General features: G+C 66.8%; 97 protein-coding genes (2 of these 97 running past the window's edge). 37 read left to right on the top strand and 60 right to left on the bottom strand.

The annotated features are described in order from the left end of the window. On the top strand, positions 1-435 hold the 3' portion of the coding sequence (locus IP92_RS13185; RefSeq protein WP_145875519.1) for a DUF7931 domain-containing protein. 36 nt of this gene lie to the left of the window's left edge; the window shows 435 of its 471 coding nt (coding positions 37-471); the start codon falls outside the window, past its left edge; the stop codon is at positions 433-435. Between the two features lie 303 nt (positions 436-738). Beyond that, positions 739-1020: a hypothetical protein gene (locus IP92_RS30455; protein ID WP_145875517.1), complete on the top strand. Its 282-nt coding sequence runs from the start codon at positions 739-741 to the stop codon at positions 1018-1020. A gap of 90 nt (positions 1021-1110) precedes the next feature. Here IP92_RS30455 and IP92_RS13175 read toward each other — a convergent pair whose 3' ends face one another. Further along, positions 1111-1749, bottom strand: coding sequence for an NAD(P)-dependent oxidoreductase (locus tag IP92_RS13175; protein WP_145875514.1), 639 nt, complete (start codon positions 1747-1749; stop codon positions 1111-1113). Positions 1750-1855: 106 nt separating this feature from the next. On the opposite strand from IP92_RS13175, the gene IP92_RS13170 reads away from it, so the two are divergent. After that, positions 1856-2758, top strand: a complete 903-nt coding sequence (locus tag IP92_RS13170) for a LysR family transcriptional regulator (RefSeq protein WP_145875512.1) — start codon at positions 1856-1858, stop codon at positions 2756-2758. Between the two features lie 195 nt (positions 2759-2953). Here IP92_RS13170 and bamC read toward each other — a convergent pair whose 3' ends face one another. From bamC to IP92_RS13125, 9 genes are all read right to left on the bottom strand, one after another. Beyond that, positions 2954-4129 (bottom strand): NlpB/DapX family lipoprotein, encoded by a 1176-nt coding sequence (gene bamC, locus IP92_RS13165; protein ID WP_145875510.1) that lies wholly within the window; start codon positions 4127-4129, stop codon positions 2954-2956. Between the two features lie 77 nt (positions 4130-4206). After that, positions 4207-5085 carry a 4-hydroxy-tetrahydrodipicolinate synthase gene (dapA, locus tag IP92_RS13160; RefSeq protein WP_145875508.1) on the bottom strand — a complete coding sequence of 293 codons (879 nt, stop codon included), beginning with the start codon at positions 5083-5085 and terminating at the stop codon, positions 4207-4209. Between the two features lie 79 nt (positions 5086-5164). Continuing rightward, positions 5165-5746 (bottom strand): class I SAM-dependent methyltransferase, encoded by a 582-nt coding sequence (locus IP92_RS13155; protein WP_145875505.1) that lies wholly within the window; start codon positions 5744-5746, stop codon positions 5165-5167. A 30-nt stretch (positions 5747-5776) separates the two neighbouring features. After that, entirely contained in the window at positions 5777-6979 is a 1203-nt protein-coding gene (locus IP92_RS13150; RefSeq protein ID WP_145875503.1) for a tryptophan--tRNA ligase, read from the bottom strand. Position 6980: 1 nt separating this feature from the next. After that, on the bottom strand, positions 6981-7655 hold the full coding sequence (locus IP92_RS13145; RefSeq protein WP_145875500.1) for a site-2 protease family protein: 675 nt from the start codon (positions 7653-7655) through the stop codon (positions 6981-6983). Positions 7656-7752: 97 nt separating this feature from the next. Beyond that, positions 7753-8376: an L-threonylcarbamoyladenylate synthase gene (locus IP92_RS13140; RefSeq protein WP_145875498.1), complete on the bottom strand. Its 624-nt coding sequence runs from the start codon at positions 8374-8376 to the stop codon at positions 7753-7755. 8 nt (positions 8377-8384) lie between these two features. Beyond that, the gene (gene htpX, locus IP92_RS13135; RefSeq protein WP_145875497.1) at positions 8385-9254 is read right to left on the bottom strand and encodes a protease HtpX; all 870 of its coding nucleotides are present in this window, start codon (positions 9252-9254) and stop codon (positions 8385-8387) included. A gap of 143 nt (positions 9255-9397) precedes the next feature. Then, positions 9398-10231, bottom strand: coding sequence for a 3',5'-nucleoside bisphosphate phosphatase (locus IP92_RS13130; RefSeq protein ID WP_145875494.1), 834 nt, complete (start codon positions 10229-10231; stop codon positions 9398-9400). Positions 10232-10306: 75 nt separating this feature from the next. Then, the gene (locus tag IP92_RS13125) at positions 10307-11182 is read right to left on the bottom strand and encodes an alpha/beta fold hydrolase (RefSeq protein ID WP_145875492.1); all 876 of its coding nucleotides are present in this window, start codon (positions 11180-11182) and stop codon (positions 10307-10309) included. A 176-nt stretch (positions 11183-11358) separates the two neighbouring features. Between IP92_RS13125 and IP92_RS13120 the strand changes: the two genes are divergently transcribed. From IP92_RS13120 to IP92_RS13105, 4 genes are all read left to right on the top strand, one after another. Further along, positions 11359-11883 (top strand): gamma carbonic anhydrase family protein, encoded by a 525-nt coding sequence (locus tag IP92_RS13120; protein ID WP_145875490.1) that lies wholly within the window; start codon positions 11359-11361, stop codon positions 11881-11883. A 3-nt stretch (positions 11884-11886) separates the two neighbouring features. Further along, a complete protein-coding gene (hslO, locus tag IP92_RS13115) occupies positions 11887-12825 on the top strand; it encodes an Hsp33 family molecular chaperone HslO (RefSeq protein ID WP_145875488.1) in 939 nt (312 codons plus the stop codon). A 268-nt stretch (positions 12826-13093) separates the two neighbouring features. Next, positions 13094-15502, top strand: coding sequence for a TonB-dependent receptor (locus IP92_RS13110; RefSeq protein WP_145875486.1), 2409 nt, complete (start codon positions 13094-13096; stop codon positions 15500-15502). Further along, the gene (locus IP92_RS13105) at positions 15499-16620 is read left to right on the top strand and encodes a glycerophosphodiester phosphodiesterase (protein ID WP_145875484.1); all 1122 of its coding nucleotides are present in this window, start codon (positions 15499-15501) and stop codon (positions 16618-16620) included. The genes IP92_RS13110 and IP92_RS13105 overlap by 4 nt, the downstream gene beginning before the upstream one ends. Before the next feature lie 149 nt (positions 16621-16769). On the opposite strand, the gene IP92_RS13100 is transcribed toward IP92_RS13105, so the two are convergent. The 8 genes from IP92_RS13100 to pyrG all read right to left on the bottom strand — a co-directional run bounded on the left by IP92_RS13100 (position 16770) and on the right by pyrG (position 28642). Next, entirely contained in the window at positions 16770-17924 is a 1155-nt protein-coding gene (locus IP92_RS13100) for a hemin-degrading factor (protein ID WP_145875481.1), read from the bottom strand. An 11-nt stretch (positions 17925-17935) separates the two neighbouring features. Then, a complete protein-coding gene (locus IP92_RS13095) occupies positions 17936-20194 on the bottom strand; it encodes a TonB-dependent receptor domain-containing protein (protein ID WP_145875479.1) in 2259 nt (752 codons plus the stop codon). A 151-nt stretch (positions 20195-20345) separates the two neighbouring features. Then, positions 20346-21551 (bottom strand): ammonium transporter, encoded by a 1206-nt coding sequence (locus IP92_RS13090; RefSeq protein WP_145875476.1) that lies wholly within the window; start codon positions 21549-21551, stop codon positions 20346-20348. A gap of 213 nt (positions 21552-21764) precedes the next feature. Then, positions 21765-23483, bottom strand: a complete 1719-nt coding sequence (mqo, locus tag IP92_RS13085) for a malate dehydrogenase (quinone) (protein WP_145875474.1) — start codon at positions 23481-23483, stop codon at positions 21765-21767. A gap of 397 nt (positions 23484-23880) precedes the next feature. Beyond that, positions 23881-24225, bottom strand: coding sequence for a cell division protein FtsB (gene ftsB, locus IP92_RS13080; protein ID WP_145875472.1), 345 nt, complete (start codon positions 24223-24225; stop codon positions 23881-23883). A gap of 49 nt (positions 24226-24274) precedes the next feature. Then, positions 24275-25558: a phosphopyruvate hydratase gene (gene eno / locus IP92_RS13075; RefSeq protein ID WP_145875470.1), complete on the bottom strand. Its 1284-nt coding sequence runs from the start codon at positions 25556-25558 to the stop codon at positions 24275-24277. 553 nt (positions 25559-26111) lie between these two features. Next, positions 26112-26966, bottom strand: coding sequence for a 3-deoxy-8-phosphooctulonate synthase (gene kdsA / locus IP92_RS13070; RefSeq protein WP_145875468.1), 855 nt, complete (start codon positions 26964-26966; stop codon positions 26112-26114). Then, positions 26963-28642 carry a CTP synthase gene (pyrG, locus tag IP92_RS13065; RefSeq protein ID WP_145875465.1) on the bottom strand — a complete coding sequence of 560 codons (1680 nt, stop codon included), beginning with the start codon at positions 28640-28642 and terminating at the stop codon, positions 26963-26965. Before pyrG ends, kdsA begins: the two co-directional genes overlap by 4 nt. Before the next feature lie 169 nt (positions 28643-28811). Here pyrG and IP92_RS13060 point away from each other — a divergent pair, with 169 nt between their 5' ends. From IP92_RS13060 to IP92_RS30195, 4 genes are all read left to right on the top strand, one after another. Next, positions 28812-29240 carry a PRC-barrel domain-containing protein gene (locus tag IP92_RS13060; protein ID WP_145875463.1) on the top strand — a complete coding sequence of 143 codons (429 nt, stop codon included), beginning with the start codon at positions 28812-28814 and terminating at the stop codon, positions 29238-29240. 210 nt (positions 29241-29450) lie between these two features. Beyond that, positions 29451-30110: a type VI secretion system amidase effector protein Tae4 gene (locus IP92_RS13055; protein WP_145875461.1), complete on the top strand. Its 660-nt coding sequence runs from the start codon at positions 29451-29453 to the stop codon at positions 30108-30110. Beyond that, positions 30107-30763, top strand: coding sequence for a hypothetical protein (locus IP92_RS13050; RefSeq protein ID WP_145875459.1), 657 nt, complete (start codon positions 30107-30109; stop codon positions 30761-30763). The genes IP92_RS13055 and IP92_RS13050 overlap by 4 nt, the downstream gene beginning before the upstream one ends. Positions 30764-30772: 9 nt before the next feature. Continuing rightward, positions 30773-31447 carry a PAAR domain-containing protein gene (locus IP92_RS30195; protein ID WP_199271924.1) on the top strand — a complete coding sequence of 225 codons (675 nt, stop codon included), beginning with the start codon at positions 30773-30775 and terminating at the stop codon, positions 31445-31447. A 17-nt stretch (positions 31448-31464) separates the two neighbouring features. Here IP92_RS30195 and IP92_RS13040 read toward each other — a convergent pair whose 3' ends face one another. The 4 genes from IP92_RS13040 to IP92_RS13025 form a co-directional block, all read right to left on the bottom strand. Next, entirely contained in the window at positions 31465-31938 is a 474-nt protein-coding gene (locus IP92_RS13040; RefSeq protein WP_145875456.1) for a GNAT family N-acetyltransferase, read from the bottom strand. Further along, positions 31938-32459: a GNAT family N-acetyltransferase gene (locus tag IP92_RS13035; RefSeq protein ID WP_145875454.1), complete on the bottom strand. Its 522-nt coding sequence runs from the start codon at positions 32457-32459 to the stop codon at positions 31938-31940. The genes IP92_RS13040 and IP92_RS13035 overlap by 1 nt, the downstream gene beginning before the upstream one ends. 114 nt (positions 32460-32573) lie before the next feature. After that, positions 32574-33014, bottom strand: coding sequence for a hypothetical protein (locus tag IP92_RS13030; protein WP_145875451.1), 441 nt, complete (start codon positions 33012-33014; stop codon positions 32574-32576). Between the two features lie 73 nt (positions 33015-33087). Then, positions 33088-36255: an error-prone DNA polymerase gene (locus tag IP92_RS13025; protein ID WP_145875449.1), complete on the bottom strand. Its 3168-nt coding sequence runs from the start codon at positions 36253-36255 to the stop codon at positions 33088-33090. A gap of 91 nt (positions 36256-36346) precedes the next feature. On the opposite strand from IP92_RS13025, the gene IP92_RS13020 reads away from it, so the two are divergent. The 4 genes from IP92_RS13020 to IP92_RS13005 all read left to right on the top strand — a co-directional run bounded on the left by IP92_RS13020 (position 36347) and on the right by IP92_RS13005 (position 42646). Next, positions 36347-37138 (top strand): PhzF family phenazine biosynthesis protein, encoded by a 792-nt coding sequence (locus IP92_RS13020; RefSeq protein ID WP_145875447.1) that lies wholly within the window; start codon positions 36347-36349, stop codon positions 37136-37138. Between the two features lie 155 nt (positions 37139-37293). Beyond that, complete coding sequence (locus tag IP92_RS13015; RefSeq protein WP_145875445.1) at positions 37294-39696, top strand: TonB-dependent receptor plug domain-containing protein; 2403 nt, start codon at positions 37294-37296, stop codon at positions 39694-39696. A 125-nt stretch (positions 39697-39821) separates the two neighbouring features. Beyond that, on the top strand, positions 39822-41951 hold the full coding sequence (locus tag IP92_RS13010) for a bifunctional 2',3'-cyclic-nucleotide 2'-phosphodiesterase/3'-nucleotidase (RefSeq protein WP_145875443.1): 2130 nt from the start codon (positions 39822-39824) through the stop codon (positions 41949-41951). Beyond that, positions 41948-42646, top strand: a complete 699-nt coding sequence (locus IP92_RS13005) for a tetratricopeptide repeat protein (RefSeq protein ID WP_145875441.1) — start codon at positions 41948-41950, stop codon at positions 42644-42646. Before IP92_RS13010 ends, IP92_RS13005 begins: the two co-directional genes overlap by 4 nt. A gap of 152 nt (positions 42647-42798) precedes the next feature. On the opposite strand, the gene coaD is transcribed toward IP92_RS13005, so the two are convergent. From coaD to IP92_RS12975, 6 genes are all read right to left on the bottom strand, one after another. Continuing rightward, on the bottom strand, positions 42799-43920 hold the full coding sequence (coaD, locus tag IP92_RS13000; RefSeq protein WP_145875438.1) for a pantetheine-phosphate adenylyltransferase: 1122 nt from the start codon (positions 43918-43920) through the stop codon (positions 42799-42801). 60 nt (positions 43921-43980) lie between these two features. Next, positions 43981-45336 (bottom strand): ATP-binding protein, encoded by a 1356-nt coding sequence (locus IP92_RS12995; RefSeq protein ID WP_145875918.1) that lies wholly within the window; start codon positions 45334-45336, stop codon positions 43981-43983. 5 nt (positions 45337-45341) lie between these two features. Further along, positions 45342-46001, bottom strand: a complete 660-nt coding sequence (locus IP92_RS12990) for a response regulator (protein ID WP_145875436.1) — start codon at positions 45999-46001, stop codon at positions 45342-45344. Positions 46002-46065: 64 nt separating this feature from the next. Continuing rightward, positions 46066-47571 carry a DegQ family serine endoprotease gene (locus IP92_RS12985; RefSeq protein ID WP_145875434.1) on the bottom strand — a complete coding sequence of 502 codons (1506 nt, stop codon included), beginning with the start codon at positions 47569-47571 and terminating at the stop codon, positions 46066-46068. A gap of 167 nt (positions 47572-47738) precedes the next feature. Beyond that, complete coding sequence (locus IP92_RS12980; protein WP_145875432.1) at positions 47739-48191, bottom strand: Hsp20 family protein; 453 nt, start codon at positions 48189-48191, stop codon at positions 47739-47741. A 149-nt stretch (positions 48192-48340) separates the two neighbouring features. Further along, positions 48341-48796: an Hsp20 family protein gene (locus IP92_RS12975; RefSeq protein WP_145875429.1), complete on the bottom strand. Its 456-nt coding sequence runs from the start codon at positions 48794-48796 to the stop codon at positions 48341-48343. Positions 48797-49005: 209 nt separating this feature from the next. On the opposite strand from IP92_RS12975, the gene IP92_RS12970 reads away from it, so the two are divergent. Together IP92_RS12970 and IP92_RS12965 are read left to right on the top strand one after the other, a co-directional pair. Next, a complete protein-coding gene (locus tag IP92_RS12970) occupies positions 49006-50925 on the top strand; it encodes a M61 family metallopeptidase (RefSeq protein ID WP_145875426.1) in 1920 nt (639 codons plus the stop codon). Between the two features lie 119 nt (positions 50926-51044). Continuing rightward, positions 51045-51677, top strand: coding sequence for a glutathione S-transferase family protein (locus IP92_RS12965; RefSeq protein WP_145875424.1), 633 nt, complete (start codon positions 51045-51047; stop codon positions 51675-51677). Positions 51678-51826: 149 nt separating this feature from the next. Here the strand turns inward: IP92_RS12965 and IP92_RS12960 are convergent, their stop codons facing one another. The 3 genes from IP92_RS12960 to imuA all read right to left on the bottom strand — a co-directional run bounded on the left by IP92_RS12960 (position 51827) and on the right by imuA (position 54851). Further along, entirely contained in the window at positions 51827-52588 is a 762-nt protein-coding gene (locus IP92_RS12960) for an alpha/beta hydrolase family protein (RefSeq protein ID WP_145875422.1), read from the bottom strand. Between the two features lie 150 nt (positions 52589-52738). Continuing rightward, complete coding sequence (locus IP92_RS12955) at positions 52739-54214, bottom strand: Y-family DNA polymerase (protein WP_145875420.1); 1476 nt, start codon at positions 54212-54214, stop codon at positions 52739-52741. After that, positions 54144-54851, bottom strand: a complete 708-nt coding sequence (imuA, locus tag IP92_RS12950) for a translesion DNA synthesis-associated protein ImuA (RefSeq protein ID WP_145875417.1) — start codon at positions 54849-54851, stop codon at positions 54144-54146. The genes IP92_RS12955 and imuA overlap by 71 nt, the downstream gene beginning before the upstream one ends. A gap of 143 nt (positions 54852-54994) precedes the next feature. On the opposite strand from imuA, the gene IP92_RS12945 reads away from it, so the two are divergent. Next, positions 54995-55396, top strand: coding sequence for a toxin-antitoxin system TumE family protein (locus IP92_RS12945; protein WP_145875915.1), 402 nt, complete (start codon positions 54995-54997; stop codon positions 55394-55396). Then, positions 55393-55746: an HVO_A0114 family putative DNA-binding protein gene (locus tag IP92_RS12940; protein WP_145875415.1), complete on the top strand. Its 354-nt coding sequence runs from the start codon at positions 55393-55395 to the stop codon at positions 55744-55746. Before IP92_RS12945 ends, IP92_RS12940 begins: the two co-directional genes overlap by 4 nt. A gap of 7 nt (positions 55747-55753) precedes the next feature. Here the strand turns inward: IP92_RS12940 and IP92_RS12935 are convergent, their stop codons facing one another. Continuing rightward, positions 55754-56752 (bottom strand): extracellular catalytic domain type 1 short-chain-length polyhydroxyalkanoate depolymerase, encoded by a 999-nt coding sequence (locus tag IP92_RS12935; protein WP_229418748.1) that lies wholly within the window; start codon positions 56750-56752, stop codon positions 55754-55756. Between the two features lie 183 nt (positions 56753-56935). Here IP92_RS12935 and IP92_RS12930 point away from each other — a divergent pair, with 183 nt between their 5' ends. After that, complete coding sequence (locus IP92_RS12930; protein WP_145875410.1) at positions 56936-57634, top strand: PRC-barrel domain-containing protein; 699 nt, start codon at positions 56936-56938, stop codon at positions 57632-57634. 116 nt (positions 57635-57750) lie between these two features. On the opposite strand, the gene hrpA is transcribed toward IP92_RS12930, so the two are convergent. Next, complete coding sequence (gene hrpA, locus IP92_RS12925; protein WP_145875408.1) at positions 57751-61806, bottom strand: ATP-dependent RNA helicase HrpA; 4056 nt, start codon at positions 61804-61806, stop codon at positions 57751-57753. A 54-nt stretch (positions 61807-61860) separates the two neighbouring features. On the opposite strand from hrpA, the gene argA reads away from it, so the two are divergent. Beyond that, complete coding sequence (gene argA / locus IP92_RS12920; protein WP_145875406.1) at positions 61861-63171, top strand: amino-acid N-acetyltransferase; 1311 nt, start codon at positions 61861-61863, stop codon at positions 63169-63171. Between the two features lie 70 nt (positions 63172-63241). Next, entirely contained in the window at positions 63242-63514 is a 273-nt protein-coding gene (locus IP92_RS12915) for an oxidative damage protection protein (RefSeq protein WP_145875403.1), read from the top strand. Positions 63515-63640: 126 nt separating this feature from the next. Here IP92_RS12915 and rpiA read toward each other — a convergent pair whose 3' ends face one another. After that, complete coding sequence (gene rpiA / locus IP92_RS12910; protein WP_145875400.1) at positions 63641-64318, bottom strand: ribose-5-phosphate isomerase RpiA; 678 nt, start codon at positions 64316-64318, stop codon at positions 63641-63643. A gap of 107 nt (positions 64319-64425) precedes the next feature. On the opposite strand from rpiA, the gene IP92_RS12905 reads away from it, so the two are divergent. The 4 genes from IP92_RS12905 to IP92_RS12890 are packed head-to-tail and all read left to right on the top strand — an operon-like array spanning position 64426 to position 67034. Beyond that, positions 64426-64833, top strand: a complete 408-nt coding sequence (locus IP92_RS12905) for a response regulator (protein ID WP_229418747.1) — start codon at positions 64426-64428, stop codon at positions 64831-64833. A 1-nt stretch (position 64834) separates the two neighbouring features. Continuing rightward, on the top strand, positions 64835-65491 hold the full coding sequence (locus IP92_RS12900; protein ID WP_145875397.1) for a chemotaxis protein CheC: 657 nt from the start codon (positions 64835-64837) through the stop codon (positions 65489-65491). Positions 65492-65494: 3 nt separating this feature from the next. After that, complete coding sequence (locus IP92_RS12895; RefSeq protein ID WP_145875394.1) at positions 65495-66460, top strand: sensor domain-containing diguanylate cyclase; 966 nt, start codon at positions 65495-65497, stop codon at positions 66458-66460. 7 nt (positions 66461-66467) lie between these two features. Continuing rightward, entirely contained in the window at positions 66468-67034 is a 567-nt protein-coding gene (locus IP92_RS12890) for a hypothetical protein (protein WP_145875392.1), read from the top strand. On the opposite strand, the gene IP92_RS12885 is transcribed toward IP92_RS12890, so the two are convergent. The 15 genes from IP92_RS12885 to edd form a co-directional block, all read right to left on the bottom strand. Then, positions 66988-68076: a protein-glutamate methylesterase/protein-glutamine glutaminase gene (locus IP92_RS12885; protein WP_145875911.1), complete on the bottom strand. Its 1089-nt coding sequence runs from the start codon at positions 68074-68076 to the stop codon at positions 66988-66990. The two genes, IP92_RS12890 and IP92_RS12885, sit on opposite strands and share 47 nt — an antisense overlap. A gap of 28 nt (positions 68077-68104) precedes the next feature. Further along, entirely contained in the window at positions 68105-68926 is an 822-nt protein-coding gene (locus IP92_RS12880; protein ID WP_145875390.1) for a CheR family methyltransferase, read from the bottom strand. Positions 68927-68936: 10 nt separating this feature from the next. Next, positions 68937-69449: a chemotaxis protein CheW gene (locus IP92_RS12875; RefSeq protein ID WP_145875389.1), complete on the bottom strand. Its 513-nt coding sequence runs from the start codon at positions 69447-69449 to the stop codon at positions 68937-68939. Between the two features lie 12 nt (positions 69450-69461). Continuing rightward, entirely contained in the window at positions 69462-71378 is a 1917-nt protein-coding gene (locus tag IP92_RS12870) for a methyl-accepting chemotaxis protein (RefSeq protein WP_145875386.1), read from the bottom strand. 42 nt (positions 71379-71420) lie between these two features. Continuing rightward, positions 71421-73061: a methyl-accepting chemotaxis protein gene (locus IP92_RS12865; RefSeq protein ID WP_199271925.1), complete on the bottom strand. Its 1641-nt coding sequence runs from the start codon at positions 73059-73061 to the stop codon at positions 71421-71423. A gap of 37 nt (positions 73062-73098) precedes the next feature. Next, positions 73099-75234 (bottom strand): chemotaxis protein CheA, encoded by a 2136-nt coding sequence (locus IP92_RS12860; RefSeq protein ID WP_145875381.1) that lies wholly within the window; start codon positions 75232-75234, stop codon positions 73099-73101. Further along, positions 75231-75542: an STAS domain-containing protein gene (locus IP92_RS12855; RefSeq protein ID WP_229418746.1), complete on the bottom strand. Its 312-nt coding sequence runs from the start codon at positions 75540-75542 to the stop codon at positions 75231-75233. Before IP92_RS12855 ends, IP92_RS12860 begins: the two co-directional genes overlap by 4 nt. 53 nt (positions 75543-75595) lie before the next feature. Further along, positions 75596-75964 carry a response regulator gene (locus tag IP92_RS12850; protein WP_145875378.1) on the bottom strand — a complete coding sequence of 123 codons (369 nt, stop codon included), beginning with the start codon at positions 75962-75964 and terminating at the stop codon, positions 75596-75598. 8 nt (positions 75965-75972) lie between these two features. Next, positions 75973-77100 carry a methyl-accepting chemotaxis protein gene (locus tag IP92_RS30835; protein ID WP_145875376.1) on the bottom strand — a complete coding sequence of 376 codons (1128 nt, stop codon included), beginning with the start codon at positions 77098-77100 and terminating at the stop codon, positions 75973-75975. Positions 77101-77707: 607 nt separating this feature from the next. Then, a complete protein-coding gene (locus tag IP92_RS30445) occupies positions 77708-78946 on the bottom strand; it encodes a nidogen-like domain-containing protein (protein ID WP_145875374.1) in 1239 nt (412 codons plus the stop codon). Positions 78947-79137: 191 nt separating this feature from the next. Continuing rightward, positions 79138-82020: a beta strand repeat-containing protein gene (locus tag IP92_RS12835; protein ID WP_158206708.1), complete on the bottom strand. Its 2883-nt coding sequence runs from the start codon at positions 82018-82020 to the stop codon at positions 79138-79140. Between the two features lie 144 nt (positions 82021-82164). After that, positions 82165-82623: a hypothetical protein gene (locus IP92_RS12825; RefSeq protein ID WP_145875367.1), complete on the bottom strand. Its 459-nt coding sequence runs from the start codon at positions 82621-82623 to the stop codon at positions 82165-82167. A 92-nt stretch (positions 82624-82715) separates the two neighbouring features. Then, a complete protein-coding gene (locus IP92_RS12820; RefSeq protein ID WP_158206709.1) occupies positions 82716-85235 on the bottom strand; it encodes a hypothetical protein in 2520 nt (839 codons plus the stop codon). Positions 85236-85819: 584 nt separating this feature from the next. After that, a complete protein-coding gene (gene eda, locus IP92_RS12815) occupies positions 85820-86446 on the bottom strand; it encodes a bifunctional 4-hydroxy-2-oxoglutarate aldolase/2-dehydro-3-deoxy-phosphogluconate aldolase (protein WP_145875362.1) in 627 nt (208 codons plus the stop codon). Continuing rightward, entirely contained in the window at positions 86447-88369 is a 1923-nt protein-coding gene (gene edd, locus IP92_RS12810) for a phosphogluconate dehydratase (protein ID WP_145875360.1), read from the bottom strand. It lies immediately after the preceding gene. 221 nt (positions 88370-88590) lie between these two features. Here edd and pgi point away from each other — a divergent pair, with 221 nt between their 5' ends. The 4 genes from pgi to IP92_RS12790 all read left to right on the top strand — a co-directional run bounded on the left by pgi (position 88591) and on the right by IP92_RS12790 (position 93603). After that, a complete protein-coding gene (gene pgi / locus IP92_RS12805; protein ID WP_145875358.1) occupies positions 88591-90240 on the top strand; it encodes a glucose-6-phosphate isomerase in 1650 nt (549 codons plus the stop codon). Further along, positions 90237-91139, top strand: coding sequence for an SMP-30/gluconolactonase/LRE family protein (locus IP92_RS12800; RefSeq protein WP_145875356.1), 903 nt, complete (start codon positions 90237-90239; stop codon positions 91137-91139). Before pgi ends, IP92_RS12800 begins: the two co-directional genes overlap by 4 nt. Before the next feature lie 118 nt (positions 91140-91257). After that, positions 91258-92730 carry a glucose-6-phosphate dehydrogenase gene (zwf, locus tag IP92_RS12795; protein WP_145875353.1) on the top strand — a complete coding sequence of 491 codons (1473 nt, stop codon included), beginning with the start codon at positions 91258-91260 and terminating at the stop codon, positions 92728-92730. An 18-nt stretch (positions 92731-92748) separates the two neighbouring features. After that, positions 92749-93603, top strand: a complete 855-nt coding sequence (locus IP92_RS12790; RefSeq protein ID WP_145875350.1) for an SIS domain-containing protein — start codon at positions 92749-92751, stop codon at positions 93601-93603. A gap of 128 nt (positions 93604-93731) precedes the next feature. Here IP92_RS12790 and IP92_RS12785 read toward each other — a convergent pair whose 3' ends face one another. The 5 genes from IP92_RS12785 to IP92_RS12765 form a co-directional block, all read right to left on the bottom strand. Next, on the bottom strand, positions 93732-94805 hold the full coding sequence (locus tag IP92_RS12785; protein WP_145875907.1) for an ABC transporter ATP-binding protein: 1074 nt from the start codon (positions 94803-94805) through the stop codon (positions 93732-93734). A gap of 29 nt (positions 94806-94834) precedes the next feature. Continuing rightward, positions 94835-96571, bottom strand: a complete 1737-nt coding sequence (locus IP92_RS12780) for an ABC transporter permease (protein ID WP_371860934.1) — start codon at positions 96569-96571, stop codon at positions 94835-94837. 79 nt (positions 96572-96650) lie between these two features. Beyond that, positions 96651-97733 (bottom strand): ABC transporter substrate-binding protein, encoded by a 1083-nt coding sequence (locus IP92_RS12775; RefSeq protein WP_145875346.1) that lies wholly within the window; start codon positions 97731-97733, stop codon positions 96651-96653. Between the two features lie 21 nt (positions 97734-97754). Next, the gene (locus tag IP92_RS12770; RefSeq protein ID WP_145875344.1) at positions 97755-98723 is read right to left on the bottom strand and encodes a tripartite tricarboxylate transporter substrate binding protein; all 969 of its coding nucleotides are present in this window, start codon (positions 98721-98723) and stop codon (positions 97755-97757) included. 1 nt (position 98724) lies between these two features. Next, positions 98725-99771: a porin gene (locus IP92_RS12765; RefSeq protein ID WP_145875342.1), complete on the bottom strand. Its 1047-nt coding sequence runs from the start codon at positions 99769-99771 to the stop codon at positions 98725-98727. 112 nt (positions 99772-99883) lie between these two features. Here IP92_RS12765 and IP92_RS12760 point away from each other — a divergent pair, with 112 nt between their 5' ends. Continuing rightward, positions 99884-100576 (top strand): response regulator, encoded by a 693-nt coding sequence (locus IP92_RS12760; protein WP_145875339.1) that lies wholly within the window; start codon positions 99884-99886, stop codon positions 100574-100576. Between the two features lies 1 nt (position 100577). Further along, positions 100578-102032, top strand: coding sequence for a sensor histidine kinase (locus IP92_RS12755; RefSeq protein ID WP_145875337.1), 1455 nt, complete (start codon positions 100578-100580; stop codon positions 102030-102032). Positions 102033-102039: 7 nt separating this feature from the next. Here the strand turns inward: IP92_RS12755 and IP92_RS12750 are convergent, their stop codons facing one another. Beyond that, positions 102040-103287: a D-amino acid dehydrogenase gene (locus IP92_RS12750; RefSeq protein WP_145875334.1), complete on the bottom strand. Its 1248-nt coding sequence runs from the start codon at positions 103285-103287 to the stop codon at positions 102040-102042. Between the two features lie 147 nt (positions 103288-103434). Here IP92_RS12750 and tal point away from each other — a divergent pair, with 147 nt between their 5' ends. The 5 genes from tal to IP92_RS12725 all read left to right on the top strand — a co-directional run bounded on the left by tal (position 103435) and on the right by IP92_RS12725 (position 111471). Continuing rightward, on the top strand, positions 103435-104364 hold the full coding sequence (tal, locus tag IP92_RS12745; protein WP_145875332.1) for a transaldolase: 930 nt from the start codon (positions 103435-103437) through the stop codon (positions 104362-104364). 163 nt (positions 104365-104527) lie between these two features. Further along, positions 104528-105745, top strand: coding sequence for an efflux RND transporter periplasmic adaptor subunit (locus IP92_RS12740; protein ID WP_145875330.1), 1218 nt, complete (start codon positions 104528-104530; stop codon positions 105743-105745). Next, positions 105746-108895, top strand: a complete 3150-nt coding sequence (locus IP92_RS12735; protein WP_145875328.1) for an efflux RND transporter permease subunit — start codon at positions 105746-105748, stop codon at positions 108893-108895. Next, entirely contained in the window at positions 108892-110328 is a 1437-nt protein-coding gene (locus IP92_RS12730) for an efflux transporter outer membrane subunit (RefSeq protein ID WP_145875326.1), read from the top strand. The genes IP92_RS12735 and IP92_RS12730 overlap by 4 nt, the downstream gene beginning before the upstream one ends. 57 nt (positions 110329-110385) lie before the next feature. After that, positions 110386-111471 (top strand): patatin-like phospholipase family protein, encoded by a 1086-nt coding sequence (locus IP92_RS12725; protein ID WP_145875325.1) that lies wholly within the window; start codon positions 110386-110388, stop codon positions 111469-111471. Between the two features lie 89 nt (positions 111472-111560). Here the strand turns inward: IP92_RS12725 and hemW are convergent, their stop codons facing one another. From hemW to IP92_RS12700, 5 genes are all read right to left on the bottom strand, one after another. Continuing rightward, on the bottom strand, positions 111561-112802 hold the full coding sequence (gene hemW, locus IP92_RS12720) for a radical SAM family heme chaperone HemW (protein ID WP_145875322.1): 1242 nt from the start codon (positions 112800-112802) through the stop codon (positions 111561-111563). Beyond that, complete coding sequence (rdgB, locus tag IP92_RS12715) at positions 112799-113383, bottom strand: RdgB/HAM1 family non-canonical purine NTP pyrophosphatase (protein ID WP_145875320.1); 585 nt, start codon at positions 113381-113383, stop codon at positions 112799-112801. Before rdgB ends, hemW begins: the two co-directional genes overlap by 4 nt. Positions 113384-113452: 69 nt before the next feature. Then, entirely contained in the window at positions 113453-114187 is a 735-nt protein-coding gene (gene rph, locus IP92_RS12710) for a ribonuclease PH (protein ID WP_145875319.1), read from the bottom strand. Between the two features lie 8 nt (positions 114188-114195). Then, positions 114196-115113, bottom strand: coding sequence for a PP2C family protein-serine/threonine phosphatase (locus tag IP92_RS12705; protein ID WP_145875316.1), 918 nt, complete (start codon positions 115111-115113; stop codon positions 114196-114198). A gap of 9 nt (positions 115114-115122) precedes the next feature. Beyond that, a protein-coding gene (locus IP92_RS12700) for a serine/threonine-protein kinase (protein ID WP_145875314.1) crosses the window boundary here: on the bottom strand, positions 115123-115343 show its final stretch. It continues 781 nt past the right edge of the window; the window shows 221 of its 1002 coding nt (coding positions 782-1002); the start codon falls outside the window, past its right edge; it ends in the stop codon at positions 115123-115125.

Here is a 115343-nt window from a genome sequence, read left to right as displayed (position 1 = left end):
CAGGCCCAGCTGGATGAGTGCCTGTCCCGCGCGACGCTGACCCTGGCGATGTTCGATCCGGACTATGGCTGGTGGGAGCTGGGCGGTGTGCACAGCGATGCGCTGCTGCGCACGTTCCTGCGCCAGGGCGGTCGCCTGCAACTGGCGGCGCACAGCAATGCGAAACTGGAACGCGACGCGCCCCGCTTCCTGCGCCTGCTGCGGGACTACAGCCACCTGATCGAATGCCGGCTGACGAACCGGACGTTGCACCAGCTGACGGATTCATTCTGCGTGGCCGACGAACGGCACGTCGTGCGGCGCTTCCACAGCGACCACTTCCGCGGCGAAGCGATTTTTGATGATCCTTCGTCAACCCAAACGCCGCTGGAACGTTTTCAGGGTATCTGGACCGAGACCCAGCCTGGTTTACATGCAAATGTGACTGGATTGTAAGCTGGAAATCGGTACAATTTTGCCTGCCGTACAAAAGGTGCGACAGGTAAGCCGGTAAGCAGGCACAATGAGGTAAGTCTGTACAGCGCGGAAATATTGCGATTGTGCAAAATACTTATGAAACTATCTTGTGTTGCTATTGCGACTCATCAAGAATCGCTATAATATTCGGGCAGGAAGTTTCCGTTGTGTCTAGGGCACCGTATGGTCCGCAAGACCCCGGAACGCCCTCATGAGCGATAATTACCGGTAATTATTCATCGCAACATTGTCATTAATTTGTGAATTAATTAAGGAAAACAAATGAAAAAGTCCCTGCTGATCGCCTCCCTGCTGGCCGTTGCCCTGGCTGCTTGCTCGAAGAAAGAAGAAGCACCTGCTGCTCCGGCTGCTGAAGCAACCGCACCGGCAGCTGACGCTGCTGCACCGGCTGCCGCTCCGGCCGCTGACGCTGCTGCTCCTGCTGCCGCTCCGGCTGCTGACGCTGCTGCTTCCGCAGCTGCTGACGCTGCTACCGCCGCTTCCGCTGCTGCTTCCGCAGCTTCCGAAGCTGCTTCGGCTGCTGCCGCTGCTCCGGCCAAGTAATATCGGCTGGCCGTCTTCGGACGGCGCAGACAAAAAAACCGCCCTTCCGGGCGGTTTTTGTTTTTGTGGCCGTGTTTTGCGGCCGCGGCTTCAATACGCCACCGTGAAGCGGCTGCGCGGGTGTGCGGGGCGCTCGGCCTCGTCCAGCATCGCCACCGCGTAATCCTCGACCGAGATGCGGCTGTTGCCTTCGGCATCGGCCAGCAGCTGATCGGTCCCCAGGCGGAACTTGCCGGTGCGGCTGCCCGGCTCCAGGTGGGCCGCGGGGCTCAGCATTGTCCAGTTCAGTTCGGGCTCGGCACGCAGCCGGCGCAGCGCTTCGCGCGCGCCTTCGGCCGTGGCCTTCCACTGTTCCGGGAACTGCGGCGTATCGACCAGCTGCACGCCGGGCGCCACCTCCAGGCTGCCGGCGCCGCCGACCACCAGCAGGCGCGGCACGCGCGCCGCTTTCGCCGCGGCGACGATCGCGTCGAAGCCCTGCAGGTAGTAGGCGTACACGTCCTGCTGCGCATGGCCGCTGAACGCGCTGATGACGACGTCCGCGCCGGCCAGCTGGGCGGCAAGCGCCTGGGCGTCCAACGCGTTCGCTTGGACCGCCTGCACACCGGCGAGCGCCGGTACCTTCTCCGGCCGCGACACCAGTGCCTTCACCTGGTGGCCGCGTGCGGCCGCTTCTTCCAGCAGCTTCGCGCCCACGTAGCCGGTGGCGCCGATCAATGCGATGTTCATGTTCTTCCTTTCTTTCGGGTTGAGTATCCCAGCATGATGCGCCAGCCGGTTGATTGAATAAACGGATCAATCGATAATTCATTCATCGTCAATTCTTAATAATGTGATGGCACTTCCCGGGCAGATCGATTTGAACGACCTTGTCGTGTTTGCCGCCGTCGTCGAGGCGGGCGGCTTCGCGAAGGCGGCGGCGCGGCTGGGCGTTGCGCCGGCCAAGGTGAGCGTGGAGGTGGCGCGGCTGGAGACGCGGCTGGGTGCCACGCTGTTCACGCGCACGACGCGGCGCGTGGTGCCCACCGAAGCGGGCCAGGCGCTGCACGACGCCTGCGCCCCGCTGCTGCTGCAGCTGCGCGCGGCCGTCGACAACGTGCATGCGTCCACTGCCGTGCTGACGGGCAGCCTGCGCATCACGGCGCCGGCGGACTTCGCCGCGCAATCGCTCGCGCCCGCGCTGGCCCGCTTCGCCGCACTGCATCCGGCGCTGGCGCTCGACTTGCGGGCGGGCGACGCGATCGCCGATCTTGTCGCGGAAGGGATCGACGTCGCCATCCGCATGGGCTGGCTGCGCGACTCGTCGCTGCGCGCCGTGAAGCTGGGGAGTTTCGACCAATACCTGGTCGCCGCGCCGGCTTACCTGGAACGGGTCGCGCCGCCACACGCACCGGAAGACCTCCCAGCGCTGGACTGGCTCGCGCTGACGCGGCTGCCGACACCGCTGAAGTGGACGCTGACCTCAACCAGCGGCGCAACCCGCACCGTGCACCTGCGTTCGCGCATCCGCACCGACTCGGCCGGCGCGCTGCGCGCGCTGGTGCGCGAAGGCGTCGGCATCACGGTGCTCGACCAGTACAGCGCCGAACCGGACCTGCGCGCCGGCACGCTGGTCCGGCTGCTGCCCGACTGGTCGCTGCCTGCCGGCGGCACATACGCCGTGTTCCCGCCGGGCCGGCACGTCTCCCGCAAGGCCCACGCATTCGTCGCGTTCTATCAAACCTGGCTGCACCGTTAAGGCAAACCCGAGACCCGAAACCCCGGGGTCAGACCCGACGGGTCTGACCCCAGCCTTTGCCGTTGGGGTGCAAGCAAGCGTCTTCAGCGCACGCAGCTTGCTAACTTAACGGCATCATGGACAGTCCCCGAATTTGGGAAATTGTTGGCGAAAAAAAACCGGCCAGCGGCCGGTTTTTCGTGAGGCGGGGAGCGCTTACTTCAGCTCGTCCTGCAGCAAGGTCAGGATCTTCGTGCCGGTCGGGGACGTGTCGGCTTCGCCCTTGTTGTTCTGGACGGTGACCTGGCTCGTGTTGCCGGTCGGGGCGGCCTTGACGACGATGCGGTAGCGCTGTGCTTCCTTGTCGGCGTCGGACGAGCCCCAGCTGAACAGGCGGCTCAAGAAGCCCTTCTTCTCGACCTGGTCGGCCACGTAGCGCACGAAGTAGATGCCCTGCACGCGGTCGCGGTCTTCGACGGTGAAGCCGGCGCGGTCCAGCGCCAGGCCGACGCGGCGCCACGAGCGGTCGAAGCCTTCGTCCGTCTCGACGTAGCGGTTGGTGCCCTCGCCCTTCAGGAACGCATGCAGCGGCTGCACGATCGCGTTGTCGACGGCCGTGCGGGCCGCCGTTTCCTCGGTGCCGCCCAGTTTGGTCAGCAGCTTGGCCAGGAAGACGGCTTCCAGGTTCGGGTCCGAAGGACGCGGCGTCCACTGGACGATTTCCTTCTCCGGGCCCTGGGCGATTTCCTCGGCGCCGCGGTGGCTGATGAAGATCTCCGTGGTGCCGTCCGCATTGCGCTCGAGGCGCGTGCGGAACTTGTCACGCTCGCCCGTCGAATAGGCGGAATCGAATACCTTGCCGATCGTGCGGCGGATGAAGTCTTCCGGAATCTTCGCGCGGTTCTCGTTCCACTCCGTTTCCATCACGCCCGCGGTCGCGTTGTCCAGCGCCAGCGTGAAGCCCGACTCTTCCCAGAACGACTTCAGCTGCGGCCACAGCACGTCCGGCGACTGCTTGACGACGAGCCAGCGCTGGTTGCCCGCGCGCTCGACGCGTACCTTGTCGTTGCCCGTCGTGGCGACATCGTTGCCTACCGCGGCACCGGCTGGCGCGGCGGCGCCACCGGCACCGGCCATGCCGGCACGCTGCGCCGCATAACCGGACGCGGTCGCGATGCCGCTGCCGCCCGAGTCGGGCAGCGCGTAGCGGTTGTCTTTCTGCAGCTGGGTCAGGTCAGGCGGCACGTCCAGCGTGCTTGCCTTCTTGGCCGATTTGTAGTCCACCGTGGTTTTGCCGACCACCGATTCGACCATGCCGCAGCCCGAGAGGCTGAGCAGCAAAACACCGAGCGCGATGCCGTTGAGGGGAAGGAGGGAAGCTTTCTTGATCATGTGGTTACAGAGGTAAAAGCTGAGAATACCAGCTGGGTGATCGTCGCGGCGGCACGAGGCCGCCGCGGCTTGTGGCCTTACGCCAGCACGCCGGCGTCGGCCAGCGCGGCCCGTACTGCGTCGTGGAATTCCGCGGCAAGCGGCACCAGCGGCAGGCGGATCCCGGCCGGCATCTTGCCCATCTCCGCCAGCGCCCACTTGACGGGGACCGGGTTCGGTTCGACGAACAGTTTCTGATGCAGCGGGAAAATGCGGTTATTGATGTCGATGGCGCGGGCGATGTCGCCGCCCATCGCCGCCGTGCACATGTCGGCCATCGCGCGCGGCGCGACGTTCGCCGTCACCGAGATATTGCCCTTGCCGCCGGCCAGCATCAGCGCCATCGCGGTCGGGTCGTCGCCCGAGAACACGGCGAAATCGCTCGGTGCCAGGCGCAGCAGGTCCAGGCCGCGGCCGATATTGCCGGTCGCATCCTTGATGCCGATGATGTTCTTGATCTTCGCGAGGCGCAGCACCGTCTCGTTCGACATGTCCGCCACCGTCCGGCCGGGCACGTTGTACAGGATCACCGGCAGGTCGACCGCTTCGGCGATCGCCTTGAAGTGCTGGTACATGCCTTCCTGGGTCGGGCGGTTGTAGTAAGGGACTACTTGCAACGTGGCGTCGGCACCGGCTTCCTTCGCGTAGCGGGTCAGCACGATCGCTTCGGCCGTCGAGTTGCCGCCGCTGCCCGCGATCACGGGGATACGGCCAGCCACGCGGTCCACGCAAGCCTTGATCAGTGCGCAATGCTCTTCCACCGTGACGGTGGCCGATTCGCCCGTCGTACCGACGATCACGATGCCGTTCGTGCCCTCGGCAATGTGCCAGTCGATCAAGCGGTTCAGGCTGTCGTAGTCCAGACTGCCGTCCGCATGCATCGGGGTCACGATTGCAACAATGCTGCCCTTAATCATAAATTGAACCAATTGCAAATAGATTGAAAACGTCGATTGTAGACGATAGGCCGAGCCAGTGGGGTATTTCGCACTGGAATCAGTTCTCGACTCCTCCCAGCAGCGCGGCCTCCCTCGGGAACTCCGGTTGCACGGCGCAGATCCGCTGCACCATGGCCTGCCGACTGCCCGATTGCTCGCCCGCTTGCTCAGCCTTATTAACGATTCCCTCCTCGAATGCGATGACACGCAAGCCCTGCGCCCGTGCCAGTTCCAGCAGTTCGCCCGCCTTCAGCAGGAAATCCGGATTGCTGGGCTTGCCGAACGCCGCATTGCCGTCGGCGAAGGTCTCATAGATCAGCACGCCGTTGGGCGCCAGGCTGCCCACCAGCGCCGCCAGCAGCGGCCGGTGCAGGTAATTCGTCACGACGATGCCGGCAAAGCGCTGCGGGCCGAACGGCCAGGCGGCGCCATCCGCCTCCAGGTCGATGTCGCTGGTGACGATGCCGGGGCCGGCCGCGGCGGCCAGCGCTTCGGGGTCGCGGTCGACGGCAACGACGGCATGGCCGAGCGACGTCATGTGGCGGGAATGGCGGCCACTGCCGCAAGCAAGGTCCAGCACCTCACCGTTCGGGATCAATGGTGCAAAACGCTGCACCCACGGGGAAACCATATCGCTCATCTGCTTCTCTTTACGGTATTACTCACATATTCAGGTATAGCTCAGCCCCATCGCCTCGCGCACATCGCGCATCGTTTCCTGGGCGAGCTTGCGGGCCGTCTCGTTGCCGTCCGCAACGATCGCCCGCACCAGCGAAGGATCGTCCAGGTAAGGCTGGGCGCGCTCGTGCATCGGCTCCTGCTCGGCGACGATCGCGTCGATCACGGGCTGCTTGCACTCGATGCAGCCGATGCCCGCCGAGCGGCAGCCCTTCTGCACCCACTCCTGCGTGGGCGCATCGGAATACACCTGGTGGAACTGCCACACGGGGCAACGAGCCGGCTCGCCCGCATCCGTGCGGCGCACGCGCGCGGGATCGGTCGGCATCTTGCGGATTTTCGTCGTTACGGACTCCTTCGGCTCGCGCAGCGCGATCGCGTTGCCGTAACTCTTGGACATCTTGCGTCCGTCCAGGCCCGGCAGGCGCGACGCGGCCGTCAGCTTCGCCTCCGGCTCCACCAGGATCAGCTTGCGGCTGCCCTCGAGGTAGCCGAACAGCCGCTCGCGGTCGATCATCGACAGGCTGCCCGCCTCTTCCAGCATGGCGCGGGCCTGGTCCAGCGCATCGTCGTCGCCGTCCTGCTGGTAGGCGGTACGCAGCTCGTTGTACAGCTTGGCGCGCTTGCTGCCCAGCTTTTTCACGGCTTCCTGCGCCTTCTGCTCGAAGCCCGGCTCCTTGCCGTACAGGTGATTGAAGCGCCGCGCGATCTCGCGCATCATTTCGATGTGCGGCACCTGGTCCTCGCCCACCGGCACCTCGCTGGCGCGGTAGATCAGCACGTCGGCCGCCTGCAGCAGCGGGTAGCCGAGGAAGCCGTACGTCGCCAGGTCGCGGTTGGCCAGGTTCTCGATCTGGTCCTTGTAGGTCGGCACGCGTTCCAGCCAGCCCAGCGGCGTGGCCATCGACAGCAGCAAGTGCAGCTCCGCGTGTTCCGGCACGCGCGACTGGATGAACAGCGTGGCCTGGGTGGGATCGATGCCGGCCGCCAGCCAGTCCACCAGCATGTCCCACGTGGCTTTCTCGATGATCGATGGATCGTCGTAATGCGTCGTCAGCGCGTGCCAGTCCGCGACAAAGAACAGGCAAGGCTGCTCGGCCTGCATCGTGATCCAGTTCTTCAGGGCCCCGTGGTAGTGGCCCAAGTGCATGCTGCCCGTCGGGCGCATGCCGGAGACGACGCGGTCGGGATACATATCAACTGTTGAGTAGTATGTTAAGGGGCAGCACCAGCAGGCCGACAAGCTGGATGAAACCGCTGACCATGCTCGACAGCAGCGGGCTCAGCACACCGGTGTACATCAGCACGATCAGCGCGATGAAGATCCACGGCGTGTACAGCTCGATGCGGGCATAGCGCCGCGCCAGTTCGTTCGGCAGCAGCGACGTGACGATGCGCCCGCCGTCCAGCGGCGGCACCGGCAGCAGGTTGAACACGCACATCACGGCATTGACGTTGATGCCGGCGACGGCCATCTGGACGAGGAACGGCTCGGACACGCCCATGCCGCGCATCAGCACGAGCCACACGGCCCACGCGAGGCCCATCGCGAAATTGGCCAGCGGCCCGGCGGCAGCCACGAAACCCATCTGCTTCTTCGGGTTGCGCAGGCGGCTGTAGTCGACCGGCACCGGCTTGGCGTAGCCGAACGGCATGTGGATCGTCAGGTACAGGATCAGCGGCAGCACGATGGTGCCGAACGGGTCGATGTGGCGGGTCGGGTTCATCGACAGGCGGCCCAGCTGGTGCGCCGTCGGGTCGCCGAAATACCGGGCCACATAGCCATGGGCCGCCTCGTGCAGCGAGATCGCGAACAGGACGGGAATCGCGTACACGGCGACGGTCTGGATGGCTTGGCTAAGTTCACTCATGGGCAAAATTTTACCAGACCGTCAATGCCGGCCTGGCTGGCAAAAGGGGGAGGAAGGTAAAGATCGGTAAAGGCGTGATGTGGGTGGCGGCGTGCCGTCACAGGCCCACCACCGCCGGATCGCCGCGGCCCAGGCGGATCAGTTCAGGCTCCGCGCCGGTCAGGTCGACGACGGTCGTCATCTCCATGCTGCAGGCGCCGCCGTCGATGATCAGGTCGAGCTGCTTGCCGAAGCGTGCGTTGATCTCTTCCGGGTCGTTCAGCGGCTCGGTCTCGTCCGGCGGGATGAACGTGGACGAGATCAGCGGCTGGCCCAGTTCGGCCATCAGCGCCTCGACGACCGGCGTTTCCGGCACGCGCAGGCCGAGCGTCTTGCGCGACGGGTGCGACAGCCGGCGCGGCACTTCGCGCGTCGCTTCCAGGATGAACGTGAACGGGCCCGGCGTGGCGGCCTTCAGCAGACGGAACTGCTTGTTGTCGACCCGCGCGTAGACGGCGATCTCCGACAGGTCGCGGCACAGCAGCGCCAGGTGGTGCTTCTCGTCGATGCCGCGGATGCGGCGCAGGCGCTCGACGGCGGCCTTGTCGTCGATCTGGCAGACGAGCGCGTAGCAGGAATCGGTGGGCACCGCGACGACGCCGCCGCCGCGGATGATCTGGGCCGCCTGCTTGATCAGGCGGCCTTGCGGATTGGCCGGATGGATCTCGAAGTATTGACTCATCCTGCTCCTTACCTCAGCGCCTGCAGCGCCGCGATACGTTCCTCGAACGGCGGGTGGGTGGAGAACAGCGACGACCAGCCGCCGCCGCCCGAAATGCCGGAAGCGGCCATGTTCTGCGGCAGCGCGCCCGGCTCCATGCCGCCCAGGCGGGCCAGCGCATGCTGCATCGGCACGGTGCTGCCCAACAGGCGCGCCGAGCCGGCGTCGGCACGGAATTCACGCTGGCGCGAGAACCACGCGACGATGATCGACGCGAGCAGGCCGAACACGATCTCGCAGACGAACACGGTGATCATGTAGCCGGGGCCGCGGCGTTCCTCGTTCTTCAGCACGACCTTGTCGACGAAGAAGCCGACGATGCGGGCGAAGAACACGACGAACGTGTTGACGACGCCCTGGATCAGGGTCAGCGTGACCATGTCGCCGTTGGCGATGTGCGCCACCTCGTGGCCCAGCACCGCTTCGACTTCGTCGCGGTTCATCGACTGCAGCAGACCCGTGGACACGGCGACGAGCGCGGAATTCTTGAAGGCGCCGGTGGCGAACGCGTTCGGCTCGCCGTCATACACGGCCAATTCGGGCATGCCGATGCCCGCGCGCTGCGCCAGGTTCTGCACCGTGGACAGCAGCCACTGCTCGGTGGAGTTCTGCGGCGCATCGATCACGCGCGCGCCGGTGCTCCATTTCGCCATCGGCTTGGAAATGAGCAGCGAAATGATCGAGCCGGTGAAGCCGACGACGAGCGAAAACGCCAGCAGGCTGCCCATCTGCAGCTGCCCGCCCGCGCCCGGCCGGCCGATGCCGAGCAGCGACAGCACGATGGACAGCACCAACATCACGGCGAGGTTGGTGGCGATAAACAGGATGATGCGTTTCATGTAAATTATTCTCCGGACAATGTGCCGAGCTGATAGATAAGGTTAATGGATCGGAATTACAAGGGCGTGTCCACCCAGCCCACAGTGTACGGGTACTGGACTTAAGCGCGCCTGAGCACTGGACCTGGGCGCGGGCGGCGCCGTCAGAACCAGTCGTGCCACACGGGGGTGACGCTGGCCGGCAGCGGCGGCAGCGCGGCGAAATCCACCCGCGCCTCGCCGGGCGCGTGGAAGTCCGTGCCGCGCGAGGCCAGGAAGCCGTAGGCGTTCGCCAGCTTCGCATACACCGGGTACTGGTCCGGCGTGTGGCTGCCCGTGACGACCTCGATCGCCGCACCGCCCAGGTCCTTGAATTCGTCGAACAGCACGCCCTGCTGCAGCTGCGTGAAGCGGTAGCGGCCCGGGTGCGCGATGACAGCGACGCCGCCCGCGCCATGGATCCAGTTGACGGCGTCCTGCAGGCTGGCCCAGCGGTGCGGCACATAGCCCGGCTTGCCCTCGGACAGGTATTTCTTGAAGACTTCGGCCGTGTTTGCGCAATAGCCTTCCTGCACCAGGTAACGGGCGAAGTGCGTGCGCGACATCAGCGCCGGGTTCTCGACGAAGCCGAGCGCTCCTTCGTAGGCGCCCGGAATGCCGGCCTTCTCCAGCTGCACACCGATCTCGCGGCCGCGCGCATCGCGCCCTTCGCGGGTGGCGGCCAGGCCGGCGACCAAGGCGGGATTGTTCTCGTCGATCCGCAGGCCGACGATGTGCACCGTCTCGCCGCCCCACGTGATCGAGATCTCGACGCCGGGCACGAAGCGCATGCCCTGCTCCGCCGCGGCGACGCGCGCGGCGGCGATGCCGCCCACTTCATCGTGGTCGGTCAGCGCCCATACGTCCACCCCGGCCTGGCGGGCGTGCCGCGCCACGGCCGCGGGGGTCAGGACGCCGTCGGAAACATTGGAATGGCAGTGCAGGTCGACTTTGAGCATGGGACTGGCAAAACGATGACGAACTTCCATTGTACGCTGCCTGTCAGTCATGCGCCGACCTGCATGCCGGCGACCTCACCCAAGGAATGCTTCGATCATTTCCGCCAGCAGCGCGGGCTGGTCGTGGTGCAGCATGTGGCCAGCGTCCGGCAGCTTCTTCGGCGTGACGTCGGCGATGTTCGCCATGCGGCGGTCCACCTCGCGCCGCCCTTCTTCCGGGCCGCCCAGCCACAGCCACATATTGGTGTCCTCGGCCTCGACCCACAGCACGGGGGCGCTGATGCGGCGCCAGCAGGCCATGATGTCCTCGGCGTGGTAAGGCAGCGGGCTGGCCTGCTTGTGCACCGGATCGCCCAGGATCTCCCACTCGCCCTGCGCGTTCCGGGCGGACCAGTGCTCGGCAAGGAAGGCGGCGCGTTCGTCCGTCAGGCGCGGATTCGTCTTTTGCAGCCGCGCGGCGACGTCCTGCCGGGTCGGATACGCCTTCATCGTCGGCGGCTCCAGCAGTTCGTCGAGCCACTTCGCGTAGCGTTTCGGCGCATCGTCCGGCACCGCGCCTTTCAGGCCGAAGCCTTCCAGGTTGACGAAGCGGCGGATGCGCTCCGGCCGCACGCCCGCGTAGATACCGGCGATATTGCCGCCCATGCTGTGGCCCAGCAGGTTCACCTGGCCTTCAGGCTGGTAGTGGCGCAGCAGCGCATCCAGGTCGGCCAGGTAGTCGGGGAACCAGTAGGTGTCCGTGCCGGGGCGCTCCGTGAGGCCGAAGCCGCGCCAGTCCGGCGCGATCACGTGCCAGTCGCCGCGCAGGTGGTCGACGACGAACTGGAACGACGCGCCCACGTCCATCCAGCCGTGCAACATGAAGATTTTCGGAGCGCCGGCGCGGCCCCAGTGGCGCACGTGGGTGCGCAGGCCGCGCACGGTGAGGAATTCGGAACGGGAGGGGGTCATGGGTTCTGCCTTGAAATGCCGCGCCGCGGCGCAATATGCGGGCCTTCCCGCTGGAAATGCCGCTTTAAAGCCGAAATATTAGCACGAGCGTTCTAATTCGGCATGCAATCGTGAAGGCAGCGGCCGTCCAGGCGGGAGCGCGTAAAATATCGCCAATATTCCCCATAGGACAGCCAATGACGATTTACCAGCTGGGCGACGACGCGCCCGACATCGATGCCACCGCCTACGTTGCCGACAGCGCGACGGTGCTCGGCAAGGTGACGTTGCAGGCAAACAGCTCAGTATGGTTCGGCGCGACACTGCGTGGCGACAACGAGCGCATCACGATCGGCGAGAACAGCAACGTGCAGGAAAACGCCGTGATGCACACCGACATGGGCTACCCGCTGACGCTCGGCCGCGACGTGACGATCGGCCACCAGGCGATGCTGCATGGCTGCACGGTGGGCGACGGCACGCTGGTCGGCATCGGCGCGGTGATCCTGAACGGTGCGCGGATCGGCAAGGGGTGCCTCGTCGGGGCCGGGGCCCTCGTCACGGAAGGCAAGGAGTTCCCCGACAACGTGCTGATACTCGGCGCGCCGGCCAAGGCGGTGCGGGAGCTGACGGCAAGCGATGCGGCGAACCTGCAAGCCGCCGCCGACAGCTATGTGACACGCGCGCGGCTGTACAAGACAAATTTAAAAAAGATTGGATAAGGCATGACCCAGGATACGCTGCAAAAATTCATTTTCGAGAATGCCGCCGTGCGGGGCGAACTCGTCGACATCTCGGCCACGTGGCGCGAGATCCAGTCCCGCCATAATTACCCGCCGGCCGTCAAGCGGCTGCTGGGCCAGATGGTGTCGGCCGCCGCGCTACTGTCGGCCAACCTGAAGTTCAACGGCTCGATCGTGATGCAGATCCATGGCGACGGCCCGGTGCGCCTGCTCGTCGTCGAATGCGATTCCGAACTGCGCATGCGCGCCACGGCCAAGCTGGGCCAGGACGACATCGCCGACGACGCCAGCCTGACCGCGCTGCTGAACCAGCACGGCAAGGGCCGCTTCGTGATCACGCTGGACCCGCACGAGAAGGTGCCGGGCCAGCAACCCTACCAGGGCGTGGTGCCGCTGGATGGCGAGGACATCGCCACCGTCATCGAGCACTACATGCTGCGCTCGGAACAGCTCGACACCCAGCTGTGGCTGGCTGCCAGCGACGATGTCGCGCGCGGCCTGCTGCTGCAAAAGCTGCCGCTGCATGGCGGCAAGGCCGAAGCGAACCCCGTCACGCAAGAGGAAGCACTGGAGACGTGGAACCGCGCGATCACGCTGGCCGCCACGCTGAAGGAAGAAGAGATGCTGACGACGACGATCGACGTGCTGCAAAAGCGCCTGTTCTGGGAAGAGACGATCCGCGTGTTCGACCCGGTGCACCCAAGCTTCCACTGCAGCTGCACGCGCGACAAGGTCGGCAACATGCTGAAGATGCTGGGCCAGCAGGAAGTCGAGGAAGCGCTGGCCGAACAGGGCAAGCTGGGCATCAACTGCGACTTCTGCGGCAAGCACTACGAATACGACGCGGTCGACTGCGCCCAGCTGTTCGCCAGCAACGCGCCGGCCGAAGCGCTGATCCACGCGACCGGCGCCAAGCACTGAGCCGCCCCGCTCCTCACAAAGCCCGCTTCGGCGGGCTTTTTCTTTGCCTCGCTATCGGTGAACTGGTCGCTAAACCACACCGGGGACAGTCCCCAGCTTGCTGAGCTGGTCGCTAAACAACACCAGGGACAGTCCCTGGTTGGGAAAAACAACAGGGGGCCAAGGGAACATTGTTTCGTGAGCGTCATCACGCTGTCACATCCCGTCGATACATTGCGCGTCGTTGCATTTTTTACTAACGCATTGACTAACTGAGCGACGAGCAAATATGAAGAAGCAGATCAAGGCCGCCATGCTGGCGAGCCTGGCCCTGACGCCGCTGGCGATGGCACAACAGGTCGCGAGCGCCGTGGCGGCGATGGAAAGCGGCGCGGTCGCGGTGGCAGCGCCGGCGGATGCAAGTGGCGACGCGGCGGCCGCCGGCGCGATGGCCACGGTGGAAATCGCCACGCGCCGCACGCGCTCGTCGGTGGCATTGAAGCAGGATGAGATCCAGAAGATCCTCCCCGGCACGAATCCGCTGAAGGCATTGCAGACGCTGCCCGGCGTCAGCTTCCAGACGGCCGATCCGTGGGGTAACAACGAGCAGAACCTGTCGCTGTTCGTGCACGGCTTCTCCGGCCAGCAGCTGGGCTACACGATGGACGGCGTGCCGCTCGGCGACCAGCAATACGGCAACTACAACGGCCTGTCGCCGCAGCGCGCGGTGATCTCGGAGAACGTGCGCGGCGTCGTGCTTTCGTCCGGCGCGGGCGACCTGGCCACCGCGTCGACCAGCAACCTGGGCGGCACGATCGAGACCTTCTCGGCCGACCCGCTGGCCGAGCGCAACCTGGCCGTGCAGCAGACCGTCGGCAGCCACAACACGTCGCGCACGTTCGTCCGTTACGACACGGGCAAGATGAGCGGGCAATTCGGCGACAGCAGCCTGTACGTCTCGGCGCTGCACCATGAGGCGCACGCTTGGGACTTCGAAGGCCGCCAGGGCGGCAACCAGGTCAACGCCAAGTTCGTCAACGACAACGCGACGGGCCGCCTGACCGTCTACTTCAACTACAGCGACAAGATCGAGCCGAACGAGGACAGCACCGTCCACTCGGCCACCGAGAAGTACCAGCCGTACACGCGGCCTTTCCTGTTCCCCGATTTCCAGTCCGCCCTCGCCTACCTGTCGCCGACCGGTGCAACGCCGGCCGCCGAAGGCAACAACTACCGCAACTACTACAGCGACGCGCAGCGCGAGGACTACCTGGGCTATGTGAAGTACGACTGGAACCTCTCAGACTCCACGACGTGGTCGAACCAGCTGTACTACCACTACGACGACGGCGTCGGTGTCGTCGCTGGCCCGATCGGCGTGGCCGGCCTGCCGGGCCTGTTCGCCGTCTACTACCCGAACCAGAACCTGAAGCAGGTGTTCGGCAATTCCGGCTACGCGACGCGCACGACGGAATACCGCATCAACCGCAAGGGCGCTCTGTCGACATTGCGCACCGAGATCGGCAACCACACGCTGCAGGGCGGCCTGTGGTTCGAGCATAACGAGTCGTCGGCGTATCGCCGCTGGTACGCGCTGGACGTCAACAACCCCAGCGCGCCGTACGACCGCCCGGAAAACCCGCTGATCACGCAGTACGGCAGCGCGATCGACAACAAGGTCGTGCAGCTGCATCTGCAGGACGAGTGGCGCGTGCGCCCGGACCTCGTTGTACAGGGCGGCTTCAAATCGAGCCTGCAGTTCGCGCACGGCGACTTCCCCGTGCAGCCGAAGCTGGGCGCGATCGCCGGCGGCTCGACCGCGCTGCCGGTCGGCGACATCGACACGAAAAAGTGGTTCCTGCCGCAGCTGGGTGCGCGCTGGGACATCACGCGCGAAGACCAGGCATTCGTCAACGTGCAGAAGAACATGCGCCACTTCGTCACGTATGGCGGCGGGGGCGCTTCGCCGTGGAGCCTCGCGAGCCAGTCCGCGTTCGACCTGTTCAAGTCCACCGCCAGGCCGGAAACGTCCGTCACGTTCGAAGCGGGCCTGCGCACCAGCCGCACCCTGAACGCCGGCGCGCTGACGGGCTTCGACGGCCAGGTCAACGTCTATCACGTGAACTTCAAGGACCGCCTGCTGCAGATCAGCCCCACCCCGGTAATCTCGGCGATCATCGGCGGCAACCCGGTGCTGGCCAACGTGGGCAATGTGAAGACGGACGGCGTCGACATGTCCGGCACGTTGCACTTCGGCCGCACGTTCTCGTTCTACGACGCGATCTCGTACAACCGCTCGAAGTACGACGACAACTACCTGAACGGCGCGACGACGGTGCAGACGGCCGGCAAGAAGGTGCCGGGCAGCCCGGAATGGATGAACAAGTTCGTCGCGACGTTGAACCTCGCGGGCACGGAGTTCCAGCTGATGGGCGACTACGTGGGCAAGCGCTATGCGACGTACACGAACGACCTGTCCGTGAAGAGCTACTTCCTGCTGGGCCTGGGCGTCTCCGGCAAGCTGCCGTTCCTCGACGGCGGCTTCGTCAAGAACGCGCGCTACCGCGTCAACGTGACGAACCTGGCCGACCGGCGCGGCGACCTGAACGTCGTCGTCGGTGCCGCCGACAAGACGTACAATACGTTCCCGATCGCCCCGCGCCAGGGCTTCCTCACGTTGATGGCGGACTTCAAATGAACGCAAACATGATGGGCCGGCGCCACCTGTCCCGCCGCCGCTTCGTGGCCACCGGCGCCGCGCTTGCCGGCGCCCTGCTGCTGCCGACTGCGCGCGCCGCTTCCACACGCCCGCTCGTGTTCGCGCACCGCGGCGCATCGGCCCTGCGGCCCGAGCACACGCTGGCCGCGTATGCGCAGGCGATCGCGGACGGCGCGGACTACGTCGAACCGGATCTGGTGTCGACGAAGGATGGTGTTCTCGTCGCGCGCCATGAAGCGTTCCTGTCGGAGACGACGGACGTGGGCAAGCACCCCGAGTTCGCCAGCCGCCGCACGAAGAAGACGATCGACGGCGAAACGCACGAAGGCTGGTTCGTCGACGACTTCACGCTCGCCGAACTGAAGACGCTGCGCGCCGTCGAGCGCATCCCGCAGTCACGCCCCGGCAGCGCACAGTACGACGGCATGTTCCAGGTGCTGACGTTCGAGGAAGTGATCGACTTCGTCGCCGCGCAGTCCGCAACGACGGGCCGCGTGATCGGCATCGTGCCCGAGCTGAAACACTCGACGTACTTCGCGCGCGCCGGCCTGCCGCTGGAAGAGCGCTTCATCGCCACGCTGGCGGCGCACGAGTACACGCGCCGCGCGCCGGTCGAGATCCAGTCGTTCGAAGTGGCGAACCTGCGCCTGCTGCGCGAGAAGCTGGGCAAGCGCGCCAACCTGCGCCTGATGCAGCTGGTGGGCGTGGGCCCCGTGAAACCGAGCGACGTGGCAGCAAGCGGCGGCACGCTGACGTACGAGCAGATGGCAACAAAGGCCGGCCTGCGTACCATCGCCCAGTACGCCGACACGTTCGCGCCGCCGACCCGTGCGCTGATCCCGTTGCAGAAGGACGCCAAGCTCGCCGCCCCGACGTCGCTCGCGGCCGACGTGCACGCGGCCGGCCTGCGCCTCGAACCTTGGACGTTCCGCCCCGAGAACCGCTTCCTTGCCGCCGACTTCCGCGACGGCGCCGGCGAGCACGCCCGCAACGAAGCCGGCTCGATCGCCGAGATGCGGCGCTACCTGCAACTGGGGCTGGATGGGTTCTTTACGGATGATCCGGCGCTGGGAGTGAAGGCCATCGCCGGGATGTAGTCAACGGATCAGCCGGTGTCACAGCTCAACCACGTGACGACTCCTGTTCAGCCCGTGTCACCGGTGCCTGGCACCAGTGACACAAGCTCAGCCACGTGACGGCTCCAGTTCAGTTCGTGTCACCGGTGCCTGGCACCAGTGACACGAGCTCAGCTCTTCGGCAACGCCGCCGCCAGGTCCAGCCACGGCTGCGGTTGCGGCTTGCCCCGTTCGCGCACGCCGAAGAACGTGACGACCAGGTCGCCGTTGGTGTCGTAGAACTCCACCGACGTCACGCCCGCCCGCTGCAACACGTAGCCTGCCTTGAAGTTCCTGTCGCGCAGGTGCAGGTTGAAGTCCGGGTCCAGCACGTTGAAGTAGCCGGCGCTTTCCTGCACCTTGTTGATCCTGCCGCTGTAGATCTGCGTGACGCCGCCGTTGCCGACGAACGCCATGATCGGCACCTGTTTCGCCGCTGCCTGCTCCAGCAGCTGGCGCACAGCCTGCGGCGTTACCTTCTGCACGGTGCCGGCCGGGGCCAGGCGCAGCGCCTGTTCGCGCGACAGCTTGAACTCGGCCACGATGCGGTTGAACTGGTGGACGTCCGACATCTCCTTCCACGCCTGCTGGAACTCCTTCACGTCCACTGCGCTGTCGGGCTTGTCGGCAGGCTTCGGTACCGTCGGCGTGATGGCCAGCTTGGCGTCCTGCTGGGGATGGCGGAAGTCGGCGACGATCCGGTCGAATACCGGGACCTTCGCCTCGTCCTTCACGTACACCTTGTGCACCGCATTGCCATGCTCGTCGAAGAACTGCAGGCTGCGCGTCACCGCGCCATCCTTGCCCGGCTGGACGACGGCGAACGCATGCTTCCACTTGACGAAGTGGAAGCGCAGGTCGATCGGGCCGCCCAGGTAGCCGCCGGCGATGTTCAGTTCGCGGGCTTCCTTCTCGGCGTCCTGCGCTCCCGCATTTTTCTCTTCCTCGCCTTGCTTGGCGATGCGTGTCGCGACGCCCGTCACTTCGATGACGCCGTTCTCATTGCGTGTCAGCGCCATCACCTTGCCCAGGTCCAGCGCGCGGCGCATGATCTCGCGCGGCGCGTGGTTTGTGTCGGCCAGCCGCGTGACCGTGGTACCGATGCCGGTGGCCAGCAGCTCCGCCTCGGAGACGTTCAACTGCCGCGCGGCGTCGCGGATGCCCAGCTTCGGTTGTTCGGCGCGCAGCGCGTTCCAGCGTTCGGCCAGCGTGGCGGCGTGGGCATGGCCCAGGACCAGTGCGCCGGACAGCGCCAGCAGGCTCAGATAACGACGGTGGGTGTTCATGCTTGTTCTCCTCAGTAGATGACTTTGAACGTGACGGCGCCGTAGCGGCCCGGGCGGGCCTGGCGTTCGATGTCGGCCAGCGCCGTTGCCGTGGTGCCGGCGGCGAGACTGCGCGACGATGCGTAGTCCCAGTATTGTTTGTCGGTCAGGTTGTAGATGCCGGCCGTGACGCTGGCGTGCTTGCCGATGTTCCAGTACGCCGTCAGGTCCGCCACCGTCGCACCGGGCACGGCGAAGCGCGCCGTCGTCGTACCCGCGATCACGTCCGCCTTGGCCTCCTTGCCGTGCACACTGAACACGGACAGCGCGGCGCCGCCCCGCTTGGCCGGGTCGTCCCACGCGAACGTCGCGCTGATCTTGCGCGGCAGGGTCGACGCGAGTTCGCCTTCCACACCGGTCTCCTCGTTGCGCGCCTTGCTGTGCTGGACGCCGGCCGCCACCGTCACGCTGGCACCGTTCAGCGCCGCGGACCACTGCTTCAACGCGAACTGCGCGGAGACCTCGGCGCCCCACGTCTTCGCCGAGCCGACGTTCTCCGGCCGGTACAGGAACTGCGTGATGGTCGGGTAGTTGACGAGATCGAGCGGCTGCTCGGCATACTCGATGAAGTTCCTGTACTTCGTGTGAAAGGCGGCGGCCTGGATCGATACGCCGGGCACCGCCTCGCCGCGCACCCCCAGTTCGAACGCGTTGCTGGTTTCCTTCTTCAAGTCCGCATTGCCCAGCACCGCGTAGCCGGTGCCGGCGCCCGTGTAGCTGAACGAGTCGTAGGTGCCGGTCATCTCGGCGGCCGTCGGCAGACGCGTGCCGCGGCTGTACTTCGCGTAGGCCGTCAGGTCGGGGCGCAGCTTGTACGCCAGCTCCAGGCTCGGCGTGAAGTAGTCGTCCTTCCGTGTGCGCAGCTCCTTCTGGGCGGCCGGCACGGCGACCACGTAGTCCTGCACGTTCTTCGGTTCCAGTTCGCGCCAGTCGTAGCGCAGGCCCGGCGTCAACGTCAGGCTATCCGTCAGCGCGAGTTCGGCGCGCGCGAACGCCCAGAGCTTCGTCGTGTCCGTGTCCACCATGCGGTTCTTGTTCGTGATCTGGTGGGTGCCGGTGGCCAGCACCGTGCGGTCCTCGCGCCACGGGCGGCGCGTCTCGACGTCTTCCGCAGCGATGCCGTACGACAGGCGGTGCGCGCCGAACTCCTTGACGGCATTGCTGGCGATGCCGCGGCTCCTGTTGAAGTAGCCCGTATCGATCGCGCGCTGGTAGCGCTGGCCGCCCGAAACGTAGTACGCATCGGTGCGGTCGTCCACTTCCGCGTTCTGTGCGTAGATGCGCGAATCGAGCCGGTCGAACAGCGCCGTCTTGCCGGTGAATTCGTGGTCGAGCGAGAAGCGGCTGCGCCGCGTGTCCGATTGCTGGTCCACGCCCTGCGGATACAGCGCGCTGACCTTGTTGAGGTAATCGCGCACGTGGCTGGCCTGGTAGGCGTCGATGGTGGCCGTTACCTTGTGGCCCGCCAGCGGATACCACGACAGCTTGGCAAGCAGCGCGTCGGAATCCCAGTCGTCCGGGTTCTGCACGGTGTTGCCGGCCGATTCGTACTCCTTGCCGTCCCGGTGCACGAACAGCGCGAGCAGCTGCATCCCGCCCATGTCGGCGGCGCCCGTCAGCGCATGCATGCGCATGTGGTTCGAGCCGTCGTAGCCGAACTTGTAGTCCGCGTGGACGGGGTGCTCCTTGCTCACATAGTCTTCCGGCGCTTTCGTGACGAGCGCCACGGCGCCGCCCAGGCCGGGGGTTCCCGGGCCGGTCGCCGTGGTGCCGGACGTGATGCTCACTTCGCGGAACGTCTCCGGGTCGAAGTAATCGCGGCCGATGCCGAAGGTGTTCAGCGACGTGCCGTCCGGCTTCGGTGCCGCGTCGGGCAGCGCGATGCCGTCCACGTCCATGCTGACGCGGTTGCCGTCGATGCCGCGGATGTTGAAGCCAGTGTTGCCGGTGCTGTCCCACACGCTGCCCGATCCGCTGGCCGCGTTCGGCACGCTGATCAGCGGCGCGTAGCGGGCGATGTTGCGCATGTCCTGCGCGCCCTGGCGGGCCAGCTCGGCGGCGCTGAGGACGGTCTTCGTACCCGCCGGCGCTTCGTCGCGCCGCGCGGTGACGAGGATTTCGCCGAGGGCGGTGGTGGTGGTCGAGGTGGTGGTTTGTGCGTGGCCGAGCGGCGCCAGCGCGGACATCAGCAGCGCCGGCAGCAGGCGCCGGCGGGCAAGGTGTGCATCCATGGTGTTCCAGTGCGAGAGGTCAGTCGAAAGCTGGCCCCTGATCCGGAACAGGGTGGCTGGCGCAAGAATGCCATCTTAATGCGAATGATTCTTATTTTCAAGCATTACCGATGAGCCTGTGTCACTGGTGCCTGGCACCAGTGACACAGGCTCATCCGGCGATCGTCTCGCGCTCCGGCGTGGCGCTGATCTTGTGGATCGACAGGTCGGCGCCGTCGAATTCCTGCTCCGGGTCGAGGCGCAAGCCGACGGTGGCCTTCAGCACGCCGTACACGAGCGCACCTCCCACACCAGCGATGACGATGCCCAGGACCGTACCGAGCAGCTGCGAAACGAACGAAACGCCGCCCAGCCCGCCCAGCGCATGGCTGCCGAAGATGCCGGCCGCGATGCCGCCCCACGCGCCGCACAGGCCGTGCAGCGGCCACACGCCCAGCACGTCGTCGATCTTCCATTTGTTCTGCGCGAGCGTGAACATCACGACGAAGATCGCGCCGGCAACGCCGCCCGTGACGAGCGCACCCAGCGGGTGCATCAGGTCGGAGCCGGCGCAGACGGCCACCAGGCCCGCCAGCGGACCGTTGTAGGCGAAGCCGGGGTCGTTGCGGCCGAGGACCAGCGCCGTCAACGTGCCGCCGACGAGCGCCATCAGCGAGTTGACGGCGACGAGGCCGTTCATCTTGTCCAACGTCTGCGCGCTCATCACGTTGAAGCCGAACCAGCCGACCGCGAGAATCCACGCGCCCAGCGCGAGGAACGGGATGTTCGACGGCGGGTGCGCGGCGATGCGGCCATCCTTCGTGTAGCGGCCGCGGCGCGCGCCCAGCAGCAGCACGGCCGGCAATGCGGCCCAGCCGCCGACGGCGTGGACGACGACGGAGCCGGCGAAGTCATGGAACGGCGCGCCGAACGTCCCCTGCAGCCACGGCTGGATACCGAACAGGTTGTTCCACGCGATGCCTTCGAAGAACGGGTAGACGAGGCCGACCAGCAAGGCCGTGGCGGCCATCTGCGGATAGAACTTGGCACGCTCGGCGATGCCGCCCGAGATGATCGCGGGGATCGCGGCGGCAAACGTCAGCAGGAAGAAGAACTTGACGAGCTCGTAGCCGTTCTTCGCGACGAGCGTGTCGGTGGCACCAAAGAAGTGCACGCCATAGGCGATGCCATAGCCGACACAGAAATAGGCGATCGCCGAGACGGCGAAATCGACGAGGATCTTGACCAGTGCGTTGACCTGGTTCTTCTTGCGCACGGTACCGAGTTCCAGGAACGCGAACCCGGCGTGCATTGCCAGCACCATGATGCCGCCCAGCAGGACGAACAACGCATCGGCACCGTTCTTATACGCCTCCATTGACCACCACTCCCTATAAATGTGCAAAAGCACCAGGAGTGAGCAAGAACTGTGCCGTTTTGGTGAGGAATGCCGCACAACGGTGCGCGGCATTTCGGTGCTGCATTTCGGCGCTCATCAGCACCTTGCTGGTGCGGCTGCGCGCCAAAATGGGGCTCAGCCATGGCGCGACCAACGCTTCATCGGCGCACGCCCGGCTTCAGCCTGATCGCACTACAGCGCGATATCCGGCACTTTTTTCAGTTGCCCAGGTCCGTCGACCGGCACCGCGCCGCCGACGAAACCCTCCAGACCTGGCGACGCGATCGCCAACTGCAGTGTTTCGGCGGTAGCAGCCCAGGTCGTCGCCAGCAGCTGCGCGTTCTCGTTCAGCTTTTTGCCGTAGGACGGCACGATCTCGCGAATCTTTTCCTGCCACGCGGCCGTCTTCATCCGATCCGGGAATACCTTCTCCAGCAGCGACAGCATGATCGCCGGCGACGTGGAGCCGCCTGGCGACGCGCCCAGCAACGCCGACACCGAGCGGTCCGCCGACACGACGACTTCCGTACCGAGCTTCAGTGCGCCGCCCTTGCCGGGAATGTCCTTGATGATCTGCACGCGCTGGCCCGCTTGCCACAGGCGCCAGTCCGCGTCCTTCGCCTCGGGCATGTAGCGGCGCAGCGCCGCCATCTTGTCGTCCCAGGACTGCTCCAGTTGCTGCGCCAGGTATTTCACGAGTGCGAATTCGTGGACGCCGACCTGCAACTGCGGCAGGACATTGGACGCCGTGGTGGCCTTGCCGATATCGAAGTACGAACCGTTCTTGAGGAACTTGGTGGACCAGGTGGCGAATGGCCCGAACAGCAGCACGGTTTTACCGTCCAGCACGCGGGTATCGAGGTGCGGCACCGACATCGGTGGCGAACCCGTATCCGCCAGGCCGTACACCTTGGCCAGGTGGCGCGCGGTAATGGCTGGATTATCCGTGACGAGGAACTCGCCGCCGACGGGGAAGCCGGCATATTGCTTCGCTTCCGGAATGCCCGTCCGCTGCAGCAACGGCAGCGCGGCGCCGCCCGCGCCGATGAAGATGTGCCGCGCATCGACCGTCTGGACCTTCGAACTGTCGTTGACGTCGAAGGCCGACACGCGCCAGGAGCCATCGTCGTTGCGCGTGATGGAGCGCACCTCGTATCCGGTCGTGACGCGGTTGCCCAGCGTCTCGCCGAGATGCTTGTAGAACTGGCGCGTGATCGCGCCCAGGTTGACGTCGGTGCCGAGCGGCGAACGGGTGGCGGTGACGATCTCGTCCGGCTTGCGGCCTTCCATCATGATCGGCACCCATTTGGCGATCTGCGCCGGATCGGTGGTCATTTCCATGCCGGCGAACCGCGGCGACGCCTTCAGCGCGGCGACGCGCTTCTGGATGAACTCCCGGTTCTCCTTGCCGAACACCAGGTTCATGTGGGGCGTCGAATTGATGAACTCGCGCGGATTGCCCAGCACGCCCTTGCGCACCTGATGCGACCAGAACTGCCGCGAGATCTGGAAGTTCTCGTTGATCTCGATCGCCTTGGTGATGTGCACCTGCCCCTTGTCGTCCATCGGCGTGTAATTCAGTTCGCACAGCGCCGAGTGACCGGTCCCCGCGTTGTTCCAGCCGTTGGAGCTTTCTTCCGCGACCTTGTCCAACCGTTCGAACACTTCGAAGGTCCACTTCGGCTCCAGCTCGGCCAGGTAGACACCGAGCGTCGCGCTCATGATGCCTCCGCCGATCAGCAGCACGTCGACCGTGCGATCCGCCTTGTCGGCACGGTATTGGCGACCGAAGACAGCGGAGGCGCCGCCCAGTACGGCTGCGGTGCCGGCGGCCACGCCGAGAAACTTGCGGCGGGAGACGCGCTTGCCCTTGGCAGGCGCGGCGGAAGTATTGCGATGGTCTTCAGACATGGTGGGTCCTTCCAGGAATCATAGAAAGCGGCAGCCGACCGTCCAGGGACGGTGCGCGCGCGATGATGTGTTCGGGATTTACTGATCGATCGACGGCATGGGGGAACATGCCGGGGTTCGGCGTATCGTGCCGCGTTCGGCGAGGTGGCTGGCGGCCGTCCGCCGGCATTGCAGGTCTGGCTGACCAGGTAGCCAACACTGGCCACGTTTTAAGACTTCAAATGCTTACATGGGCTTGCGCAGGGGCGAGCAACGCTGAAGGCCTAATTATATTTATCTAGGCAAATAGGATACATGAGGGTTTCTGCTTACGCATAGGCACGCAGTTACGCGTTCCCGTCCCGCAGCAATGCGGGCGCGAAGGACGGCGGCGCGAAGGCGCGCCGGGAGGCGGGTGTCAGCGGCGGGCTGGTTTGGCGGGCTCGTCGGCCGCCGGCGGCGCAGGCGTGGCGCCGTCGCCAGGGATCTGGCCCTTGTGCAGGATCTGCACGTAGATTTCGTTCTGCTTGATCATCGACAGCTCGTAGCGCGCGCGTTCCTCGACGGCGCCAGTGCCGTCCTTCAGGTCGCGCACTTCCGAATCGAGCTTCCCGTTGCGGCGCTTCAGTTCGTCGTTTTTCGCATGGGCGTCGTCGACCTGCTGTTCCAGGTCCTTCACGCGGAGCCATCCGCCCTTCCCCAACCATAACGGATACTGGATCAGCAGCAGCAGCGCTGCCAGGGCAAGGGTTATCAAACGCATAGAAAATAAAGAACCGGCCGGGAGTCCCGGCCGGCAATGAGAGTTGCTGTTACTTCAGATTATAGAACGCTTCGCGGCCCGGGTAGCTGGCGATGTCGCCCAGATCCTCTTCGATGCGCAGCAACTGGTTGTATTTCGCCATGCGATCCGAGCGGGACATCGAACCCGTCTTGATCTGCAGCGCGTTCAGGCCGACGGCGATATCGGCGATCGTCGAGTCTTCCGTCTCGCCCGAACGGTGCGAGATCACGGCCGTGTAGCCGGCGCGCTTGGCCATCTCGATGGCGGCGAACGTTTCCGTCAGCGTGCCGATCTGGTTGATCTTGATGAGGATCGAGTTGGCGATGCCCTTCTGGATGCCTTCCTTCAGGATCTTCGTGTTGGTGACGAACAGGTCGTCGCCGACCAGCTGCACCTTCTGGCCCAGCGCTTGCGTCAGCGTCGCCCAGCCTTCCCAGTCGCCTTCGGCCATCGCATCCTCGATCGAGATGATCGGGTACTTGTCGCACCACGTCGCCAGCAGGTTCGTGAATTCCTGCGCGGTCAGCGACAGGCCTTCGCCTTCCAGCTCGTACTTGCCGTTCTTGTGGAATTCGGATGCGGCGCAGTCCAGGCCCAGCGCGATCTGCGTGCCCGGCTCGTAACCCGCTTCCTCGATCGCCTGGATGATCAGCTTGATCGCTTCCTCATGGTTCGCGACGGACGGTGCGAAGCCGCCTTCATCGCCCACGGCCGTCGTCAGGCCCTTCTTGTGCAGGATCTTCTTCAGCGTGTGGAACACTTCGGCGCCGTAGCGCATCGCTTCCTTGAAGGTCGGTGCGCCGACCGGGATGATCATGAATTCCTGGATGTCCAGGTTGTTGTCGGCGTGCGCGCCGCCGTTGATGACGTTCATCATCGGCACCGGCATCTGCATCGAGCCCGAGCCGCCGAAGTAGCGGTACAGCGGCAGGCCCGCTTCTTCCGCGGCGGCCTTGGCGACGGCCATCGACACGGCCAGCATCGCGTTCGCGCCCAGGCGCGACTTGTTCTCGGTGCCGTCCAGGTCGATCAGCGTGCGGTCCAGGAAGGCCTGCTCGTTGGCGTCCAGGCCCATGATCGCTTCCGAGATCTCGGTGTTGATGTTCTCGCAGGCTTGCAGCACGCCCTTGCCGAAGTAGCGCTTCGGATCGCCGTCACGCAGTTCGATCGCTTCGCGCGAACCGGTCGATGCGCCCGACGGTACAGCGGCGCGGCCCATCACGCCCGATTCCAGCAGCACGTCGCATTCGACGGTCGGATTGCCGCGCGAGTCGATGATCTCGCGGCCGATGATATCTACGATAGCACTCATGAAAAGTCTCCAAAGTTGGGGGAAACGGGTGGGTGCGCGCCGCTGGTGATGTTGACATGCTTGATGCGCGCGCAAAATTGCAGCAAGGGTAACAGAGGATGGCTTTGTAGGGAAGCGCGCGTCCTTACTACAAAACGCTTGAGCGCCGCTGACCTAATAAAAACCAACGGCGCAAAACCGGGGTCAGACCCGGCGGGTCTGACCCCAGCTTCACGTCGTTGGTTCTAACGGGGCTTGCGGCTCGCGAGCGGTAGAAAAACGGGTCAGGAGGGAGTGCTGGCATGCATGCCAGCACCGCTTTGCAGGCGGAGAGCGGTGCTCTCCGAATCCCCTGCAAAGCCCCGGCGGGTCTGACCCCAGCTTCACGTCGTTGGTTCTAACGGGGCTTGCGGCTCGCGAGCGGTAGAAAAACGGGTCAGGAGGGAGTGCTGGCATGCATGCCAGCACCGCTTTGCAGGCGGAGAGCGGTGCTCTCCGCCTGCAAAGCCCCGGCGGGTCTGACCCTGGCTTCACGCCGTTGGGTTTCATCGGAGCCTGTGGCTCGCGAACGTTTTTACTCGAAGCTGTTCTCGAGGAACCCGGCCTTCTTCGTGATGCGATCGAGTTCGATCAACGTGGACAGCAATTCCTTCATGCGGCCCAGCGGTACGGCGTTCGGGCCGTCCGACAGTGCCGTGGCCGGCGTCGGGTGGGTTTCCATGAACAGGCCGGCGACACCGACGGCGACGGCCGCGCGCGACAGCACGGGCACCATCTCGCGCATGCCGCCCGACGACGTGCCGTTACCGCCCGGCAGCTGCACCGAGTGCGTGGCGTCGAACACCACCGGCGCGCCCGTCTCGCGCATGATCGCCAGCGAGCGCATGTCGGACACCAGGTTGTTGTAGCCGAACGAGGCGCCCCGTTCGCAGGCCATGAAGTTGTCTTCCTCCAGGCCCTTGGCGCGTGCGGCGGCGCGTGCCTTGTCGATCACGTTCTTCATGTCGTGCGGCGCGAGGAACTGGCCCTTCTTGATGTTCACCGGCTTGCCCGACTGCGCGCATGCATTGATGAAGTCCGTCTGGCGGCACAGGAACGCCGGCGTCTGCAGCACGTCGACGACGGACGAGACGATCTCTACTTCCTCGATCGAGTGCACGTCCGTCAGCACCGGCACGCCCAGCTCGCGCTTCACGTCGGCGAGGATCTCCAGGCCCTTCTCCATGCCCGGGCCGCGGTACGACGTGCCCGAGGAACGGTTGGCCTTGTCGAACGACGACTTGTAGATGTAGGGGATGCCCAGTTCGGTCGTCATCTCCTTCATCGCGCCGGCCACGTCGAACGCCATCTGGCGCGACTCGATCACGCAGGTGCCGGCGATCAGGAAGAACGGCTTGTCGAGGCCGATGTCGAATCCACACAGTTTCATGCTGCATCTCCTTGCAATTCGGCCGCGCTGTTGGCGGCCTGGCCTTTGCCGGCCGCCTTGTGGGCCAGCGCGGCGCGGATGTACGACGTGAACAGCGGGTGGCCGTCGCGCGGCGTCGACTTGAATTCGGGGTGGTACTGCACGCCCATGTACCACGGGTGCACGTCGCGCGGCAGTTCCATGATTTCGCACAGGTCTTCCGTCGGCGTACGGGCCGCCACGACAAGGCCCGCCTCTTCCACGCGCGACAGGTAGTGGTTGTTCGCCTCGTAGCGGTGGCGGTGACGCTCGGTCACGACGCCGCCGTAGATCTCGTGCGCCAGCGTACCCGGCTTGACCGCGCAGGCTTGCGCGCCCAGACGCATCGTGCCGCCCAGGTCGGAATTCGCATCGCGCTTCTCGACCTTGCCATCGTGGTTCTGCCATTCGTCGATCAGCGCGACGACCGGTTGATCCGTGTTAGGTTCGAACTCGGTGGAGTTCGCGTTGGCGAGGCCGGCCTTGTGGCGCGCGTATTCGATCAGCGCCACCTGCATGCCCAGGCAGATGCCCAGGTAAGGCACACCGTTCTCGCGGGCGAACTGCGCCGCGCGGATCTTGCCTTCCACGCCGCGCTTGCCGAAACCGCCCGGCACCAGGATCGCGTCGTACTTGGCCAGGTCGGCCGTGCCCTTCGCTTCGATCTCTTCGGAGTCGATGTACTCGATGTTGACGCGGCTCTCGGTGTGGATGCCGGCGTGGCGCAGCGCTTCCGTCAGCGACTTGTACGACTCGGTCAGCTCGACGTACTTGCCGACCATGCCGATCGACACTTCCTCTTTCGGATGCTCGAGCGTGTAAATCAGCTTGCTCCACACGGACAGGTCGGCCGGTTTCGGATCGATGTCCAGCGCCTCGCAGATGATCGAGTCCAGGCCCTGGTCGTGCAGCATCTGCGGCACCTTGTAGATCGTGTCCACGTCCCACACGGAGATCACGCCCTGTTCCTCGATGTTCGAGAACAGCGAGATCTTCGCGCGCTCGTCTTCCGGGATCTTGCGGTCCGCGCGGCACAGCAGCGCGTTCGGCGAGATGCCGATCTCGCGCAGCTTCTGCACCGAGTGCTGGGTGGGCTTCGTCTTCAGTTCGCCGGCCGACGCGATGTACGGCACCAGGGTCAGGTGCACGAACGCGCAGTTCTTGCGGCCCACGCGCAGGCTCAGCTGACGCGCCGCTTCCAGGAACGGCAGCGATTCGATGTCGCCCACGGTGCCGCCGATCTCGCACAGCGCCACGTCGTAGCCTTCCGCGCCGCGGCGGATATAGTCCTGGATCTCGTTCGTGATGTGCGGGATCACCTGGACCGTCTTGCCCAGGTATTCGCCGCGGCGCTCCTTGCGGATCACCGATTCATAGATCTGGCCGGTGGTGAAGTTGTTCACCTTGCGCATGCGGGTGCTGATGAAGCGCTCGTAGTGGCCCAGGTCGAGGTCGGTCTCGGCGCCGTCGTCGGTGACGAACACTTCGCCGTGCTGCATGGGGCTCATCGTGCCCGGATCCACGTTGATGTACGGGTCGAGCTTGAGCATGGTGACTTTGAGGCCGCGCGATTCGAGGATCGCGGCGAGGGAGGCGGCGGCAATCCCTTTACCAAGGGACGACACAACGCCACCAGTGACGAAGACAAATTTGGTCATTGCAAGATGGGGTGCCGATGGGCACACAGCGGGAAATTGAAATTATAGCTTAATCCGGCAGCTTTATCATCTTCGCCGCCCCGGCGGCGGGGCCGTCCACTGTGCGGGAGCGTACAGACCGGACCACTGTCCCGCGCGGAAAATGCCTTTATTTCAACAGGAGGCGACCATGAACGAACGCGATGCATATGGCAATTACGTCGACCAGGGACACCAGGGTCCGGGCCCGCGCCTGATGGGTGCCGACACGCTGATCGGCGACCACATCCACAACCTGAAGGACGAGCACCTGGGCACCGTCAAGGAGATCATGCTCGACATGCAGACGGGCCAGGTCGCCTATGTGGTGATGGCTTCCGGCGGCGTGCTGACGATCGGCGAGAAACTGTTCGCCATTCCTTGGGAAGCACTGACCCTGGACACGGCCAACCACCAGCTGCGCCTGAACATCGACAAGGACCGCATCGAGAACGCACCCGGCTTCGACAAGGACCACTGGCCCGACATGGCCAACCAGTCCTGGGCAACGGAAGTCCACAATTACTACGGAATCAGCAGCAGCTCGCCGCTCGGACACTCGTCCGGCCGCGTGCTCTGATGGCATGGCGGCCCGGTAGACGCCGGGACCGCCATCTCCCTTGCCGGTTGCGTCCTGCGCGGGCCGCCGGCTTCGGCCGGGCGACGACGCGCCGCGGCAGTCGCGCGCCCTTCTTCGGGAGGGCGCGTTTTTTTGTATGTGCTCTCTTGCCCCCGCCACTCTTATCAAAGCTATAATTTCGCCCTGACACTTCTTTGAAGGAACAGGAACTTGGCTATCACCGCTACGTCGGCCACCGCTTCCGCCTCGGTGACCGCGCGCCGGCCCGCATGGGCCGACATGAAGCAGCACTATCCCGACAGTACCGTCCCGACCGCAACGCTGTACGACAGCAAGATCGGCGGCAAGTTCGTCAAGCTGTACGAACACCCGGCCTACCAGAACACGTGCGCCGTGCGGATGTCGTACGGCCTCAATCGCAGCGGCCTGAAGCTGGGCAAGGCGCCCAGCGCGGGCGGCTCGATGCAGGGCGGCGACGGCTACACGTACTGGATCCGCGTCAGCGACCTGAAGGCGGAACTGGCGAACCGCTTCAAGGGCGCGGACGAGGAACTGGCGCTGCCCGTGATCCCCGCCTCGATGTTCGGCGACAACGCCGCGATGGGCGCCCAGTTCAAGCAGCGCGTGGCGCTGGCCCAGGACTTCCTGGACAAGAAGCTGGCCGGCCGCAACGGCATCGTCGTCTTCGAGGTGGCCGGCTGGGGCGACGCGTCGGGCCACTTCACGCTGTGGGACGGCGGCGCGAAACAGCTCGCCTACGCGACGGACCACGACGACGCGTCGAAAAACACTTACTACTTCTGGCTGACGATGCTCGCGGGCGACAAGGTCATCCAGACCACCAAGGTCAAATTCTGGGAGCTGAAATGATGCGCGCGCTGATGCTTGGGGTGTTGTTCGTGCTGCACGGGGCGGCGGCAGCCCATGGCGCCGAGCCCTGCCCGCGCGCAGCCGGCGGCGCCGAGTGGAGCGCGCAGTGCTTCACGGGCCAAGGCGGCGAGCGGCGGGTCAAGCCGAAGTACCTCGGCCGGCTCGCATGGAACGAGCACGGCATGGCCACGGTGCTGATCGCCGAGCCGCGCGAACTGCTGGCCGTCGACCGCACCGGCCGCGTCGTCGTGCCGAACATCCGCCACACCGGCGACTTCGACTTCCCGCAGGCGGCACATGGCATCGGCCGGTTCGACGTGCGGCAAGCCGGCACCACGAAGTGCGGCTATTTCGTCGCCGGGCGCTTCACCGTGCTCGTGCCGCCGCAATACGACCAATGTCAGGCGTTCCGCGACGACAAAGCCGTGGCGTGTGAGGACTGCGTGCGCTATTGCACGGACCAGGAGTGCCACGACAGCGTGCTGGTGGGCGGCACCGGCATCGCGTTCGACACGGCGGGGAAAGTGAAGCGCCGCTACCCGCTGCCGACGCTGGAGCAGGCCTGCCCCAACGGCAAGGCAAGCGTGGAAAACGGCGGGCCGGTACCGGTGCTGCGCTGCGCCGCGAACGCCGATTCCCCTTTCAAGCTCTGAGGAGATCACGTGGCTGGAGAAATCATCCGCAAGGGCGACCGCACGGACCATGACGGCACGGTGCTGGAAGGGTCGCCGAACGACATCTGTCACGGCAAGCCGATCGCGTTCATCGGGCACAAGGTGTACTGCCCGAAGTGCAAGGGCAATTTCCCGATCGTCGAAGGCGTCGTCACGACGACGATCTACGGCAAGGGTGTCGCCGTGGCGGGCATGAAGACGTCATGCGGCGCGAAGCTGATCCCGACGCAGTTCACCGATGTCGTCGAAGCGGCGGGCGGTGGCGGTGGCGGCGCTCAGGGTGCGTCCGCAAGCGCAGCGCGTGCGGCGCCCGCCGCCGCGGCTGCAGTGGCGGCGGCCGCGGCGACACAGCCGGCTGCCGATGCGGCGGCAAGCGAACCGGCTGCGGAGAAAGCCGTCAAGCGCATCTACTGGAGCTATGGGCCGGACCGCACACCGGTCGAGTCGGTGTCACGGCACTACGTGGACCTGAACCTGCACGTCGAGACGGAGCACTATGCGCCAGGCGAAACCGTCGAGATCGTGGTGCGCAACGACGACGGCTCCGAGCTGGTCGACGGCGTGCCGCAACTGACGGTGCAGGCGAAGGTCGGCAGCGACAACACGGCCTGCGTCGAAGACGTCTTCAAGGGCAAGACCGTCCAGATCGGGACGATTGGCTAAACGGCAGACGCCGCCCTTCAGCCGGCCTGCCAGCGCATCGGCAGGTAGGCGATGCCGTCATGCTCGGCGCGCGGCGCGGCCGGCACGAAGCCCAGCCGGCGATACATGGCCACCGCATGGTCGGAAGCATTCACCGTGAAGGTGCCCGGATTGCCCAGCGCGATCGCCTCGTCGCGCGCGAACTCCCACAGCTGCCGGCCGAGGCCCCTGCCGTGCAGGTCGCGGCGCACGAACAGGTGGAACAGGTGGCCGTTGTCGCGCATCGCGACGACGCCCGCCGGCATGGCGCTGCCGCCGTCAGCGGCGACGTGATAGCGGAAGTTCGGCTGCGCCAGGTAGCGCCGCTGGGCTGGCGCGCCGACGCTGGCGATGAAGCCTGCGGCGCCGCGGCCGTCCGGGTGCAACGTCAGGAACGGCAGCAAATCGGCGATCAGCGCACCGATCGCATCGGCGTCGTCGATGCCGGCCCGGCGGATCGCCAGGCCTTCCATCACAGCACCCGGCCGAGGAACAGCACGCCCTCCAGCGGATTGTGCACGTACGGCCCGATCGGCCGGAAGCCGAGCTGCTCGTACAGCCCGACGGCGGCCTGCATCGTCGCCAGCGTGTCGAGGCAGATCTCCCGATAACCGGCGGCGCGTGCCTCGTCGCAGATGCGCTCGGCCAGCGCGCGCCCCAGCTTGCGGGCACGGTAGGCGGGCCGCACATACAGCCGCTTCATCTCGCCACGCTCCGCGTCGACGGGGCGCAGCGCGACGCAGCCGGCCGCGCTGTCGCCATCCCAGGCGATCAGGATGCGGCCACGGGGTGCGGCATATTTGCCCGGCAGCGTCGCCAGCTCCTCTTCGAAGTTCTGGAAGCACAGGTCCACGCCCAGCTCGGCCGCGTATTCGCGGAACAGTTCGCGCACGATGGGCAGGTCGCGCGGCAGCTCGGCGTGGCGGATCGCCAGCGGAGCGCGGGATGAAGTCGCAGGGAATGCAGTCGCGGGGAACGAAGCAGTGTCTGGCATGGCGCATGAAGGGAGTGGGCGAGCGCCCAGTGTAACCTGGCGCGCGGGGCGGTGACAGGTACAGTGGCCGCCCGATGGACCGATACAGTACCGGTCCACCGGTGGGCGTGACCGTCAGCCTGCCACGGTCCAGTCGAACGAGCCTTCTTCGACGCCCTGCAGCTGGCCGAAGCCGTCGACGAGGCGGCCCAGCGATGCGTCGCTGACCTGGGCGGTCAGGGTCACGGTGTTGTAGCCCGCGGCGCCGGCGTAGGCGAACGTGCAGCGCAGACCGAACCGGCCGGCCGTGTAGCCGGTGAATTCGAACGCCACGCGGTCGCTGTCGCCACGGCCGAATGCGAAGCCGCTTTCCGCCGTCGAAGAGTGCGCCGCCACGGCGGCGAACGCGTCATGCGCCTGCGTCATCGTCGTATCAGATACCTGCACGGTCAGCGGCGCCACGGCGCCCGTGTCGCTGGTGGCCGTGAACTGGACCATGCGCTGGTCGTAGCTGTACGGCGTGACCTCGATGCGCAGCGCAACGAGCGCATGCTGGGTCTGGGTTTGCCCGGTCATGGTGTTCTCCTCGAAATCGTAGCAAAACGACATGCTACCGCATTTGCAGGCCCCCCTGCGAACGGCTCTCCCCTCAACAGAAATCGCGGCTCGACGTCGGCAGCCGTCCCAGCAGGTGCGACAGGTCCACCAGCCGCTTCGCGACGAGGTGCCGCACGATGCCTTCCTGCTGCCACACGCCGTACACGCCCAGCAGCGACGCGCCCAGCACCTCGCGCCGGAACTTGTCGACAAGGTCCGGCCAGACGATCACGTTGACGTTGCCCGTCTCGTCCTCGATCGTGATGAACAGCACGCCCTTCGCCGTGCCGGGGCGCTGGCGCACGGTGACGATGCCGGCGCCGCGCGCCAGCTGGCCGTCCGCGAACGTGTTCAGCACGTCGGCCGGCAGGAAGCGCTTGGCCAGCAATGCGGGGCGCAGCAGCGCCACCGGATGCCGGCCCAGGGTCAGGCCCGCCGAACGGTAGTCGCCGATGATGTCGTCGCCTTCGCTCGGCGCGACGAGGCGCGGCGCTTCCTCCACCGGTTGGGTGGGGCGCAGCAAGTCCTTGTCCGGCACCGCGCCGACGGCTTCCCACAGCGCCTGGCGGCGGTTGCCCGCCAGGCTTGCCAGCGCGTTCGCGCCGGCCAGCACCTGCAGGTCGTGCCGGTCCAGCTGCGCGCGGCGCGCCATGTCGGCCACGTCGGCGAACGGCCGCATCGCACGCACCATCTCGATCCGTTCGGCCGCCTCGGCGCGCATGCCGCGCAGCAGCGACAGGCCCAGGCGCACCGCCGGCTGGCCGGCGCCCTGCTCTTCCAGGCTCGAATCCCAGCCGCTGACGGTGACGTCGATCGGCCGCACCTCGACGCCGTGGCGCTTCGCATCCTGCACCAGCTGCGACGGCCCATAAAAGCCCATCGGCTGGCTGTTCAGCAGCGCGCACAGGAACGCGGCCGGCTCGTGGCACTTGATCCACGAGCTCACGTACGTCAGCAGCGCGAAGCTGGCCGCGTGCGATTCCGGGAAGCCGTATTCGCCGAAGCCCTGGATCTGTTCGCAGATGCGTTCGGCGAACTCCACGTCGTAGCCGCGCTCCGTCATGCCGTCGATGATGCGGCCGCGGTACTTGTCCATGCCGCCCTTGCGCTTCCACGCGGCCATCGCGCGGCGCAGCTGGTCCGCCTCGCCCGCCGAGAAGCCGGCCGCGATCATCGCCACCTGCATCACCTGTTCCTGGAAGATCGGCACGCCCAGCGTGCGCTCCAGCGCCGCCTCCAGGCCTTCAGGGTAATCGACCAGCGTGGGGTCGAGCCGGCGCTGCAGGTAAGGGTGCACCATGCCGCCCTGGATCGGGCCGGGCCGCACCAGCGCCACCTCGATGACGAGGTCGTAGAAGCGGCGCGGCCGCAGCCGCGGCAGCATCGTCATCTGCGCGCGCGACTCGATCTGGAACACGCCCACCGTATCGGCCGCGCACATCATGTCGTAGGTGGCCGTGTCGTCGCGCGGGATGTCCTGCATGCGGAATTCCTCGCCGCGGCGCTGGCCGATCAGGTCGAGCGCGCGGCGCAATGCCGACAGCATGCCCAGCGCCAGCACGTCGACCTTCAGGAGTCCGAGTTCCTCCAGGTCGTCCTTGTCCCACTGGATCACGCTGCGGTCCTTCATCGTCGCGTTCTCGATCGGCACGAGGCGCGACAGCTTGTCCTGCGCGATGACGAAGCCGCCCACGTGCTGCGACAGGTGGCGCGGGAAGCCCAGCATCTTCTGCGCCAGGCTGGCCCACTGGTGCGCCAGCGACGTATCCGGATCGAGCCCGCATTCGGCGAAGCGGTTCAGGAGTTCGTGCTTGCTGTCGAACCAGTGGTGCGATTTCGCCACCTTCTCGACGATGGCGAGATCGACGCCGAGCGCCTTGCCGGCGTCGCGCAGCGCGCTTTTCGGGCGGTAGCAGATCACCGTGGCGGCCAGTGCGGCGCGGTGCCTGCCGTACTTCGTGTAGATGTACTGGATCACCTCCTCGCGCCGCTGGTGCTCGAAGTCGACGTCGATGTCCGGCGGCTCGTCGCGCTCGCGCGAGATGAAGCGGCCCATCAACAGCGTGCTCTCGACCGGGTTCACCTCGGTGATGCCGAGGCAGTAGCACACGGCGCTGTTGGCGGCCGAGCCGCGCCCCTGGCACAGGATCTCCTGCGAGCGGGCAAAGCGCACGATGTCGTACACGGTCAGGAAGAAGTACTCGTATTTCAGCTCGGCGATCAGCGCCAGCTCGTCCTCGACCTGCGCCTGCACCGAGGCGGGAATGCCGCTCGGGTAGCGCACGTGGGCGCCGTGATACGTTTCCTGCCGCAGGTACGACGATGGCGTATGCCCTGCCGGTATCAGCTCGCTTGGGTATTCGTAGCGCAGCTCGTCCAGCGAGAACGTGCAGCGGCGCGCGATGCGCACGGTTTCCGCCAGCGCCGCATGGGGATAGACGTTCGCCAGCCGCAGGCGCGAGCGCAGGTGCTGCTCGGCGTTCTGCGCCAATGCATAGCCGCATTCGGCCACCGGCTTGCCGAGGCGGATGGCCGATAGCGTGTCGTGCAGCGGTTTGCGCGAGCGCACATGCATGCACACATGCCCCACCGCGACGACGGGCAGCCCATGCTGGCCCGCCACCTCCTCGACGCTTTGCCGGTGCCCTTCGTCGAATGCGCGCTGCAGCAGGTTCAGGCCGAGCCACGCGCGGTCGCCGAACGTAGTGGCCATCCACGTCGCCTGCGCGTGCAGCCGGTCGATGTCCACCGCTTCCCACACGGGATAGGCCGGCAGCAGGATCAGGAGGCAATCGGGCAGCCCGGCCAGGTGCGCGCGCTCTGGCGGCGGTGCCGCGACATCCTCCGGATGCAGCAGGTAGCTGCCCTTCTCCGCCCGCGTGCGGCCCAGCGTGATCATCTCGGACAGGTTGCCGTAGCCGTTGCGGTTCGTCGCCAGCGCCAGCAGCGACAGGGCTTCATTGCCATCCTTGCCCGTCAGCCGGAACCAACTGCCGATCAGCAGATTGCTGTTCCAGCCGGCCTGTTTCGCCTCGCCGTGCGCGCGCACGACGCCGGCCAGCGAGCACTCGTCCGTGATCGCCAGCGCCGTGTAGTCGAGGGCGATGGCGCGCGCCACCAGCTCCTCGGCATGCGAGGCGCCTTGCAGGAACGAGAAGTTCGTCATGCAGAACAGCTCCGCATACGGGGGCAGCCTGAACGACGGCGGGACGGGTGGCATGGCTGATGTTGAAACCGATATTGATACTGTATAAACGTACAGTATTATAACCCCACTCCAGTCCGCCTCCACGTTCCGGTAGACTGCGCGCATGACCACCACCTCACCTTCCATTTCCCCCATCCACGAACTGAAATGCTTCGGCATCCGCCCGGGCGAAGGCAATGCGGCCCTGGTGCTGCTGGACGATCAACGCGACGCCGCGGCGCGCCAGGCTTACGCGGCGGCCAGCGGCAGGAGCGCCTGCGTGTTTGTCGACCGGAGCGATGGCCTCGTGCTCGACTACTACTACCCGCACATGCGCAGCCCGTTATGCCTGCATGCGACGCTGGCCGCGGCCCGCGTGCTGCTGGGCGATGCGCCGGGACCGCTGCAAGTGCGCACCGCACTGCGCGGCCAGGCGCTGACGTTGTTGCGCCGCGGCGCCGACGTGTACGTGGCGCTGGCGCTGCAGGATGCCCCGCAACCGCCGCTGCCGGGCGATCTGGTGGAGCGCCTCGTGCCGGGCATCGCGCTCGTGTCGCCGCCGCGTATCGCGTCGGTGGGCAGCCCGAAGCTGCTGCTCGAAGTGGCCGGGCCGGAGGCGCTGCACGCGTTGCGGCCGGACCTGGCGGCCATTCACGCGTGGGGCAAGGAGCAAGGAATCAGCGGCTGCTATGCGTGGTGCCGGCGGCCGGACGGCGCGCTGGAGGGGCGCAACTTCAACCACCTGGAGCCGGGCATGGAAGACAGCGCGACAGGCGTCGCGGCGGGCGCGCTGGCAGTGCTGCTGGGTGGCCCCGTGCTGCTGTACCAGGGCACCAACGTGGACAGCCCATGCCTGCTGCGCGCGCAGCCGGACGGCGCGGCCATCCTCGTCGGCGGCGCGGCCGAAGCGGTGTGAGGTTGGCGCAGCGCAGCCGGTTTTTATACCAGAATTTTGCCCGCATGCGATACGAAAGAACTTCGTTTTGCAAAATAGTCACACTACGGAATTTCCTGATAGGTGAGCAACAGACAGACCGATAAAATTGCCGATTTACTCATCGGAGAACGCCCTTGTCCACACTACGCCTTGCCGTCCTGTCCGCCCTGTACGGTTCTTCCGCCCTTGCCTTCGGCCCGGCGCTGGCGCAGACCCTGGACCAGCCCACCCAGGTGACCACGCCGCAGCAGATGCAGTCGGTGAGCATCGTCGGCTCGCGCCGCGTCACCAGCTCGGCCACGGACACCGTGGTGCCGGTGGACGTGATCCCGCTGACGCAGACGGCTGAAAAAGGCGGCCAGTTCGACCTGTCGCAGACGCTGACCAATATCTCGCCGTCGTTCAACTCGACGCGCCAGACAGGTGCCGACGGCGCCGACCTGGTCGACTCGGCCGCGCTGCGCGGCCTCGGTTCGGACCAGACGCTGGTGCTCGTGAACGGCAAGCGCCGCCACACGTCGTCGCTCGTCAACCTATTCGGTGCGCGCAACCGCGGCAACACGGGCACGGACCTGAACGCGATCCCGCTGATGGCGATCAAGGACGTGCAGGTGCTGCGCGACGGCGCGGCCGCCCAATACGGCTCGGACGCGATCGCCGGCGTGATGGACATCGGCCTGAAGAAAAACCTCGGCTGCGAAGCGACGGCCGGCTACGGCCAGTACTCGGCGGGCGACGGCAAAAACTACCTGGCATCGGCCTATTGCGGCTTCGCGCTGGCGGGCGGCGTCGTCGGCATCACGGGCGAATACCTGGACCGCGGCCGCTCCGACCGCTCCGAGCCGGACAACCCGCGCATCATCGGCGACTCGAAGACGAAGAACAAGACGCTGTACGTGAACGGCGAGATCCCGACCGGTGTGAGCACCTCCGGCAAGTTCTACTTCACGGGCGGCGTGCAGACGCGCGACGCATCGTCGGCCGCCTTCGGCCGTGGCGGCGTGGGCACGGACGACATCCCCAGCCGCAACTCGGCGGCAATGTATCCGGAAGGCTTCGTCCCGTTCATCAACGGCGACCTGGACGACCGCTACGCAATCCTCGGCCACCGCGCCCAGCTGGGCGAGTGGAATGCGGACATCTCGCAGACCTACGGCTACAACCGCCTGCGCTACGACATCAGCCACACGCTGAACGCGTCGATCGCCAATGCCGACCTGGTGGCGGGTGGCCGCGGCATCAGCCCCGACCACTTCGACGCGGGCGGTTTCTCGTTCGAGCAGTGGACCACCAACGTCGACCTCGCGCGCTACTTCCAGGGCGTGATGGGCAATGGCCTGAACGTGGCGTTCGGCGGCGAATACCGCGTCGAGAAGTACAAGATCTTTGCCGGCGAGCCGGGTTCGTACATCGACGCGGACGGCGTGGGCACGGGCGGCAACGCGGGCAGCCAGGGCTTCCCGGGCTTCCAGCCGGGCGACGTGACGAACGCGCGCCGCCACAGCACGGCGGCCTACCTCGACATGGAAGCCGACGTGACCGACGCGGCCAAGCTGCAGGCCGCCGTGCGCTGGGAAAAATACAGCGACTTCGGTTCCACCGTCACGGGCAAGCTGGCCGGCAGCTATCGCGTCACGCCGCAAATGCTGCTGCGCGGCTCGGCCAGCACGGGCTTCCGCGCGCCGTCGCTGCAACAGGCTTACTTCTCGTCGACGTTCACGGACTTCATCGGCGGCGTGCCGACCGACGTCGTGCTGGCGCCGAACGGTGGCGCCGTCGCCACGCTGGCCGGCATCCCGAAACTGAAGGAAGAAAAGTCGACCAGCTTCACGTTGGGCACGACGTGGACGCCGACGGAAAGCATCTCCGTCACGGCCGACCTGTACCACATCAAGATCAAGGACCGCATCGTGCTGTCCGGCCGCTTCGATGCGGACAACTACCCGGAACTGGCCGCCCGCCTTGCCACGCTGGGCGTGGGCCAGGCGCAGTTCTTCGTCAACTCGGTGGACACGAAGACGCAAGGGCTCGACCTGACGGCATCGCACCGCGGCACGCTGTTCGGCAACAAGCTGACGACGTTCCTGGCCGCGAACTTCTCGAAGACGACGGTGGAAGACATCCACGCGCCGGCATCGCTGAAGGGCTACGAGGACGTGCTGCTGTCCGAGCGCGAGCGCCTGTTCATCGAACAGGGCGGCCCGCGCCGCAAGGCCACGTTGGGCTTCGACTACGTGACGGGCCCCGTCGAGACCGACTTCAAGATCATCCACTTCGGCCCGCAGACGCTGGGCACCTTCAGCGGCACGGCAGCGGGCGTGCCGAACCTGTACTACGAAGCGAAGACGTCGGCCGACCTGTCGTTCACGTACACGGTCAGCAAGAACGCCAAGATCACCGTCGGCGGCAACAACATCTTCAACGTGAAGCCGACTTCGCAGAACGCGGACGAGACGGACAACGGCTTCAAGTACGACAGCGTGCAGTTCGGCCTGAACGGCGCCTCGTACTTCGCCCGGCTGTACGTGAAGTTCTAAGCGCGGCAAGCTCCGGTGTCAGGCACCGGTGTCGGACCCTGGTGTCCGACACCGGTTTTTTTTGTCATCGACGCGTCACATCGCGCCGCTACAGTCGCGTTTTATTTTTTCGCCATGGGGACAAGATGAAGACGAACAAGGTGCTGCTGGCCGCGTTGATCGCCGCCGGTGTCGTGGGTTGCGGCGGCGATGACGATCCACCGGCGGCGGTAACGCCCGAGACGCCGGCCGCCGGCAAGATCGCCGAAGGCACCACCGTCACGTTCGCGCTGATGGAGACGACGGACCTGCACTCGAATGTCCTCAGCTACAACTACTACGCGCTGGCCGAGGACACGAGCCTCGGCATGGAGCGCACCGCCACGCTGATCGCCGGCGCGCGCGCGGAAAATCCGAACAACGTGCTGCTCGACGACGGCGACGTGATCCAGGGCACCTTGCTGGCCGACCTGCAGGCGGTGACGAAGCCGATCCCCTGCACCGACACGCTGGCGGTGCACAAGGCGATGAACGCGCTGAAGTACGACGGCGGCGGCTTCGGCAACCATGAATTCAACTACGGCCTGCCGTTCCTGTCGCAGGTGACGAACACGGACCTGAACATCCCCGGCGTGACGAAGCCGGCCGGCACCTGCGGCGCACCAAGCTTCCCGCTCGTGCTGACGAACGTGACGGGTGTGGCCAGCGGCAAGCCGATCTTCCAGCCGTACGCCGTGCTGCCGCGCGACTTCAGCGCCACCGCGCCGGACGGCAGCAAGGTCAACGTGAAACTCAACATCGGCATCATGAGCTTCGTGCCGCCCCAGATCCTCGAATGGGACCAGAAGAACCTGGCCGGCAAGGTGGCCGTGTCGGGCGCGAAGGAAGCGGCGCAGCAGTACCTGCCGGAGCTGCGCAGCAAGGGCGCGGACGTGGTCGTCGCGCTGTCGCACGGCGGCATCGACCCGAGCCCGTACAGCCCGAAGATGGAGAACCAGAGCTATCACCTGGCCGGCACCGGCATCGATGCGCTGCTGGTCGGCCACTCGCACCTGATCTTCCCGAAGGGGAAAGAGACGGGTGCCGCGGCGCTCGATCCGTCGCTGGCCGCACTTCCCGCCAGCGCCAACGTCGATGCGATCAACGGCTTCGTGAACGGCGTGCCCACCGTGATGGCGCAGAGCTGGGGCCGGCGCCTCGGCATCATCAAGATGACGATGGTGTACCAGGGCGGCAAATGGGTGACGCAGCCGGCCAAGACCACCGTCGAGTCGCGCGGCTTCAAGTACACGGACGGCACGACGCTCGTCAAGGCCGATCCGGCGATCGCCTCGCTGGTCGCCACCGAGCATGCCGCGACGATCGCGTATGCGAAGGAGCCGCTGGGCGTGACGACGGACTTCGAGATGTCGTCGTACTTCTCGCTGGCCGGCGACGTCACCGCGATCGAGCTGGTGAACCAGGCGCAGATCGACTACGTGAAGAACTTCATCGCGACGACGACCGACACGACCCTGGCCGGCTTCAAGAACATTCCCGTGATCTCGTGCAGCGCGCCGTTCAAGGCGGGCCGCAACGGGCCATCGGACTTCACCGACGTGGCGCCGGGCGCCAGCGCCGCCGCACCGGTGGGCCTGCAGATCCGCAACCCGGGCGACCTTTACCTGTACAGCAACAACAACCTGCAGGCCGTGAAGATCAAGGGTTCCGACCTGAAGGCGTGGCTGGAAGCGTCGGCCAAGCAGTTCGGCCAGATCGACCCGGCCAAGACGACGGAACAGGACCTGGTGCCAAGCTACGGCACGATCTACAACTACGACGTGTTCTATGCCGAGAACAATGCGCTGACGTACCAGATCGACGTGACGAAGCCGGCCGGCAGCCGCATCGTCAACCTGACGTACCAGGGCAAGCCGGTGGCCGATGGCGACGACTTCATCGTCGCGACGAACGACTACCGCGCGGGTGGCGGCGGCAACGTGCCGGGCATCGACGGCAGCAAGACGATCATCAAGTCGCCCGATGCGAACCAGACGGTCGTGTCGAACTACCTGCAGAAGATCGGCAAGAGCGGCGGCGGCAAGGTGACGCTGGCGGCCAACGGCGCAGCGCGCAGCTGGTCGTTCGCGAAGGTGAAGACGGCCGGCCCCGTGATCCTGCGCTCCGCGCCGGGCCACCTGGCGATCGCGCAGGTGAACGGCATCGCCGTCGTGACGGCCGAAGGCGGCCTGGATGCGAGCGGCTTCGCCAAGTACGCCATCGACCTGTCGAAATGAGGCACCTGCTCGCCGCCGCGGTGTTGACGGCGCTGTGCGCCGGCTGCACCCGCGCGCCCGACCTGCCGCCGGCCGAGATCGAAGCGCTGGCGATGACAGCCGCCCAGCGCGGCTCGGCCGACGCCGAGCGGCAGCTGCGCGCGCTGGCCGACGCGGGCAATACGGTGGCGCGGCGCGAGCTGGGCATCCTGTACCGGCAGCGCCCTGCCCTGCGGCCGGAGGCGATGGAACTGCTGCGCCGCGCCGCCCTGGCCGGCGACGCCCAGGCGGCCTATCACCTGGGCGAGCTGTATCGCGGCGCGCAGGCCGACAATCCGTCCGGCGCCGCGGCAGCATGGCCGTGGTACCGGCGCGCCGCCGACGGCGGCCATGCCAGGGCGGCGCTGGTGCTGGGGCAGATGGCGAAGAACGGCGACGGCATGCCGCGCGACATGATGGCTGCCGCCCACTGGCTGCAACGGGCCAGCGACCTGGGGAACGCGCATGCGATGTTCCTGCTGTCGTACCTGTACCGGGACGGCGACGGCGTGCCGCGCGATCCGGCGCGCGCCCGCACGCTGCTGGAGGAAGCGGCGGAGCACGAGTACCCGCCCGCGTTGCAGGAACTGGCGCTGACGGTGGAGGACCCGCAGCGCGCCGGCCACCTGATGAAGGAAGCCGTCGAGCACCGGCGCAATAACTGGAATCGGTTTTAGCGATCGCGAGCCGTCAGCGTTGAAAGCCACCCCGAGGCAAACCCTGGGGTCAGACCCCATACCTGCGGCGGCAAGCGCGAGAGTTGCAGGAATGGGGTCTGACCCCGGCACCTGCCGTTGGGTGGAATGCCGCCGTGGCCCGCTGGCCCCCATCACCCCAATGCCGCCAGCTCCCGCGTCAGGTTGACGATCGCCGGTTCGCTGTACTGCTCGGCGAACCACGGGTCGGCGTACAACGTGCCGCCATAGGCCTTGCCGCGCAGGTGCTCCAGCACGCGGGTGCGCTGCGCGTTGTAGCGCTCGTCGGGCACGTGGCCGTACTCGGCGCGGATGCCGCGCGCGTAGTGCTCGTAGACTTCCTCGTCCTGGCCCAGGATCGCCAGGTCCACGCCCAGCAGGACCTCCTTCATTGCATGCACGACGTGGCCGCCCTGCAGGTGGTCGGTGGCGCGGATCAGCGTGGCCACTTCGTCCGCCCTGCCCGCATCCGGTTCCAGGCCGCTGGCCAGCCACAGGCGCGCACTGGCTTCTTCGTTCGACACGGCGGCATCGGCCTCGTGGCCGTAGTGCGCGTCGTGGAACCAGAATGCCGCGCGCACGAGGTCCGCATCGCGCTGCGCAGGCTGGGTGTTCGCGGCCCACGCGCGGATCTCCGCCAGGCCGTGCACGAGGTGGTCGAGGTTGTGGTAGTGGCGTGTGGCGCCGCCGTACGCGTCAGCCCCGGTGAGCCGGTTGAACCAGTCCTCGGCCGCGCTGCCGAACAGCGCCTGCCACTCCTTGTGCAGCCAGCTGATGATCCAGGCGCGGTACGCCGGGCCGGGCACGAATTTCTTCGTCGTCCAGTTCCAGCCGACCGGGCCTTCCAGCGCCTTGACGAAGCTGGAGCTGACGGACCCCAGGTCGCGCGGCGGCATCACGAACAGCGTCTTCGCGCCGCCGATCACTTCCACATTGGTTTGCTGGATCAGGTTCTCGTAATCGAAGTCGGCGGTTGTGCGAATGCCGCGGATCAGGTATTCGACGCCGTGCTTCCGCGCCACGCGCGCCGTGTAGTCGCTCTTGACGATGACGACCTGCACATTGTCCCATTGCCGTTCGGCGCAGCTCTCCAGCACGATCGCGCGCCGTTCCTCGGCCGAGAAACGGGGCTGCTTGGTGGAGTTCTGCGACAGGAAGACGATCACCTCGTCCGCGATCGAGCGGGCCTCGCCGATCACCCACATATGGCCGTTGGTGATCGGGTCGAGCGTACCGGAGAAGCCGATTTTTTTCATGCGCTGCCTGGTTGCGAAAATGTCATGGCGGACATTCTAGCCCACTGCGCGGCTCTGCCGTCAGGCGGCGCTCTTGGCCAGGGTGACTTTCGGCGCGGCCGGCGCGGTGGCGGGGAACGTCACCTGCACCAAGAGCCCCCCGAGGCGCTCGGATTTGTCCAGCGCCAGCGTGGCGCCATGCCGCTCGGCGATCGCCTTGATGATCGCCAGCCCCAGGCCGCTGCCGGTCGCCGTACTGCCCGGCACCCGGTAGAAGCGGCTGAACACGCGCTCGCGTTCTTCCGGCGAGATGCCCGGGCCGCTGTCCTCGACGACCAGCACGGCACCGCTGTCGGTGCTGCGCACGGAAACGTCGACGGTGCCGCCGGACGGCGTGTACTTGATCGCGTTGTCGATCAGGTTGCGCAGCAGGACCAGGAGCGCATCCGACTGGCCCTGCACGGTGGCGTCTTCCACGTCGTGCAGCCCGAGGTCGATGGCGCGCGCCTGCGCCGGCCCGACCATGTCGGCCAGCGTGCGCTTGGCCAGGTCCGTCAGGCTGACGGGTTCCAGCTTCGCCTCGGCCGCTTCCTGGCGGGCCAGCACGAGCAGCTGCTCGACGAGCCGGGTGGCGCGCTCGATGCCCGCCGTCAGCCGGCCGATGGCGACCTTGCGGCTTGCATCGTCCTCCGCGCGATCGAGGCTCAGCACCTGCAGCTTCAGTGCCGCCAGCGGCGAACGCAGCTCGTGCGCGGCGTCCGCCACGAAGTGCTGCTGCGCGTCGAATGCCGTGCGCACGCGGCCGAACAGCAGGTTCAGTTCCTGCACCAGCGGCTTCACCTCGTCCGGCAAGTCCGCTTCGGAGACGGGCGACAGGTCGTCCGCCTGGCGCGACGCGACCTGGCGACGCACCCGCGCCACCGGCGCCAGCGAGCCGCTGACGACCCACCAGACGACCAGCATCAGCATCGGCGCCATCAGCGCGATCGGCCCGACGGTGCGCAGCGCCAGCGCGCCGGCCATGCGCTTGCGCACGGCCATGTCCTGGGCGATCTGCACGGTCTGGTTGCTGGTCTGGACGGAGAACACCCGGTACGTGGTGCCCTTCGCCTTCACGTTCGAGAAGCCCAGCACGGCGCGCTGCGGCAGCTCGGCGCGCGAGATCGAGCGGAACACCTGGATGCCGTCCGGCGTCCACACCTGCACCACCATCTCGTCGTTGCCGGGATCGGCGCTGGGGCCGGCGATGCTGTTGGCCAGCGGTGCGCCGGAACGCAGCGCCAGCGCCATCTGCTGCATGTGGTAGTCGAAGATCTGGTCGGCATCGTTCAAGGCGCTGCGGTAGGCGATCATCGCCTGGGCCAGCGCGGCCATCGTGATCGCCGCCAGCAGGAACCACAGCAGGCGGCCGCGCAGCGAGTGCGTGTCGACCTTCATGCGCCTCATGCCTTCGGCACCATGTAGCCGAGGCCGCGCACGTTCTGGATCAGCTCCGCGCCCAGCTTCTTGCGCAGGCCGTGGATGTACACCTCGACGGCATTGCTGTTCACCTCATCCTTCCAGCTGTACAGCTTTTCCTCCAGCTGGGCGCGCGACAGCACGATGCCGGGCCGGGCGATCAACGCCTCCAGCACCGCCCACTCGCGCGCGGACAGGTTCACCTGCTGGCCACCGGCGATCACCTCCCGCGTCTGCGGGTTGATCGACACGCCCTTGTGCTCGAACACGGGTTCGGCACGGCCGGCCGAGCGGCGCAACAGCGCGCGGATGCGCGCCAGCAGCTCATCGAGGTCGTACGGTTTCAGCACATAGTCGTCGGCACCGGCATCGAGGCCGGCGATGCGCTGCTCGACGGCGTCGCGCGCCGTGGCCACCAGCACGGGCGTCAGCTCCTTGCGGGCCCGCATCGAGCGCAACACCTCCAGGCCGTCCTTGCGCGGCAGGCCCAGGTCGAGCAGCACCAGGTCGTAGGTCTGCGTCTGCAGCGCCGTATCGGCCATCGCGCCATCCTTGACCCAGTCGACGGCATAGTGCTCGGCCCTCAGCAGGTCGAGCACTACTTCGCCGATCATCACATCATCTTCCACCAGCAGCAGCCGCATTGTTCTTGTCCTTTCATCGTGGCGCGGCCCGCCGCCGGCGGGCCGTTCTTCCAAGCGGCGCAGTTTATCCCAATCGGACGGGAATAAAAATGCGCTCCTCGCCGCGCTGGATCAACAGCGCCACGGACTTGGTGGATTTCGACACCACGTCGCGCACCTGCTCGATCGAATTGACGGGCCGGCCGTTCACGGACAGCAGCACGTCCCCCGGCTGCACGCCAGCGCTGGCGGCGGCGCCGCCGGCCCGTTCGATGACGAGGCCGGAGGCCAGGCCCACCTGGCGTTTTTCCAGCGGGTCCAGGGGCCGCAGCGCAAGGCCGAGGCGCAGCTTCGCGGCCGGCTCGTCCGCGTCCGCGCTGGCCAGCGCGCGCTCGGTCGCGTTACCGAGCTTGCCGTTCAGGGTCAGCGCCTTGCCTTCGCGCCAGACGTCCAGCGTCACCTTGTCGCCCGGCTTGGCCAGCGCCGTGTAGGCCGACAGGTCGCCCGAAGCGACGATCTTCTGCCCGTTGACGGAGCGGATCACGTCGCCCGGCTTCAGGCCGGCCTGGTCGGCCGCGCTGCCCTTCTCGACGTTGGCGACCAGCGCGCCTTCCGGCGAGGCCAGGTTGAACGAGTCGGCGAAGCTCTGGTCGACTTCCTGCACCGTCACGCCCAGCTTCGCGTGCACGACCTTGCCGGTGGCGACGATCTGCTCCTTGATGCGCTGCGCCACGTCGATCGGGATCGCGAACGACAGGCCCTGGTAGCCGCCCGTCTGGCTGTAGATCTGCGAGTTGATGCCGACGACTTCACCCTTCGTGTTGAACAGCGGGCCGCCCGAATTGCCGGGGTTGACGGCGACGTCGGTCTGGATGAACGGCACGCTGCCGTCGTCCAGCGAACGGCCTTTCGCACTGACGACGCCGGCCGTCACCGTGTTTTCCAGGCCGAACGGCGAGCCGATCGCCAGCACCCACTCGCCCACCTTCACGTCGGTCGAGCGCCCCAGCGGGACGACGGGCAGGTTCTTCGCGTCGATCTTGATCACCGCGACGTCCGTCTTCGGATCGGAGCCCAGCACCTTGGCGCGGAATTCGCGGCGGTCGGTGAGTTTGACCGTCACTTCGCGCGCATCGCGCACGACGTGGGCGTTGGTCAGGATCAGGCCATCGGCGCTGACGATGAAGCCCGAGCCGATGCCGTGGCTCGGCACGTCGCGGCCACCGCGCTGCGGCGGCCCCTGGAAGCGGCGGAAGAATTCAAAGAACGGATCGTCGGCGAACGGCTCGTCGCCGCGGTCGTAGGCCGCCTTCACGCTGCCGGTCGTGCTGATGTTGACGACCGCCGGGCCATTGCGCGATGCGATCACGGAGAAGTCCGGCAACGCGATCATCGGCGCCGGCGTGGGTGCCGGCGCACCGGCAGCCGCGTTGACGGGCGGCGCGGCCGGCGCGGGGGCGGCCATGGCCTGCTGGCTGGCGGTGTGGTTCTGTACGGCGATGGCGGCGCCGGCGCCGAGTACGCCGACGGCGCACAGCGCCACTACCAGGCGTTTCATCGTCATCGAGACCAGAACGGTGTCCTTGCTCATATCTGTACTCCAGTTGGATCAGTGTCGATGGTAGCAATATGAAGATTCAACCTTAGATGCCACTTAATAACACTGCGCGGCCCCGGCGGCTGGACGCAAAAAGGCCGGGTCGCCCCGGCCTGTCGCTTGCTGCTACGGTACCGCCAACGGGCCGGGGCCCGCGCACATTACGCGGCTGCGCGATTCTGTTCCAGCGCCGTCACGTTGTTCGTGACGCCGTCGATGGCGATCTTGCGGGGCCGCAGTGCATCGGGCACTTCGCGCACCAGGTCGATCGTCAGCATGCCGTTGTCGAACGCCGCCCCGGTGACCTTCACGTGGTCGGCCAGCTGGAAGCGCTGCTCGAAGTCGCGGGCGGCGATGCCGCGGTGCAGGAAGGTACGCTCGACGGCATCCTTCTGCTTGCGGCCGACGATGACGAGCGAGTCGCGCTCGGTCGTGATGTCGAGCTCGCTGCGGTCGAAGCCGGCCAGCGCCATCACGATGCGGTATTTATCCTCCGCCACCAACTCGATGTTGTACGGCGGGTAGGTCGGGGTGTCGGCGCTGTTCAGCAGGTTGGCCAGGCGGTCGAAGCCGATGGCGGTACGGTACAGCGGAGTCAGGTCAAAAGTACGCATGATCTATCCTTTCAATAAGCGATATCGGTGCGGTCCCCAGGCGGGCAACCGCGGGTACAAAAAACTCGATGACGTTGTCGATGGCGGCGGGCGCCAGGCTCGCCGCGGCCCGCCGGGAGGGCGGGCACGCTGTCACATCCGGAGCGCGATCAGGCCGCGGCGCGCGCTTGCTCGATCGCCGGCGCGCTGTCGGTGCTGCCGCCGATCTCGATCTTGCGGGGCTTGAACGCCTCCGGCACTTCACGCACCAGGTCGATCGTCAGCATGCCGTTCGTGAACGATGCACCGGTGACTTTCACATGGTTCGCGAGCTGGAAGCGCTGCTCGAAGTCGCGCGCGGCGATACCGCGGTGCAGGTAGGTGCGTTCGACGCCATCCTTGTTCTTGCGGCCCACGATGAACAGCGTGTCGCGTTCGCTGGTGATGTCGATTTCCGAACGGTCGAAGCCGGCCAGTGCCATCACGATGCGGTACTGGTCCTCAGAGACGAGTTCGATGTTATACGGGGGATAGCTGGGCTGCGATTCAGCGTTGTTCAGCATCTGGGCCAGGCGATCGAAGCCGATGGCGGTGCGGTACAGCGGAGTCAGGTCAAAAGTACGCATGATGGATATCCTTTCAAAGTCAAGCGATATCGAGCCTTGCGGCTCTTCTGGGAAACGGTCCCCTGCTGGGCAACCGCTGCATCCGATATACGGTCGGCCAGAATGGTTTCAAGGGGGATTTTTTGAAAAATCCTCGTCGTTACAATCCGAAACATTGGCAGTTTCTTACGTGCTACACTCGATAGCTTGTCTCAACCATATCAAAGCCGATGACCCTGCCTTCGACCCTGCGCGCAGCGATCCTGCCAGCGCTTTTCGCGACCACCTTCGCCTCCGCCGTGTTCGTCAACTCCGCCAGCGCCAACCCGCTGCCGCCTGCGCTGGACCAGCCCTATCCCGGCACGATCCAGATGCGCATCGATGCTTCCGACACGGCCCACAGCATCTTCCGCATCCGCCAGTCGATTCCCGCCCGGCCGGGCAAGATGACGCTGCTGTACCCGCAATGGGTCACCGCCCAGCATGGCCCGACCGGCGCGCTGCACCAGCTGGCCGGCCTGAAGGTGACGGCGGGCGGCAAGCCGGTGGCATGGAAGCGCGACCCGCTGAACGTGTTCGCATTCCAGATCGACGTGCCGAAAGGCGTGACGGCGGTGGACGTGGAATACCAGCACCTGTCGCCGACCGAAGGCAACCAGGGCCGCATCGCGGTGACGCCGGACATCCTCGGCATCCAGTGGCAGTCGATGACGATGTACCCGGCCGGCTACCACACGCGCCGCATCCCGATCCAGACGACGCTGACGTTGCCGGCCGGCTGGCAATACGGCACGGCGCTGGAAACGGCGGAGCGCAAGGGCGACGAGGTGCGCTTCAAGACGACGGACCTGGAAACGTTCATCGACTCGCCGCTGTTTGCCGGCCGCTACTTCAAACAGATCGACCTCGATCCGGGTGCGAAAGTTCCCGTACGCCTGAACATCGTGGCCGACACGCCGGAAGCGCTCGAGGCGAAGCCGGAACAGATCGCGCCGCACCGCGAGCTGATCAAGCAGGCGTACAAGCTGTTCGACTCGCAGCACTATGCGCACTACGATTTCCTGTTCGCGCTGTCCGATGAATTCGGCGGCGTCGGCCGCGAGCACCACCAATCCAGCGAGAACGGCGTGAAGGCCAATTACTTCACCGAGTGGAACAAGACGGAAGCCGTGCGCACGCTGTTGCCGCATGAATTCACGCACTCGTGGAACGGCAAGTTCCGCCGCCCGAAAGGCCAGGACGTACCGAACTTCAACACGCCGCTGGAAAACGGCCTGCTGTGGGTCTACGAAGGTCAGACGCAGTACTGGGGCCAGGTGCTGGCATCGCGCTCCGGCCTCGTCAAGCTGGACAGCGTGCGCGACATGATCGCCAACTCGGCGGCCACCTATTCGAACGTGCAGGGCCGCAACTGGCGCCCGGTGCTCGACACAACAAACGACCCGATTATCAGCCAGCGCCGGCCGCAGGTCTGGCCGAACTGGCAGCGCAGCGAGGATTACTATGTGGAAGGTTCGCTGATCTGGCTGGACGTGGATACGAAGATCCGCGAGCTGTCCGGCGACAAGCGCTCGCTGGACGACTTCGCCCGCCTGTTCTTCGGCGTCGACAACGGCGTGGTCAATGCCAAGCACTACACGTTCGACGACGTCGTCAAGGCGCTGAACTCCGTGCAGGCGTTCGACTGGGCCCCGTTCCTGAAGACGCGCGTCGAGGACATCGGCCCGGCGCCGCTGGACGGCCTGGCACGCGCCGGCTGGAAGCTCGTCTACACGGACAAGCCGACGGAGTTCCTGAAAGGCGTCGAAGACCAGAGCAAGACGGCGAACTTCCAGTATTCGCTGGGCTTCTCGATCGGCAGCGACGGCAAGGTCACGGGCATCGTCTGGGAGGGCCTCGGCTTCAAGGCCGGCCTGTCCGGCAACACGACGGTGCTGGCCGTGAACGGCCGCGCCTACAAGCCTGAACTGCTGCGCTCGGCAATCACGGCGGCAACGAAGGACAGCAAGCCGATCGAGCTGCTCGTCAAGCACGGCAACGACTACCGCACCGTATCGTTCGACTATCACGGCGGCCTGAAGTATCCGCGCCTGGAGCGCATCGAAGGCACGCCGGACCGCCTGCAGGCCATACTGCAGCCGCGCCAATAAGGCACGAAGAACCGCGTCGTTCACGACTGCGGGTCACGGCCGCAACGGGCGCACGTTCGCAGGGACGTGCGCCCGTTTTCCATCGGCCGCGCTAGAGTGCCTCCTCCAAGGAGGACACGATGATCACGCTGCACACCTGGACCACGCCGAACGGCCGCAAGCCCGTCATCATGATGGAGGAGCTCGGCGAGCCGTACCGCATTGCGCCCGTCGACATCACGAAGGGCGAGCAATTCCAGCCCGCGTTCCTGCAACTGTCACCGAACAACAAGATCCCCGCCCTCGTCGACGACACAGCCGACGGCGGCCCGCTGACGCTGTTCGAAAGCGGCGCCATCCTCACCTACCTGGCGGACAAGCACGGCAAGTTGCTGGCGAGCGCCGGCCCGGCGCGCTGGCAGGCGTTGCAATGGCTGCACTGGCAGATCGGCGGCCTGGGGCCGATGCTGGGGCAACTGGGCTTCTTCTCGAAGCAGGACGACGCGCTGGGCAAGCAGCACTTCAGGGAGGAAGCGGTGCGGCTGCTGGCCGTGCTGGACAAGCAGCTCGCAGCCTCCCCTTACCTGGCCGGCGGCGAGTACACGATCGCCGACATCGCCGCGTACACGTGGACCGTCGCCGCGCATGAAAAGCTGCGGGCCGTGCTGGGCGAAGAGCTGGACAGCAAGTCCCACGTGCAGGCATGGCTGGAGCGGGTCGGTGCCCGCCCGGCCGTGCGCAAGGGGATGGCGTGGCAGGTGGCGGGTGCCTGAGTCCTGCCCGCGCTGAACGAAGCGGGCGGCGCCGGTGCCGGATGCGCGGCACGCCGGCTTGATCGAGCACGGGCATGTGTCGGCACAGACGGTAGGACGGCTGCGAACAGCATGGCCCGGCCCTGCCGGCGCATCCGCCGCCGGCCAGCTCAGGTGTGCAGGTAGCGTTCGCTCCACGCGGCGATCATCCGCGCCGCATACACCGCATCCTCGCGCTTCGTCAGCAGGTGGTCGGCCGTATCGAGCGATACATAGCTCTTCGGATGTTTCGCCGCCGTGAAGATGTGCATCGCGTTCTCGATGCCCACGGTGGTGTCGCCCGGTGCGTGCATCACCAGCAGCGCTTTTCTCATCGCGCCGATCTTTTCCTTCAGGCGGTGCTCGGCCACGTCGTCGAGGAATTGCTTGCGGATGCGGAACGGCCGGCCCGCCAGCTGCACCTCGGCTTCGCCCTCGGCGGCGATCGTGTCCATGTGGTCGCGGAACAGGTGCGTCACGTGCTGCGGGTCGCTGGGCGCGCCGATCGTCACGACGGCGCGCGCCTCCGGGATCGCATCGGCCACCGCCAGGGTGGCGGCACCGCCCAGGCTATGGCCGATCAGCAGCTGCGGCGCCTGCAGGTGCGTGCGCAGGTAATCGGCCGCAGCCAGCAGGTCCTGCACGTTCGACGAGAAATTCGTGTTCGCGAATTCGCCCTCGCTCGCCCCCAGTCCCGTGAAATCGAAACGCAGCACGGCGATGCCGTGTTCCGTCAGCGCCTGCGCGATGCGGCTGGCCGCGAACACGTCCTTACCGCAAGTAAAGCAGTGGGCGAACAGCGCGTACGCGCGCGCCGGTTCGTCCGGCGCGTCGAGGCGCGCCGCCAGTTTGGTGCCGTACGCGCCCATGAAGTCGAGTCTTTGTGCCTGCATGCATCCTCCTGTCGATGACGCTACTGTGCACGGGATGGCGGTGGATGACAAGCACCGGCGAGCTCACCCATAGGATGGAGGGCAGGCACAGGTGGAGTGCAAGCACAGCGTGGAGAGCAAGCACCAGCGTTGATGGCAAGCCCAGCGACCTCAGCCAAACAGCCCATGCAGATACCAGCGCTGTTCCGTCTCCTCGTCCGCACCGGGCAAGCGCTCGCGGTAGACCCAGTAATAGGCATTGTCCTCGCCTTGCGCGATGAAATAATCGCGCGTCTGCGTATCGCTCCACCAGCCGGCCTCGATGCGCTCGGCGGACGACACCATCCGCAGCGGCGAGCCATAGAACGGCCGGTGGTCGCGCACCAGCAGCGCGATCGGCTTGGGCAGCAGCCACGCGGGCCGGGGCAGCCCGCCCGGCGGCAGCTGCGCGACGACCCGCGCCGGCGGCAGCTTTTCCTGCACAGGCAGCCACGCGTTCGCATGCTCGGGCCGGTAGTCGGCCTGCGGTGCCGCCTGCAGCACGTTGTCCGCGCCCAGCCGCGCCGCCAGCAGTTCGAACAGGCGCTGCCGGTCTTCCTGGCTGCCGCCCGGCTCGGGAAACAGCGAGTCGGACAGCGGCGCCATCGGCTTGACCTGCGGCGCTTCCAGCACCAGGCCGATCACGGGGGCGTCCAGCACCAGCTTCGCCAGCCGTTCCTTCAGCAGGCGCACCAGGTGCTCGTCGTGCCACACGGCTTCGGCCAGCACGATCTCGACGGCCGTCGGCGGCCGCGCCACCCTGCCCCGCTCGTGTTCCAGCAGCAGCGTGACACGCTCGACGGCCAGCTGGCGCACGTTCAGCCAGCCCGTCAACTGCTGCAGCAGCCGGCGCGCGCCGGCCAGCAGCAGGTCCGTGTTCTCGACGCGGTCGAACAGTTCCAGCTTCGCGCCGAACGTGGCCGGCGCCTCGATCCAGCAAAACATCTCGGCCGCCTGGCCGTGGGCCGCGTCCAGCATGTCCAGCAGCTCGCGGCCGCAACGCCGTTGCAAGCCGGGCCGGGGCAGGTTCGCCACGTCGCCCACCGACAGGCAGCCGATCCCCTCCAGCCACGCCTGGTAAGGCCGGGCCGGCGGCAACAGCGTGGCCGGCAAGCCGTGCAGCCGGCGCACCATGCGCTCGATTGTTAAAGAACGGCCGCCACCGCCGCGCGCCAGCAGCCACGCACCGCGCGCCGTCGGCGCCACCGCCAGCACGCCGGTGAACCCCAGCGTGGCAAGGCTCGCCCGCACCAGCGCGCACAGCCGGCGGATGCCGCCGAACAGGCGCAGGCTGGCGCCCACGTCCAGCAGCAGCGTTGCTTCCTCGCCCTCGGCCACCTGCGGCGTAAATTGCAGCATGGCCATCGCCACCGCGTGCAGGGCTTGTGCCTCCTGCTCGGGCGCGCGTTCGTGCAACTGCACCTGCGGCGCCATCATCAGCGCGCCACCCCGGCGCATGCCCGGCGTCACGCCGGCCTGGCGCGCCAGGGCCGATGCCGCCAGCACCACCTCCTGCTCCAGCACCGCCGTACCGGCGTCAGCCGACCAGCTCGGGGAGAACACTTCGAGCGGGAGCCGGGGCAGGTGCAGGCCGATCCAGAGGCGCATGACGTTGCAATAAAGAAGGTGCCAGAGGCAGGAACAGCGGCGCGTCGCGTTGCGGCCCCCGGCGTTTCACAAAACCGATCTCGATGCCGCCGGCGGCCGGCCGCAGCGACAAGCGTAACGATGCCGGCGAGGCATCCCGTGCCGCCGCCAGCGGCCGCATCAGGCAGAACAGCGTTTCACTGCTTTGCGCTGCCAGATGCAGCCGGCGCAATGCCTCGCCCCGCACGTGTTGCTGCCACAGCAGCAACGCGCCGCAGCAGCCGCTGCGCAATACCTGTTCGGCCGCCCACAGCGCGTCCGCACTCCTGCCCGTGCCGGGAATCCAGATCAGCCGGGTGGGCGGTATGCCCAGCGCATCGAGCGCCAGCGCCTGCGGCGCATACGGCGGCTGCACCAGCACGATCGGCCCCTGCTGCGCCGCCAAGGCCGGCCGCAGCAGACGCATCTCGCCGATACCCGGCTGTTGCAGCAACAATTCCACCAGCACCCCGGTGGGCCAGCCGCCGCCGGGCAGTTGGCCCGACAGCACGGGATAGCCGGTATCGACACAGCGGTCGTTCGATTGCGCCAGTTGCGATGCAAGCCAAAGTGAGGGATGCACAGCTTCCGGCGCTGTAAGCGGATCAGTGCAAGCCATGGTAACGGGAAGGTCGAATACTGTATATACGTACAGTACTCGCTGGCGGCGGTTTTGGCAAGGGTGCGTTGTCCAAACGTCCAGCCAGCGTATGGCTGATGAAGATCAAGGCGTTGAAAACTTATCGGAGCATGATATGCTTTATGAAGCTATTTACTTTTATACGGCACGGCGAGCCTGACACGGGTCTCGACTATCTGCTGGATCTGGACGGCAACGTCGAGGTCCAGAACGGCCAGGGCTACTGGATCAAGATGGATGCCTGCCGCGTCGAGGTCACACCGGATCGCCCGCACGGGATCCGCTACTGCCTCACGCTGCACGCGCCGGATGGACGGCGGCTGGTCGGCTACGACAATGCCCACGCGGTCAAGCCGCCCGGCTCGCGCTTCAAGCATGCGGCCCGGCGCTACCCGTTCGACCACCGCCATCCGTATGGCACAGATGTGGAGGTATTGTATGAATTCGATACCGCCTATCAGCTGCTCAGCGATTTCTACGCTGAAGTCGACAAGGTGTTGAAACAATTGATGGAGTCGCCATGAAACCTATGAAATTCGGAATTGCCACGGTTGCCGAGCAACGGGCTCGGTCGCTGGCGATCGCGGCCGGCGCGCGCCAGCGCATGCCGGGCGAACCCGATGTCTGGTTCCCGTCGATCAGCGCGCTGGCCAGCGTGCTGTCCGATGAAAACATGGCCTTGCTGCGCTGCATCCGCGAAGCGAAGCCGGAATCGATGAAGGAACTGGCGCGGCTGGCAGGCAAGCAGGAATCGAACGTGTCCCGCTCGCTGCACACGATGCAGGAGTATGGCCTGGTGCGCCTCGTGAAAACCGGGCGCACCGTGAAGCCGGAAGTGGCCGTCAGCGAAGTGACGCTGAGCCTGCCCTGCTGAGCGCCGCTCAGCGCCGGTGCTTGCTGAAAAACTCGAGCATCATGCGGCTCGCGTCCGGCCCCTTGGCGTGGAACGCGATCTTCGGGTCGCCGCCGCTCCACGCGTGTGCAAGCGCATCGACCCGCACGACCCGCAGCACGACCTGGCGGCCAACGAGGTAATCGCGGATTTCGTGGCCGCTGCGGGTGCCGCGCCGCGTCACCTTCACCGGCGCGTCGGACGGCACGCCGTTCAGCAACAAGCTCTGCCGCACGAGCTGCTGCTGGTTGATCGCGCTGACGACCGTATCGGCCTCGCCCTGGATCAGGATCGTCGGCAGCGGCGGAAAGGCCGCGCGCCGCGCCAGCACTTCACGGATCGCCGTCTCGGTGCGCGCCCCGCCGCCATGCCGCATCACGCCCAGCGCGCCGACGGCGCCGTGGCCCGCACCGTACACGGGTCCCGAATGCAGCCCGACCGCCGCGAACAGGTCGGGGAAGTTCAGCGCCATGATGTTCGCCATGCCGGCACCGGCCGAGATGCCGCACACGTAGATGCGGCGCCGGTCGATCGGATACTGGCCCAGCACCGTGGCAAGGACCGCGGACACGGGTTGCACGTCGCCACCGCCCAGCTGCGTGGCCCGGTCGAACCAGCGCCAGCACCGCTGCGCATGCACGGCGACGCTCTGCTGCGGGTACAGCACCGCGTAGCCCTTCTTCTCCGCCATCGCATTCATCCGCGTTCCCTGCGCGAACTGCGTGGCCGTCTGCTGGCAGCCGTGCAGCATCAGCACCAGCGGCAGGCCATCCGGCGCATCCGCGGGCACCGCATGCGGCAGGTACAGCCAGTAACTCATCGGCCCATGCTGGCCGGCCAGCCAGCGCCCCGGCGCGACGGGTGCGGCGGCCGGCGTGCGCACGCGCGGCGCCGCTGCCTGCCGAGCGGCGCGCCGCGGCTTCGGTGCGGCCAGCATGCCCGTCACCATCTTCGTCGCTGCGCGCTGCTGAGCCGCACCCGCTTTCATCAACGATCGCAGCAACCTGAGATTGGCACTTCGCTTGACCATGCTTTCTCCATCGTGCGGCGCGGGCCCACACTGTTGAATTGAAGTAAGGACGCGAAAAATCCGCTTGCGCTATTCTGGCATGCACGCCGCCGGGCTACGCACGGTGGCTTTTCCACGAATCTGGAATCACAGGAGACCAACATGAGCTATCTCGATCGAGACCCGTTTGGCATTTACCGTGACCGCGACAACGCCGGCCCTGGCCCGCGCCTGATGGGCGCCGACACCCTGATGGGCGAGGACGTGTACAACCGCCAGGAAGAAGACCTGGGCGACATCAAGGAAATCATGATCGACATGCAGAGCGGCCAGATCGCCTATGCGGTGCTGTCGTTCGGCGGCATCCTGGGCATGGGCGACAAGCTGTTCGCCGTGCCGTGGCAAGCCCTGCAACTGGATACGGTCAACAAGCGCTTCATCCTGGACGTGCAGAAGGAACGCCTGGAAAACGCCCCCGGCTTCGACAAGGACCGCTGGCCCGACATGGCCAGCGCCGAATTCGGCCAGCAGATCCACGGCTTCTACGGCACCCAGCAGGCGCAGCCCGGCCAGATGACGTCGACCGGCAGCGTGATGGGCAGCGGCACCAGCACGATGCAAAGCGGCAGCAGCTACGGCCAGAGCCAGTCCGGCCTGTCCGGCAGCTCCAGCACCGGCAGCAGCATGGGCGGCAGCAGCGGCCTGTCCAGCCAGAGCGGCAGCCTCGGCAGCAGCTCCGGCCTCGGCAGCAGCAGCCTGGACCTGGACCGCGGCGACTCCGACCTGACCGACAAGAACATCAACCAGGCGGGCGGGCTGTCGAACCAGAGCAGCAGCATCGATCCGAACAAGAAGTACTGATCGCGTTTAGTCAGACGCGGTATTAGAACCAACAGCAAATGCTGGGGTCAGACCCGCCGGGTCTGACCCCAGGTTCTGCATTGGGGGTGCAAGCCAGAGATCCGGCCCACGTACCCCTATCTCTGCATCGATTCCCATACTTTGAAGAGGCGCTTGACCGACACCGGCATCGGCGTGCGCAGCTCTTGCGCGAACAGCGACACGCGCAACTCCTCCAGCAGCCAGCGGTATTCCACCAGCTTCGGGTCGGTGTTCTTGCCCGCCGATTTGTCGCGCATCACGCGCAGGTAAGGCTGCGCGGCCTGGTGCCAGTCGGCCATCGACTTGGCGTCGCGTGCCGGGTCGGCACGCAGCTTCTCCAGCCGCACGTTCATCGCCTTCAGGTAGCGCGGGAAATGCGCCAGCTGGGCGAACTCCGTATCGAGCAGGAAGCGCTTGTGCACGAGGCCCTTCAACTGTTCCTGCATGTCGGCCGCGGCCTGCGGGTTGATGCCCTGCAGCCGCTTCGGCAAACCGTGGAATTCCGTCAGCACCTGCGACACGAGCCGCGCGATCTCGTTCACCAGCAGCACCAGGCGCGACTTGCCTTCGTCCTTGCGCTTGTTGAACGCCGCCGCATCGAGCGGCAGCGGGTCCTGCAGGCAGGCGATGTCGATCGCCTTGGCGATGATCTGGTCGCGCAACTCCTCCTGCGTGCCCATGCTCATGAACTGCATGCCCATCTGCTGCAAATTCGGGATGCTCTTCTCGACGAACTTGATCTGGTCCTTCATCTGCAGCGCGAACAACCGGCGCAGGCCGATGCGGTGCGTGCGCGCCGCCACGTTCGGATCGTCGAACACTTCCAGGTCGCAGTGCGTGCCCTTGTCGACCAGCGCGGGGAAGCCGATCAAGGTCAGCTTGCCCTGCACGATCTCGAGCAGCTCCGGCAGCTCGCCGAAACTCCATTCGCGGATGTTCGTGTGGGCCGACTGCGGCGCCGGGGCGACGGGCGACGGCGGCGGTGCCGTCCCCGGCTTGCCGCCCGCCTTCACCTCGGCCGCGATGCCGCCATGGATCGCACCGTGCGTCGCGCCCTGCCTCGGCTTGGCACCGCCCAATTGCGCGAGCGATGCGGCGGACGCCGGCGGCGCATTCTCCGCCATCTTCTGGAAGCTCTGCCGCGCCTGCGCGCCATACTCCGCCTGCAACGTGGCGAGATTGCGGCCCATGTCCAGCTGGCGCCCGTGCTCGTCGATCACCTTGAAGTTCATGAAGTGGTGGGCCGGCAGCTGCTCGGGCTTGAAGTCGGTCGTCAATACCGTGATCGTCACCTGCTCGCGAATGTCCGCGATGATCGCGTCGATCAGGTCGCCGCGGCCGAACGCCTGCTTCGCGTTGATGCGGTCGCAGAACTTCTGCGCATATTCCGGCAGCGGCACCATGTGGCGGCGCAGCTTCTGCGGCAGGGATTTCAGCAGCAGGTGCACCTTCTCCTTCAGCATGCCCGGCACCAGCCATTCGCAGCGCTCGCGCGCGAGCTGGTTCAGCGCGAACAACGGCACGTGCAACGTCACGCCGTCGCGCACGCTGCCTGGCTCGAAGTGATACGTCAGCGCCATCTCCACGCCGGCCGCCAGCATCTTCTTCGGGAACAGCTCCGTCGTCACGCCTGCGGCCTCGTGCCGCATCAGGTCTTCCTTGACGAGGTACAGCAGCTTCGGTTCCGCCTGCGTGGCCTTCTTGTGCCACGCCTCGAAGCCGGCGCCGTTGACGACGTCGTGGGGAATCAGCTTGTCGTAGAACGCCTCGATCAGCTGGTCGTCCACCAGCACGTCCTGCCGGCGCGCCTTGTGCTCGAGGTTCTCGATCTCCTTCACGAGGCGGTGGTTGTGCGCGAAGAACGGCGCACGCGTATCGTAGTCGCCGCCCACCAGCGCATCGCGGATGAAGATCTCGCGTGCCTCTTGCGGGTTGTGCTGGGCGTAGTTGATGCGGCGCTGGCTGTACACGGTCAGCCCGTACAGCGTGGCCTTCTCGGCCGCCGTCACCTGCGCCTGGCGTTTTTCCCAGCGCGGCTCGCCCCACGATTTCCTCAACAGGTGCGCGCCGATCTTCTCGATCCACTCCGGCTCGATCTTCGCGATCGTGCGCGCATACAGCCGCGTCGTTTCGACCAGCTCGGCCGCCATGATCCACTTGCCCGCCTTCTTGCCCAGCGACGAGCCGGGCCAGATGTGGAACTTGATGCCGCGCGCGCCCAGGTAGCCGGGATCGTCTTCCATCTTGAAGCCGATATTGCCGAGGAGGCCCGTCAGCAGCGCCATATGCAACTGCTCGTACGTGGCCGGCGTCTCGTTCATGCGCCAGCCCTGCTCCTTCACCAGCGTGAGGAGCTGCGAGTGCACGTCGCGCCACTCGCGCAGGCGCAGCTGCGACAGGAAGTTCGCGCGGCAGTTGTCCTGCAATTGCCGGTTGGTTTTCTTGTGCTCGATGGCTTCGCTGAACCAGCGCCAGATCCTGATATACGAGAGGAATTCGGACTTCTCGTCGGCGAACTTCTGATGCGCCTGGTCGGCCGCCTGCTGGTGCTCGATGGGCCGGTCGCGCGGGTCCTGCACGGACAGCGCCGCCGCCACGATCAGCACCTCGGTCAGGCAGGTGTGCTCCTGCGCGGCCAGGATCATCCGGCCCACGCGCGGATCGAGCGGCAGCTTGGCCAGCTTGCGGCCCAGGTTCGTCAACTTGTTGTCGTCGTCGACGGCGCCCAGCTCCTGCAGCAGCTGGTAGCCGTCCGCGATCGCGCGCGCCAGCGGCGGCTCGATGAACGGGAACGACTCCACGTCCGTCAGGTGCAGGGACTTCATGCGCAGGATGACGGAAGCAAGCGACGAGCGCAGGATCTCCGGATCCGTGAACTTGGGGCGCTTGTTGAAGTCGTCCTCGTCGTAAAGGCGGATGCAGACGCCGTCCGCCACCCGGCCGCAACGGCCGGCGCGCTGGTTCGCTGCCGATTGCGCCACCGGCTCGATCTGCAGCTGCTCGACCTTGTTGCGGTAGCTGTAGCGCTTCACGCGCGCCAGGCCCGCATCCACCACGTAGCGAATGCCGGGCACCGTCAGCGACGTCTCGGCCACGTTCGTCGCCAGCACGATGCGGCGCGCGTTCGTCGTGCGGAACACGCGGTCCTGCTCCTCGACGGACAGGCGGGCGAACAGCGGCAGGATCTCCACGTGCGGTGGATGGTGCTTGCGCAGCGCCTCGGCCGCGTCGCGGATTTCGCGCTCGCCGGGCAGGAACACCAGCACGTCGCCGGAACCCAGGCGGCACACCTCGTCGACGCCGTCGACGATCGCATCCATCAGGTCGCGCTTCTCGCGCTGCGCCGCCGCCGTCCGCAACTGCGGCTTGGCGGCGTTCGCGCCCTCCGGCAGCGTGATCGGCTCGCGTTCGACCGGGCGATAGCGCACCTCCACCGCATACAGGCGGCCGGACACCTCGATCACCGGCACCGGCGGCTTGCCGTCCTGCGTGAAGTGGCGCGCGAAGCGCTCCGCATCGATCGTCGCGGACGTGATGATCACCTTCAGGTCCGGCCGGCGCGGCAGGATCTGTTTCAGGTAGCCCAGCAGGAAGTCGATGTTCAGGCTGCGCTCGTGCGCCTCGTCGATGATGATCGTGTCGTAGCCCTTGAGCAGCGGGTCCGTCTGCGTCTCGGCCAGCAGGATACCGTCCGTCATCAGCTTGACGGACGCGCCCTTGTGCAGCGTGTCGTTGAAGCGCACCTTGTAGCCCACGTGCTCACCCAGCGGCGACCCCAGTTCCTGGGCGATCCGCTTGGCGGTGGACGACGCGGCGATCCGGCGCGGCTGCGTATGGCCGATCAAGCCCTTCTGGCCGCGGCCCAGCTCCAGGCAGATCTTCGGCAGCTGGGTCGTCTTGCCCGATCCCGTTTCGCCGGACACGATGACGACCTGGTGCTTCGACAATGCCTCGGCGATCTCGCGCCGCCGGCCTGAGACGGGCAGCTCTTCCGGGAACGTGATGGGCGGCAGCGGGTTGCGGAACAGGCGTTCGGCATCGCGCGCGGCGATCTGTTCCGGCGTGAGGCGTTCGCGCCGTTCTGGTGAACGTTGCGGCGCACGTTGCGGGGTTTTCGAGGGAGTTGGCGACTGCTTGATGGCTTCAGACATTGTTTTTTACATCCTTTTGCGGCGAACACCGCGCAGCGAATTATAATGCGGCGCATGGAAAACCCTGTCGAATTCGTCCACTGGCTGCGCTCCGTCGCGCCCTATATCCACGCCTTCCGCGGCAAGACCTTCGTGATCGCGTTCCCCGGTGAACTGGTGGCCGCCGGTGCCCTGCCGGTGCTGGCGCACGACCTGTCGCTGCTGCACGCGCTCGGGATCAAGATCGTCGTCGTGTACGGCTCGCGCCCGCAGGTCGCCGAACAGCTCGCGCTGCGTAACGTCGCTGGCCGCTTCCACAACGGCATCCGGATCACGGACCCCGCGGCGATGGAATGCGCCAAGGAGGCCGCCGGCGAACTGCGCCTGGACATCGAGGCCGCGTTCAGCCAGGGCTTGCCCAACACGCCGATGTCGAATGCCGCGATCCGCATCATCTCCGGCAACTTCGTCACCGCGCGGCCGCTGGGCGTCATCGACGGCGTCGACCTGGAACTGACCGGCATCACCCGGAAGGTCGATGCCGAGACGATCCATTCGATCCTCGGCGCTGGCGGCTTGATCCTGCTGTCGCCGCTGGGCTTCTCGCCCACCGGCGAAGCGTTCAACCTGACGATGGAAGACGTGGCCGTGTCGGCCGCGATCGCGCTGCATGCCGACAAGCTGATCTTCATCACCGAGACGGAGATGATGCACGACCAGGGCGGCGCCGAGATCCGCGAACTGTCGTCGCACCAGGCAGAAGCCGTGCTGCAGGCGAACTTCCTGTCGCAGGAAGCGGCGTTCTACCTGCGGCACTGCGTCAAGGCCTGCAACAGCGGCGTGGAGCGCTCGCACATCGTGCCGTTCGCGATGGACGGCTCGGCGATGCTGGAACTGTTCACGCACGATGGCGTGGGCACGATGATCAGCCACGAGAACCTGGAAAGCCTGCGTCCCGCCACAATTGAGGACGTCGGCGGGATTATCAAGCTCATTGAACCGCTGGAAGCGGACGGCACGCTCGTCAAGCGGGGCCGCGAGCTGATCGAACGGGAAATCAATTATTTCTCCGTCATCGAGCACGACGGCGTGATCTTCGGCTGCGCCGCGCTGTACCCGTTCCCGGAAGAGAAAATGGCCGAAATGGCATGCCTGACCGTCAACCCGGAAGTGCAGGCACAGGGCGACGGCGAGCGGATCCTGAAGCACATGGAAAACCGCGCCCGCGCGTCCGGCATCACGAAGCTGTTCGTGCTGACGACCCGCACGGCACACTGGTTCATCAAGCGCGGCTTCGTGCCGGCCACCGTCGATGCGCTGCCGAAGGACCGCCAGCGCATGTACAACTGGCAGCGCAAGTCGCAGGTGCTGGTGAAGACCCTGTAACCGGACCTGTTTTTCGCGGCGCCTATATAATCGCTGTTTTGACGCATTCGCATACTGAGGAGCACCCACGATGGCCCGTACCGTCCATTGCATCAAACTGAACAAGGAAGCCGAAGGCCTGGACTTCCCGCCCTATCCGGGTGAACTGGGCAAGAAGATCTACGAATCCGTATCGAAGGAAGCGTGGAACCAGTGGCTCAAGCACCAGACGATGCTCGTCAACGAAAACCGCCTGAACCTGGCGGACGTGCGCGCCCGTAAGTACCTCGCGGCGCAGATGGAGAAGCACTTCTTCGGCGAAGGCGCCGACCAGGCCGCGGGCTACGTGCCGCCACCGGCATAGGGTCGGACCCGCTGGGTCTGACCCCAGCAGTTGCTTTTTGGGTCTAACAAAAAAAATGGCGCCGCGGCGCCATTTTTTTCACCCCAAGATACAGAGTCTTGGGTCAGACCCGGCGGGTCTGACCCATCAGTACGTCAGCGTCTTCACGCCTTCGGCGGTGCCCAGCAGGCACACGTCGGCACCGCGCGCGGCGAACAGGCCGACGGAAATCACGCCGACGATCTGGTTGATCCGCGCTTCCAGCGCCACCGGATCGGTGATCGACAGGCCTGCCACGTCGAGCAGGTGGCCGCCGTTGTCGGTGACGAAAGGCTCGTCTGTACCCGGCTTGACGCGCACCTTCGGCTGGCCGCCCAGCGCGACCAGCGCGCGGAACACGGCATTGCGGGCCATCGGGATCACTTCGACCGGCAGCGGGAACTTGCCGAGCGTCTCGACGAGCTTCGAACCGTCGGCGATGCAGACGAACCGTTGCGACACGGAGGCCACGATCTTCTCGCGCGTCAGCGCCGCGCCGCCGCCCTTGATCATCGCGCCGCGGCCGTCGATCTCGTCGGCGCCGTCGATGTACACGGCGATCGACTCGACGTCGTTCAGGTCGAGCACGGGGATGCCATGGCCGCGCAGGCGGGCCGCGGTCGCTTCGGACGACGCCACGGTGCCTTTGATGCGGTCCTTGATCCTGGCGAGTTCGTCGATGAAGAAGTTGGCGGTCGAGCCGGTGCCGACGCCGATGATTTCGCCGTCGACCACGTAGCCGATGGCGGCGCGCGCCACTGCCTGTTTCAGTTCGTCTTGAGTCATGATGTGAGGAGGTTGGAAGGAATATGGCTGAGGGGCGCTATTTTAACAGCGCGCCGGGCAGCGATTGTGGGAAAATAGCCAATCCGAATAGTCAGCAGGACAGCAACATGACGCCGACCACCGCCTCTCCTTCCCCCTCTTCCGCCGCCTCGACCGTTCCGACGGTAATGATCGTCGACGACAGCCGGGTGTCCCGCCTCGTCGCCCGGCAGTACATCCTCGGGCTGCACGCCGACTGGACCGTCGTGGAAGCGGCCAACGGCGAGGAAGCGCTGGCCAAGGCCCCCGAGGCGCGGCCGCAGCTGGTGCTGATGGACGTGAACATGCCCGGCATGGGCGGCCTCGCCTGCGCCGAGCAGCTGCGCAAGCTGCTGCCGGATGCCCACATCTCGCTGCTGACCGCCAATGTCCAGGACGCGACCCGCGCGCGCGCCGGCGAGATCGGCGTGGGCTTCATGGAAAAGCCGATCACCGAAGAGCGCATCGCCCGGCTGGTGGCGCCGCTGGCGGGCTGACATGGTGGCGCTGAGCGAACTGGAACACGACGCGCTCGTCGAGATCTTCAATATCGGTGTCGGCCAGGCCGCCGCCGCGATGAGCGGCATCGTCGGCGAGGAAGTCACGATGTCCGTGCCGTCGATCACCTTCCTGTCCCGCAGCGAAGCGGCGTCGCTGCTCGAGGATGCGCACCGCAAGAACCAGCACGGCAGCGGCGGCGAGCGGATCTGCGGCGTCAGCCAGCATTACGAGGGCGCCTTCCAGACCGAGGCGCTGCTGATGTTCCCCGAGGATAAAAGCCTCGAGATCGTGCGCCTGATGGTGGGCGAATCCGTGCCGCTGGCCGAGCTGTCCGAGATGGAACAGGAAGCGATGAGCGAGATCGGCAACATCATCCTGAATTCCTGCGTCGGCACGCTGGCCAACATCTTCCAGCAGGAGCTGCACGGCTCCCTGCCCGTCTACCACGTGGGCAGCAGCGACGAGATCCTGAACGCCACCGGCAACCGCGGGGATACCGTCGTGATGATGCTGCACATCGACTTCATCCTCGAGAAGCACCAGATCCACGGCTACGTCGCCTTCATCCTCGACATCACCGCATTGCACGACCTGAAGGAGCAGATCGACAGCTACCTGCGGCGCACGACGGGCATCGAGGGGGGACAGCTGTAAGCGATGTCGTCCCCGTCCCGCCTGCCCCTGCTGGAAAGCGTACTCGAAGCCGTGAGCCTCGGCGTGATCGTCATCGACGATGCGCGCCGCGTCGTGCTGTGGAATAAATGGATGAGCCGCCACTCGGGCTGCGACGCCCACAAGGCGTTGGGCGCCGACCTGTTCGAGCTGCTGCCCGAGCTGCGCGGCGGCCGCGTCGAGATGGCCGTCACCCAGGCCCTCACCAATCACTTCTCGTCGCTGCTGTCGCCCACGCTGAACCGCGCGCCGTTCCCGCTGTATTCGGACCCGGCGGCGCTGGGCCGCGGCGAACGGATGCAGCAGGCCGTGGCGATCACGCCGCTGGCGGTCGGCGACGATGCGCGCTACTGCCTGATCCAGCTGAACGACGTCAGCATGGCGGCCAGCCGCGAGAAGCTGCTGCGCGAACAGACCGAGAAGCTGCGCATGCAGACGTTCTCGGACGGCCTGACCGGTGTCGCCAACCGCCGCGCCTTCGACGTGGCGATCGACCGCGAAGTGCGCCGCGCCAAGCGCAACGGCACCGTCGTGTCGCTGCTGATGATCGACATCGATTACTTCAAGCCGTACAACGACCACTACGGCCACCAGCAGGGCGACCAGTGCCTGATCCAGGTGTCGTCCGCGCTGCAGGCGCTGCTGCAGCGCTCCGTGGACATGCTGGCCCGCTACGGCGGCGAGGAATTCGCCGTGATCCTGCCGGACAACGACAAGCACCAGGCCTTGCACATGGCGCAGGCGCTGCATGCGCGCGTGCTGGACCTGGCGATCCCCCACGAGCACACGGGTGGACCGGTGAAGCAGATCACGGTGAGCATCGGCGTGGCCACGCTGCTGCCCGGCCAGCCGGCCGATCCGGCTGCGCTGATCGGCGCCGCCGACCAGGCGCTGTACGCGGCCAAGCGGCAGGGCCGCAATCGCATCGTCGCGGCCCCCGCCGAGTACTGAGGGCGCGATGCGGCCCGACAGCGCGAAGGTGCGGGCCGTCATCGCGCGCAACTTCGCGGAACTGGACAACGCGCACATGAAGCTCACGGCGTGCGCCGCGCTGGGCGACCATCCCCCGACGACCTTCCTCGCACTGGCCCGGCAGGCGCTGTACAACGACGCGCTGTCCGGCGCGATCCGCGTCTACGACGACCACAAGGACGCCCACTCGCTGTGGTACGTGCTGCGCTGCCACCGCAAGGAAGCGGAAGGCGCGCTGGCCGCGTGCGGGACGACGTGGGTAGTACTGGAACAAACGTCGGACCGCCTGCGCCGCATCCGCAACCGCACCCAGTTCCACATCGACCGGCAATCGATCGGCGACCCGCCGGAGACATGGCACAAGCCCGACATCGACGCGGCCGAGCTGGCGGCCGGCGTGCGGCTGGCGGCCGGCCTGCTGGCCGCGCTGGCGCGCATGCTCGATGCGGCAGCGGCGCCATTGCGGCTGTCCGACTACGACGGTGCCGATGCGCAGGTCAGCCCACTCAGCGTATCGTCAGTTGAGCCAGGATCTCCCGATCGATCCCCTTGAGCGGCACGCTTTTCTCGACGCCGCCCCGCTTCACGGCTTCCTTCGGCATGCCGTAGACGACGCAGCTTTCCTCGTCCTGCGCCACGGTGCGCGCACCGGCCTTGCGCATTTCAAGAAGACCGGCGGCACCGTCGTCACCCATGCCCGTCATGATGATGCCCAGCGCATTCGCGCCCGCATGCTTGGCGACGGAGCGGAACAGCACGTCCACGGACGGCCGGTGCCGGTTCACCAGCGGGCCGTCGATCACGTCCACACAGTATTGCGCGCCGTCGCGCCGCAGCAGCATGTGCTTGCCGCCCGGTGCGATCAGCGCGCGGCCCGGCAGCACGCGGTCGTTGTGGCGCGCCTCGCGTACCTCGACCTGGCACAACTTGTTGAGCCGGTCGGCGAACGCCGCCGTGAACTTCTCCGGCATGTGCTGCACGATGACGATGCCGGGCGTGACGCGCGGCAGCGCCGTCAGCACTTCCTCAAGGGCGAGGGTGCCGCCCGTCGACGTGCCGATCGCGACGACCCGCTCGGTCGTCTGCGGCAGCGCGCGCGTCTCGCTCGCGGGCGGCAGGATCGCATCGGCCGTGAGCTTCGCCACCGGCTGCAAGGGAAGCTGAGACGCCGGCCGCACCGTCAGCCGGCGCGTGTTGACCTGGGCGGCGGCCCGCACGGCCGCGACCAGTTCCTGTGCGCTCTCGCTGAGAAATTCCTTCAGGCCCAGCTTCGGCTTCGTGATCACCGCGACGGCGCCGGCGGCCATCGCCGCCATCGTTGTCTCGGCGCCCTTCTCCGTCAGGGTCGAGCAGATGACGACGGGCGTCGGCCGCTCGGCCATGATCTTTTTCAGGAACGTGATGCCGTCCATGCGCGGCATCTCGACGTCGAGCACGATCACATCCGGCCACTGGCGCTTCATCCGCTCCAGCGCCAGCAGCGGGTCGGCCACCGCGTGCAGCAGCTGGATGCCCGGCGCGGCGGCCAGCATTTCGCCGACGACCTTGCGCACGACCGCCGAATCGTCGACGACCATCACATTGATTGGATTCATAGTCATGAGCGCTACGATAGCGCATACCCTAGCCCGGCTTGCGATACACGGACGGCGCGATGGCGCGCAGCGTGTCGCTGATGTCGTGCAGGCTTTCCGAATGGCCGATCAGGAAGTGGCCGTCCGGCTTCAGGCGCGAGGCGACACGGGCGACGACCTGGCGCTTCGTGTCGCCGTTAAAGTAGATCATCACGTTGCGCAGGAAGACCATGTCGTACGTGCCCAGGTCGCCCGGCAGGTCGGCATTCAGGTTCACTTGCCGGAACTGCACGCGCTGGCGCACCGCCCGATCCACCAGCAGCGTGCCCTGCTGCTCGGCGATGCCCTTCAGGCAGAAGCGGCGCAGGTAATCCGGCGGCACGTGGCTGGCCCGTTCCATCGGGTAGTGGCCGATGCGGGCCCGCTGCAGCACGCGCGTGCTGATGTCGGACGCCACCACTTCCCACGGCGCGTTGCCCAGCACATCGGCCAGCACCATCGCGATGCTGTACGGTTCCTCGCCGGACGAGCAGGCCGCGCTCCACACGCGGAACGGCGCCCCGGCCCGCAACGACGGCCGCGCCGCCGCCGCTTCCTGCCGCAGCAGGTCGAAGTGGCGCGCTTCGCGGAAGAAGTAGGTTTCGTTCGTCGTCAGCAGGTCGACCGCCAGCTGCACCTCGTCCGCATGGCGGCCGTCGGTGAGCAGCCGGAAGTACTCGTCGTAGCTGTCCAGGCCATGGTGCTGCAGGCGCTTCGCCAGGCGGCCGCTGACCAGCGCCTTCTTCGAATCGGACATCGTGATGCCCGCGATATCGAAGATGAAGCGCCGGAAGTTCGCGAATTCGCCGGCGTTGATCGCAATGGCATCCATCAAGCGTCCATCACGCCGGCAGCTGGTCGGCGGCCAGTTCGGCCACGTGGGACAGGTCCAGCGCCAGCACCTGGTGCACGTTCAGCAGGATGACGAACTTGCCGTTCAACTTGCCCATGCCGGCGATGAAGTCGCCGCGGATGCGCGTGCCGAACGACGGTGCCGGTTCGATCTCGGATGCGGCGATGTCGAGCACCGCGCTGACCGCGTCGACGACGACACCCGTCACCTGCCGTTCGCCTTCGGCTTCCAGCTCGACGATGACGATGCAGGTGCGCTTGCCCGGCACCGCCATCGGCCGGCCGAAGCGCGCCGCCAGGTCCATCACCGGCACGACGGCGCCGCGCAGGTTGATCACGCCGCGGATCGATTCGGGCATCATCGGCACTTCCGTGATGCCGCTAAATTCGATGATTTCCTTCACCGACATGATGCCGATGCCGAACGATTCGCCGCCCAGCATGAAGGTCAGGTATTGCGCCGACTCGGCGGTCGCAGTCTCTTGTTTGCTTGCTTGCTTCATCTCACGCTCGCATCAGAAATTCGTGAAGTTCGCTTCGTCCAGCTCGCCCTGAGGGGCGAAGTTGTCCGCCAGGCGCAGGTTGCCGCGCTTCGGTGCGCGTTGCGCGCCGCGCGCGACGGCCATCGAACGGCCGCGCACTGCGCTGGTGCCGGCCAGCTTGAAGAAGCCCATCGCCTGCTGTAGTTGCTCGGCCTGGCTGCTCATCTCTTCGGCCGTCGCCGCCAGCTCTTCGGAGCTGGATGCGTTCTGCTGCGTGCCCTGACTCATCTGACCCACCGCCGCGTTGATCTGGCCGACACCAGCCGACTGCTCTTCGGAAGCCGCCGTGATTTCCTGCACCAGGTCGGACGTCTTGCGGATGTTCGGCACCATCTGGTCCAGCAGGCCGCCGGCGCGTTCGGCCAGTTCCACGCTGTTGGTCGCTACTTCGCCGATCTCCTGCGCCGCCACCTGGCTGCGCTCGGCCAGCTTGCGCACCTCGGCCGCCACGACAGCGAAGCCCTTGCCGTGTTCACCGGCGCGCGCCGCCTCGATCGCCGCGTTCAGCGCCAGCAGATTGGTTTGATAGGCGATGTCGTCGATGATGCCGATCTGCTTGGCGATCTGCTTCATCGCCGTCACGGTGGCCTTCACCGCTTCGCCGCCTTCGGCCGCTTCCCGCGCGGCCTGCGTCGCCATGCCGTCGGTGACGCGCGCGTTCTCGGTGTTCTGCGAGATCGATGCCGTCATCTGTTCCAGCGATGCCGAGGTTTCCTCGACGCTGGAAGCCTGCTCGGAGGCCGCCTGCGACAGCGCCTGCGCCGTCGCGCTGACTTCTTCCGATGCCGACGCCAGCGATTGCGCGCTGCCGTTGACGTCGCCGACGACCTGCGCCAGCTTGTCCATCGTGCTGTTCGAGTAATCCTTCAGCTGGGCGAACGCGCCCTGGTAATCCTTGTCGATGCGCTTGGTCAGGTCGCCGTCGGCCAGCGCGGACATCACACGCACCACGTCGTCGATGCTGGCGCCGGTCGTCGTCATCAGCTGGTTCAGGCCATCGCCCAGGTCCTTCTGGAAGCCCTGCATGCCGGTGGTATCCACCCGCACGTCGAACTTGCCCTGGTTGGCCGCTTCGACAGCGGCGCGCTGGCCCGCCACCACGAGGCGCAGCTTGGCCACCATCTGGCCAACCGCATGCAGCATGCTGGACTGGTCGCCCTTGCGCGTCACCACGTCGCCGGACAGGTCGCCATCGGCGATGCGCTTCAGCAGGTCGGCCGCGTAGGCCGGCTCGCCGCCCAGCGTGCGGGTGATCGACATCGTAATCCACAACGCCATTGCGATACCGATCGCGATGGCGATGCTGCCCAACAGGATCAGCTGGCTGCGCGCGGCCACGTATTCATTGACCGCTTCCTTGCCGGAATCGGCCATCGAATCATCCTGGTGCTCGATCATCTTCTGGATCGTGCGGATGTATTCCATCTGGCTCTGCTCGAGTTGGTTGACGAGCAGCTGGCGCGCTTCCTCGCGCTTGCCCTGCGCCACCAACTGGATGAAGCGCTCCTGGATCACGCGGTAACGTTCGCGGGTCTCGATGACGACGCGCAGCGACTCCTTGCCGCCGGGCGAACGCACCGTTTGCTTGAGCTTCTCCAGGTCGCCGCGCAACGCCGCGCGCGCTTCCTCGATCGCCGCCAGTTCGCGGCGCGCCAACTCCGGATCGTCGAAGATGACGATGTTACGCATCGCGATCGCGATCGTGCTGACACGGCTGATCAAGTCGTTGCTGATCACGACCTTCGGATATTTGTCGGTCACCAGCTCATCGACGTTGTCGCTGATGCTGGCGATGCCGCGAATGCCCATCATCACGGCAATCGCCAGCAGCAGGCTGACGACGCCGAAGCCCATCGCGAGACGGACGCTTACTTTCAAGTTACGGAACACGGTATTCTCCTTGCGGCCGCGGGCCGCGCGTTGATGTGAAAATCAGTTGAAACGGGTGAAGCTGGCTTCGTCCAGGTTGTCCTCGGCCGCGAAGGCCGGATGTTGCAGCGCGATGCCATGCCGCTGCGGCGCGGCCGAAGCACGGCCGGACGGCTTTCGCCCGGCCGGCTTGCGCATGGCCTGCGCGCCGTCGAGGCGGAAGAACGCCATCGCCTGCTGCAGTTGCTCGGCCTGGCTGCTCATCTCTTCGGCCGTCGCCGCCAGCTCTTCGGAGCTGGACGCGTTCTGCTGCGTGCCCTGGCTCATCTGGCCCACGGCCGCGTTGATCTGTCCCACGCCGGCCGACTGCTCTTCGGAAGCCGCCGTGATTTCCTGCACCAGGTCGGACGTCTTGCGGATGTTCGGTACCATCTGGTCCAGCAAGCCGCCGGCACGTTCGGCCAGCTCCACGCTGTTGGTCGCCACTTCGCCGATCTCCTGCGCCGCCACCTGGCTGCGCTCGGCCAGCTTGCGCACCTCGGCCGCCACGACGGCGAAGCCCTTGCCGTGTTCACCGGCGCGTGCCGCCTCGATCGCCGCGTTCAGCGCCAGCAGATTGGTTTGATACGCGATATCGTCGATGATGCCGATCTGCTTGGCGATCTGCTTCATCGCCGTCACGGTGGCCTTCACCGCTTCGCCGCCTTCGGCCGCTTCCCGCGCGGCCTGGGTAGCCATGCCGTCGGTGACGCGGGCGTTCTCCGTGTTCTGCGAGATCGATGCCGTCATCTGTTCCAGCGACGCCGAGGTTTCCTCGACGCTCGCCGCCTGTTCGGATGCGGCCTGCGACAGCGACTGCGCCGTCGCGCTGACTTCTTCCGATGCCGACGCCAGCGACTGCGCACCGGCATTGACGTCGCTGACCACCTGCGCCAACCTGCCGATCATGTTCTTCATTGCCGCCAGCAACTGGCCGGCCTCGTCGCGCGAGGTGGCGCCGATGTGCACGGCCAGGTCGCCGGCCGCCAGGCGGTCGGCCGCCAGGACGGCCTCGTGCAACGGACGGGTGATGGACAGCGTGACGGCCACGGCCACCAGTAGCGCCAACAACAGTGCTGCCGCGGTCATCATGATCACGAGACGCCGGGTTTCTTCATAGATGTGGCCAGCGTCGGCCGCCAAAGCCTCCATTTTCTCTGCCTGATGCTTGGCGAGGGCGTCGACCGCCACCGTCAGCGCGCGGTTGGCCGGCACCATTTCCTTGCTGACGAACGCGGCAGCCTGCTGGCGATCCGTGCCCACCAGCGCATAGAACCTCTCGTACAGCGGCTCCAGTGCCGCATGCCGCTCCGTGATGTCCTTCAACAGCTTCTTGCCGCTCTCGCTGGCGACCAGCTTGCCCAGCTCATCGATACGGCGGCGCGCTTCGGCGCGCACACTTTCCACCTGCCGGCGGTAGCGCACGACCTCGCTCTCGGATTCGGCAAGCAGCATGCCGCGCATCTGGCGCGGGATATCCACCGCATCGCGTATCAGGTCCTTGGCCAGTGCGGCTTTCGGGTAGGCGTCATCCGTGATGGTTCCCGTGACGTGATCCATCGCCGCCATGCGGGTGATGGCCAGCATGGCGATCGCCAGTAACAGCAACAGCACCGTGCCGAAGCCGAGGCCCAGCCGAACGCCGATTTTTAAATTCTTAAGCACAATCGCTCCTGGTAAATGAGTTGAAGCAAGCCGGCAGTTACGCCGCCGCCTGGCCGTCGGCCTCGACGCCATTCAGCAGCGCCGCCATGTCGAGAATCAGTGCCACGTCGCCGTTGCCGAGGATCGACGATCCGGACAGGAAGCGCGCGCCGGAAAACACCTTGCCGAGCGGTTTGATCACGGTCTGGAATTCGCCCAGCAGCGTGTCGACGACGAGGCCGGCCTTGCGGCTGCCGTAGCGGACGACGACGATGCTTTGCCGCCGTGCCGCCGCGCCGTGCAGCGCGAAGCGTTCGCGCAGCCGCACGAACGGCAGCGGCTGGCCGCGCAGGTCGACATAGTCCGCGTGCGCATGATCGGCTTCGCGGAACTCGATGCATTCCTCGACCATGTCCATCGGGATCACGAACACGGACTTGCCGACGCCGACCTGGAAGCCGTTGATGATCGCCAGGGTCAGCGGCAGGCGCACCGTGACGGTCGTGCCGACGCCTTCCGTGCTGGCGATTTCCACGCTGCCGCGCAGCGCGACGATATTGCGCTTGACGACATCCATGCCCACGCCGCGGCCGGACAGGTTCGTCACCTGTTCCGCCGTCGAGAAGCCCGGCTCGAAGATGAGGCCGAAGATTTCCTTGTCCGTCAGTGTGCGGCCAGGTTCGACCAGGCCCCGTTCCACGGCCTTGGCCAGGATGCGTTCCCGTTTCAGGCCGCCGCCGTCGTCGGACACTTCGATGACGATGCTGCCCGAGTCGTGGTAGGCGTTCAGCGCCACCGTGCCCTGGGCCGGCTTGCCGCGCGCGGCGCGCACGTCCACCGGCTCGATGCCGTGGTCCATCGCGTTGCGCACCAGGTGCGTCAGCGGGTCGCCGATCTTCTCGACGACCGTCTTGTCCAGCTCCGCATCCTCGCCGGAGACCTGCAGGCGGATGTCCTTGCCCAGCTCGCGCGACACGTCGTGCACCACGCGGCCGAAGCGGTTGAACGTGGCGCCGATCTTCACCATGCGCAGCTGCAGCGCGCTGTCGCGCACCTCTTCGACCAGGTCGGACAGCGTCGACGTGCATTCAAGCAGTTCGGGAATCTGCGTGCGCCGCGCCACCAGGTTCGCGCCGGCGCCGGCGATGATCAATTCGCCGACGAGATTGATCAGGCGATCGAGCTTGTCCGCATCCACGCGCACCGAGCGGTTTTCCTGCTGGGGCTTGGCTTCCGGTGCCTGGCGCTGCTTGACGAGGGCCGCCTCGACGACCGGCGCGCGCACGGCGCCCTGGTCGACGAGGATCGTCCCGATCGGCACGACCTCGCCACCCGCCGCACCGGCGGCCGACTGCGCCGCCAGCGCCTGCTCCAGTTCGTGCGCAGTGATGCTGCCGCAGCGCACCAGCATCTCGCCCAGGCGCTCACGCTGCTCAGGCAGCTCGTCGAGCCAGGCGATGTATTCAGTGATCTTGCTGTGCGGCGCCAGGATGCGGATCTGGCAATCGTCGCGCACGAAGTCGAACACGCTGTCGATGGCCGCCTTGTCGGCGCTGCTGTGGAAGCCGATCTCGAAGCCGAGATAGCACGACTCGGGGTCGAACTCGTCGGCCCCGGGCAAACCATCGGTCAACGTGGCGATGCCGGTGATGCGGCCCATCTGGCCCAGGTAGCGGATGAACGACAGCGGGTCCATGCCGTTCCTCAGCACGTCCGCGCCGAAGCGCAGCGAGATGTGCCACTGCTCCGCTTCCGACACCGCATGGGCGGGCATCGGCACCGCGGCCTTGGCGGCAACGGAGACGCCCCCTTCCAGATAGCCTTGCAGCGCGGCGACCAGCGGCGCACCGGCCGCCGGCAGCACGGTATCGCCTTCCAGCGTGCCCGCCTCGACCGCGTCGACGAGGGCGCCGATGTGGTCGGCGCAGGACAGCAGCAAGGTCACCAGCTCGTCGCTGACGGGCACCGCGCCATCGCGCACCTTGTCCAGCACACTCTCGGCCACGTGCGTGAACTCGACGACGGCGTCCAGCCCGAACATGCCGGCCGAACCCTTGATCGTGTGGGCCGCGCGGAAGATCGCGTTGACGGCCTCGGGGCCATCGTGGGCGACGGCCAGCAGCGCGTTCTCCATCTGCTCGAGCAGCTCGCGGCTCTCGGCGATGAAGGTGATCATCACCTGGTCGATATTCATTCGTGCACTCCTTCGAACGGCATGCCGAGCAGCGCGAACACGTCGCGCACGGCGGCGCTGGCAGCTGCCACCTGCAGTCGCTTGCCCAGCCGCGCCGCTTCCTGCCGCGCGACCAGCAGCAACTGCAGGCCGGCGCTGTCGAATTCCGTGACGGCCGACAGGTCCAGCGTGGGGGCGCCGTGCAGGCGCACCGCGTCCAGCAGCAGCGGTTTGAGCTCGGCGGCGCGGTAGATCGTCAGCTCGCCTTCGATCGCCACGGCTGCAACGGGCCCTTGGCCCGGATGGCCAATGCCATCGCCAATCATCATGAGGTTCTCCGTGAATGCCGGCGACAAGCCGGCGTCGGGGTCAGGTCCGGTGGTTAAGGCATGACCAGTTTCTGGACGGCCGCCAGCAGCGTCTCGGGCTTGAACGGCTTGACCATCCACGCCCGCGCGCCGGCCGCCTGGCCTTGCGCCTTCTTTTCTTCCTGCGACTCGGTGGTCAGCATCAGCACCGGCGTGAACTTGTAGGCCGGACGGGTCTTCAGCTCGCGCACGAACGAGATACCGTCCATGTTCGGCATGTTGACGTCGCTGATGATCAGGTTGACTTTCTGGCCCGTCAGCTTAGCCAGCGCGTCCTTGCCGTCGCAGCCTTCGATGACGTCATAGCCGGCCTGCTTCAATGCGATGCCGACGACCTGGCGGATCGACAGCGAGTCGTCCACGACCATGATGGTTTTTGCCATGGGTGCTCCTAGAAAAAGGTGATTTCTTCGGCCTGCTGGGGAGCAGGCTTGGCGGCGCTCTTGTGGAGCGTGCGCTCTTCGGCCATTGCGTACGTGCTTTCCAGTTCGGCCAGCAGCGCGCGCGCGTCGATCGGTTGTGGTTCCGCGCTGGACGCCTGGGCGTTCTCGCTCAGGTAGGCCGGCATGCGGGCGATGTTCTGCTGGACGTGCGACAGGATCTGGCTGACGCGGTCCTGGAACTGCAGCTGCACCAGCGCCTCGGCCACTTCGCCCTGGATGCCGGCGCTCTCGCGCTGCAGCAGGTCGGACGAACTGACGAGGGCATCGGTCACGCCGCGGAACGACGCCAGCACGTTGCCGATCATCTGCTCGGACGTCTCGACGGACGACGCTTCCGCGCGCATCGATTCGCCGGCGGCCTGGCAGGTCGCGTTGATCGCGGCGCTGATCTGGCCGACCTGCTGGGCGATGTGCTTGCCGGCGTCCGCCGAGCGGTTCGACAGCATGCGCACTTCGTTGGCGACGACGGCAAAGCCGCGCCCCGCCTCGCCGGCACGTGCCGCTTCGATCGCCGCGTTCAGCGCCAGCAGGTTGGTCTGCCACGCGATGCTGGCAACGTCGGCCGCCATCTTCTGCAGTTGGGTCGTGATGTGCTGCAGGCCTTCGATCTTGGCCAGCATCTGCTGCTTGCTCGATGCGGCGCTGGCCAGCATGTCGAGCAGCGAGCGCAATTCCTTCTCGCTGGCGGCGAACACTTCGACGATGCTGCCGCCTTCGCTGTTGCGCGCCGCACCCGATGCGGCCAGCGCCTGTTCCAGCTTGGCGACGATGCCGGAGAAGCGCTCGACCAGCGACACGACGGCCGCTTCCATCTGGGTACGCGACGCATCGATGTGCGACGCCCACACGCCGGACACTTCGTCGCCGAAGCGCTGGCGGCTGGCCAGGTAGGCTTCCAGCGCGGACCCGTCGGCACGCTGCGTCAGCGCGTGGAAGGCAGCCCAGCCGCCTGCAGCGAGCAGCGCGGCGGCGATCAGCCAGCCATGCCACTGCCACCCGGCCAGCGGCACAATCGCCAGTGCCGCGGCAATGGCGACGGCAAGCGGGGAATAAGAATGCAGGGGACGTTTGCGCATCACGCGTTCGTTCTGAAAATATGACAAGCGGTTGCGAATAAAACATTGCCGGGCAAAATAAACCCGGCAATGATGTTTTGCGCTAAATCAGGAAGACCGCGCATACATCAAATCATTGCAGACTTAGTTGCCGAGGCGCAAGCGTGTGCGTAACAATTCGTCGCGCCTGGTCGCATAAAACCCACACCGCTTATTTCCAAGCTAACGTATTGTTGTGGCAGAACTTTTTTAACAGCAAGTAGGTGCAAAAACGTCCTCTATGAACCTGCATTTTTAACATTTTAAAAGTGCAAAACCCCGGCAAACAAAATACCAATTCCCTAAAGAAAAGTTTCCCAAATTCGGGGACTGTCCCTCATTTTTGGAAATTATGTGGATTCAAAGTTAAGTCAACTGACAATCGCGATGAAATTCACTGCGGTTCCGTGCAGTTCGGCGCCAATTGTAGGAAGGGCTGGTCGGGTGGGTTGAAAAGTTTCCAGAATCGAGGGACAGTCCCCTGTTGTTTTCAGAGGCGAGGGACTGTCCCCGCTGTTGTTTTGCGACCAGCTCAGCAAGGACGAAAAAAAGCCGGCGCGTGGCCGGCTTTGGGGAAGCGAAAAGATGCTTAAGCGCGACGGCGGCGGCGGGCCAGGCCGAGCACGGCCAGGCCGGTTGCCAGCATGCCGTAGGTGGCCGGTTCCGGGACGGGTGACACTTCCGCCGTCAGCGCCGTTTGCGTCACCGAGCTGGTGCCCGTGCCGTCGAACCACAGGCCCGTGGCGAAGGCGATCGGGCTGTCCGGGTTAATGCCGGCCGTCGTCTCGATGCCGGTGATGCGGAAGCGGTCGACGGACTGGCCGAACTCGATGTGCTCGCCGCCCGCGGCGCCGGCCTGGTACAGCTGCCATTGGCCGTCGTGCCACAGCCAGATGTCGTAGCGGCCGTCGCCGACGCCCGGCATCAGCGTGACGCCGTTGATCAGCTGGCCGCTGGTCACCGCGTAGTCGTAGCCGGTGGCGACGACCGGGTCGATCCACACCGGCGTGCCCGTGCCGACAGGGATGTTCTCGAATACCCAGCCGGCCGAGCCGTCGTCCACATTGCCCGGCAGGACCGGGTTGTATGGCGCGCTGCCCGGCAGCTCTTCGGAGCGCACGTGGAAGCGCCATACGCCATCGGTACCGACGTTGGTGTCGTTGACGAGACCCACCACATTGCCCGTGCCGGAACCGATCAGCGAGTACGAGTTCGTCGCCGCACCCGCGTTCCAGCCGGCAACCGCAGGCTGGCCGCCGAAGCCGCCGGAGCCGCCGCTGGCGTCGCCCGTCGTCCATTGCAGCTGGCCGTAACGGAATTCCATGTCGAAGTCGCCCGCGTGACCGGTGGCCGTCGACTGGTCCTTCAGCACGAGCTGGAACGTATTCAGCTTGTCGTTGTGCTGGTTGTAGTAGCCCACCGTGTCCCACGTGACGATCAGCGTCTTGCTGTCCGGATTGGCCAGGTAAACGTTGTTGGTGAACGGCGCGGGCAGGTTCGACGTCTGGTTGCGGGTGTCGACGTCGGCCCAGAACGGCGCGATCATCGGCGCCTGCGAGATCGGGAACAGCGACGGCGTGAACGAGCTCAACGGCCCGTTGAACGAAATATTGCCGTTATTGTTGATCCAGTAATCGCTGTAGGCGTTACCGAAAAAATTGATCTGGAACGGCAGTGCCAGGCGCTCGGAGGAGCCGTCGTCGTTCGGGTCCATCACGCGGCTGCCGAAGCCGCGGTCCCCGCCGAAGCCGGACAGCAAGGTATCGGCAAATGCCGTATTGCCAGCAAAGGCGGCCAGCACCGCCAGTGCGATCAGTGGTTTCTTCATTCTATTCCCTGGTTATCGTGGTTATCAGGCGCGGGCGGGCATGCGGCAGGCCCGTTTCCGCGCGGCCGATTATCATATATGCAACTAACCAGAGTTATCAAATAATTATGTGAAAAATGTAACGGACGCGCGACAATCCAGCGCTAGCGCGCCGCCCGGGCCGAATGAAGCCCGGGCGGTGGTTCATCGCATCATCGACGCGTGCGCCGCGCCGCACGCTGGGCCAGGGCGCCCAGGCCCAACAGCAGCATCTGCCAGCTGGACGGTTCCGGCACCGACGACACCAGCGCATACTGGAAGCCGAAGCCGCCGGCCCCGTTCAGCAGGAAGTCGGCGGCAACGAGCACGTCGTGGCTGCCGGCCCCCAGCATGCCGAGCGTGACCGTGTTATCGGCGAAGAACAGCTGGGCGTCGGCGAGATTGGCGAACGTCTGCGAGAACAGCGTCGCGCCGTCCGCGCTGACCGTCAGCGCCAGGCCCGCCAGGCCGGTGCCCTGCGTCAGCGCGCTCAGGAGGCCCAGCGTCAGCACGCTCTGGCCCGTCGTGTCGAACTGGAAGTTGGCGGCGGTCTGCAGGCTGTAGGAGCCAGCCGCCAACCCGTTGGCGCCGTAGGCCCCCATCGTGCCGACGCCGAGTGCCAGCCCGTCCGGGGTGCCGGCGGGTGCGTCGGCCGGCAAGGCGCTGGCCTGCGAGATCGCGTAGGAGCTCTGCCGTTGCCCGTACTCCAGCGCGAAGACGCCGCCGCCGATGTTGCTGCCGGCCGTCACGGATGTGCGCCCGGCCAGCTCGGCCGCGCTGGCACGCGTGTCGACCTGTACGCCGTGCGCGCCGGTCGACGTGCTTTCGGCCAGCGCGCTGCCGCGTTGCCCGTCAGCTTCAGCGTTCGCTTGGCTCAGGGCCGCGCCAACGCCCCATGCATGGGCGGACGCGTGCCCTTCGGCCCCGCCCAATGCCCCGGCGCCCGCCTCGCTGCGCCCCGCGGTCGCCACCGACTCGGCGCGGGCCCGACTGATCGCCCCACTCGTCGCGCCGGTGCGCGCAGCGACGTACGCGGTGGCGCTGGTCGCCGCTTCCGCCCGGCCGAACGCATCGGCATTGCCGATCTTCGCCGAGCCGCCGGCTGTCGCCGCGCCGCCATCGGCCGTTACCCAGTGGTACACACTGCCGGCGGCGCGCACGGTACCGCGCGCGACCGCCGCGCCACCCACGCCGAGGCGCCCATTCGGGCCGGCACCGGCCGCCCCCCCCGTCGCGGCGACCTCAGTCCGCACGTCAGCGCCGGCCGCGGTGGAGGTCAGGTCCAGGAAGGACTCCGCAGCACCTCCCGTTCCGCCGGCGCCGTACGTGCCGTCGCCGCCATTGCCACCGAATGCGCTGACGTTGACCGCCAGGTCGCGCGTCGCCGCATCGGTCAACGTGAGCCTGGAAATGCCGGCGCCGCCCTTGCCGCCGGCTGCGGTGCCGGAGCCGACGCCGCCGCCGCCGCCGGTCGCCGTCTGCACCAGCTGCAGCGTGCCGGTCGTGCCGCCGGCCACCGCGTCGATCGCACGGCCGATGCCGCCGTTGCCGCCCGCGGCGCCGTAGTAGCCCTTCCCGCCGGTCCCGCCCAGCGCCACCGCCTCCACGCGCACGGGACCCGAAACGGCATACCCCGCCGCCTGCACGTCGGCATTGCCACCATCGCCGCCACGCCCGACGAACTCCGCCGACCCGCCATTGCCGCCTCTGGCATATGCGTTGCTGTTGGCATAACCATCGCCGATGACGCGCACGAGGCCGCTGCTGGCGGCGTCGCCACCGTTGCCGCCGTTGCCGCGGGCGTGCGTGCCGCCATAGCCCCCATCGGCCCGCGCCGTCGCATTCGTCGGCGCCTGCGCGGTCACCACCAGATAGCCGCGCGCGCGGCCCCCTTCGCCGGCAGTGCCGTTCGCCTGCTCGCTTCCGATTCCGCCGATCACCCTGCCACCATTGCCACCGGACGCCGTCACATCGGCTTGCATATAGGTTGCCCGGCGGTCATCGAGTACCAGGCCCACGTCCGCGTTGCCGGCCCGTCCGGCCACGGCATCGGTGGAGTCGCCGCCGCTGCCGGCAGAACCGCGCAGCGCCAGCGCCAGCGAGCCCGTCGTCGTTGCCGAGATAGGATTGGCGACCGTCAGGTCCGCGCCGTTGCCGCCGTTGGCGCCGTTGCGGCCGCCGCCGCCGCTGCCGGCGCTGATGTTCAGCACGCCGGTCGCGCCGCCGTCGCCGGCAACGATCGCCATGCTGCCGCTGACGGCGGCGTTGCCGTGAACCCCGGTATTGCCGGCCCCGGCCGCGCCGCCGCTGTAGCCGGCCCCCACCGAGCCGTCGAGCCACACGCTGTTGCCGCTGCCTGTCATCGTCAGGTTGGCCGCGCCTCCGATCGAACCGATGCCGTTCCGGGACACGCTCGAACCGCTGGCGCCCGCCGCGATCGCGCTGCCATACACATAGCCGTTGGGGCCTTCCGCACGCAGGCTCAACGTCGATTGCGCCGCACCGCCGGCCGTCTGCGCGATGCCCGATTCGCCCTGCCCGCCGTAGCCACCGTGGGCTTCGCTGCTGCCCTGCACGCGGTCCGTGCCGACCAGGTGCAGGGAGGCCGTCGCCGCGCCTCCCTCGCCCCCGGTCGCTCCGGTACCGGACGGGGTTCCGGCACCGGCGTAGCCGGAATTACCTCCAGCTCCGCCTTGCGCATAGGCGTCACGCCGCAGTCCGTTCGTCGCGGTCGCGTCGATGATCGCGCTGGCCGCACCGCCATTGCCGCCAGCGCCACCCGCCCCGCCAGCCTGCCCTGGCGCGCCGGCGGCGCCATCACCACCATTGCCGCCCGCACCGCCGACAGCGCTCAGGTTCCCGCTGGCTTGGCCGATCGCCGCCCCGCCATGCCCCCCGGCCGTACCTGCCGCCCCCGGCGCAGCGCCATTACTGCCGGCCGTGCCGGCCGTGCCGTTGATGACGGCGGCAGATACCTGGCCGCCCGCCAGCGCCAGCACGAGCGGAACAAGCCGCAGCCCGCCGAAGCGGGCTGCGCGAAATCGGTCCAAATGCATACAAGTCCTTTCCAGTAGACGCCCGCCGAAATGGGCGACCGGAAAGGTGGGCGCCGGCCGGCCTGCGGGTAACGGCCGATCCGGGAAGGATTATCTTAACAAAAACTTATTTACACAATGACAATTAAACTATCGAACAGCAAGTTACTTGGGAGACTGCTTGTCCTGTTCGATCAATTTCGCAAGCTGCGACGCGCCGCCCACCTGTTCGATCGTGACCACCCGGTCGAGCGGCACCGTCAACGTGGTCGGTCCATGCCAGTCATTCTTCTGGCGGCTGACGACGCGGTTGCCCTGCCGGCCGTCCGGCGTGGTGAACGGCTGCACGTAGTAGACGTCCTCCAGCTGCAGGTGGTGCGGGCCCATTTCGCGCAGCAGGCCGTAGAACATCTGGCCGTTCTGCAACTGCACGGCATAGCGCACGCCGAGCGGGCCGGGGGAGAATCCCGGGTTGGTCTGCTGGCGCCACAGGAACAGCACCAGCACGACGAGCGCGGCCGCGGCGACGGCCGCCAGCACGAGCGCCGCGCTGGCGCGCCAGCCAGGAGCGGGAATGCCGCGGGGAGTGAAGGCGGGGTTGGGCAAGTCGTGTGGATCGCTCACGGTCAGGTATCGTTCAGTAAGAAAATGCCGATTCTAGCGCCGATCCCACACTCATTGCAATTTTGGCATGCACCGGACCGCGCTAGATCGCCTCAAACCCGGAAGCTGCCGCGCAGGCGTACGCGTACCAGCACCAGCCCGACCGCCAGCAGCAGCCACATGCCGGGTTCGGGCACAGCCGCCAGCACATAGTCGAACCCCACCCAGCCCGGATTCCCGAACAGGAAGTCGGCGGCGATCAGTATGTCGTACGGTCCCTCGTCCAACAGGCCGAGCTCGAGCATGCCGCCACTGAAGAATGCCTGCGCATCGACGAGCCGGTAAAACGTCTGGCGAAACACCTCGGCCCCCTGCACGGCAACACTGAATTCCATCGTCGCGAATGCGTCCCTATGCCTGAAGTTCAGCAGGTCCAGCCGCAACATGCCCTCCGAAGCCGCGTCGAACACGAAGTGCGCGCTGGTGCCGTAGCGCGTCGGCAGGGTGGCGCCGAAATCGCCGCCCCCGACCATGCGGCCGGCGGCGAACACGTCTGCCCCCGCGTAACGGCCGGCCACGGCTGGGTCGTGGGGATACAGGATGGCGAGATCCGGCCGCAGGTAGCCGAACGACGTGGTGTCGAAGCTTTCGAGCAGCTCGCCGCTGCCGACCTGCGCGCGGCTCCAGACCCTGGCACCGGTCCACCTGGACGCACCGCCGAACGTCAGGCGCGCGTCCGTTTCGACGAGGCCGGTGCCGTGCTGCGCCACGCTGGCGGAATGCAGTCCGCCACGGGTGACATCGCCTATGGCCCTGGCCTCGCTGAGATTCGTCCCCGTCGTGTGCGTGTAGCTGCTGGCGGTGCCTTCATGGCCCAGCGTCGAAGCGACGGCAAAAGCGCGGCCGGTGGAGATCACTTCGCTGCGCGCGTGCGCGACGCCACCCTCCTGCCGGGCAGCGGTCGCGTATGCGCTCGCGCTGGCATCCGTGACCGTGGATTCGGCGCGCGCAAACGCATCGGCACGGGCAGGCGCCTCCCTGCGGCTGTCGACGTTCCAGCCGGTTCCATCGGCCTTCGCCAGTGCCGAGGCGTTCCCCGCGGCGCGCACGACACTGCGCGCCGATGCGTTGCCGCCCAGCCCCGGCTGGCCATAGCCCCCGCCGCCGCCCACCGCCTCGGCGACGCCGGACAGGCCGACGGTTGTCCCGGCGCGCGTGACGTCGACACTGGCTGTCGCATCCCCGCCATCCCCGCCGATGGTGCCGACGCCACCGGTGCCCCCGCGCGCTTCCGCACGCAGCGAAATGGTGTGGTTTCCTTCGATCGTGCGCGTCAGCGTCGACACCGCGGACCCGCCCTTGCCCCCCTTGCCGATGTCGTGGAAGCCGCCCATGCCGCCGACAGCCTTCTGTTCCAGATACAGTTCGACGCCGTCGCTGCCCACGCTGCCGTCCACATTGTTGTTTGCATAGGCCGCGCCGCCGTTGCCGGCAAGTGCCTGGCCCTTGCCCGTACCGCCCCGGCCGCCGGTCACGGTGGCCCTGAGCTGGGCATCAGCGATGCCGGTGCCGTGGATGGTGCCGGCGATATGCCCCGTGCCGCCATCCCCGGCACGCTTGCCAGGTGCGGATGCCGCGCCGCCCACGCCGCCCGTCGCCTCGATGTACAGCTCGTTGGGGCTCCCGGCGTAGCTGGCGTGGCCACTGCCGGCCGCCACGGCGATCGCGTCGCCCCCGCGCCCGCCGTGGCCGTCGATGCCGTCACCGCCCGCCCCGCCGGTCGCGCTCACGTGCAACTGAAGCCGGCCCTGCGTCACGACGTTTGCCGTCAGCTTGCCCTGCCCGCCTTGCATCGCCGTGCCGGTAATGCCGGCGCCATGGCCGCCACGGCCGCCTGTCGACCTGACCTCGCCGCCGACCGTTCCCAAACCGCCGGCGGCGATGACGAGATTGACGTCGCTGTCGCCTGCCAGCCCGTGACCGTCGCCGCCATCGCCGCCAGCGACGTATGTCCACAGGTCGATACTGCCCGTGGTGGCGGTCGTGATCTGCGTGCTGAGGCGGGCGTTGCCGCCGGCGCCGCCGGTACCGCCCGTCGAGTTGCCGCCGGAGCCGCCCTGCACGCGCCATTGGCCGGAAAAGTAGCCGCTGCCCACGCTGGCGTGGATGTCGCCTTCCGCATCGCCGCCGCGGCCGCCTGCCCCGCCGCCGCTTGCCGCGCTGCCCGTGCCGCCGTACACGGTGCTGGACAGAGCCACGATGTCGCCCGTGGCGGTGACCGCCCCGCGCGCGGCGCCGCCTGCCACCGGGCCGGCGCCGCCTCCCGTCATGCCGGCATTGCCCCCGTATGCGTGCACGTTGCCGCTGACGAAGGAGCTGCTGCCGCCGAGGAGCGTCGCCGTCGCCTCGGCCGTACCTGCGTGGCGGGCATAGTCGCCCGCCAGCACACCCGCCGCGGCGCCGCCGTCCGCCTGTGCGTTGCCCTGGATAATGCGGGTACCCGTCGCGGACACGCTCGCGGCGGCATCGCCGCCATTGCCCCCGGCGCCCTGTGCGCCGGCGCTGCCGCCGTTGCCGGCCTCGCCGGGAACGCCCGCGGCGCCGCCATTTCCGCCGGTCGCCTGGGCACTCACATTGATGTTGGAAGCAGCGCTGCCGACGATGTGCTGCGCGGTGGCCGCGCCGCCCGCGCCACCGTTACCGGCTGCGCCGCCATCCTGGCCTGGCGCGCCACCGGCACCGTTGCCGCCCCGGCCGCCGTTGCCTCCCGTGGCGACCGCGCCGGTGTGGGCAATACCTGCGGCCGCGGTCGCCGGGCCGCCCGCCGAACCGGCAGCGCCGGCAGCGCCTGGTTGAGTGCCGCTGCTGCCGTCCTGGCCGGGCGCGCCGGTGACCGTGATGGTTTGCGCGGCCGCTGCGCCGGAAAGCGCCAATGCCAGGGCCAGTGGCGCCAGCCGCGGCAGGCGAGCGTACAGGGAGGGGGTGGGATTGGAATGCATGGCCGACTCCTGCGATGGAAGCTGGCCCGCGGATGTGCCAAGGCTGTCGCCGGCGCGGGTAACACGGCGACGTGGGAAATTATAGGTTGGCCTGCCGCTTCTTTATCAGAATCGCAACTTGCGAACGGCAAGCTGTGGCGTATGCACCACCGTGGTGCTCGCCACCTGGACAGCCAAACGGCGCCCGCAGGCGCCGTCCAATGCAGAGCTGCCAGCAATCAACCGCGCAACGCGCTCGCCGCCTTGGCCAGCGCCGTGATGTGCCCCCAGTCGCCCGCCTTCATCGCATCCTTTGGCGTCAGCCACGAGCCGCCCACGCAGGCCACGTTCTTCAGCGCCAGGAAGGCCGGCGCGGTCTCTTGCGAGATGCCGCCCGTCGGGCAGAACGTCACGTCGGACAAGGGCCCCGCGATCGCGTTCAGCATGCCCACGCCGCCCGCCGGCACGGCCGGGAACAGCTTCAATTGCTTGAAGCCCTGCTCGCGCGCCTTCATCACTTCGGAAGGCGTCATCACGCCCGGCAGCAGCGGCAGGCCGGACGATTTCGCCGCGCCGATCAGCGCATCGGTGAGGCCCGGCGACACGCCGAACACGGCACCCGCATCGCGCGCGGCGGCGAATTCCTCCGGCTGCGTCAACGTGCCGACGCCGACGATCGCGCCTTCCACCTGGCTCATCGCGCGGATCGCGCCAAGGCCGTGCTGCGTGCGCAGCGTGACTTCCAGCACGCGGATGCCACCGGCCACCAGCGCTTTCGCGAGGGGCACGGCGTGATCGGGGTCGTCGATCGCGATCACGGGGATCACGGCCGAGGTACGCATAATGTCGAGCAGATTCATGGTCATTTACGCTTTCTTGGCAAGGAAATCTTCGTCGGAACCGGGCACCGTATTGCCCACGTTGTCACCGCCATGCAGTTCGACGGTCGTATCGATCGGCGACGGCAGCGGGAACGTCGCCGCGCCCTCCTCGGCCGCCGACACGCTGTTGCGGAACATCGCGAACAGTTCGCGGCCCATGCCCACGTGGCTCGGCGTCAGGTCGGCCTGCGCCAGTGCGCGCGCATGCCACACGGATGATTCGACCAGCGCTTCCAGCGTGCCGCTGCCGGCATCGACGCGGATGATGTCGCCGTCGCGCACGAGGCCAAGCGGGCCGCCGGCCAGCACTTCGGGCGAGACGTGGATCGCCGCCGGTACCTTGCCCGATGCGCCGGACATGCGGCCATCCGTCACCAGCGCCACCTTGCGGCCCGCATCCTGCAGGTTCGCCAGCGCCGGCGTCAGCGCATGCAGTTCCGGCATGCCGTTGGCGCGCGGGCCCTGGAAGCGGAGCACGGCCACGAAGTCGCGATCGAGCTTGCCGGCCTTGTAGTCGGCCATGAAGTCTTCCTGCGAATTGAACACGATGGCCGGCGCCTCGACCGTGCGGTGCTCCGGCTTCACGGCGGACACCTTCATGATCGCGCGGCCCAGGTTGCCCTGCACGAGCACCATGCCGCCATCCTTCGAGAACGGCTCCGCGGCGGTGCGCACGACCTTGTCGTCGCCCGTCACGGCCGGGGAATCCTTGAACACGACGCCCTTGCCGCCTTCGCCCAGGAACGGCTCCTTGCAGTGGTTGCGCAGGCCCTTGCCGAGCACCGTCGTCACGTCTTCATGCAAGAGGCCCGCATCGAGCAGCTCGCGGATGATGAAACCGGTGCCGCCGGCCGCGTGGAAGTGGTTCACGTCCGCGTCGCCGTTCGGGTAGATCCGTGCCAGCAGCGGCACCACGCCGGACAGGTCGTTGAAGTCGTCCCAGTCGATCAGGATGCCGGCCGCACGGGCGATCGCCGGCAGGTGCAGCGTGTGGTTCGTCGAGCCGCCGGTGGCCAGCAGCGCGACGATCGCGTTGACGATGGACTTCTCGTCGACGATGTGGCCGACGGGGATGTACTCGTTGCCCAGCTCCGTGATCTGCGCCGCGCGCTGTGCGGCGGCCACCGTCAGCTGGTCGCGCAGTTCCGTATACGGCGTGATGAATGCGGCGCCCGGCAGGTGCAGGCCCATCACCTCCATCAGCATCTGGTTGCTGTTCGCGGTGCCGTAGAACGTGCAGGTGCCGGCGCCGTGGTACGACTGCGCCTCGCCTTCCAGCAGTTCCTCGCGGGTGGCCTTGCCCTGCGCGTAGCGCTGGCGAATGGCCGCCTTTTCCTTGTTCGACAGGCCGGACGTCATCGGCCCGCCCGGCACGAACACGGCCGGGATGTGGCCGAAGTGCAGCGCGCCGATCAGCAGGCCCGGCACGATCTTGTCGCAGATGCCCAGGTACAGCGCCGCGTCGAACATATTGTGCGACATCGCCACCGCCGTGCTCATCGCGATCGTGTCGCGCGAGAACAGCGACAGTTCCATGCCCGGCTGGCCTTGCGTGACGCCGTCGCACATCGCCGGCACGCCGCCGGCGAATTGCGCCACCGCGCCCACGTCGCGCACGGCGTCCTTGATCACCTTCGGGAAGTGCTCGAACGGCTGGTGCGCCGACAGCATGTCGTTGTAGGCAGACACGATCGCGACGGAGGGTTTTTTCACTTCCTTCAGCAGCAGCTTGTCGTGCTGCGGGAACGCGGCGAAGCCGTGCGCGAGATTGGTGCAGGACAGGGAACCGCGCTGCGGACGACCCTTGATGCGGGCCGCTTCGAGATGCGCCAGGTAGGCGCCACGCGAAGGACGGCTGCGCTTGATGATCCGTGCCGTGACTTGTTCGAGGACTGGGTGCAAGGCCATTATGCTTCCTTATCGATGAATTCCCGAAATTTTACTACAGAAGGCGAAAGGCGTGCTGCCTGCTCGTTCTGCGAGCGAATCCGCCGATGCGAACCATCGCGGCGACAGCGGCGGCAGTGAGATTTTTACGGCTTTTTCGTCGAAGTCGTAGTGAATTTACCGTCTTTTCCTGTATAGTTCTTCAATATCCATTTACTCATATTTTCAACACGACACGTCTCATGCGCCAACCTCTGTTGACCACCACCGCCCGCTACCAAGCCCTGCAATCCCATGCCGCCGACGCGAAAGACTGGCAGCTGCGCCAGCTGTTCGCCACCGACCCACAGCGCTTCCCGCGCATGACGGTCGATGCCGCCGGCCTGTTCCTCGACTATTCAAAGAACCGGATCACGGACCGCACGGTGGAGTTGCTGGTGGACCTGGCCCGGGCCCGCGGCGTGGAAACGCAGCGCGACGCGATGTTGGCTGGTGAGAAAATAAATCTTACCGAACATCGCAGCGTGCTGCACACCGCCCTGCGTATGCCGCGCGGCAAGCAGCTCGTCGTCGACGGCCAGGATGTCGGCGCCGACGTGCACGCGGTGCTCGACCGCGTCAAGACGTTCACCGACAAGGTGCGCGGCGGCTCGTGGCTCGGCTACAGCGGCAAGCGCATCACGGACATCGTCAACATCGGCATCGGCGGTTCCGACCTGGGCCCCAAGATGGCCGTGCTGGCCCTGCGTTCGTACGCCCATCCGGGCCTGACGATGCACTTCGTGTCGAACGTGGACGGCCATGACATGGATGCCGTGCTGGCCAAGGTGAACCAGGAAACGACGCTGTTCATCGTTGCATCGAAAACGTTCACGACGGCCGAGACGATGCTGAACGCGCAGACGGCGCGCCGCTGGTTCCTGTGCGAAGGCCGCGAGGAAGACCTGGCGCGCCACTTCGTTGCCGTGTCCACCAACACGGAAGCGGTGACGGCCTTCGGCATCGATCCGGACAACATGTTCCCGTTCTGGGATTGGGTCGGCGGCCGCTATTCGGTATGGTCGGCGATCGGCCTGTCGGTCGCGCTGGCCGTCGGCTTCGGCTACTTCCAGACGTTCCTGGAAGGCGCGCATGCGATGGACGAGCACTTCCGCACCGCGCCGCTGGACCAGAACATGCCGGTGCTGCTGGCGTTGATCGGCTTCTGGAACCGCGAGTTCCTCGGCTGCTCGTCGCTGTCGATCGCGCCGTACCACCAGGACCTGAACCGCTTCCCCGCCTACCTGCAGCAGCTGGACATGGAAAGCAACGGCAAGCGCGTGACGAAAGGCGGCCAGCAGGTCGACACGGGCACGTGCCCCGTCGTGTGGGGCGAGTGCGGCACCAACGCGCAGCACGCCTACTTCCAGCTGCTGCACCAGGGCACCGACATCGTGCCGATCGACTTCATCGCCGCGCTGCGCCCGACGCACGACCTGGCCGGCCACCATGACGCGCTGCTGGCCAACTGCTTCGCGCAATCGGAAGCATTCATGAAGGGCAAGACGGCCGACGAAGTGCGCGCCGAGCTGACCGCGCAAGGCCTGCCGCCCGCGAAGATCGACGAGCTGGTGCCGCACCGCACGTTCCCCGGCAATCGCCCGTCGAATACGATCCTGATGGACCAGCTGACCCCTGCCACCCTGGGCGCGCTGATCGCGCTGTACGAACACAAGACGTTCGTGCAAGGCGTGATCTGGGACATCGCCAGCTTCGACCAGTGGGGCGTGGAACTGGGCAAGGTGCTCGCGAAGAAGATCCAGGCCGAACTGGAAGGCGCCGTCGACCCGGCCGCGCACGACGCTTCGACCAATGGCCTGATCGTGATGGCGAAGGGAGCGAAGGTCCAATGAGCGGCTACGACGTGAAGGTCGCGTTCGACGCGCCGATGCAGGTGGGCGAAGGCCCGCTGTGGCATCCGGCCGAAGGCGCGCTGTACTGGGTCGACATCGACGGCCTCGCGGTGCACCGCCTCGTCGAAGGCACTGACGACAGCACAGTTCGGCACGACTCGTGGATCATGACGAGCGAGCCGTCCGCGCTGGCGCGCCATGCGGACGGCGGCCTGGTGGTCGCCACCCGCAACGGCTTCGTCCACCTGAACACCGATACCGGTGCGGTGACCGACATCGCCCCGGCCCCGTTCGACTGCAGCAAGGCGCGCTTCAACGACGGCAAGCCCGATGCGGCCGGCCGCTTCTGGGTCGGCACGATCTACGAACCGCGCGACCAGCCCGCGGCCGAGATGTTCGTGCTGGAGAAGGGCGAAGTGCGCCGTGCCTGGGCCGGCGGCATGACGAATTCGAACGGCCTGGCGTTCAGCCCGGACAACCGCACGATGTACCACGCCGACACCACCGCGCACCGCATCACGCGCTACGACTTCGACGTGGCGACAGGCGCCGTGGCGAACCAGCGCGAGGTGCGCCAGTTCAGCATGGACAAGAGCGCCGGCTACGGCGGCCGCCCGGATGGCGCGGCCATCGACAGCGAAGGCAATTACTGGGTCGCGATGTTCGAGGGCGGCCGCATCGTCAAGCTGTCGTCGTCCGGCGAGGAGCTCGACGAGATCGCCCTGCCCGTGCGCTGCCCGACGATGGTGGCCTTTGGCGGCGCGGACCTGCGCACGCTGTACATCACAACGGCCGGCAAGCGTCCGCAGGCCGAACTGGAACAGTATCCGCTGTCGGGCCGCGTGCTGTCCGTGCGGCTGCCGGTGGCAGGCCTGGAGTCGCCGCAGTACCGGCCTTGATGCTCCCTGTTGCGCCTGGCACGGCCGGCACGATTGATGAATTTGTAGTATATTTTCGTCAAACAAACATTTTTAGGTAGTAAGTTTTCAGCACCTCCAACCACAGACGACACCCATCATGGCACTTTCCGATTTTGACCTGGTTCTGTTCGGCGGCAGCGGCGACCTTGCGATGCGCAAGCTGTTGCCCGCGATGTTCTCGCGCGACGTGTGCGGCGACCTGCCGCCTTCCGCCCGCATCATCTGCATCGGCCGGCACGACAACACCACGGAAGAATTCATCGCGACGGTCAACAGCACGTCGCGCCCGCACATCAAGACGCCGAAGGTGACGCCGGAGAACTGGGAACGGTTCACGCGCCGCATCGTCTACGTGGCCGTCAACGCGACCGAGTCGGCCAGCTACCAGGGGCTCGCGGAAGCGCTGCGCCCCGACCCGAGCCTGAACCGCGTGTACTACCTGGCCACGCCGCCGGCACTGTTCGCGCAGATCTGCGACAACCTGAAGGAAAACGGCCTCGTCACGCCGAACTCGCGCGTGGTGCTGGAAAAGCCGCTGGGCCGCGACCTGGCGTCCGCGAAGCAGATCAACCGCGAAGTGGGCGAAGTGTTCGAGGAATCGCAGATCTACCGGATCGACCACTACCTGGGCAAGGAAACGGTGCAGAACCTGCTGGCGCTGCGCTTCGGGAACATCCTGTTCGAACCGCTGTGGCGCCGCGAATGGATCTCGGACGTGCAGATCACGATCGCCGAGAAGCTGGGCGTGGGCAACCGCATCGGCTACTACGACACGTCCGGCGCGCTGCGCGACATGCTGCAGAACCACCTGCTGCAGCTGCTCTGCATCGTCGCGATGGAGCCGCCTGCATCGACGTCGCCGGACGCCGTGCGCGACGCCAAGCTGCAGGTGCTGCGCGCACTGAAGCGCTTCACGCCGACGACCCTGGCGCAGAACATCGTGCGCGGCCAGTACCGCGCCGGCCATGTGGACGGCCAGCCGGTGCCGAGCTACCGCGACGAACCGGATGCGCCGCAAGGCTCGCGCACCGAGACCTTCGTGGCGATGAAGGCGGAGATCGACACGTGGCGCTGGGCCGGCGTGCCGTTCTACCTGCGCACCGGCAAGCGGATGGCCGACTCGCTGGCCGAGATCGTCGTGCGCTTCAAGCAGATCCCGCACTCGATCTTCCAGCAGCCTACGTCCAGCTTCCAGCCGAACTCCCTCGTGATCCGCCTGCAGCCGGACGAAGGCCTGCGCATGAACCTGATGGCGAAGACGCCGGGCGAAGGCATGCGCCTGAAACCGGCCGAGCTGGAACTGGACTTCCGCGAAACGTTCAAGATGCCGCGCATGGATGCCTACGAGCGCTTGCTGCTCGACGTGCTGCGCGGCCAGCTGACGCTGTTCATGCGCGGCGACGAACTGGAAGCGGCGTGGGAATGGGTCGAGCCGATCCTGAACAACTGGGAGCAGGACGACACGGCGCCGCTGCCGTATGCGGCCGGCACGTGGGGCCCCGCCGCATCGTCCGCGCTGATCGGGCGCGACGGGCTGCAGTGGCGCGAAGAAGCGCTCCCCGAGGATTGAGCGGAGCACCTGGACGATATGCTGCTGGATTCCATCCGCACTCAATTGGACTCGTTGTCGAAGTCCGAGCGCAAGGTCGCCCTCGCGGTGCTCGACAATCCGTCGCGCACCGTAAACTCGAACATCACGGCGCTGGCGAAAAGCGCCCAGGTATCCGAACCGACCGTCGTGCGCTTTTGCCGCACGCTGGGCTACGACGGCTGGCACGAGTTCAAGCTGAAGCTCGCGCAAGGCCTGGCTGTCGCCCTGCCCGGCCTGAACGAAGCGCCGTCGCAGGACGACCTGGCGGCTGACCTGATCAACAAGATCTGCAGCCGCTCGATCAACACGCTCCTAGACCTGCGCAACAACCTGCACCACGAACCGGTGCAGCGCGCGCTCGACATCCTGGCGCTGGCCAACAAGATCGAGTTCTACGGCCAGGGCACGTCCGGCATCGTGGCGGCGGACGCGCAGCACAAGTTCTTCCGCTCCGGCGTACCGACCGTCGCCTACTCGGACCCGGCGATCCACGCGATCGCCGCGGCACTGCTGCGCAAGGGCGACGCGCTGGTGGCGATCTCCCAGCGCGGCAACAGCCCGGCCCTCGTGCGCTCCGCGCAACTGGCGCGCGACGGCGGCGCGGACGTCATCGTGCTCGCCCCATCGGGCACGCCGCTGGCCGACATGGCCAACGTGCTGATCCCGATCGACCTGATCTTCAACACGGACCCGTACACGCCGATCTCGGCACGCCTGGCCTACCTCGTCGTCATCGACGTGCTGGCCGTCGGCCTGGCGCTGCGCCGCGGCCCGGAATTCCGCCGCAAGATGCAGAACGCGCAGAAGGCATTGCAGGAGTTCGAGGTGCAGTTCGATTCGTTTATCGGCTGAGTCCGTTTCCGCTTCATGCGGGCCGGTAGCTTACACATAAGCCCGACGGCAAACCCTAGGGTCAGACCCGCCGGGTCTGACCCTGGCCTCTGCCTCTGGGTAAGCAGCCGCCGGTAGCCCGCTCCGTTTTAAAACACCCACAGCTTCTCAGCCGGCATCTGCAGCCAGTACATGCCGTCCCCTAGCCGCATGCGCGAATACGCCCGCACACTGATATCGCCCTGCTTGAACAGGCACTCCCACCGATCGCCCAGGTACATGCACGTCGACAGCGGCAACGCCAGCGCGTTGTCGGCCTGCGTGGCGCTGATGCGCACCTCTTCGACCCGCACCAGCGGCGCGATCTCCGCGCCCGGATTGCCACCGGGGTTGCCTCGTCCCGTGCCGCGCAGCTGCGTGCCCGCCACGTCGATGACGACATCGGCCCCGTCGCGTTGCACCAGCTTGCCCGGCAGCCGGTTGTTACTGCCCATGAACTCGGCCGTGAACAGCGTTTCCGGCGTTTCGTACATGCTCTGCGGCGTGCCCTGCTGCTCGATGCGGCCGTTATTGAGCAGCAGGATGCGGTCCGAGATCGCCATCGCCTCGGCCTGGTCGTGCGTGACCATCAGCGCGGACAGGCCCAGTCGCACGATCAGCTCGCGCAGGAACGCGCGGGCTTCCTCGCGCAGCTTCGCGTCGAGGTTCGACAGCGGCTCGTCCAGCAGGATCACTGGCGGGTTGTAGACGAGCGCGCGGGCGATCGCCACGCGCTGCTGCTGGCCGCCGGACAGCTGGTGCGGATAGCGCTCGCCGAGGTGCCCGAGGCCCAGCTGCGCCAGTACCTCGGCCACGCGCGTCTTGATCTCGCCGCCCGCCATGCGGCGCAGCTGCAGGCCGTAGGCGACGTTGTCGAAGACGGTCTTGTGCGGCCACAGCGCATACGACTGGAACACCAGGCCCAGGTTGCGTTCCTCGGCCGGCAGTTCCTGTTTCTTCGCGCCGTCGAACACGCGGCGTGCGCCGATGTCGATGCTGCCCAGGCGCGGGCTTTCCAGGCCCGCGACGGCGCGCAGCAGCGTGGTCTTGCCGCTGCCCGATGGGCCCAAGAGCGCCACCACTTCGCCTTTTTGCAGGTGCATCGACACGCCCTTCAGGATCGGGTTCGCGTGCGCACCGGTGCCGTAATCGAGGTGCAGGTCGTCGACGGTCAGTTCGTTCATGTTCAGGTCTCGTTTCATGTGCTTTCCCGTTAATCGTGCAGCTTCACGCCGAAGCGCAGCGCGATGCCGAGGCCGATGGCCACCAGCGTGATGTTAATGAACGACAGCGCGGCCACCAGGTCGGTCGAGCCACCCGCCCACAGCGACACGAGCATCGCGCCGATCACTTCGGTGCCCGGCGACAGCAGGTACACGCCCGTCGAATACTCCCGCTCGAAGATCAGGAAGATCATCAGCCAGCTGCCCAACAGGCCATAGCGCACCAGCGGCAGCGTGACGTCACGCACCACCCGGCCGCGGCGTGCCCCGACCGCGCGGGCTGCCTCTTCCAGCTCCGGCCCCACCTGCAGCAGCGCGCTGGAGATCAGCCGCATGCCATACGCCATCCACACGACGGAATACGCGAGCCAGACCGCGAAGATCGTCGAACGCAGCGACCGCAATGCCGGGATCAGGTTCGCCGACAGCCAGGCGGCCACCGCGTTGTCCATGCCCTTGAAGATCCCATCGAGCCACGTCGGCACGAACAGGAACACCCACAGGAACGCCAGGCCCGCCAGCAGGCCCGGCACGGCGCGCGGCACCAGCACGCTGTAGTCGAGGAACCGCGAGATACCGTCCTGGCGGCGATGCATCGCCAGCGCGACGAAGGTGTAGCAGACGATCGCCAGGCCGCCGCCGATCACGCCGATCAGCACTGTGTTCAGGATCGCGCGGGTCAGCGCCGGCTGGTCGAAGATGTCGCGGAAGTGCTGCAGCGTCAGCACGTCCGCCAGCTTGACGCCCTCGCCCCAGTACTGCACGAACGAGCGCAGCGCAATCCCGGACAGCGGCATCACGATCGTCACCAGCAGCCACACGCCCAGCAGCGCGAACGCCAGCCACTTCCAGCGGCCCAGCGGCATCGCCTTGCTGCGCGCACCCTTGCCCTTGATCGACACGTACTTGTTGGCGGATTTGAGCAGCCAGCGCTGCAGCATCACCAGCGGCATCGTCACCAGCACGAGGCACACGGCCACCGCCGCCATCAGGTGGTACGACGGCGTGCCCAGTTTGTTGGTCAGCTTGTACAGGTAGGTCGGCAGCACCAGGTGGCCTTCCGGATCGCCCAGCACCAGCACGAGGCCGAACACTTCGAAGCCGAGGAAGAACACCAGCACGCCAGCATAGGCAAGCGCCGGCATGATCATCGGCAGCGACACGTTGAACATGACGCGCAGCGGCGAAGCGCCGGCCACGCGGGCCGCTTCCTCTACATCCGAGCCCAGGCTGCGCAGCGCGGACGATGCGTACAGGTACACGTGCGGCACGTGCGTCAGGCCGGCGATGACGACGATGCTGGTGAACGAATACACGTTCCACGGCACGAAGCCCACCAGCTCCTTCGCCCACGTCGAGTAGAAGCCCACGGGCCCCATCGACACGACGTAGCCGAAGCCCATCACCATCGGCGACACGAAGATCGGCACCAGCAGCAGCGGCGCGATCCAGCCGCGCCCCGGCAAGTCCGTGCGCACCATCAGGAACGCGAGCATGCCGCCCAGTGGCACGGCGATCAGCGCGAGGCCCGTCGCCAGCAGCAGGCCGTTCTGGAACGCTTGCGCGAAGTCCGGGTCGTCGAAGATGAAGCGGTACGAATCCAGGCCGAGCACCTTGTCCGGCACGAAGAACGGCGCGGACAGGAAGCTCTGGTAAAAGATCAGCGCGAGCGGCACGAAGATCGCCAGCGCCGTCAGGGTGGCGACGAGGCCGCGCGGCCAGTTCATGCGCGGGCCGCGGGCGGGCGGCAGCGCCGGCACGGCCTGGTGCGCGATCGGTTGATGGAGGACGGTCTGCATGATCAGCTCACTTCTTGCCGGCCGTGTCTTTCCACTGCTTCAGGAACGCCATGCGCTTGGCCGGCACCAGGTCCTGCAGCACGCTGGGGTGCACGGGAATCGGCTTCAGCTTGTCCTGGCCCACCTGCTTGACGAGGTCCGCGCTGGTCGTCTCGCCCGTCAAGTCGGCGCGGATCGCATACAGCTTCGACTCGTTGGCGATCACCGTCTGGCCGCGCTTCGACAGCATGTAGTCCAGCCACAGCTTGGCGGCGTTGACGTTCTTTGCCGACTTGTTAATGAACACGACGCGCGACATGATCAGCGTGTAGTCCTTCGGCAGCACGACGCCGATCGACGGATCCGTCTTCGCGCGCACCAGCGCATAGGAACCCAGCACGTTGTAGCCCAACAGGTTCTCGCCGGACGAGATCCGCTCCATCATCGTGCCGGTCGACGACTGCACGCGCACCTTCGCCACGCCGAACGCGTTGCGCAGCTCGGCGAACTTCGGATACGTCTGTGCGTCGCGCGTCATGAACATGAAGCCCACGCCCGATTTCTCGATGTCGTAGGTGGTGATCTTGTCGCGGAACTTCGGCTGCTGCAACAGCCTAACTAAATCGTCGTGCGTCTGCGGCACTTCCTTGGCGTCGACGAGGCGCTTGTTGTAGACGATCGCCGCCGGCTCGAACGTCGTGCCATAGGCCTTCGCATCCCACACGGCCCAGCCGGGGATGTTCGGCGTCTCGACGGATTTGTATTGCAGCGCATAGCCTTCCGAAGCGAGCTTCATCTGCAGGTCCATCGACGACGACCACATCACGTCGGCCGTGTTGCCGCCGGCGGCCATCTCGGAAATGAAGCGGTTGTACACCTCGGTGGAATTCATGTCGTTGTACTCGACGGTGATGCCGGGGTACAGCGCGTTGAAGTCGCGGATCAGCGGTTGCGTGGCCTTGCTGTCCGTGGCGCCGTACACCACCAGCTTGCCATCCTTCTTCGCGGCGTCGATCAGCTTCTGGTAGTCGGCGGGATAGCCGGCCGGCGCCTGTGCCAGCGCGGCAGCGCACAAGGTCATGCCAGCGATCGTGGCGGTCATCTTAATCATGGTTTGTCTCCTGTTATAAGTTCAGCGCAACAGCCCGAACTGGGCGGCGCGCACGCGGTAATCGTCGACGGCTTGTTGTACGTGGTCGGTCAATGCCTGGCCGGTCAGGCTCAATGGATACATGCCCGCCGCGGCGCGCAGGCGGTCGAATTCGGGCGTGGCCATCATCCGGTCGAACGTGGCGACCCAGCGTCGGTAGTCCGCTTCCGACGACTGGGGGCTCATCCACACGCCGCGGATCGTCGGCCACACCACGTCGTAGCCTTGTTCGCGCGCCGTCGGCACGGCGGCCAGCGCGCCGGGCAGGCGGCGCTCGGCCAGTACCGCGAGCACGCGCACCTTGCCCTGCGCGGCCATCAGCTGCGCTTCGGACGTGTCGCCAGAGACCACGTGCACGAAGTTGGCCTGCATCGCGGTGAACGCTTCGCCGCCGCCTTCGAGCGCGACGAAGCGCAACACTTTCGGATCGATGCCGCCAGCCTTCACCAGCATCGCCATCTTCAGCCAGTCCTGGCTGCCGATCGTGCCCGAGACGCCGATCAGCACCTTGCCCGGGTCGCGGCGCAGCGCATCGACGAGGTCCGGCAACGTCTTGTACGGCGAATCCGGCCGCACGGCGATCATGCCGTAGTCGGTGCCCAGCGCCGCAACCCAGCGCACGTCCTTCGGCGTGGCCTTGCCGAACTTGCCCTGCGCGAGGTTGAGCAGCGAGCCGCCGGAAAACGCGACGAGCGTATCGGGGTCGGCCCGGCGCGACGAGATCAGCGAATGCCACGCGACGGCGCCGATGCCGCCCGGCTGGTAGCGCAGGCGCAGCGGGCGCTGCGCCTGGTCCGGCAACTGGCGCAGGCCGTCGCGCACCAGCTTGCACGTGAGGTCCATCGCGCCGCCCGGTTTCGACGGCACGATGCATTCGACTTCGCCGGGCGTCGCCGCTGCGGCCGTGCCGGCAAAGAGCAATGCGACGATCAGCGTGGCCAGGTTGCGCATGTCAGAACCTGTGCTGGATGCCGACCATCGCGCCGCGCTGGGTATCGCCGAAGCCCGCATCGTCGCGCGACAGGCCGACGAGCTGGTCGTGCTTGGCCTTTGCGTAGGCGAGCGTCGCATACAGGTCGGTGCGCTTCGAGAGCGCGTAGCGGTAGCGCGCGACGTACATCAGCGGATCCGCATCGACGGCCACGTTCTTCACGTTCACGTAGTACACGGCGCCCGTCAGCGTCACGTTCGGCACCGGCTTGTAGGCGATGCCGGTCCACACCGTGTTGGCCTTCACGTCAGGCGCCACCTTGCCCGGTTCCTGCGTGTAGCCGCGGGTGGACAGGTAGAACTTCACCCGGCCCGTTTCGTAATAGCCGCCCAGGTGATAGACGCGGGTGCGGTCGCGCCGGCCCGTGTCCACCAGCGTGTTGCCGTTGATCTGCTCCCACGTCGCCATCAGGCCCAGGCCTTCGCTCTCGTAGCTGACGGCGCTGGCGAACTTCGCGCTGTCGCGGGTGCCGCTGGTCTGTTCACCGAAGCCGTACGACGCGCCGTACTTGAAGTTGCCCGTGCTGCCGGAATACTTGACGAGGTTGTCGAAGCCCGTCGTCATGCCGTATTTGCTGGAGCCCGTCGCATTGCCCGTCGTCGCCCACGAATAGAACGGCGCAAAGCCCATCGGGTCGAAGCGGATCACGGTGTCGTACACGCTGGTGAACGAACGGCCAAGCACCACGCGGCCGTAGCGCCCTTCGAGCCCCACATTGGCCTGGCGCTTGAACAGGTTGCCGTCCGCGGCGCCCGTGTCCATCAGGATGCCGCCCTCCAGCTGGTAGACGGCTTTCAGGCCGCCGCCGAGGTCTTCGCTGCCGCGCACGCCCCAGCGCGACGTGTTCATGCCGCCGGAACTGACGCGAGTGAGCGAATGTCCGTTGGCGTTCGCATTCGACGAATAGTCGATGCCGAGGTCGAGCAAACCGTAGAGGGTAACGGACGATTGGGCGTGTGCTGCCCCGGCGGCCAGCAGGGCCGCCATGGCGATGGAAGTTCTTTTCACAGACTGTCTCCTGGGTTTATAGTCGTACTGCCATGCCCTCGTTGCGGGGCATGAACGTACTATAGAATCGCCAACCTTTCAAAATGCTTTCACGCTTCCAATCGAATCCACGATGCGCATCCTCCTCGTAGAAGACCACACCGAACTGCAGCACTGGCTCGCGAAGGCCTTGCGCGACGCGCACCTGACGGTGGAGTGCGCGAACAACGGCGCCGATGCGGACGCGCTGCTGCACACGCAGGATTACGCGCTGGTGATCCTCGACCTCACGCTGCCGAAGATGGATGGACTGGATGTGTTGAAGCGCCTGCGTTCCCGCGGCGGCGCACGCGGCAAGACGCCGGTGCTGATCCTCACGGCGCGCGGTGGCCTGGAAGACCGCGTGCAGGGCCTGAACCTGGGCGCCGACGATTACCTGGCCAAGCCGTTCGAGCTCGTCGAACTGGAAGCGCGCGTGAAGGCGCTGCTGCGGCGCGGCCTGGGCAACGAGGCGCTGGTGTACCGCTGCGGCGAGCTGGCGTTCGACACGGTGGCGCGCCAGTTCACGTATTACGGCAACGCGCTGGCGCTGACGCCGCGCGAGCACGCCGTACTGGAAGCGCTGATCACCCGCAGCGGCCGCGCGGTAGCGAAGGAAAAGCTGTTCGACGAAGTGTTCGCGCTGGCGGACGACGCGAACCTCGATGCGATCGAGCTGTACATCCACCGCGTGCGCAAGAAGCTCGACAGCGCGCAGCCCGGCGCCGCCGTCATCAGTACCTTGCGCGGCATCGGCTACCTGCTGCAATCGCGCGACGCCGGCTGACATGCGGCTCGCAGGACGACTGGCAGGCGGGCTGGCGAAACGCCTGCCCGATACCGCGGCCGGCAGCCTGCGCGGCCAGCTGCTGCGCTGGCTGCTGCTGCCGCTGATCGTGCTCGAGGTGCTGAACACGGTGTCGGCCTACCACAACGCCGTCGATGCGGCCGATGCGGCCTATGACCGCTCGCTGCTGGCGTCCACCCGCGCACTCGCCGAACGCGTGTCGATCGTCGGCGGGAAGGTCGTCGCGGACGTGCCGTACGTTGCGCTGGACAGCTTCGAGACCGATACGCTCGGGCGCATCTACTACAAGGTGACGGGGCTGCGCGGCGAGACGGTGTCCGGCTACGACGACCTGCCGCCCGTGCCGCCCGGCGTGCCGCGTTCGGAAAGCTATCCCGCGCTGGTGCGCTTCTACCACGCGCAGTACAACGGCCAGCCGATCCGCATCGCGGCGTTGCTGCAGCCCGTGTACGACGACACGATGCGCGGCATCGCGCTGATCCAGGTGGGCGAAACGCTCGATGCGCGGCGAGGCCTGACGACGAAGATCCTGCTCGACACGGTGCTGTGGCAGGCCGGCCTCGTGCTGGCCGCGGCGCTGCTGATCTGGTTCGCCGTGCGGCTCGTGTTGCGGCCGCTGATGCGGCTGAAGGCGGAGGTCGAGTCGCGCAGCGTGTCCGACCTGTCCGACCTCGATCCCGCCCTCGTGCACAAGGAAGTGCGTCCGCTGGTGGCGGCGATGAACGCATCGATGTCGCGTATCCAGGGCCTGATCAGCAGCCAGCGGCGCTTCATCGCCGACGCTTCGCACCAGCTACGCACCCCGCTCGCCGTGCTGCGCACGCAAACGGAACTGGCTCAGCGCGAGGTCGACCGGCACGGTGCACCGCCGGCGCTGGCCGGCCTGCTCGACAGCATCGCCGCGACCACCGACTCCACCGTGCACCTGGCCAATCGCCTGCTGACCTTGGCGCGGATTGAACACAGCAAAGGCAACCTGGCCGCGCCGGTGCCGCTGCGCGGGCTGGTGCAGCAGGTGGCGCTGGAACTGGCGCCGAACGCCGTACGTGCTTCGATCGACCTGGCGCTGGAAGCGGACCAGGAGATCGAGGTCGCGGGGCAGGAACTGCTGCTGCACGAGCTGGTGGCGAACCTGGTCGACAATGCGCTGCGCTACACGCCGGCGGGCGGCACCGTCGTGCTGCGCGTGCGTGCGACAGCCGACGGCCCTGTGCTGGAAGTGGAAGACAGCGGCCCCGGCATCGCCGAGGCGGAACGGGAGCGGGTGTTCGCGCCGTTCTACCGCGCGTCTTCCTCGCTGCAGAGCAATCCGGGGGGCGCGGGGCTGGGGCTGGCGATCGTCGCCGATATCGCGGCGCTGCATGGCGCCGCGCTGGCGTTGGACGATGCGCCGGGCGGCGGCTTGCTGGTGCGGGTGATGTTCCCGGCGGCCTAGCCGGCGTCTAGCCCACGGCGGCGGCGCCGCGCTCCGGCACGGCGGCGGGCACGATCTGCCGCGCCACGTCGACCGCGGTGGCCGCCGCCAATGTCCAGCCCAAATGCCCATGCCCCGTGTTGTAGAACACCCGCGGGCTCTTCCCTCTTCCGACGCGCGGCAGCAAGTCCGGCATCATCGGCCGCAAACCCGCCCACGGGATGACGGACTCCGTGCGCACGCCGGGGAACTCGTTGCGCACCCACTCGACGAGCGGCCGGATGCGGTCCGCGCGGATGTCGCGGTCGAAGCCGGCCAGCTCCGCGGTGCCGGCGACACGGAAGCGGTCCGCACCGAAGCGGCTGGCGACCAGCTTGCCGGCGTCGTCGACCAGGCTCACTGTCGGCGCGGCCGCGCGGCTGGCGGCATCGTCCAGCTGCACGGTGATCGAATAGCCTTTGACGGGATACACGTCGATGCGATCGCCCACCATGCGCGCCAATGCGCGGCTGGCGGTGCCGGCGCAGATGACGGCCGCGTCGAAACGCTGGGTGGCGCGCTCGCCCCCGTGCGCGACGTCGACGTCGATGCCGTCCTCGCGTGGCACCAGCGCCAGCACGTCGCGCTCGCACAGCAACCGCACGCCGCGCCGCGCGCATGCATCGGCCAGGCCGGCCGTGAACTTGTGGATGTCGCCGCTGCTGTCGCTGTCCGTGTGGAAGCCGCCGTAATAGGTGCCGGTCAGCGCGGGCTCGATCGCGCGCATCTCGGCCGGCGTCACGGCCCGCCGCGCCAGCCCCGCCCGGGCCAGCAGCCTGCTCACGTCCTGCCCATGGTCGAAGCCGGCCTTGTCGCGGTACAGGTGCAGGATGCCTTCGCGGCGCAGGTCGAAGTCGATCCCCTCCTCGCCCGCCCACGCGAAGAGGTGCCCGCGCGCGGCGATCGCCATGCGCGCCAGCGCCACCGTGTTGTCGCGATAGCGGGGGATCGCCGCGACGAAGCGCGCCAGCCACGCCACCTTGTGCCACGTGGGCGCCGGATGCAGCAGCAGCGGCGCATCCTTCGTCAGCATCCAGCCGAGGCCCTTCTTCACCGTGGCCCAGTGATTCCACACCTCCGCATGGGACGCGGACAGCTGGCCGCCGTTGGCATACGACGTTTCCATGGCCGGATAGCGGTGGCGCTCGAACAGCGTGACGGCGACGCCACACCTGGCCAGCGCGTAGGCGGTCGTCACGCCGGTGACGCCACCACCGATGACTGCGATGTGTTTCATGGAGAGCAAGGATACCCCAGCCGGGAGCTTGCAGTTCCGAAAATATTTCCAAAATCGAGGGACAGTCCCCGAATTTTGGAAACTTTTTGGGCTGCGCATTTCGGTACAATAGCGTCTTTGCCCCGATTTTCTCCAGCCGGCCCAGTCATGAATCAACTCGAACAGCTCAAGCAATACACCACCGTCGTCGCCGATACGGGCGACTTCCAATCGATCAAGGCGTACGCGCCGCGCGACGCCACCACCAATCCTTCGCTGATCCTGAAGGCGGTGCAGAAGGACGAATACAAGCCGCTGCTGGAAAAGGCCGTGCGCGACAATCCGAACGCGTCCACCGGCGAGATCATCGACCGCCTGTTGATTTCGTTCGGCGGCGAGATCCTGAAGATCGTGTCGGGCCGCGTCTCGACCGAGATCGATGCGCGCCTGTCGTTCGACGTCGAGGCCAATGTGCAGAAGGGCCGCGAGCTGATCGACCTGTACGAGCGCGCCGGCTTCGACCGCGAGCGCGTGCTGATCAAGATCGCCTCCACGTGGGAAGGCATCAAGGCCGCCGAGATCCTCGAGAAGGAAATGATCCACTGTAACCTGACGTTGCTGTTCTCGCTGCCGCAGGCGATCGCCTGCGCCGAGGCGGGCGTGCAGCTGATCTCGCCGTTCGTCGGCCGCATCTACGACTGGTACAAGAAGCAGACTGGCCTCGACTACCAGGGCGCGGAAGATCCGGGCGTGCAGTCCGTGAAGCGCATCTACAACTACTTCCGCAAGTTCGGCTACGACACCGAAGTGATGGGCGCGAGCTTCCGCAACACGAGCCAGATCCTGGAACTGGCCGGCTGCGACCTGCTGACGATCAGCCCGGACCTGCTGCAGAAACTGGCCGATTCGAACGAGCCGGTCGAGCGCAAGCTGACGGCCGATGCCGCCGGCACGCAAGGCAAGATGACGGTCGACGAAAAGACGTTCCGCTTCATGCTGAACGAGGACGCGATGGCCACCGAGAAGCTGGCCGAAGGCATCCGCGCGTTCTGCGCCGACTCGAACAAGCTGAAACAGATCGTTTCCGCGATGCGCTGATTCGCCGCGCGACGGGAAAAAGGGAGCTTCGGCTCCCTTTTTTATTTTCTTCGCATGTACAAAACGTTACTTTTATACGTGATATACAATGTTTCACTTCCCTTCCACACCCCGCGCATAAGGGAAAGCACGACCATCTTATTTTTTCGCGAGACATCCATCCATGAGATCTGTTCCTCGTTGCACACCCGTCGCCCTCGTCGTCCTGTCGCTGCTCGCGGCATGCGGTAAAAAAGACACCGCGCCTCCCGCCCCGCCCCCACCCACCGTTTCCGTCATCACCGTCGCTCCCGCCGCCGTCGCCGTCACGAACGAGCTGCCCGGCCGCGTGGAAGCCTATCGCGTGGCGCAGGTGCGGGCGCGGACCGCCGGCATCGTGTTGAAACGGGTGTTCGAGGAAGGCTCGGACGTGAAGGCCGGCCAGGTGCTGTTCCGGATCGATCCCGCGCAGTTCCAGGCGACTTACGCGAGCGCCCAGGCGGCCGTCGAAAAGGCCGAGGCGAACCTGGCCCAGGCCGACCTGAAGGTGAAGCGCTACAAGCCGCTGCTGGCGGCGCAGGCCGTCAGCCAGCAGGAATACGACGACGCGATCACCGCGCAGAAGCAGGCCGCCGCCGATCTCGCCAACGCGAAGGCGTCCAGGCAGACGGCCGGCCTGACCCTCGGTTACGCGACCGTGACGGCGCCGATCTCGGGCCGCGTCGGCCGCGCGCTCGTCACCGAAGGCGCGCTGGTGGGCCAGGGAGAGGCCACGCCGATGGCGCTGGTGCAGCAGCTCGACCCGATCTACGTGACGATCACGCAGTCCTCCACCGAACTGCAGCAGCTGCGCCAGGCGCTGGCCAGCGGCCGCCTGAAAAGCGTGGGCAAGGACCAGGCGCGCGTGACGCTCGTGACGGAAAACGGCGAGGCCTACCCGAACGCGGGCAAGCTGCTGTTCTCGGACGCCTCGGTGGACGAAAGCACCGGCACCGTGTCGCTGCGCGCCGAATTCCCGAACCCGAAGCGCGCGCTGTTGCCGGGCATGTATGTGCGCGCCCGCCTCGAACAGGGTATCAACGAGGCGGCGATCACGGTGCCGCAGCAGGCCATCGTGCGCAGCGCGGAAGGCGCATCGGTGATGATCGTCGGCGCCGACAACAAGGTGATCGCCCAGCCGGTGCAGGCTTCCGAATCGCTGGAGAACAAGTGGATCGTCAACTCCGGCCTGAAAGGCGGCGAGCGCATCATCGTGGAAGGCTTCCAGAAGGCCAAGCCGGGCGCGCAGGTGAACCCGCAACCGTGGCAGCCGGCCCAGAACGGCGCGGCGCCCGGTGGTGCACCAAGCGGTGCACCCGGCAGCGCGCCGGCGGCCGCAGCCACGGCCGCGAAGGGGGCGTAAATGCCACGCTTCTTCATCGACCGCCCCGTGTTCGCATGGGTGATCGCGCTGTTCATCCTGCTGGGTGGCGTGCTGGCGATCACGGTGCTGCCCGTGGCCCAATACCCGACCATCGCGCCGCCGTCGATCGTCGTCACGGCGAACTACCCGGGCGCCACGGCGCAGGTGCTGGACGACGCCGTGACCAGCGTCATCGAGCAGGAGATGAACGGCGCCGAAGGCCTGCAATACGTGGAGTCCGAGAGCAATGCGGCCGGTGGCGTGACGATCACCGTCACGTTCGTGCCGGGCACGAACCCGGACATCGCCGCGGTGGACGTGCAGAACCGCATCAAGCGGGTCGAATCGCGGCTGCCGCAGGCTGTCACGCAACAGGGCGTGCAGGTCAACAAGGCCCGTTCCAACATCCTGATGTTCGTCGGCGTGTATTCGACCGACGGGCGGATGGACCCGACCGCGATCGGCGATTACGCGGCGCGTAACATCGTCAACGAGATCAAGCGCATCCCCGGCGTCGGTCAGGCGCAGTTGTTCGGTACCGAGCGCGCGCTGCGCGTGTGGGTCGATCCGAACAAGCTCACCGGCTACAAGCTGAACATGAGCGACGTGACGGCGGCGATCCGCGCGCAGAACGCGCAGGTCACGTCCGGCACGATCGGCGACCTGCCCAACCCGGCCTCGCAGGCGTACCAGGCGCCGGTTGTCGTGACGGGCCAGCTGACGTCCGTCGACCAGTTCAAGAAGGTCGTGCTGCGCGCCAATCCGGACGGCTCGACCGTCAAGCTGGGCGACGTCGCGCGCCTGGAGATGGGCGGCTCGAACTACAACATCAGCGCGCGCCTGAACGGCCAGCCGTTCGTGGCGATCGCCGTGCAGCAGTCGCTGACGGGTAATGCGCTGGCGACGGCGAACCTGGTCAAGGCGAAGATGGACGAGCTGCAGAAATTCTTCCCGCCGGGCCTGAAGTACACGGTGCCGTACGATACCTCCACGTTCGTGAAGATCTCGATCGAGGAAGTGGTCAAGACGCTGCTCGAGGCGGTGGTGCTGGTGTTCCTCGTGATGTATCTGTTCCTGCAGAACTTCCGCTACACGATCATCCCGACGATCGTCGTGCCCGTCGCGCTGCTGGGTACCTTCGCGGTGATGCAGCTGGCCGGCTTCTCGATCAACGTGCTGACGATGTTCGGCATGGTGCTGGCCATCGGCATCCTGGTCGACGACGCCATCGTCGTCGTCGAGAACGTCGAGCGCATCATGAGCGAGGAAGGCCTGTCGCCGCGCGATGCGACGCGCAAGGCGATGTCGCAGATCACCGGCGCGATCATCGGCATCACGCTGGTGCTGATCGCCGTGTTCGTGCCGATGGCGTTCTTCGGCGGCGCCGTGGGCGCGATCTACCGGCAGTTCTCGCTGTCGATGGTGTCGGCGATGGCGTTCTCCGCGCTGATGGCGCTGACGTTGACGCCGGCACTGTGCGCGACGATCCTGAAACCCGTCGAAGCGGGCCACCACGTCGAGAAGCGCGGCTTCTTCGGCTGGTTCAACCGCAAGTTCGCCACCACGGCGAGCGGCTACCAAGGCCTGATCGCACGCATCCTCACGCGCACCGGCCGCTTCATGCTGATCTTCGTCGCGCTGCTGGCGATCGTCGCCTGGCTGTACGTGAAGCTGCCGTCGTCGTTCCTGCCGAACGAGGACCAGGGCTACATCATCACCAACGTGCAGCTGCCGCCGGGCGCCACGCGGCCCCGCGCGGAAGCCGTGCTGGCCAAGGTCGACGCGTACTTCCGCGCGCAGCCGGAAGTGGCGCGCACGATCGCGGTGGCAGGCTTCTCGTTCTCCGGCAACGGCCAGAACGCGGGCCTCGTGTTCGTGCCGCTGAAGGACTGGAAGGAGCGCGGCAAGGGCCAGTCCGCGACGGACCTGGCGGGCCGCGCATTCGGCGCGCTGTCCGGCATTCCGGATGCGATCGTGTTCCCGCTGTCGCCGCCGCCGATCCGCGAACTGGGCAACGCCACCGGTATCACGGCGCGCCTGCAGGACCGCAGCTCGCTGGGTCACGAAGCGCTGATCAATGCGCGCAACCAGCTGCTGGGCATGGCCGCGAAGAGCACCGTGCTGAAAGGGCTGCGGCCCGAAGGGCTGGAAGATGCGCCGCAGCTGATGCTGGACATCGACCGCGACAAGGCACAGGCGCTGGGCGTGTCGTTCGCCGACATCAACACGACGCTGTCGGCGGGCCTCGGCTCGTCGTATGTGAACGACTTCAACAGCAGCAACCGCCAGCAGCGCGTGATCGTGCAGGCCGACGCGAGCCGGCGCATGCAGCCGGAGGACATCCTGCGGCTGAACGTGAAGAGCGGCACTTCCGGCAATATGGTGCCGTTCGCCGCGTTCGCGACGACGCGCTGGATCAACGGCCCCGTGCAGCTGATCCGCTACAACGGCTACCCGGCGATCAAGCTGACGGGCGATGCGGCACCAGGCTACAGCACCGGCGACGCGATGGCCGAACTGGAACGCCTGGCAGCCCAGCTGCCGCCGGGCTTCGGCATCGACTGGACCGGCCAGTCGCTGGAAGAGCGCACCTCCGGCTCGCAGGCGCCGATGCTGTTCGCGCTGTCGCTGCTGGCCGCGTTCCTCGTGCTGGCGGCGCTGTATGAAAGCGAATCGATCCCGATCGCCGTGCTGCTCGTCGTGCCGCTGGGCGTGCTGGGCGCGCTGCTCGGTGCGCACCTGCGCGACCTGCCGAACGACGTGTACTTCAAGGTCGGCCTGATCGCCATCATCGGCCTGTCGGCGAAGAACGCGATCCTGATCATCGAGTTCGCCAAGGACCTGCAGGCGCAGGGCATGGGCCTGATCGAGGCGACGCTGGAAGCGGTGCACCTGCGCTTCCGCCCGATCATCATGACGTCGCTCGCGTTCATCCTCGGTGTGCTGCCGCTCGTCGTGGCCAGTGGCGCCGGCTCGGCCAGCCAGCGCGCGATCGGCACCGGTGTGATGGGCGGCATGATCACGGCGACCGTGCTGGCCGTCTTCCTCGTGCCCGTCTTCTTCGTCGTGATCCGCCGCATCTTCAAAGGCAGCGAGCGGCAGCGCCGCCTCGCCGCGCATGAACTGGACCTGCCGGAGACCAAGCAATGAACAACAATATCCTGAAACTGACGGGCGCCCTGCTCGCCGCCGGCCTGCTGTCGGCCTGCTCGTTGGCGCCCACCTTCGAACGCCCGTCCGCCCCGGTGGCCAGCGCCTTCCCCGCCAATCCCCCGGCGGCCGACAGCAAGGGCGGGCCGGGGGCGGGCGCGAAAGACGCCGTCGATACGGGCTGGCGCGAATTCTTCGCGGACCAGCGGCTGCAACAGCTGATCGCCACGGCCCTGGACAACAACCGCGACCTGCGCACTGCCGCGCTGCGCATCGAGGAAGCCCGCGCGGCGTACAACATCACCCGCGCCGACCGGCTGCCGAACCTGAATGCCGGGTTGTCCGGCACGCTGGCGCGCACGCCGGGGTTCCAGAACCCGGCCACTGGACAGCCGACGATCGGCGAGCAGTTCAATGCCGGCCTGTCGATCCCCGCGTTCGAGCTGGACTTCTTTGGCCGCGTGCGCAGCCTGTCCGAAGCGGCATTGGCCACATACCTGTCCACCGACGAAGCGCGCCAGGCGGCGCAGATCAGCCTCGTCGCGGAAGTGGCGAAGGCCTACTTCACGGAGCGCGCCTATGCCGAGCAGCTGGCCCTGGCGCAGCGCACGTATGAAGCGCGGCGGCGCACCTATGAACTGACGCGCCAGCGCGTCGACGTGGGCGCCTCGTCGCTCTTGGACCTGCGCTCGAACGAGACGCTGATGGAAACAGCACGCGCATCCGCGCTGGCCCTGGCCCGCCAGCGGGCGCAGGCCGAGAACGCGTTGACGTTGCTGGTCGGCGCGCCGCCCGCGCAAGCGGCATCGGGCAATATGGCCGACGATGCGCAGATCGATGCGATGAGCAGCGTGCCGGAAGGCTTGCCGTCCGACCTGATCGCGCGCCGGCCTGATATCCGCGCGGCCGAGCAGCGGCTGCGCGCCGCCAACGCGAACATCGGCGCGGCGCGCGCGGCCTTCTTCCCGCGCATCTCGCTGACGGCGGCGATCGGCAGCGCCAGCCCGGCGTTCTCGCAGCTGTTCGACAGCGGCAACGACACGTGGTCGTTCACGCCGCAGCTGACGTTGCCGATCTTCGACGCGGGCCGCAACCGCGCCAACCTGAACCTGGCCGAAGTGCGCAAGAATATCGCGGTGGTCGACTACGAACGGACGATCCAGACGGCGTTCCGCGAAGTGGCCGATGCGCTGGCCGCGCGCAGCTATCTCGCCGACCAGGTGGCGGCGCAGCGGGCGATCCAGGACGCGCAGGCCGAGCGCCTGCGGCTGTTGACCTTGCGCTTCGAGAACGGCGTCGCCAGCACGCTGGACGTGCTGGACGCCCAGCGCGAGCTGTTCTCGGCCGAGCAGCAGCTGGTGCAGGCGCGCCTGCTGCGCACGACGAGCGCCATCGACCTGTACCGCGCCCTCGGCGGCGGCTTGAAGCAATGAAGTAACGGGGCGGAGCGCCTGCTCCGCCCTCCTCCCCCGCTCTATTCCCGACTTCCCATGGATTCTCCCATCACGATACGCCTGGGTTCCCGGGCGCGGCGGCGCATTGCCGCCGACGGCCTGCGGGCTGCGGACATCGCCATCATCCCTGCCGCCGCCGGGGGGCCGAAAGGGCTGATCCTGAACGGCATCGACCAGTGGCTGTTCGGCGACTGGTTGCCGAGTGCGCCGCGCGAACGCCGCCTGATCGGCGCATCGATCGGCGCGTGGCGGATGGCCGTGTCGGCACTGGCCGATCCCGTCGCCGGCCACAAACGCTTGGCGCACCATTACGCACACCAGACTTACCCAGCAAAGGTCGATGCGGCCTACGTCACGCGCACCGTGCGCGGTCTGCTGGACGAGGTGCTGGACGGTCACGCCGGCGAGATGCTGGCGCACCCGCACTACCGCGTGACGGCGATCACGGCGCGGGGTACGGGGCCGCTAGCCGCCGCCGGCGGCGTGCGCTGGCGCGAGATGACCGGCTTCCTGCTGGCCGCGGCGGGCAATGCCGTCTCGCGTGAGCGGCTGGCCGGCGCGATGGAGCGGGTGCTGTTCCACGACGCGCGCGATCCGTCGGCCTGGCTGCGCGAGCGCTTCGATGCGTTCCCGCCGCGCTTTGCCACGCTGACGGAAGCGAACCTGCGCGACGCGCTGCTGGCCTCCGGCTCAATCCCATTCGTGCTGCAGGCGGTGCACGACATCGCCGGCGCACCGCCGGGCGCGTACTGGGACGGCGGCCTGATCGACTACCACCTGCACCTGCCGTACCAGCGCGACCCGGACCTGGTGCTGTACCCGCACTTCACCGACCACATCGTCCCCGGCTGGCTCGACAAATCGCTGCCGTGGCGGCGTGCACGCGAATCCGCATCCGATCCGGCTCTGGAAAACGTGATGCTCGTGTCGCCGTCGCCATCGTTCATCGCCCGGCTGCCGAACCGCAAACTGCCGGACCGCAGCGACTTCAAGCACTACGGCCAGGACCACGCCGCCCGCATCCGCGACTGGACGTATGCGATCGGCGAAAGCGAACGAATGGCGGAAGCGCTGGCGCGTTGGGTGGAGCAGCCGGATGTGAAGGTGGCAGGCGAGTTCTAACCCTACGGTTCAGCTTGTGTCCCTCTGGGGTCAGACCCCAGAGGGACACGGACCCAACTGATCGCAACTGCCGAGTCCGTGTCCAGCCGTCAACCCAGGAATATCTGCTGCAGGTCGTTGAGGAACCGGTGCCCCAGCTCGGTTGGCCGGATCACCATGTGGTCGCGATAGATGAGGCCCTTGCCTTCCGCCTCGTTCAGCTGTTTTTCGATGACGTTCAGCGCCAGCCCCGTGCGCTCGGTGAACAGGTTCGGCGCGAAGCCGTCCTGCAGGCGCAGCGCGTTCAGCATGAACTCGAAGCCCATGTCGGCGCGGCCGATCTCGTGCTCTTCCTGCACCGGCGTGCCGTTCGCCACCTGCTCCATGTACGACTTCGGTTGCTTGTAGCGCGCCTGTCGCAGCACGCGGTGCGGGAACGACAGCTTCGAGTGCGCGCCGGCGCCGATGCCGAGGTAGTCGCCGAACTGCCAGTAGTTCAGGTTGTGCTTGGCCTGACGGCCTGGTTGCGCATAGGCCGACACCTCGTAGTGGCGGTAGCCCGCGGCACCGGTCATCTCGGCGATCAGGTCCTGCATGTCGGCGCTGGTGTCGTCGTCCGGCAGGTTCGGCGGGTACTTCGCGAACACCGTGTTCGGTTCCATCGTCAGGTGGTACAGCGACAGGTGCGGCGGCTGGTACGACATCGCCGTTGCCAGGTCCGTGCGCGCTTCTTCCAGCGTCTGCTCCGGCAGCGCGTACATCAGGTCGAGGTTGAAGTTGTCGAAGTTCGCCAGCGCGATCTCGACGGCACGACGCGCCTCGCCCTCGTCGTGGATGCGGCCCAGCGCCTGCAGGTGCCGGCCGTTGAAGCTCTGGATGCCGATCGACAGCCGGTTGATGCCGCTCGCCCGGTAGCTCCTGAACTTCTCCGCCTCGAACGTGCCGGGGTTCGCTTCCATGGTGATCTCGGCCTCGGCGTCCAGCGGCAGCAACGTGCGCAGGTCCGACAGCAGCCGGTCCAGTCCCGCCGCCGACATCAGGCTCGGCGTGCCGCCGCCGATGAACACCGTATGGATCTTGCGGCCCCAGATCAGCGGCAGCGCCATCTCCAGGTCCGCGCGCAGCGCGTCGAGGTACTCCTTCTCGGGCACCTCGCCCTTCGCTTCGTGCGAGTTGAAGTCGCAATACGGACATTTGCGCACGCACCACGGCCAGTGCACGTACAGCGCCAGCGGCGGCAGCGCCGTCAGGTTCAGCGCACCGGGCTGCAGGTATTGGGCGGCGACGCCGGCCGCCGCATCGATCGTGCGCGTGGGGCCGACCGGCACCCCGACGGGTTTGATGGGGATCATTTCAGTTTCTCGACCAACGCACGCAAGGCCTGGCCGCGGTGCGACAGGCGGTTCTTCACTTCCGGCGCCAGCTCGGCCGTCGTCTTGCCCAGTTCCGGGATGTAGAAGTGCGGGTCGTAGCCGAAGCCGCCTTCGCCGCGCGCCTCCGCCTGGATCACGCCGCGCCACATGCCATCGGCAATCACCGGTTGCGGGTCGTCCGCATGGCGCACGAACACCAGCACGCAGTAGTAGTACGCGGACTTGTCGTCATGCTGCGCGAGGTCGGCGACCAGCTTCGCGCTGTTGCGCGCGTCCGACTTCGGCTCGCCCGCATAGCGCGCCGAGTACACGCCGGGCGCGCCGCCCAGCGCGTTGACGCAGACGCCCGAGTCGTCGGCCAGTGCCGGCAGGCCGGTCAGCCGCGCGGCGTGGCGCGCCTTGGCCAGCGCGTTCTCGACGAACGTGTGGAACGGCTCCTCCGCCTCCGGCACGCCGAACTCGCCCTGGGCGTGGACGTCGAAGCCGACAGTGGACAACAGCGCGTTGAATTCCTTGAGTTTGCCTGCGTTGTTCGAGGCGAGAACGAGTTTTTGAGTCATGGGTGCAGCAGGTGCCAGACACCGGTGTCAGGCACCGGTGTCCGACACCTGTTCATAAAAACCGCGATTTTACTCCGCCAGCTCCAGCGCCTGCTTTTGCAGCTTGACGAGGTCGCGGATGCCGCCTTCGGCCAGGTCCAGCAGCCGGTTCATCGTGGCGCGGTCGAACGCGGCGCCTTCGGCCGTGCCCTGCACTTCGACGAAGTGGCCGGCGTCCGTCATGATCACGTTCATGTCCGTGTCGCAGTCGGAGTCTTCGACGTAGTCCAGGTCCAGCACCGGCGTGCCCTTATACACGCCGACGGAGATGGCCGCCACGAAGTGCTTCAGCGGGATCGCCGGAATCAAGCCTTTCGCGACCAGCTGCGCGAACGCGTCGTGGGCGGCGACCATCGCGCCCGTGATCGACGCCGTGCGCGTGCCGCCGTCGGCCTGGATCACGTCGCAGTCGAGGTGCAGCGTGCGTTCGCCGAACGCGGCGAGGTCGAACGCGGCGCGCAGCGAGCGGCCGATCAGGCGCTGGATCTCCTGCGTGCGGCCGCTTTGCTTGCCCTTCGCCGCTTCGCGGTCCATCCGCGAGTGCGTGGAGCGCGGCAGCATGCCGTATTCCGCCGTCAGCCAGCCCTGCCCTTTACCCTTCAGGAAGCCCGGTACCTTTTCCTCGATGCTGGCGGTGCAGATCACTTTCGTGTCGCCGCATTCGATCAGCACGGAGCCTTCCGCATGCCTGGTGTAACGGCGGGTCAGGCGCACGGCGCGCAACTGGTCGCATGCGCGGCCGCTGGGACGGGTTTCTACAGTCATTGGCATTCCTATTTGAGTAACTGGGATGATCTTTCGATGGCGCCACGGATCTCCGCGATCGCCTTGTCGATTTCGGCTTCGTCGAACGGGTCGGCCGGCGCGATCGTCGTGCTGTGCAGGTCGCCCGGCAGGGTCTCGGTGGAGATCAGCGTCGAGCCGGCGGCCGCCGGCAGGTCGTCGCCTGCGGACGTGCCCTGCCACGTGATCGCCAGGCCGGTGACGTTGTCGCTCATGCTGCCGGAGCAGCGCAAGGCCGTCTGCAGCAGCTCGGGCACGGCGCGCACCACGGGTTCCCGCGCCAGCGTGGCGACCAGGTCTTCCTCGGGCACGGCGGCCCACAAGCCGTCCGAGCATAATAGCATCACGTCGCCGGGCCGCAGGCTGGCCGGCGCCGACAGCTCCACCTTCGGCGCGCCGTTGGCACCCAGGCAGTTGTACAGCTTGTTGCGATCGGGATGGGTGTAGCGCGCCTCCGGCGGTACCTTGCCCTTGTCGATCAGGTTCTCCACGTGCGAATGGTCGCGCGTGCGCGCCACGATGCGGTCCCCGCGCAGCCAGTACAGCCGCGAGTCGCCGCAATGGGCCCACGTGGCCGTGTTGTGCTGCACGACGCAGGCGACGATCGTCGTGCGCGGCGTTTCCGGCAGGCCGTGGGCCGCCGTGTAGCGGTGGATTTCGCGGTGCGCGGCCAGGAACGCGTCCTCGAGGAAGCGCTCGGGGCCCTTCACGTACGGGTTGGCCTGCTGCTGGAACAGCGTGGAGATGGTCTGCAAGGCGATCGTCGCGGCCACCTCGCCGCGCAGGTGGCCGCCCATGCCGTCGGCCAGCACCAGCAGCAGCGCATCGCGCGTGAAGCTGTAGCCCATGCGGTCCTGGTTGACCTTGCGGCCGCCGATATGGCTTTCCTGGTAGACGGAGAACTGCATGTGGGCCTCCTAGCCCTGCAATGTGTCGGACGGTTCGTCGGGACTGCCGCGCAGCCGCCGCGCCAGCGCGCGCAGGCGGCCGAACGGGCCCGCCGCACCCGGCTCCTGTGCGACCGCCGGGCGCGCGGCCGGCACGGCCTGCAGCGCCTTCTGCAGCTCGAACAGGCTTTGCGGACGGGCCAGCGGATCGATCGCCAGCGCCCATCGTACCAGCCGCACCAGCTCCGGCG

Source organism: Pseudoduganella flava, assembly GCF_007830495.1.
GTDB lineage: Bacteria > Pseudomonadota > Gammaproteobacteria > Burkholderiales > Burkholderiaceae_D > Rugamonas > Rugamonas flava.
Note: the sequence above shows the minus strand (reverse complement) of the source record. Positions and strands in the feature narration are given on the sequence as shown.

What these genes read in the sequence shown, in the direction of transcription:
- pyrG (WP_145875465.1), bottom strand. Translation starts at nt 28,642, where the DNA reads ATGACCAAATTTGTCTTCGTCACTGGTGGCGTTGTGTCGTCCCTTGGT.
- IP92_RS12880 (WP_145875390.1), bottom strand. Translation starts at nt 68,926, where the DNA reads ATGGATGCCATTGCGATCAACGCCGGCGAATTCGCGAACTTCCGGCGC.
- IP92_RS13170 (WP_145875512.1), top strand. Translation starts at nt 1,856, where the DNA reads ATGGCACTTCCCGGGCAGATCGATTTGAACGACCTTGTCGTGTTTGCC.
- eno (WP_145875470.1), bottom strand. Translation starts at nt 25,558, where the DNA reads ATGAGTGCTATCGTAGATATCATCGGCCGCGAGATCATCGACTCGCGC.
- hemW (WP_145875322.1), bottom strand. Translation starts at nt 112,802, where the DNA reads ATGATCCCCATCAAACCCGTCGGGGTGCCGGTCGGCCCCACGCGCACG.
- htpX (WP_145875497.1), bottom strand. Translation starts at nt 9,254, where the DNA reads ATGAAACGCATCATCCTGTTTATCGCCACCAACCTCGCCGTGATGTTG.
- IP92_RS12995 (WP_145875918.1), bottom strand. Translation starts at nt 45,336, where the DNA reads ATGAAGGTCGACACGCACTCGCTGCGCGGCCGCCTGCTGTGGTTCCTG.
- IP92_RS13140 (WP_145875498.1), bottom strand. Translation starts at nt 8,376, where the DNA reads ATGAGTCAATACTTCGAGATCCATCCGGCCAATCCGCAAGGCCGCCTG.
- IP92_RS13150 (WP_145875503.1), bottom strand. Translation starts at nt 6,979, where the DNA reads ATGTATCCCGACCGCGTCGTCTCCGGCATGCGCCCGACGGGCAGCATG.
- IP92_RS12965 (WP_145875424.1), top strand. Translation starts at nt 51,045, where the DNA reads ATGATCACGCTGCACACCTGGACCACGCCGAACGGCCGCAAGCCCGTC.
- rpiA (WP_145875400.1), bottom strand. Translation starts at nt 64,318, where the DNA reads ATGACTCAAGACGAACTGAAACAGGCAGTGGCGCGCGCCGCCATCGGC.
- IP92_RS13105 (WP_145875484.1), top strand. Translation starts at nt 15,499, where the DNA reads ATGAACGCAAACATGATGGGCCGGCGCCACCTGTCCCGCCGCCGCTTC.
- IP92_RS12730 (WP_145875326.1), top strand. Translation starts at nt 108,892, where the DNA reads ATGAACAACAATATCCTGAAACTGACGGGCGCCCTGCTCGCCGCCGGC.
- IP92_RS12900 (WP_145875397.1), top strand. Translation starts at nt 64,835, where the DNA reads ATGGTGGCGCTGAGCGAACTGGAACACGACGCGCTCGTCGAGATCTTC.
- pgi (WP_145875358.1), top strand. Translation starts at nt 88,591, where the DNA reads ATGCGCCAACCTCTGTTGACCACCACCGCCCGCTACCAAGCCCTGCAA.
- IP92_RS13040 (WP_145875456.1), bottom strand. Translation starts at nt 31,938, where the DNA reads ATGGAAGGCCTGGCGATCCGCCGGGCCGGCATCGACGACGCCGATGCG.
- IP92_RS13095 (WP_145875479.1), bottom strand. Translation starts at nt 20,194, where the DNA reads ATGGATGCACACCTTGCCCGCCGGCGCCTGCTGCCGGCGCTGCTGATG.
- IP92_RS12885 (WP_145875911.1), bottom strand. Translation starts at nt 68,076, where the DNA reads ATGAATCCAATCAATGTGATGGTCGTCGACGATTCGGCGGTCGTGCGC.
- IP92_RS13025 (WP_145875449.1), bottom strand. Translation starts at nt 36,255, where the DNA reads ATGCCACCCGTCCCGCCGTCGTTCAGGCTGCCCCCGTATGCGGAGCTG.
- mqo (WP_145875474.1), bottom strand. Translation starts at nt 23,483, where the DNA reads ATGTCTGAAGACCATCGCAATACTTCCGCCGCGCCTGCCAAGGGCAAG.
- IP92_RS12800 (WP_145875356.1), top strand. Translation starts at nt 90,237, where the DNA reads ATGAGCGGCTACGACGTGAAGGTCGCGTTCGACGCGCCGATGCAGGTG.
- IP92_RS13110 (WP_145875486.1), top strand. Translation starts at nt 13,094, where the DNA reads ATGAAGAAGCAGATCAAGGCCGCCATGCTGGCGAGCCTGGCCCTGACG.
- IP92_RS12905 (WP_229418747.1), top strand. Translation starts at nt 64,426, where the DNA reads ATGACGCCGACCACCGCCTCTCCTTCCCCCTCTTCCGCCGCCTCGACC.
- IP92_RS13090 (WP_145875476.1), bottom strand. Translation starts at nt 21,551, where the DNA reads ATGGAGGCGTATAAGAACGGTGCCGATGCGTTGTTCGTCCTGCTGGGC.
- IP92_RS12780 (WP_371860934.1), bottom strand. Translation starts at nt 96,571, where the DNA reads ATGAACTGGCCGCGCGGCCTCGTCGCCACCCTGACGGCGCTGGCGATC.
- IP92_RS12860 (WP_145875381.1), bottom strand. Translation starts at nt 75,234, where the DNA reads ATGAATATCGACCAGGTGATGATCACCTTCATCGCCGAGAGCCGCGAG.
- kdsA (WP_145875468.1), bottom strand. Translation starts at nt 26,966, where the DNA reads ATGAAACTGTGTGGATTCGACATCGGCCTCGACAAGCCGTTCTTCCTG.
- IP92_RS13145 (WP_145875500.1), bottom strand. Translation starts at nt 7,655, where the DNA reads ATGAGTGAACTTAGCCAAGCCATCCAGACCGTCGCCGTGTACGCGATT.
- IP92_RS13060 (WP_145875463.1), top strand. Translation starts at nt 28,812, where the DNA reads ATGAACGAACGCGATGCATATGGCAATTACGTCGACCAGGGACACCAG.
- IP92_RS12770 (WP_145875344.1), bottom strand. Translation starts at nt 98,723, where the DNA reads ATGCGCAACCTGGCCACGCTGATCGTCGCATTGCTCTTTGCCGGCACG.
- IP92_RS12735 (WP_145875328.1), top strand. Translation starts at nt 105,746, where the DNA reads ATGCCACGCTTCTTCATCGACCGCCCCGTGTTCGCATGGGTGATCGCG.
- IP92_RS13125 (WP_145875492.1), bottom strand. Translation starts at nt 11,182, where the DNA reads ATGACCCCCTCCCGTTCCGAATTCCTCACCGTGCGCGGCCTGCGCACC.
- IP92_RS12980 (WP_145875432.1), bottom strand. Translation starts at nt 48,191, where the DNA reads ATGCGTACTTTTGACCTGACTCCGCTGTACCGTACCGCCATCGGCTTC.
- hslO (WP_145875488.1), top strand. Translation starts at nt 11,887, where the DNA reads ATGACCCAGGATACGCTGCAAAAATTCATTTTCGAGAATGCCGCCGTG.
- IP92_RS12890 (WP_145875392.1), top strand. Translation starts at nt 66,468, where the DNA reads ATGCGGCCCGACAGCGCGAAGGTGCGGGCCGTCATCGCGCGCAACTTC.
- IP92_RS12725 (WP_145875325.1), top strand. Translation starts at nt 110,386, where the DNA reads ATGGATTCTCCCATCACGATACGCCTGGGTTCCCGGGCGCGGCGGCGC.
- IP92_RS12930 (WP_145875410.1), top strand. Translation starts at nt 56,936, where the DNA reads ATGAGCTATCTCGATCGAGACCCGTTTGGCATTTACCGTGACCGCGAC.
- IP92_RS12750 (WP_145875334.1), bottom strand. Translation starts at nt 103,287, where the DNA reads ATGAAACACATCGCAGTCATCGGTGGTGGCGTCACCGGCGTGACGACC.
- IP92_RS12945 (WP_145875915.1), top strand. Translation starts at nt 54,995, where the DNA reads ATGAAGCTATTTACTTTTATACGGCACGGCGAGCCTGACACGGGTCTC.
- argA (WP_145875406.1), top strand. Translation starts at nt 61,861, where the DNA reads ATGGAAAACCCTGTCGAATTCGTCCACTGGCTGCGCTCCGTCGCGCCC.
- IP92_RS12955 (WP_145875420.1), bottom strand. Translation starts at nt 54,214, where the DNA reads ATGCGCCTCTGGATCGGCCTGCACCTGCCCCGGCTCCCGCTCGAAGTG.
- tal (WP_145875332.1), top strand. Translation starts at nt 103,435, where the DNA reads ATGAATCAACTCGAACAGCTCAAGCAATACACCACCGTCGTCGCCGAT.
- rdgB (WP_145875320.1), bottom strand. Translation starts at nt 113,383, where the DNA reads ATGACTCAAAAACTCGTTCTCGCCTCGAACAACGCAGGCAAACTCAAG.
- IP92_RS12960 (WP_145875422.1), bottom strand. Translation starts at nt 52,588, where the DNA reads ATGCAGGCACAAAGACTCGACTTCATGGGCGCGTACGGCACCAAACTG.
- IP92_RS12705 (WP_145875316.1), bottom strand. Translation starts at nt 115,113, where the DNA reads ATGCAGTTCTCCGTCTACCAGGAAAGCCATATCGGCGGCCGCAAGGTC.
- IP92_RS12875 (WP_145875389.1), bottom strand. Translation starts at nt 69,449, where the DNA reads ATGAAGCAAGCAAGCAAACAAGAGACTGCGACCGCCGAGTCGGCGCAA.
- IP92_RS12760 (WP_145875339.1), top strand. Translation starts at nt 99,884, where the DNA reads ATGCGCATCCTCCTCGTAGAAGACCACACCGAACTGCAGCACTGGCTC.
- IP92_RS30445 (WP_145875374.1), bottom strand. Translation starts at nt 78,946, where the DNA reads ATGAAGAAACCACTGATCGCACTGGCGGTGCTGGCCGCCTTTGCTGGC.
- IP92_RS13010 (WP_145875443.1), top strand. Translation starts at nt 39,822, where the DNA reads ATGAAGACGAACAAGGTGCTGCTGGCCGCGTTGATCGCCGCCGGTGTC.
- IP92_RS13155 (WP_145875505.1), bottom strand. Translation starts at nt 5,746, where the DNA reads ATGAGCGATATGGTTTCCCCGTGGGTGCAGCGTTTTGCACCATTGATC.
- IP92_RS13120 (WP_145875490.1), top strand. Translation starts at nt 11,359, where the DNA reads ATGACGATTTACCAGCTGGGCGACGACGCGCCCGACATCGATGCCACC.
- IP92_RS12970 (WP_145875426.1), top strand. Translation starts at nt 49,006, where the DNA reads ATGACCCTGCCTTCGACCCTGCGCGCAGCGATCCTGCCAGCGCTTTTC.
- IP92_RS13050 (WP_145875459.1), top strand. Translation starts at nt 30,107, where the DNA reads ATGATGCGCGCGCTGATGCTTGGGGTGTTGTTCGTGCTGCACGGGGCG.
- IP92_RS12855 (WP_229418746.1), bottom strand. Translation starts at nt 75,542, where the DNA reads ATGATGATTGGCGATGGCATTGGCCATCCGGGCCAAGGGCCCGTTGCA.
- IP92_RS12895 (WP_145875394.1), top strand. Translation starts at nt 65,495, where the DNA reads ATGTCGTCCCCGTCCCGCCTGCCCCTGCTGGAAAGCGTACTCGAAGCC.
- IP92_RS12740 (WP_145875330.1), top strand. Translation starts at nt 104,528, where the DNA reads ATGAGATCTGTTCCTCGTTGCACACCCGTCGCCCTCGTCGTCCTGTCG.
- IP92_RS12755 (WP_145875337.1), top strand. Translation starts at nt 100,578, where the DNA reads ATGCGGCTCGCAGGACGACTGGCAGGCGGGCTGGCGAAACGCCTGCCC.
- IP92_RS12940 (WP_145875415.1), top strand. Translation starts at nt 55,393, where the DNA reads ATGAAACCTATGAAATTCGGAATTGCCACGGTTGCCGAGCAACGGGCT.
- IP92_RS13035 (WP_145875454.1), bottom strand. Translation starts at nt 32,459, where the DNA reads ATGCCAGACACTGCTTCGTTCCCCGCGACTGCATTCCCTGCGACTTCA.
- IP92_RS30455 (WP_145875517.1), top strand. Translation starts at nt 739, where the DNA reads ATGAAAAAGTCCCTGCTGATCGCCTCCCTGCTGGCCGTTGCCCTGGCT.
- coaD (WP_145875438.1), bottom strand. Translation starts at nt 43,920, where the DNA reads ATGAAAAAAATCGGCTTCTCCGGTACGCTCGACCCGATCACCAACGGC.
- ftsB (WP_145875472.1), bottom strand. Translation starts at nt 24,225, where the DNA reads ATGCGTTTGATAACCCTTGCCCTGGCAGCGCTGCTGCTGCTGATCCAG.
- IP92_RS12975 (WP_145875429.1), bottom strand. Translation starts at nt 48,796, where the DNA reads ATGCGTACTTTTGACCTGACTCCGCTGTACCGCACCGCCATCGGCTTC.
- IP92_RS12915 (WP_145875403.1), top strand. Translation starts at nt 63,242, where the DNA reads ATGGCCCGTACCGTCCATTGCATCAAACTGAACAAGGAAGCCGAAGGC.
- IP92_RS12850 (WP_145875378.1), bottom strand. Translation starts at nt 75,964, where the DNA reads ATGGCAAAAACCATCATGGTCGTGGACGACTCGCTGTCGATCCGCCAG.
- IP92_RS13175 (WP_145875514.1), bottom strand. Translation starts at nt 1,749, where the DNA reads ATGAACATCGCATTGATCGGCGCCACCGGCTACGTGGGCGCGAAGCTG.
- imuA (WP_145875417.1), bottom strand. Translation starts at nt 54,851, where the DNA reads ATGGCTTGCACTGATCCGCTTACAGCGCCGGAAGCTGTGCATCCCTCA.
- zwf (WP_145875353.1), top strand. Translation starts at nt 91,258, where the DNA reads ATGGCACTTTCCGATTTTGACCTGGTTCTGTTCGGCGGCAGCGGCGAC.
- IP92_RS12985 (WP_145875434.1), bottom strand. Translation starts at nt 47,571, where the DNA reads ATGAGCAAGGACACCGTTCTGGTCTCGATGACGATGAAACGCCTGGTA.
- IP92_RS12775 (WP_145875346.1), bottom strand. Translation starts at nt 97,733, where the DNA reads ATGATTAAGATGACCGCCACGATCGCTGGCATGACCTTGTGCGCTGCC.
- hrpA (WP_145875408.1), bottom strand. Translation starts at nt 61,806, where the DNA reads ATGTCTGAAGCCATCAAGCAGTCGCCAACTCCCTCGAAAACCCCGCAA.
- bamC (WP_145875510.1), bottom strand. Translation starts at nt 4,129, where the DNA reads ATGATCAAGAAAGCTTCCCTCCTTCCCCTCAACGGCATCGCGCTCGGT.
- edd (WP_145875360.1), bottom strand. Translation starts at nt 88,369, where the DNA reads ATGGCCTTGCACCCAGTCCTCGAACAAGTCACGGCACGGATCATCAAG.
- IP92_RS12835 (WP_158206708.1), bottom strand. Translation starts at nt 82,020, where the DNA reads ATGCATTTGGACCGATTTCGCGCAGCCCGCTTCGGCGGGCTGCGGCTT.
- IP92_RS12790 (WP_145875350.1), top strand. Translation starts at nt 92,749, where the DNA reads ATGCTGCTGGATTCCATCCGCACTCAATTGGACTCGTTGTCGAAGTCC.
- rph (WP_145875319.1), bottom strand. Translation starts at nt 114,187, where the DNA reads ATGACTGTAGAAACCCGTCCCAGCGGCCGCGCATGCGACCAGTTGCGC.
- IP92_RS13020 (WP_145875447.1), top strand. Translation starts at nt 36,347, where the DNA reads ATGACCACCACCTCACCTTCCATTTCCCCCATCCACGAACTGAAATGC.
- eda (WP_145875362.1), bottom strand. Translation starts at nt 86,446, where the DNA reads ATGACCATGAATCTGCTCGACATTATGCGTACCTCGGCCGTGATCCCC.
- IP92_RS12935 (WP_229418748.1), bottom strand. Translation starts at nt 56,752, where the DNA reads ATGAAAGCGGGTGCGGCTCAGCAGCGCGCAGCGACGAAGATGGTGACG.
- IP92_RS30835 (WP_145875376.1), bottom strand. Translation starts at nt 77,100, where the DNA reads ATGCGCAAACGTCCCCTGCATTCTTATTCCCCGCTTGCCGTCGCCATT.
- IP92_RS12785 (WP_145875907.1), bottom strand. Translation starts at nt 94,805, where the DNA reads ATGAACGAACTGACCGTCGACGACCTGCACCTCGATTACGGCACCGGT.
- IP92_RS13130 (WP_145875494.1), bottom strand. Translation starts at nt 10,231, where the DNA reads ATGCTCAAAGTCGACCTGCACTGCCATTCCAATGTTTCCGACGGCGTC.
- IP92_RS13030 (WP_145875451.1), bottom strand. Translation starts at nt 33,014, where the DNA reads ATGACCGGGCAAACCCAGACCCAGCATGCGCTCGTTGCGCTGCGCATC.
- IP92_RS13005 (WP_145875441.1), top strand. Translation starts at nt 41,948, where the DNA reads ATGAGGCACCTGCTCGCCGCCGCGGTGTTGACGGCGCTGTGCGCCGGC.
- IP92_RS12990 (WP_145875436.1), bottom strand. Translation starts at nt 46,001, where the DNA reads ATGCGGCTGCTGCTGGTGGAAGATGATGTGATGATCGGCGAAGTAGTG.
- IP92_RS13100 (WP_145875481.1), bottom strand. Translation starts at nt 17,924, where the DNA reads ATGAACACCCACCGTCGTTATCTGAGCCTGCTGGCGCTGTCCGGCGCA.
- dapA (WP_145875508.1), bottom strand. Translation starts at nt 5,085, where the DNA reads ATGATTAAGGGCAGCATTGTTGCAATCGTGACCCCGATGCATGCGGAC.